Origin of the sequence: Janibacter sp. LM (assembly GCF_039631275.1) — a bacterium.
In the GTDB taxonomy this organism is placed as follows: domain Bacteria; phylum Actinomycetota; class Actinomycetes; order Actinomycetales; family Dermatophilaceae; genus Janibacter; species Janibacter terrae.
This window is the reverse complement of the sequence record NZ_JBDIVG010000016.1, coordinates 1-112,173: the sequence shown is the minus strand read 5'-3', so window position 1 is coordinate 112,173 and position 112,173 is coordinate 1. Positions and strand designations below refer to the sequence as shown.

Below are 112,173 nucleotides of genomic sequence, written 5' to 3'. Positions count from 1 at the left end.
CGCGACGATCGCCGAGCACCTGCACGCCGGCCAGACGGTCATCCTCGAGTCGACGACCTACCCCGGCACGACCGACGAGGTCGTCCGCCCGGTCCTCGAGGCCAAGGGCCTCGTCGCGGGCCAGGACTTCCACCTCGCCTTCTCGCCCGAGCGGATCGACCCGGGCAACGAGACGTTCGGCGCCAAGAACACCCCCAAGGTCGTCGGCGGCCACACCCCCGCCTGCGGTGACGCGGCCGCGGCCTTCTACGGCCAGTTCGTCGACACAGTCGTGCGGGCCAAGGGCACCCGCGAGGCCGAGACGGCCAAGCTGCTGGAGAACACCTACCGCCACATCAACATCGCCCTGGTCAACGAGATGGCGCGCTTCTGCCACGACCTCGACATCGACCTGTGGGACGTCATCGCGGCGGCCAAGACCAAGCCCTTCGGCTTCCAGGCCTTCTACCCCGGCCCCGGCGTCGGCGGGCACTGCATCCCGATCGACCCCAACTACCTCTCCTACAACGTCCGCGCGAAGCTGGGCTACCCCTTCCGCTTCGTCGAGCTCGCCCAGGAGATCAACTCGACGATGCCGGCGTACATCGTCCAGCGCGCGCAGAACATCCTCAACGAGGACGCCAAGCCGCTGCGGGGCTCGACGGTGCTCCTGCTCGGCGTGACGTACAAGCCCGACATCGCCGACCAGCGTGAGTCGCCGGCCGTCCCGCTGGCCCAGCAGCTCATCGCGAAGGGGGCGACCGTCCAGTACTTCGACGCCAAGGTCGCCGACTGGCGAGCCGTGCCCGAGGCCGAGCGCGTCGAGGACCTCGACGCCGCCGTGGCCGCCGCGGACCTGACCGTCCTCGTCCAGAACCACAAGACCTTCGACGTGGAGGCGCTCGCCGGCACGGCGCAGCGCTTCTTCGACACGCGCGGCGTCGCCCAGGACAGCGACAAGGTCGAGCGCCTGTGACGGAGGCCCCCGAGCGGGCCCCCCTCCCCCCGGCACTCAGCAGCGACGAGGCCGCGGAGCTCGCGGCTCGGCACGGGCTGCGGACGCTCTCGGAGCGTCCGCCCCTCCGCCGGTACCTCGGGGACCTGTGGCGCCGGCGGTCCTTCGTGTGGACCCTGTCGTCCGCCGAGTCGTACGCCAGGAACGAGGACAACCACCTCGGGCAGCTCTGGGCCGTGCTGAACCCGGCGATGCTCATCGGCAGCTACTTCGTCATCTTCGGGCTGCTGCTCAACACCCAGGGTGGCGTCGAGAACTTCATCGCCTTCCTCGCCATCGGCGTGGTGATGTTCATGTTCACCTCGTCGGTCATCACGCGCGGCGTCAAGGCGATCACCGGCAACCTCTCGCTGGTGCGCGCGCTGCACTTCCCCCGCGCGATCCTGCCGATCTCGGTGACCCTCACCGAGCTCCTCGCGGCGCTGCCGGCCTTCCTCCTGCTCTTCGTCCTGATGTTCGTCACCGGGGAGACGCCCGACTGGGAGTGGCTGCTCTTCCCCGTCGCGCTCGCGCTCCAGGGGCTCGCGCTGCTCGGCATCGCCTTCATCGGCGCCCGGCTGGTCAACGCCTCGCGCGACATCGGCAACCTCATCCCCGTCACGGTGCGGCTCCTGCGCTACGTCTCGGGCGTCTTCTTCCCGGTCGAGCACTACGCGCAGAACCTCCCGACGGTCTGGCACGACCTGCTCGTCTACCAGCCCTTCTCGCTCATGCTGACGATCGGCCGCCAGGCCCTGCTCACCGACGCCGAGCACGGCGTCGTCCTCACCGACTGGCTCGCGATGGCCGCCTGGGGCATCGGGCTCGCCTGCGTGGGCCTGGTCATCTTCTGGCGCGACGAGGCGAAGTACGGCCGTGGCTGAGCACGCACCGGGCACGGGCCCCGAGATCGGCACCCCGACGGTGGTCGTGAGCCACCTCGACGTCAAGTACCAGGTCTTCGGCGGCGGGCGCCGCGGCACCCCCTCCGGGCAGGGCCGCGCGCGCTCGCTCCGCTCGATGGTGGGCGCCGAGCGGATGCCGCGCACGCGCGAGGTGCATGCCGTCAAGGACGTCAGCTTCGTCGCGCACCACGGCGAGTCCATCGGCATCATCGGCCGCAACGGGTCGGGCAAGTCGACGCTGCTGCGCGCCGTGGCCGGGCTGATCCCCCCTTCCGCCGGGCGGCTGTGGGTGGCCGGCGAGCCCTCCCTCCTCGGCGTCAACGCGGTCCTGATGAGCAAGCTGAGCGGCGAGCGCAACATCTACATCGGCGCCCAGGCGCTCGGGCTGAGCAAGGACGAGATCGCCGAGCGCTTCGACGAGATCGTCGAGTTCTCCGGGATCGGCGACGCCGTGTACCTGCCGATGAGCACGTACTCCTCCGGCATGGGCGCCCGGCTGCGCTTCGCGATCTCGACCGCGGCCGCACCCGACGTGCTGATGATCGACGAGGCGCTCGCCACCGGGGACGGGGCCTTCCGGCAGAAGAGCGCCGAGCGCATCGCCCAGATCCGCGAGCAGGCCGGCACCGTCTTCCTCGTCTCGCACTCCAACGGCAACATCCGCCAGATCTGTGACCGGGTGCTGTGGATGGAGCAGGGTCGGCTCATCGCGGACGGCCCGACCGACGAGGTCCTGCCCCAGTACGAGGCGACGCTGCCCAAGCGCGTGCAGCGCAAGTCCGCCCCCGTCCCCGACCCCGACGTCGCGGGCACGCGGCGCTTCGGCGGCAGCAACCGCTTCGAGGTCACGGCCGCCACCGTGCGCGGCACCTGGGAGCCGGGCGTCGAGGGCGTCTTCGTCGTCAGCGTCCAGCGCGCCGCGATGGGTCGCGCCGTCGCGCCGATCGCCGCGCGCCTCGGCTGGCCGCTGCTGTGGGTGCGCCCCGGCTCCGTGCCCGGCTCGGCCCGCGAGGAGCTGGAGCGGCTCGCCGCCGAGCGGGTCGTCGTCGTCGGTGGTGACGAGCACGTCCACCCCGACACCCGGGCGACGCTCGAGGAGATCACCGGCGGCCCGGTCGAGCACGTCGACAGCGATGACGCGGCCGTGGTCTCCGCGCGCCTGCTCCAGCTCTTCCCCCCGGCCGACACCGAGACCGTCCACGTCACGCTGGGCTCGAGCGCCGGCCGCGCGCCGGTCATCTCGCAGGTCGCGGCCGCCCACGGCCGGGCGGTCGTCGTCTGCGAGTCCGAGACCCTGCCCGAGGAGCTGCGCGCTGCCCTGGCCGACCTCGGTCCGCAGCGGCTGCTGCTCGCGGGCGACGAGGAGGACTGGGAGACCGAGACCGTCGAGGCGCTGCGCGGAGCGACCGGGGCGGAGATCGAGTTCGGTCCCGACGGCGGCCCGATGGCCATCTCGGCCGCCCTGCACGACGCCGTGGAGCCCGGCGGCGACGTGATGATCACGGTCCACTCCACCGGCGTCGAGATGCTCACGGCCATCGCCGCCTCGGGGCACACCGGCGCGCCGCTCCTGCTCACCCGCAGCGAGCGCCTCCCCGCGCAGGTCCGCAAGGCCCTCGTGCGCCTCGCCCCCCGCGAGATCACGCTCGTCGGGACCGTCGACGCCCTGCCCCCGCGCCTGCGTGGCGGGCTGGGCCGGATCGTGGCGGCCGGCGACCCCGGCACCCCCACCTCGTCCTAGGGTTCGCGCGCCAGGACTCTGCATTCCCCTAGGGCAATGCGGAGTCCTGGCGGCGAGAGGCTGCATTCCCCTAGGGCAATGCGGACGAGCGGTCGGGCGAAGGGGGGTCAGGCGCGGCCCGGCGAGCGGGCCGCGGCGATCTGCGTGAGGGCGTCGACGAAGGCGGCGCCCCCCTTCGCCCAGTCGTAGCGCTCGCGCACGAGCGCGCGGCCGCGGGCGCCCATCGCGGCCGCCCCGGACGGGTCGCGCCAGAGCCGCAGCGCGGCGTCGGCGGCGGCGCGCGCGTCGTCGAAGGGCACGACCACCCCCGCGTCCGCCTCCTCGACGACCTCGCGGGCGAGCGGCAGCGGGGTCGTGATGGCGGGCACGCCGTGGGCCAGGTACTCGACGACCTTGGTCGGCATCGAGCCGCGGTAGTTCGGCAGGTCGCGCAGCAGGGACAGCCCGGCGAGCGCACCGTCGATCATCGCCATCGCCCGCTCCGCGGGCTGGAAGCCGTGCCACACGAGCACCCCCTCGGCAGCTGCGGCCTCCATCGCCGTCCGCGAGCCCTCGTCCCGGGCCGGACCGACGACCTCCAGCGTGATCGCACCGTCGGACCCGGCGTGGGCCAGACGGGCCACCTCGGCCATGACCTCGCTGCCTCGGGCGAGCGTGAGGTTGCCGACGTGCACGAGCCGGGCGCCCCCGGCGGGCGGGACCTCCTCGGGCACGACGACGGCATTGGGCACGACGGCGTGCTCGCCCCGGAACCGGTCGGCGTACGCGTGCTCGGCGAGCAGCAGCGGGTGCCGGCGCTCCACGAGCCGCTCGGCGAGGCGCCAGGCCCCGGCGACCGGGCGGCGCAGCGGACCGGGCATCCACTCCTTGACCGCCAGCGCGCCGGCCGGGTCCTCGTGGACGTCCCAGACCAGGTGCTCCAGCCCCAGACCGGCGGTCGCGGGGAGCAGCTCGGGGTCGTGGACGACCACCACGTCGTGCTCCGGGCCGAGCCGGCGGACGGCCGCGCGGGCGGCCCGGGCGGCGGTCAGGCGGTCACGGCCGGCGGCGCGGGGCAGGTCGTGGCATTCCAGCCCTCCGGCAGGCGCCGGGACCTCGAGCCCGTGGGCGACGAAGGGAGCGAGATAGGTCACCTGCCAACCCGCCGCGAGCAGCGCGGAGATCTCGCGGTGCCGGATCCGGGAGTCCTGCGGGTGGTGCACGACGGTCACCACGAGGGCGCGAAGGGGGGTCCCCACCTCGTCCGCTGCCACCTGGGCTCCCTTCGTCTGCCGGTCCGGGCAGATCCTACGGGTCGCGCCTCGCACCGATGGTACGGAACAGACTCGGACCATGTACGGTTGGACTCACGAGAAACCACACAGATCCGGGTCCGCTCTGGTAGATCCGCCGTCCCCTGGGGATGGCGGGAAGATCAGTGCCGACCCGCACTAGCGTATGAGGGGGTCACGCCATGGGGCGCGGCCGAGCGAAGGCGAAGCAGACCAAGGTGGCCCGCGAGTTGAAGTACTACTCGCCGGACACTGATCTGCGAGCGCTTGAGGCGGAACTTCACGGTCAGTCGGACAACCCGGTTCGTCGCGCGACGCGCAACGACACCCAGGACACCGACGAGGACTACGAGCACGACCCCTGGTCCTCGGCGGAGCGGTGACGCTCCGTCAGATCAGTCCCTGACGACGCGCTTCGGCGACGGCTGCCTCACGGCGCCGGACCCCGAGACGACCGTACGTGTGCGACAGGTGTGACTTCACGCTCGACAGGCTGAGGTAGAGCCGGGCGGCGATCTCCTGGTTGCCCAGCCCGGCCTCCACCAGCTGCAGCACCTCGATCTCACGCTCGGTCAGCGGTGGCCGCTCCCGGCGCACCCGCTGCACGAGGGGCCCGGTCACCGGCTGGTCCAGCGACGCCTGGTCGCCGTTGGCGGCCGCGCGCACGGCGGCACCGATCTGCACCGGCGTGCTCGACTCCGCGAGGCACCCGTCGGCGCCCGCGGCGATGATCGCCGCCAGCTCGTCGGTGTCCTCGGTGAGGACGACCCACGCCGGCGCGTCGTCGTGACGGACCTGACCGAGCGCCTCGACGGGCCCGGAGAACCGCAGGCCGCCCACGAGCAGCACGACGGCCGGCTCCGGGGTCGAGGCGATCTCGGCGACCGTGGCCGCGGGCGTCAGCACCTCCAGGTCCGGCTCGGCGGCCAGGACGTCGACGAGGGCCTGGCGACGCTGCTCCTCGGCGTCCGCCACCAGCACCCGCACGGGGGTCAGGCGTGCTCCCCGACGACCTGCACGGCCCCGCCGTGCACGCCCTTGGCGCCCTGGACGACCTCGACGCCGGCCACGGGGCGGGTCGTCGCGGCGTCGGAGACCTCACCGAGGACCCAGGCGTCGATGCCGGCGGCCCGCGAGCGGGCGATGGCGGTGTCGACGGAGGCCTGCGGCAGCGCCGCGACGAAACCGATGCCCATGTTGAGCGTGCGCTCGAGGTCCGCGCGCGGCACGGAGCCGAGCTCGCCGACGAGCGAGAAGATCGCGGGCGGGGTCCACGTCGCGCGGTCGACCCGGGCGATCGTGCCCTCGGGCAGCACCCGCGCGAGGTTGGCGGCCAGGCCGCCGCCCGTGACGTGGCTGAGCGCGTGGACGTCGACGTCCTCCGCGCGGACGAGGTCGAGCAGCGCCCGGGTGTAGATGCGGGTCGGCTCGAGGAGCTCGTCGCCGAGGGCGCGGCCGAGCTCGTCGACGTGGCGGTCGAGCGCCCAGCCGGCCGAGGCGATGACCTGCCGCACGAGCGAGTAGCCGTTGGAGTGCAGGCCCGAGGAGGCGAGCGCGAGGACGACGTCGCCGGGGGCGACGCGGTCCGGCCCGAGGACCTCGTCGTGCTCGACGACGCCGGTGGCGGCACCGGCCACGTCGTACTCGTCCGGGTCCAGCAGGCCGGGGTGCTCCGCGGTCTCGCCGCCGACGAGCGCGACACCCGCGAGTTCGCACCCCTTCGCGATGCCCGCGACGATCGCCGCGATGCGCTCGGGGACGACCTTGCCCGTCGCGATGTAGTCGGTCATGAAGAGCGGCTCGGCGCCGCAGACGACGATGTCGTCGACGACCATGCCGACGAGGTCCTGGCCGATCGTGTCGTGACGGTCCATGGCCTGGGCGATCGCGACCTTGGTGCCGACGCCGTCGGTGGAGGTCGCGAGCACCGGCCGTCGCATGCCCCGCAGGGCGCTCGCGTCGAACATGCCGGCGAAGCCGCCGAGCCCGCCGAGGACCTCGGGCCGGGTGGCGCGCCGGACCGACTCCTTCATCAGGTCGACGGCCCGGTCACCGGCCTCGACGTCGACGCCGGCGTCGGCGTAGGTGATCGGGGTCTTGTCCGGCGTCGTCACGGGCGTCGTACCGCTTCCTCGGTGGGGGTGAACTCGAGCTCGAGCAGGGACTTGCCGAGGCGGTCCTCGCTCGGCAGCTCCATCGGGTAGGTGCCGGAGAAGCAGGCCGTGCACAGCTCGTGCTCGGGCTGCTCGGTCGCGGCGATCATGCCCTCCTCGCTGATGTAGCCGAGGGAGTCGGCGCCGAGCGAGGTGCGGATCTCTTCCACGCCGAGCCCGGTCGCGATGAGCTCGGCGCGGGTCGCGAAGTCGATGCCGAAGAAGCAGGGCCACTTGATCGGCGGCGAGGAGATGCGCACGTGCACCTCTGCCGCGCCGGCCTCGCGCAGCATGCGCACGAGGGCGCGCTGGGTGTTGCCGCGGACGATCGAGTCGTCGACGACGATGAGGCGCTTGCCCTTGATGACGTGCTTGAGCGGGTTGAGCTTCAGCCGGATCCCGAGCTGGCGGATCGTCTGGCTGGGCTGGATGAAGGTGCGGCCGACGTAGGCGTTCTTCACCAGGCCCTGCCCGAAGGGGACGCCGGACTCCTGGGCGTAGCCGATCGCCGCCGGTGTGCCGGACTCCGGCGTCGGGATGACGAGGTCGGCCTCCACGGGGTGCTCGCGGGCGAGGGCGCGGCCCATCTCGACGCGGGCCTCGTGGACCGTGCGGCCGTTGATCGTCGTGTCCGGACGGGCGAGGTAGACGTACTCGAAGACGCAGCCCTTGCGCCGCGGCTGCGCGAACTGGCGGGTGCGCAGGCCGTCCTCGTCGATCGCGACGAGCTCGCCGGGCTCGATCTCGCGGACGAAGGAGGCGCCGACGATGTCGAGGGCCGCGGTCTCGGAGGCGACGACCCAGCCGCGCTCGAGCCGGCCGATGACGAGCGGGCGCAGGCCCTGCGGGTCGCGCGCGGCGTAGAGGGTGTCCTCGTTCATGAAGACGAAGCAGAAGGCGCCCTGCAGCTTGGGGAGCAGCGCCATGGCCGCCTCCTCGAGGCTGCTGTCCTCGTCGTGGGCGAGCAGCGCGGTGACGAGCGCCGTGTCGGAGGTGTTGCCGCGACGCAGCTCGCCGTCGGTGATCCGGCGGATCCGGCCGTCGTCGCCGGGGATCTCCTCGCCGTAGCTCTCGACGAGCTCGCGCAGCTCGGCGGAGTTGACGAGGTTGCCGTTGTGGGCGAGCGCGACGGTGCCGGTCTCGTGACCGCCGAGCGTCGGCTGCGCGTTCTCCCACGTGGACCCGCCGGTCGTGGAGTAGCGGCAGTGCCCGACGGCCATGTGGCCGCGAAGGGTGGACAGGCTCCGCTCGTCGAAGACCTGGGACACCAGGCCCATGTCCTTGTAGACGAGGATCTGGTGGCCGTTGGAGGTCGCGATGCCCGCGGACTCCTGGCCACGGTGCTGCAGCGCGTACAGCCCGTAGTAGGTCAGCTTGGCGACGTCCTCGCCCGGGGCCCAGACGCCGAAGACACCGCAGGCGTCCTGGGGTCCCTTCTCACCTGGGAGGAGGTCATGGGACAGCTTTCCGTCTCCGCGTGGCACGAGGCCCAGTGTCCCACAGGACGCGGTCGACCCCTACCTGCGGTAGGTGAGGAGCGCCGCGACGACGGCACCGACGAGTCCGCCGACGCACAGTCCGAGGACGCTCATGTACCCGAGGGTGGCGCCCGGGTCGTAGGTGATGTCGAAGCCCTCGTTGCGGTTGGGGCCGAACCAGGAGATGAGCCCGAAGACGATGAAGCCGATGACCGCGCCCGTGGCGACGAAGGGCAGGGGCTTCGGGTGGCTGCGGGGGCGGTTCGGCTTCACCCCTCCATCGTAGGTTGGTCGCATGAGCACCGAGCGCCCCCCTGCCGACGTGCCCGGCATGACGCTGCCCGCGCCGCGGACCCCGGACCCGGCCTCGGCACCCGGTCTGCGGTGGGGTCTGCTCGGTGCCGGGTGGATCGCCGCCCAGCTCGCCGACGCCCTGCGCGGCACCTCGCAGGAGGTCGTCGCGGTCGGCTCGCGCGACCTCGGGCGCGCGCAGGCCTTCGTCGCCGAGCACGCGCCCGGCGCACGGGCCCACGGCGACTACGCCGCGCTCGTCACCGACCCGCAGGTCGACGTCGTGTACGTCGCGAGCCCGCACAGCGAGCACCTCGAGCACGCGCTGCTCGCGATCGGGGCCGGCAAGCACGTCCTCGTCGAGAAACCGATGGCCCCCACCGCGGACGAGGCCCGGCAGATCGTCGCGGCCGCCCGGTCCGCCGGCATCTTCTGCATGGAGGCGATGTGGACCCGCTTCCTCCCCCACATCGACGTCCTCCGCCAGGTCCTCGAGGCGGGGTTGCTCGGCGAGGTGAGCACGGTCCTCGCGGACCACTCGATCCCGCTGTGGCCGGACGGCCCGGAGCGGCTCGCCAGCCCGGACCTCGCCGGTGGCGCGATGCTCGACCTCGGCATCTACCCACTGTCCTTCGCCTCGCTGGCGCTCGGTGGGCTCACCGCGGCGGCCGGTCTCGGGTCGCTCACCGACCGTGGCGTCGACCGGCGCCTGGCCTTCGTGGCGCAGGGGCCGACGGGCGCGGTCGCCTCGCTCGCGACCGACATGTCCGTCTCGTCCCCGACGACCGCCTCGGTGAACGGCACGCGGGCCCGGCTCGAGCTCGACACGCAGTTCTACACGCCGACGACGATGCGGCTCGTCGGCGCCGACGGCGTCGTCCTCGACGAGATGGCGGGCGACCCCGTCGAGAAGCACCGGGGTCTGCGCCACGAGGCCACCGAGGTGGCGCTGCGGGTCACCGCGGGCGAGACCGAGTCCCCGTTCATGCCGCTCGACGAGAGCGTGCGGATCCTCGAGGTGGCCGAGGAGCTGCTCCGCTCCCTTCGTCCCTAGGGTCGGGCGAGCGGGAGGTGCGCGGACAGGTCCGTGCGCTGCCCGCTGACCCGCACGCGGCCGGAGGCCACGCCGTCGGCCCAGGCGAGCTCGCCGGTGGCCAGCTCGAGCCACGTCCGGGCGTCGGTCTCGACGACGGCGGGCGGGGTGCCGCGGGTGTGGACCGGTCCCTCGACGCACTGCGCGGCAGCGAAGGGGGGGACCCGCACCTCGACGCTGCGGCCGGGGGCGGCGTCCGCGAGCTCGGCGACGGTGTGCCGCACGGCCGTCGCGATCGTCGGGCGAGCGACCGCGTCCCGGTCCTCGCTCGTGGTCCACGCGTGCAGGGCGGACCACCCTTCGTCCACGGGGATGCGTCGTCGTGCCGGCACGGGGCCATCCTCCCACCGTCGAACCGTTCACCGATCAGCCACCCACGGGTCGTCGCTCGGACTGCGGAGGTATCCCGGGTGCGGCACGATCCTCCCTGTGTGCCCAGCTGTCGGGCACGTCACACCTGTGTTCTGGGAGGAACCCCGCATGTCCCTCACGAAGAAGGGCCTGTCGCTGCTGGTCGGCGCGGGTGCGGCCACCGCACTCGTCGCCACGGCCGGTGCAGCCCACGCCGCCGACCCCGTCGCCCCCGGTGGCATCGACGCCTCGCTGACCACGGTCAACCTGCTCAACCTCAACGACTTCCACGGTCGCATCGACGACGACGGCACCGGTGACCTCGGCAAGGCCTTCGCCTGCACGATCGTCACGACCCGCGCGTCACTCGGCGAGGGCTCGACCGCCCTCGTGGCGGCCGGCGACAACATCGGCGCCTCGCCCTTCACCTCGGCCTCCCAGGAGGACCTGCCGACGATCGAGTTCCTCAACGCGGTCGGCCTGCGGGCCACCGCCGTCGGCAACCACGAGTTCGACCGCGGCTTCTCCGACCTCACCGGTCGGGTCGACCGGGCGGCGGACTACGACCAGCTCGGCGCCAACGTCTACGAGCGCGGCACGACCATCCCCGCGATGCAGGAGTACACGGTCCTCGAGATCGGCGGCCTCGACGTCGGCATCGTCGGCGCGGTCACCCAGGACACCCCGACCCTCGTCTCCCCGCAGGGCGTCGCCGGCCTGGACTTCGGCGACCCGGTCGAGGCGGTCAACCGCGTGGCCGCCCAGCTCAAGGACGGCGACGCCACCAACGGCGAGGCCGACATCGTCGTCGCCGAGTACCACGAGGGCGCGACCGAGAGCGACGGCGTGACGACCCTGCAGGAGCAGATCGACGCCGGCGGGGCCTTCGCCAAGATCGTCACCGACACGACCGCCGAGGTCGACGCGATCTTCACCGGCCACACCCACAAGGAGTACGCCTGGGACGCCCCCGTCCCCGGCGGCGAGGGCACCCGCCCGGTCCTCCAGACCGGTTCCTACGCCGACAACCTCGGCCAGCTCGAGCTCGGCTACGACCCGGCGACCGGCAAGGTCACCCAGTACTCCGCCACCAACGTCCCGGTCGCGCCCCCGACCGCCGGGTGCGCGAACGACCCGGCCTACGCCTCGGCCGCGCGGATCGTCGACGAGGCCGTCGCGCAGGCCGAGGAGGTCGGCAAGCAGGTCATCGGCTCGGTGAGCGACGACATCACGACCGCCCACACCGACGGCACGCGCGACAACCGCCAGCGCGAGTCCACCCTCGGCAACCTCACCGCCGACATCTGGCTCGACGCCCTCAACGCGCCCGGTCGCTCCGGCGCCGACATCGGCATCATGAACCCCGGTGGGCTGCGGGCCGAGCTGCTGTACGCCCCGTCCACCGACGAGGGCCCGGGCGAGGTGACCTACGCCGAGGCGGCGTCGATCAACCCCTTCGCCAACACGCTGATGACGGTCGACCTCACGGGCGCCCAGGTCATCACCCTGCTGGAGCAGCAGTGGCAGCCGGAGGGGTCCTCGCGCCCCTTCCTCAAGCTGGGCCTGTCGGACAACGTGACCTACACCTTCGACCCCGACGCGGCGAAGGGCAGCCACATCACCTCGGTGAGCATCGACGGCGCGCCCATCGACGAGGCCGCGACGTACACGATCAGCTCCGGGTCCTTCCTCATCGGTGGCGGTGACAACTTCACCGTCCTGCAGGAGGGCAGCAACGCCAAGGACACCGGCCTCATCGACACCGACGCCTTCGTCAACTACTTCTCCGCGCGCGACGAGGTCGGCCCGGACTTCCGCAAGCAGGCCATCGCCATCACGGACCAGCCCACCGCCCTGACCGCCGGTGAGGAGGTCTCCTTCACGGCCTCCGGCTTCGACCTCACCTCCCTCGGCGCCCCGACCAACACCGAGGTCGAGGTCTTCGTCGGCGACGGCTCCGTCGGGACCTTCCCGATCACCGCGGGCCTGATCGACGGCGTCCCGACCCGCAACGGCACCGCCGACATCAGCTTCACCGTCCCCGAGGGGGTGACCGGTGACGCGACCGTCACCCTGGTCGCCGCGCCGAGCGGGACCACGGCGACCTTCCCCGTCACGGTCACGGCTGGTGACTCCGCACGCCCCGGCAAGGGCAACGCCGCGGAGCGCCCCGGCAAGGGCAACCAGCTCGGTGAGCGCCCCGGCGCTGCCGACGGTCGCCCCGGCGTGGGCAATGACACCAAGGTCCGCCCCGGGGTCGGCAACAACAAGTAGCAGCCTGACGAAGGGGGTCACGTACCAGATCCGGTGTGTGGCCCCCTTCGTCGTGCCCGGCCGATCGTGCATGGGGGAGGATCTGGGGGTGGCTGAGACGCAGATCGAGTTCGTGCCCGACGATCACGGCGGGGTGACGGTCATGCGGGACGGGCATCCGCAGAGCCACGTCGACGTCGACGACCCGGAGCACCTCGTCTTCGAGTACGTGCAGCACATGGCCGCGGTGCTCGACGCGGTCTTCCCCGGGCCCGACCCGATCGGGGTGACGCACGTCGGCGGCGCCGGCCTGAGCCTGCCCCGCTGGGTCCACGCCACCCGCCCGGGGTCGCCGCAGATCGTCCTCGAGCCCGACGAGGCCCTCACCGCCGTCGTCCGCGAGGAGCTGCCGCTGCCGCGCGGTCACCGGATCCGGGTGCGGCCCCAGCTCGGTCGCCCCGGCCTCGAGGCGCTCAAGGACGCGTCGGCCCACGCGGTCGTCGTCGACGCCTTCGAGGCGGGGAGGGTCCCGGCCGACCTCCAGACCGTCGAGTTCTTCGGGCACGTGGCGCGGGTGCTGCGACCGGACGGGGTGCTCGTCATGAACTGCCCCGACGAGCCGGGGTGGCGCCACCTCGCGGACGTCGTCGCCGGGCTGCGCACCGCGTGCGAGCACGTGGCGCTCGTCGCCATGCGCGATGTCCTCAAGGGCCGCCGCTACGGCAACGCCGTGCTCGTCGCCGCGCACCGCCCGCTCGATCTCGACGAGATCCGACGGCAGGTGGGGCGCTGGCCCTTCCCCTCGGGTGTCCTGGCCGGCGCCGAGCTGACCCGGCGCACCGCGACCGGGAAGGCGATCACCGACGCCGGGTCCCGCCCTTCGCCCACGGCTCCCGACCCGGGGCGCTGGCGGGTGCGCTGATCAGCCCAGGCCGGTCAGTCGGGTGAGGACCGAAGGGAGGTCGGCCAGGTCGTCCACGACGGCGCTGGCGCCCTCCATCCAGCCCGTCGGGGTCATGTCGCTGCGGTAGCCGACGACCGGCATGCCCGCCGCGACCGCCGCCTCGATGCCCGCGCGGCTGTCCTCGACGACGATGCAGCGCTCCGGCGGGTAGCCCATCTCACGGGCCGCGAGGAGGAAGACGTTGGGCGCCGGCTTGCCGTGCTCGACCTGCTCGGCGCTGAACCGTGCCCCCTCCGGAAAGAACCCGTCGAGCCCGGTGCGCTCGAGCTTGGTGCCGATGGCCGCGAGCAGCGACCCCGAGGCGACGCAGACCTGCAGGCCGAGCTCGCGGACCGCGGCGACGGCCTCGGCGGCGCCGGTGACCGGCTCGAGCTCCTCCTGGCTGCGCGCGAACTCGGCCCGCCAGGCCCGCTCCCACTCGGGGTCGGGCACCGCCCCGGTGAGCTCGGTGAGCGTGACCCGGTTGTCCTTGTAGGCCTTGCCGACGAAGGCCTCGACCGCATCGGTCTCGGTGAAGTCGACCCCGGCGTCACGCATCATGCCGGTCCAGGTGCGCACGTTCAGGCGTTCGCTGTCGACGAGCACACCGTCGCAGTCGAAGACCACCAGCCAGTCGGCACCCATGTCAGCCGAAGTAGCGCGCCATCGTGCCCGTGTGCGCCTCGCGCAGCTGCTCGAGCGACAGCTCGAAGGCACCCTTGACCTTGAGCGTCCCGCCGTCGGTGGAGCCGATGCGCGCCACCGGCACCCCGTGGGTCTCGGCGATGCCGACGACCGCGGCGAGGTCCTCCTCGGAGGAGACGGTGACGACGGCGCGCGCCGTGGACTCGGAGTACAGCGCGGTGAAGGCGTCGATGCCGTCCCGCTCCAGGACCGGGGCGAGGTCGACGGACGCGCCGGTGCCGCCGTGGAGCACGGACTCGGCGAGGGCGACCGCGAGGCCGCCGTCGGAGAGGTCGTGGGCGCTGGTGAGCAGGCCGCGGCGCACCGCGTCGCCGAAGAAGCCGGCGAGCGCCTTCTCCGCGGCGAGGTCGACCCGGGGCGGACGTCCGCCGAGGTGGCCGTGCAGCGCGTGCGCCCACTCGCCGCCGTCGAGCTCGTCGCGGGTCGCGCCGAGGAGGAGGACGGTCTCCCCCTTCGCCCCGAAGCCGGAGGAGACGCTCGTCGCGACGTCGTCGAGGACGCCGAGCACGCCGACCACCGGGGTCGGGTGGATCGCGGTCTCCCCGGTCTGGTTGTAGAAGGAGACATTGCCGCCGGTCACCGGGATGCCGAGCTCGAGGCACGCGTCGAAGAGCCCGTCGATGGCCTGCTGGAACTGCCACATGACAGCCGGGTCCTCCGGCGAGCCGAAGTTGAGGCAGTCGGTGACCGCCAGGGGCAACGCCCCCGACGTCGCGACATTGCGGTAGGACTCGGCGAGCGCCAGCTGCGCGCCGGCGTACGGGTCGAGCCGGCCGAAGCGGCCGTTGCAGTCCGTCGAGACGGCGACGCCGAGACCGGACTCCTCGTCGACGCGGACCACGCCGGAGTCGTGCGGCATCGCGCGCCTGGTGTTCCCCAGGACGTAGCGGTCGTACTGGTCGGTGACCCAGGACTTGTCGCAGATGTTGGGCGAGGCGAGCAGCGCGAGCAGGTCCGCGCCGAGGTCGCTCGGACGGGGAAGGGAGCCGCTCCCGTCCTCCTGCAGCGCGTCGAGCCACTGCGGCCGGGCGATCGGACGCTCGTAGACCGGGCCGTCGTGGGCCACGGAGCGCGGCGGCACGTCGACGATGGTCTCGCCGTGCCACGTGACGGTGAGGCGGTCACCCTCGGTGACCTCGCCGAGCACGGCGGCCTCGACGTCCCAGCGACCGGTGATCTCGAGGAAGGCGTCGAGCTTGTCGGGCGCGACCACGGCCATCATCCGCTCCTGCGACTCCGACATGAGGATCTCCTCGGGGGAGAGCGTGGAGTCGCGCAGCGGGACGCGGTCGAGCTCGACGGCCATGCCGCCGTCACCGGCGGAGGCGAGCTCGGAGGTCGCGCAGGACAGGCCCGCGCCACCGAGGTCCTGGATGCCCTCGACGACGCCGGCGGCGTAGAGGTCGAGGCAGCACTCGATGAGCACCTTCTCCGCGAAGGGGTCGCCGACCTGGACGGCGGGCCGCCGAGAAGACGCAGTCGGGCCGTCCGAAAAGCTCTCGGAGGCGAGCACGGAGACGCCACCGATGCCGTCGCCGCCCGTCTTGGCGCCGAAGAGGACGATCTTGTTGCCCGCGCCCGACGCGTTGGCCAGGTGCAGGTCCTCGTGGCGCAGCGAGCCGACGCACAGGGCGTTGACGAGCGGGTTGCCCTGGTAGCACTCGTCGAAGACGACCTCGCCGCCGATGTTGGGCAGGCCGAGGGAGTTGCCGTAGCCGCCGATGCCCTTGACGACGCCGGGCAGGACGCGCGCGGTGTCGGGGTGGTCGATGGCGCCGAAGCGAAGGGGGTCCATCACCGCGATCGGGCGCGCGCCCATCGCCATGATGTCGCGGACGATGCCGCCGATGCCGGTCGCCGCACCCTGGTAGGGCTCGACATAGCTCGGGTGGTTGTGGGACTCGACCTTGAAGGTCACCGCCCAGCCCTGGCCGATGTCGATGACGCCCGCGTTCTCGCCGATGCCGGCGAGGGTCTTGCCGAGCGGGGTCTCGCTCGGCAGGTCACCGAAGCGGCGCAGGTGCACCTTGGAGGACTTGTAGCTGCAGTGCTCCGACCACATGACCGAGTACATCGCCAGCTCGGCGCTCGTCGGGCGACGGCCGAGGATCTCGCGGATGCGCGCGTACTCGTCCTCCTTGAGACCGAGCTCGGCCCAGGGCTGCTCGGTGTCGGGGCTCTCGCCCGCGCGGGTGACGGTGTCGAGGGTGCTCATGCGGTGCTGACTCATGCGCTCGCCATCTGCTCGAGGACGGAGGTGAAGAAGGTGCGCCCGTCGAGGCCCGGGCCGTAGCCCTCCTCGACGGCGTGCTCGGGGTGCGGCATGAGGCCGACGACGTTGCCGCGCTCGTTGGTGATGCCGGCGATGCCGCGGGAGGAGCCGTTGGGGTTGTCGCCGACGTAGCGGAAGGCGACCTGGCCCTCGCCCTCGAGCCGGTCGAGGGTGGCCTCGTCGGCGACGAACTGGCCGTCCTGGTTCTTCAGGACGACGGTGATCTCCTGCCCGTCCTCGAAACCGGTGGTCCACGCGGTCGACGCGTTCTCGACGCGCAGGACCTGGTCACGGCAGAGGAACCGGCGGTGGTCGTTCTGGATCATCGAGCCCGGCAGCAGGTGCGACTCGGTGAGGATCTGGAAGCCGTTGCAGATCCCGAGGACCGGGAGCCCCCCCTTCGCGGCCGTGATGATCTCGCTCATGACCGGGGCGAAGCGGGCGATGGCCCCCGCGCGCAGGTAGTCGCCGTACGAGAACCCGCCGGGGATGACGACCGCGTCGACGCCGCGCAGGTCCGCGTGACCGTGCCACAGCTCGACGGCCTCGCCGCCGGCGATGCGGACGGCGCGGCGGGCGTCGGAGTCGTCGAGGCTGCCGGGGAAGGTGACGACGCCGATCCTCACGCGCCGGCCCCGGTGATCGGCGCCTGCTCCGGCTCGTCGCTCGTCAGCTCGTGGACGCTCACGACGTCCTCGATGACGGGGTTGGACAGGAGCGTCTCGGCGGCCTCCCGGGCCTGTGCGAGGTGCGCGTCGGTGACGTCACCGTCCACGGAGAGGACGAACCGCTTGCCCTGCCTCACGTCGGTGAACTGGTCCAGGCCGAGCCGGGGCAGCGCCCCGCGGACAGCCTGACCCTGCGGGTCGAGGATCTCGGGCTTGAGCATGACGTCGACGACGATGCGTCCCACGGGGCGTCTCCTGAACTGGCGAAGGGGGGTGCGTCCGGCGTCGAGTCTAGTTGGGCAGGATGTGCCCATGAGCAGCAGCCGGTACTCCGACCTCGTGCGACTCCTCCTGCGCCACGGACGGGGCGACCTCTTCGCGGGAGCCCAGCAGGACGACCTCGCCGACGACGCGGACCTCCCGCAGGGGACGACGGAGGGCGCCGAGGCCTTCGCCGCGGACCTCGAGGCGATGGGGCCGACCTACATCAAGCTCGGCCAGCTGCTCTCCACCCGCTTCGACCTGCTGCCACCGGCCTACACCGAGGCGCTGACGCGGCTGCAGGACTCGGTGGAACCGTTCCCCTTCGAGCAGGTCCGCGAGATCGTCGAGGCGGAGCTCGGGGCGCGGATCAAGGACCTCTTCGCCACCTTCGACGAGGAGCCGCTCGCGGCGGCCTCGCTCGGTCAGGTCCACCGGGCGACCACCCGCTCCGGCCGGGACGTCGTCGTCAAGGTGCAGCGGCCCGAAGTGCGCGAGACCGTCCGCGGCGACATGGACGCGCTCGACACCATCACCGGCCTCGCGGACAAGCACACGAGTGTCGGCCGCTCCTACGGGCTCAACCAGCTGCTGCGCCAGTTCCGGCGCTCGCTCGTCGACGAGCTCGACTACCGCCGCGAGGCGCGCAACCTGCTGCGCTTCATCGAGCTGACCGAGGAGCACGACCGGCTCGTCGTGCCCGAGCCGGTGCTCCAGCTGACGACGACGCGGGTGCTCACGATGGAGCACATCGAGGGCCGCAAGGTCACCGACCTCGGCCCCCTGGCGCTCATCGACCTCGACGCCCGCCCCCTCGTCGAGCAGCTCTTCCACTGCTACCTGCGGATGATCCTCGACGACGGGGTGCTGCACGCCGACCCGCACCCGGGCAACCTGCTCGTCACCGACGACGGGCGCCTGGCGCTGCTCGACCTCGGGATGGTCGCCACCGTGCCCCAGCGGGTCCAGACGCACGTGACCAAGCTGCTGCTCGCGATCAACGACGGGGAGGGCGAGGAGGCCGCGGCGGTCCTGGCCGACATGGGCCACCCGCTCGAGGACCACGACGCGGGCGCCTTCCGCGACGAGGTGGCGCACCTCGTGAGCGAGGCCGTGGCCAGCGGCTCGGACGTGCAGGCCGGCCGGCTGCTCGTCGAGCTGTCCCGGCTCTCCGGGGTCCACGGCCTGCGGCCGCCCGCCGAGATGGCGATGATCGGCAAGGCTCTGCTCAACCTCGACCAGACGACGACGCACCTCGACCCGGACTTCTCCCCCGCGGAGGCGATCCGGGACAACGTCTCGGACATCTTCGTCTCCTCGCTCAAGGTCTCCCCCGGCGGCCTGCTCACCGCCGCCATCGAGACCAAGGAGTTCACCGCGCAGCTGCCCAAGCGGGCCAACCGCATCCTCGACACCCTCGCCCGCGGCGAGATGCGGCTGCGGGTGGACGCCATCGACGAGCAGCGGCTGCACCTCGTGCTGCAGCGGGTCGCCAACCGGCTGACGCTCGGCCTGATCATCGCGGCGACGATCATCGGCGCGGCGATGATGATGCGCGTCGAGACCGACGTGACGGTCCTCGGGTTCCCGGCGATCGCGATGCTCTTCTTCAGCGTCGCCGTCCTGGCCGCCGTGGCGCTCGGCGTGCACATCGTGCTGACCGACCGGGAGATCGCGCGCAGCCACCCCTCGCGCGACGAGGGCTAGCTAGCCCCAGCGGGAGGCCAGGTCGCGCACGACCGTGAGGTTGCGGTTGGTCCACACGCCCATGGCCCGGTCGGCCGCCGCCGGCAGCTTCACCTGGTGGTAGCGGTCCTTGCCGTCGAGCACCAGGTGCACGGCCCGTCCGCGGACCGCGGCGACCTCCCCTTCGTCCTCGTGGGCCAGCAGGGCGACGCCGGCCCGGTCGGGCGCCTCCCGCATCAGCGTCACGTAGTGCGCCGCCACCGCGAAGGGGGCCTGCTGCGCCACCTCTTCCGCGTCCGCCACGACCTGGACGAGCCCCTCCGGCGTGAGGACGATCGTCGGGACCTCGAACCCCCTGTCCGCGAGGAAGGCCGCCTCGAGCGTCGCGGCCACCGCGGCCGTCGAGCGCTGCCGGCTCGTCAGCCGCACGTTGCCGGTGTTGAGGTGCACCGCGACGTCGGTCGCGCCGGTCTCCTCGACGACCCGCTGCACGTCGGCCTTGGGGAACCTGCGCGTGGCGCCGAGGTTGATCGCGCGGAGGAAGGCGATGTAGGTGGCCATGCCCCAGTATCGGTCGGCGTGACCCGGACGCCGTGCGCACCCGCTCGATCCTCGGCCGAGTCGGAGGTGTTCCCGAGCTGGGACGCCCCGGCGCCAAAGACGCTAGAATCATGTACATGTCGATGGTTCCCTTGGCCGAGGCTCGCGCCCACCTGTCCCGCATGGTCGACGAGGCCGTGCGGACGCACCAGCGCGTGGAGATCACCCGCAACGGGCGGCGGGAGGCGGTCCTGCTGAGCGCCGAGGACTACGACATCCTCATCGAGACCCTCGACGTCCTCTCCGACGCGGAGCTCGTGCGCGACATCGGCACATCCTTGGATGAGGCACGGCAGGGCGAGGTCCTCAGCACGGCCGAGGTCGTCGAGGCCATGCGCGCTGCCGGGCGAGGCCGGCCCCAGACCTCGCGATGACCTACGAGATCACCTGGTCGAAGCAGTCCCACAGGACCTTGACCGCGGACCTGCCCGAACCCGTGGCGGCCGCGTGCCTGGAGTTCGTCCTGGGCGCGCTCAGCGACAACCCGCACCGCGTCGGGAAGCCGTTGCGCGCACCGTTGGACGGCCTGCACTCCGCCCGGCGCGGACAGTTCCGGGTGATCTACGAGATCGACGACGAGGTCGTGCGCGTCCACATCGTCACGATCTCCCACCGCAGGGATGCGTACCGGATCTGAGCCCGGCGGAGACCCTCCGATCAGCCGAACATCTCCCGCAGCTGTCGCTTGAGGATCTTGCCGCTCGGGTTCTTGGGCAGCTCGGTGAGGATCTCGATCCGCTTGGGCCGCTTGTACGGCGCGAGGGCCGAGGCGCAGTGCTCCCGGACCGACTCGACGGTCAGGCCGGAGCCCTCCTTCGCGACGACGGTGGCCGTGACGGCCTCGACCCACGTCGCGTCCGGCAGGGCGAAGACGGCGACCTCGGCGACGTCCGGGTGGGCGTAGATCGCCTCCTCGACCTCGCGGGAGGCGACGTTCTCCCCGCCGGTCTTGATCATGTCCTTCTTGCGGTCGACGATCGTGATCCGCCCTTCGTCGTCCGCGACGGCCAGGTCGCCGGAGTGGAACCAGCCACCCACGAAGGCCTCGGCGGTCTTGGCCTCGTTGCGCCAGTACCCCGCGGCGATCTGCGGGCTGCGGTGCACGACCTCGCCGACCTCGCCCACCGGCACCTCGTTGCCGTCGTCGTCGACGAGGCGGGTCTCGACGTTGAGCACGGGCCGACCGGCGGAGCCGGCGTGGGACAGCTGCTCGTGCGGCGGCAGGATCGTCGCGACGGGAGCGAGCTCGGTCTGCCCGTAGAAGTTCCACAGGTCGACCCCGGGCAGCCGCTGCTGGATCTCCTTGAGCACCTCGACGGGCATGGGCGAGGCCCCGTAGTAGCCCTTGCGCAGGCTCGACAGGTCGGTCGCGTCGAGGTCCGCGTGCCGCAGCAGGCCGATCCACACGGTCGGCGGCGCGAAATACTTCGTCACCCCGTGCTCGGCGATCTTCGCGAGCACGGTCGCCGGGTCCGGCGCGGGCAGGATGATGCTCGTCGCGCCGAGCATGATGTCCGGCCCGAGGAAGCAGTCGAGCTGCGCGCAGTGGTAGAGCGGGAGGGTGTGCAGGTCGACGTCGTCCCCGCTCATGCCGCCGTCGATGATCGCGCTCAGGTACTCGGCCTGCAGCGCGCGCGAGGTGAGCAGCGCCCCCTTCGGCCGCGACTCCGTGCCCGAGGTGTACATGAGCCGGATCGGGTCGTCGTCCGCGACGACCGGCGGAGCCCAGCCGGAGGAGTCGGTCCCGACGAGATCGGCGAAGGGGGTCCACCCCGCGGCTCCTCCCCCGGAGACGATGCGCGTGGTCACCTCCAGCCCGCTGCCCTCGATCGCGGACTCCGCGGTCCCGACGAACTCGGCCTGCGCGACGAAGGCGACCGGCTCGCTGTCACCGAGGATCCAGCCGACCTCGTCGGCGGTGAGCATGAAGTTGATCGGCACGAGGATCGCGCCGAGCCGCGCCGCACCCCACGCGATCGCGACGAAGTCGGCGCTGTTGCGGCTGAGCAGGGCGACCCGGTCGCCCTGCGTCACGCCGCGCTCGGCCAGACCGGCGGCCACGGAGGTCACGATCTCGTCGAGCTCGCGGAAGCTCCACCGGGTCTCCCCGTCGACGATCGCAATCTTGTCGCGGTGGCGGGCGGCGCTGCGGCGCAACACCTCTGCGAGTCCGTTGGCGCGGGCGATGTCCATCTCCGTCGATGTCATGCCCGCAGTCTGCCTCGCCGGGCTCAGGCGCGGAAGGTCTGCCCCGTGAGGCGCTCATAGGCCTCGACGTACTTCGCCCGGGTCTGCTCGACGACGTCGTCCGGCAGGGCCGGCGGGACCTCGCCGGAGGCCTTGTCCCAGCCCGAGGCCGGTGAGGTGAGCCAGTCCCGGACGAACTGCTTGTCGTAGCTCGGCTGCGGGTGCCCGGGCTCCCACTGGTCGGCGGGCCAGAAGCGCGAGGAGTCGGGCGTGAGGACCTCGTCGGCGAGGACGACGTCGTCGCCGCGCATGCCGAACTCGACCTTGGTGTCGGCGAGGATGATCCCCCGGTCGGTCGCGATCTCGTTGCCGCGCTGGAGGATCCGCACCGTCAGGTCGCGCACGCGGGCCGCCAGGTCCTCGCCGATCTCGGCCACGACCCCCGCGTACGGGATCGGCTCGTCGTGCTCGCCGACGGGCGCCTTGGTCGACGGGGTGAAGATCGGCTCCGGCAGGCGCGAACCGTCGACGAGACCCTCGGGCAGCGCGATCCCGGAGACGGCACCGGTCGAGCGGTACTCGTTCAGGCCCCCACCCGTGAGGTAGGCACGCGCCACGCACTCGACGGGCAGCATCTCGAGGCGCTCGACGAGGACGGCGCGCCCGGCGACCGCGGCCGGCACGTCCGTGGAGACGACGTGGTGAGGCACGAGGTCGGCGAGCCGGTCGAACCACCACAGCGACATCTGGGTGAGCACGACGCCCTTGTCGGGGATCGGGGTGTCGAGCACGAAGTCGTACGCCGACATCCGGTCGCTCGCGACGAGCAGCAGCTGGTCCGCGCGCGGGGCGCCGTCGGCCCCGAGCGGCGCGTAGAGATCGCGGACCTTGCCCGAGTAGACGTGGGCGTAACCGGGCAGCTGCAGGGGTACCTCGCTCATGGGGTCATCCTCGCAGGCGGCCTCAGGGACCGTCGCGGCGCTCCGCCACCTTCATCTCCGCCTCGTACAGGTGCCGCTTGCCCTCGACGAGCGCCTCGCGCGCCGCGGCCTCGGCGGCACGGAAGGGCTCGTAGTACAGGGCGTCGTACTCCTCGACGATCTGGTAGCTCCACCGGTCCGGGAGCACGTTGCGCCCCACGAGGTCGGTCTGGAGGCCGTCGGCGATCTCGGCGTGACCGGCCTCGCCCAGGAGGCGCACGGCCTCCTGGAGGGTCAGGTCGGCGGTGCCGCACCGACGGTGGAAGGCGTAGAGGTGCCCTCGGGTCTCCTCGACGACCTCGAGGGCCTCGGACAGCTTGCCGAGCGCCTCGACCGTCTGGTCGTCGACGCCGTCCGGTCTGCGGTGTGCTTCGTCCATGGACCACACCTACCCCGTCGGGCGACCGGCACGCCCACCGACGAGGGGATCAGGCGTGGATCTCGCCCCGCGCGGCGCGCAGCGCGATGTCGGTGCGGTGGTGGCCGCCCTCGAGCTCGATCTGCGCGACCGCCGCGTAGGCGCGCTCGCGGGCCTGCACGAGGTCGTCGCCCAGCGCGACGACGGACAGCACCCTCCCGCCCGCCGAGACGAGCTCCCCGGCGTCGTCGCAGGCGGTGCCGGCGTGCAGCACGTGGACGTGCTCAGCGAGCTCGCCGAAGGTCAGCTCCTCGAGCCCCCCGATCGCGACCCCGGTGCGGGGCGAGGCCGGGTAGCCCTCGGCCGCGATGACGACCGTGACGGCCGACTGCGGGCTCCAGCGCAGCGGGTCGTGGTCGTCGAGGCTGCCGTCCGCGGCCGCCGCGAGGAGCACGGCCAGCGGCGACTCCAGACGGGCCAGGACGGACTGGGTCTCGGGGTCACCGAAGCGCACGTTGAACTCGATGACCCTCGGGCCGCGAGAGGTCAGCGCCAGGCCGACGTACAGCACCCCGACGAAGGGGGTCCCCCGCCGGGCCATCTCCTCCACGACCGGCTGGGCCACCCGGGCCACGACGTCCTCGACGAGCCCGTCCGGGGCCCACGCCAGCGGGCTGTAGGCCCCCATGCCGCCGGTGTTGGGACCCTCGTCGCCGTCGAAGATCCGCTTGAAGTCCTGGGCGAGGTCGAGCGGGACCACCGTGGTGCCGTCGCAGATGCAGAAGAGGCTCGCCTCGGGGCCGTCGAGGAACTCCTCGATGACCACCTGCGCGTCCTCCCCCTTCGCCAGGCAGGCCAGGCCGTGCCGCATGGCAGCGGCGCGGTCCTCGGTAACGACGACCCCCTTGCCGGCCGCCAGCCCGTCGTCCTTGACGACGTAGGGGGCACCGAAGGAGTCGAGCGCCTCGGCGAGCTGCTCCTCGGTCGTGCAGACGTGGGCCATGGCGGTCGGCACCTCAGCGGCGGCCATGACCTCCTTGGCGTAGGCCTTGCTGCCCTCGAGGCGCGCTGCCTCGGCGCCCGGGCCGAAGCAGCGGATGCCGGCCTCGCGCAGCGCATCTGCCACGCCCGCGACGAGCGGGGCCTCGGGTCCGACGACGACGAGGTCGACCTCGTGCCGGCGGGCCAGCTCGACGACCGCGCCCGGGTCGGTGGGGTCGACCGGCTCGTTGAGTGCCAGCACGTCCGTGCCGGGGTTGCCTGGCGCGGCGATGACCGCGTCCACCGTGGGGTCGAGGGTGAGGGCGCGGACGAGGGCGTGCTCGCGGGCGCCGGAGCCGATGACGAGAACCTTCACGGGGCGAGCCTACGGCCCTTCGAGACGGCCGCGGACGGCCTCCTCAGGGAGCACGAGCAAAGACGGCCGCGGACGGCCTCCTGCGGATGCCCGGACATGAAAGTGGGGCGCAGCTCTCGGCAGGCAGGGGGTATCTGCCGTGAGCTGCGCCCCGGGTCGCGGGTCCAGACATCAGGGGGGACACCGACCGCGCGACCGTCGGCCGAAGCCGACCTCCAGATAGTGACACTTCGTTGAGGTTGAAATCAAGACGGGAATGATGAGACTTGTCGAGGCGCTCTCCGAGCGGACACCCAGACGGTCACGGGAGGTCACCGAGCGGCCCGCCCGACCCCGTAGACTCGCACTTTCGCCCGAACCGGAGGGGAGCAGCTCGACCCGTGACCGACACCCACGTCGACGCCGTCGCTGCGGAGATCGCCACTGAGCAGCAGCACCTGGACCGCGTCTACACGGAACTGACCAAGGCCGGAAAGCGTGCCGATCTCGTCGCCGTCGACGGCATGTCCCGCGGCCGCACCGACCGCACCGGTGACGTACGCGACGAGGAGATGTCCGGGCTCTTCGAGCGCGACGCCCTCGTCTTCAACGCCGCCCGCCGGGTCGCACACCTCGAGCACCAGCACGAGGGCCTCGTCTTCGGCCGGCTCGACCTCGACCACGCCGGGCAGGAGGCGGACCCCGACCGGGAGATCCGCTACATCGGTCGCCTCGGGGTCCGCGACGACGACTACGAGCCGCTCGTCATCGACTGGCGCGCCCCCGCCGCCTCCCCCTTCTACCGGGCGACCCCCGGCGACAACCACGGCGTCATCCGCCGTCGGGTGCTGCGCTGCCGCGGCGAGCGGGTCGTCGGCGTCGAGGACGACCTCATGGTCCCCGTCGCCCCCGACGACATGGTCGTCGTCGGTGACGGTGCGCTGCTCGCGGCGCTGACCCGCAGCCGCGGCCAGCAGATGCGCGACATCGTCGCGACGATCCAGACCCACCAGGACGAGGCGATCCGGGCCACCGACCGTGGCATCACCGAGATCAGCGGCGGCCCCGGGACGGGCAAGACCGTCGTCGCGCTGCACCGCGCCGCCTACCTGCTCTACGCCAACCGACGCCGCTACGAGAGCGGCGGCATCCTCGTCATCGGACCGTCGTCGGCGTACACCGCGTACATCGAGCGGGTCCTCCCTTCGCTCGGCGAGGACTCGGTCACCCTGCGCTCGGTGGGTGACATCGTCGACGTCATCACCGCCATCCGCCACGACCCGCCGTCCACCGCCGCGACCAAGGGCTCGCTGCAGATGCGCACGGTCCTGTCGCGGCTCGCGGCGCGCGCCGTCCCGGGCGCCCCGACGAGCCTGCGCGCCATGGTCAACGGCCTGCCCTTCCACCTCGACGAGCGTGCCCTCGCCGACATCCGCCGCAAGGCGCTGCGCGACCGCACCCGCAACCAAGCGACCCGGTTCGCCCGCGAGCTGCTCGCCGAGGCCGCGTGGAAGCAGGTGCGCCACGGGGACCGCGACGAGTTCATGGACGCCTTCGACGAGTCGCTGGCCATCGACGACTTCGTCGCCGCCTGGTGGCCCCAGGTCGACCCGCGCGAGGCCCTGCTCTGGCTCGAGGACACCGAGCTGGCCTACGAGGTCTGCCGCTCCGTCCTCAGCCAGGGCGACGCCGCGGACCTCGCGCACGCCGCCCGCGAGACGCTGCGCCTCGGCACGTGGAGCGTCTCCGACGTCGCCCTCGTCGACGAGCTGTCGGTCCGCGTCGGCCAGGTCGAGGCACCCGAGCAGGAGGAGCGCTCCTTCTACGAGATCGAGGAGCTCGACGGCGTCGAGGAGCTGCAGGCGATGGGCTCGGCGATCCGCGCGCCCGAGGTCGAGCACGAGCTCACCCCGACCACCGCCCGCGAGCGCCTGCTCGTCGGCACGGTGGGCCGTCCCGGTGAGTACGCGCACGTGCTCGTCGACGAGGCCCAGGACCTCTCCCCCATGCAGTGGCGGATGATCGGCCGTCGTGGCCGGCGTGCCTCGTGGACCGTCGTCGGCGACGTCGCGCAGGCCTCCTGGCCGGACGTGGCCGAGGCCGAGCGGGCGCGTGACGAGGCCTACGGCACCCAGCCGCGGCAGTCCTTCCACATGACGACCAACTACCGCAACGCGCAGGAGATCTTCGACTACGCGCGCGAGGTCATCCTGCCCGTGGTCCCGGACGCGGACATCCCCGACGCGGTGCGCGAGACGGGCGTACGCCCGGTCGAGCTCACCTTCGGCGACGCGCTCGACGACTCACGACCCGACGTCGCCACCCTCGCGGCGCAGGCCCTCTCGGACCTCGCCGCAGAGGTCGACGGGTCCATCGCGGTCATCGCGCCCCAGCGGCACGCGGCGGCGCTCCTGCCGCTCGACGGCTCGCACGGGGGTCGCGTCGTCGTCATCGACCCGCTGTCGACCAAGGGCCTGGAGTGGGACGCGACGCTCGTCGTCGACCCCGACGCCATCGTCGCGGAGTCGCCCGGCGGGGCCCGTGTGCTCTACGTCGTGCTCACCCGCGCGGCGCACCGGATGACTGTGCTGCGCCCGACCGACTGACGTCCGGCTCAGGCGGGATCGTCGTGGAAGCGGCGCAGCGCCGAGACGAGCAGCTGCTCTCGCGGGCGTCCCCACCACCGCGAGTCCTGCAGGGCCGCGCGGGCCGCGAGGTACCCGCACCCGCCGTGCACACCGCCGCCGGGGTGGGAGGCCGCGCTGCCCAGGTAGAGGCCCGCGACGTGCGTGCGGGGCCCACCCAGACCGGTCACGGGTCGCCAGATCGCCTGCTGGAAGAGCTGCTGGGTCCCGCCGCCCACCGCGCCGCGGCCGAGGTTGGCGTCCGCCGCCTCCAGGTCCTGCGGGCCCTGCACCCAGCGGCCGACCTCGTGGGCGGACCAGCCCGGCGCCAAGGCGTCCAGTACCTCCTCGCAGCCGGCGACGGTCGCCGCGACCGCGGCGGGGTCGTCGTACCGGTCGCGCGGGAGGTGGGTGTAGAGCCACAGGGCCTCGGTACCGGCGGGTGAGCGCGACGGGTCGATCGTCGTCATCTGCCCGAGGAGGGCGAAGGGGGTCCCCGGCACCTCTCCCGCCTCCAGGTCCGCGGACCACCGGACGAGCCCCGGCACGTCGTGGCCGACGTGCAGGACGCCGGCTCCGCGCGCTGCGGGCGAGGACCAGGGCATCGGCGCGTCGAGGCGCAGGTTGAGCTTGAGCGTCGGCAGGTCCCAGGTGAAGCGCTGCAGCCGACGGCGCAGCCCCTGCGGCACGTCATCGGGGTCGAGCAGGTCCTCGTAGAGTGCCTGCGCGCTCGTGTCCGCCACGACGGCCCGCCGCGTGCGCACCCGGCGTCCGCCGTCGAGCTCGACCCCGTGCACCCGCCCTCCGGAGACGACGACCCGCTCGACCGAGGTGCCGGTCTCGATCCGGGCGCCCGCGCCCTCGGCACGACGCCGGAGCGCCTCGGCGAGCCGGCCGGTGCCTCCGCGCGGCGAGGGGAAGCCCACCTCCTGGCACAGCATCGTCATCAGCCAGCCGTACAGGCCGCTGCCCGGAGCGGTCGGTGGGATGTCGGCGTGCATCGCGTTGCCCGCGAGCAGCTGCCCGGCCCCCGTGCCGCCGAAGCCCTCGCGCGCCAGCTGGGTCACCGGCAGCACGGCGAGCCGCGCGAGGTCCGGCGCCTCGCGCACTCCGAGCCGGGCGACCAGGCGGGCGACGTCCTTGACCGGGGGCCAGCGGGTGAGCAGCGCGGCGAGGAGCGGCTCGCGCACGCGCTGCCACTGCTCGACCATCTCGAGCCAGGCGGCCCCGTCGCCCGGGTGCTCCCGCTCGAGGTCCGCAGCGGTGTCCTGCGGGTCCGCGTGGAGGGCGACGCCCCCTTCGCCGGGACCGGAGAGGTGGGCGAGCGGTCGCGGCGCGTGGCGCCACTCCAGCCCGTGTGCCTCGAGGTCCAGCTCGCGAAGCACCGGCGAGGCCAGCGCGAGCGGGTGGCAGGCGCTGAACTCGTCCTCGGTCCAGCCCCCGTCGCTGCGGCTCGAGACCGCCCCGCCGACCTGCGCACGCTCCTCGACGACGAGCACGTCCCAGCCGGAGTCCGCGAGGTACGCGGCGGTGACGAGGCCGTGGTGGCCCGCACCGATGACGACGGCGTCGACTGTCTCCATGCGTCAGGCCCTCTCGACCCGGGTCTCCCGCTCGGCCAGCAGGCACAGGCGGCGCAGGGCCTCACGGTTGCGGACCCGCAGCCCGGCCTGGCGCACCGGCCGGGGCACCAGGGCCGCGAGTCCGCCCGATGCGTCCTCGCGCATCGTGACGACGGTGCCCCGCGGGCCGGGGCCCACCTCGAGCTCGACGACCTGGGTGCCGAAGGGCCGCACCCGCGCCTCCAGCACCATGCGCAGGCACTCCGGGTCGTGCTCGAGGACCGACGTCGTGTCGTCACGCACGACCGGCCAGACGCCGATCGAGTGGTGCAGCTGAGCTCCGGCAGCCGGCCAGGAGTCGTCGACGGAGCGCACGCGGGAGGCCCCGACGACCCAGGCGCCGTAGGTCCAGGCGTCCTCGATCACCGCCCACACCCGCTCGGGGGACGCACTCGTCGTCCACCGCACCGGTTCGGACCCGGACAGGTCGTGGTCTGTGGCGTCGTCGGCACCCATGGGCGCGCCTCCTCGGGTCTGGGGCAGGTCGGACGGGTTCCCCCTACCCCGACGGCCCCCGGAGCAATCGCTCCGGGGGCCGCGGGTGGAGTGAGTGGTCAGCCGCTCTTGCGGCGGAACATCTGCTGGGTCGCACTGGTCTCGGCGCGGTGCGCGTCCTCGACCTTGCCGTGCGCCCCGTTCGGCGAGACATTGGCTCCGCCGTGCGCCTGCTTCTTCTCCAGCGCCTCCCGGAACTTCGCCTTCACGTCCTCGGGAGCGCTCTCGTGGTTGCTCATGGGACCTCCCTTCGCTCGGGGCCGGGACCGCGACCGCGGGCCCGTGCACCCACCATGGTGCACGCGGGCCTCGCTGGCAACGGCATTTGGCCGGACGAAGGCAGGCTCAGGCGTCGAGCAGCGGGTGCCGCGGGATGATCTCCTCGCGCGCCGGGCCGACCCCGATGGCCGAGACCCGCGCCCCGACGAGCTCCTCGACCCGCAGCACGTAGGCTTGGGCGTTGGCGGGCAGCTCCTCGAAGGTGCGGCAGTGGGTGATGTCCTCCCACCAGCCGTCGAGGTACTCGTAGATCGGCTTCGCGTGGTGCACGTCGGACTGGTTGACGGGCATCTGCTCGACCCGCTCGCCGTCGATCTCGTAGGCGACGCAGATCGGCACGCGCTCCAGCCCCGTGAGGACGTCGAGCTTGGTGACGACGAAGTCCGTGACGCCGTTGATGCGGGTGGCGTAGCGCCCGACGACCACGTCGAGCCAGCCGCACCGGCGCGGCCGGCCGGTCGTCGTGCCGTACTCGTGGCCGGTCTTGCGCAGGAACTCGCCGTCGTCGTCGAAGAGCTCGGTCGGGAAGGGCCCCTCGCCCACGCGTGTCGAGTACGCCTTGAGGATCGCGATGACGCGGCTCACGCGGGTCGGCGGGATGCCCGACCCGGTGCACGCACCGCCGGCGGTCGCCGAGGACGAGGTGACGAAGGGGTAGGTGCCGTGGTCGACGTCGAGCAGGGTCGCCTGACCGGCCTCGAGGAGCACGTTCTTGCCGGCGTCGAGCGCCTGCTCGAGCTCGAGGGTGGTGTCGGCGACCATGGGCCGCAGCCGGTCGGCGTAGGAGAGCAGCTCGTCGACGACGGCGTCGACGTCGGCGGCGCGCGTGTTGTAGACCTTGGCGAGGATCTGGTTCTTCAGGTCCAGGGCGGCCTCGACCTTCTGCCGCAGGATCCCCTCGTCGAAGATGTCCTGCACCCGGATGCCGACGCGGTTCATCTTGTCGGCGTAGGTCGGGCCGATGCCACGGCCCGTGGTGCCGATCTTGCGCTTGCCGAGGAAGCGCTCGGTGACCTTGTCGAGCGTGCGGTTGTACGGCGCGATGATGTGCGCGTTGGCGCTGATGAGCAGCCTGGAGGTGTCGACCCCGCGCTCGTCGAGCCCGTCGAGCTCCTGGAAGAGGACCTCCAGGTCGATGACCACGCCGTTGCCGATGACCGGCACGACGCTCGGGGTGAGGATCCCCGAGGGCAGCAGGTGCAGGGCGTACTTCTCACCGTCGATGACGACGGTGTGACCTGCGTTGTTGCCACCGTTGAACTTCACGACGTAGTCGACGTCGTTGCCCATCAGGTCGGTGGCCTTGCCCTTGCCCTCGTCGCCCCACTGGGCGCCGACCAGCACGATCGCCGGCATCGGTCCTCCTCGCCCGCACGCAGGTGCGGGTCTCGACAGCAGTCCAGCCACGGGCGCGCCCGTGGCTGCTCCCCCTCACTCTACCGAGCGGGCCACGACAGCCGACCGTCGCGCTCCAGCGCGGCACCCAGCTGGAAGCGGGTGGCGACGCCGTAGCGGTCCATGAGGGCGGCCACCCGGCGGCGCACGGTGCGCAGACCGACGTGGAGCGTGCGGGCGATCATCTCGTCCTTGGCCCCGAGCATGAGCATGTGCAGCAGCGCCTCGTCCGCGTCGGCATCGGCGGCCTCGATGACCGGCGCGTGCGACCACAGCAGCTCGAACCATGCCCGGAAGTAGTGCACGAGCGCAGGGTGGCGGATCAGGACGTAGTTGGACGTCGGGTCGGCCCACGTGGCGAGCGTGATGACGGCCTCCTCCCCGAGGACCAAGAACTCGGACTCGACGAGGTCGGACACCCGCTGCAGCTGCCCCGCGGTCCGGCCGGCAGCCAGCTCGGCGCTGGAGATCTCGCTCTCGAGGACGATCGGGTGGACGAGCGTGCGCTGCAGCTGTCCGGCCACCGCCCGGTCGCGCTCGTGGCGTGCGTTGGTCTCCTCGCGACCGGCCCCCACCTCGATGTCGGTGACGACGTTGTCGACGCGGGCGACCTGGCTGGCGATGCGGTCGATGATCGGCGCGGCGACGTCCTGCGTGAGCACCTGCACCCCGGGGTCGTCCCCGAGGTCGATGTTGTGCATCCGGGCCCGCAGCGTGACGAGGAGGTCACCGATGTCGATGAGCCGCTCGCGTGCCTCCTCGACGCGGATGGTGTCGGCGGCGAGGTAGCGCTCGAGGCGGCGCAGCGGCTCGTCGTCGGGTGCCGCGGTCGGGGACATGTGTGGCACGTTACTGCCAGTGGCCGTCGGGTGCCGGGATCACGTGGACGAATGGTGCAAACTGTGATCAGTGCGGGGGCGCCGCACACGAAATCAGGGGACTTCTCAGCGGCGCCTCCCGCCGGATGCTCCGGGCTGCGGGACACCGGACCGACACGCAGGGCGTGACGACCACGGTCGTGACGCCCTTCGTGTGTCCCGGGTCAGCCGAGCAGCGCGCGGGCCGCCTCCAGCGAGGAGTCGCTGAGGAAGGTGCGGCAGCGCAGCTCCTCGTCGGCCTCCCCGATCTCGCCGGCGGCCTGGGCCAGCGCGGCGAGGGAGCGCAGGAAGCCGCGGTTGGGCACGTGGGCCCACGGCACCGGCCCCTGCCCCTTCCAGCCCGAGCGGCGCAGCGCGTCGAGACCGCGGTGGTAGCCGGTCCGCGCGTAGGCGTAGGCCTCGATCGAGCGGCCGCCGTCGAGCGCGGTCTCGGCGAGGACGGCCCACGGCAGGGAGGACGAAGGGAGGTCCGCCGCCACCTTCGCCGCGTCCTCACCCCCGTCGATCCGCGCCGCGGCGGGGTCCTCGGGCAGCTTGGTCTCGGGGATGCCGAGCAGGTTGTCCATCAGGCCTTCACCGACGTCCCGGCCGAGCGGAGGTTCTCGCAGGCCTCGACGACGCGGGCGGCCATCGACGCCTCGGCCTCCTTGCCCCACGCGCGGGGGTCGTACTGCTTCTTGTTGCCGACCTCGCCGTCGATCTTCAGCACGCCCGTGTAGTTCTCGAGCATCCAGCCGGCGACCGGGCGGGTGAAGGCGTACTGCGTGTCGGTGTCGACGTTCATCTTGACGACGCCGAAGTCGACCGCGTCGCTGATCTCCTGGGCGCTCGAGCCCGAGCCACCGTGGAAGACGAGGTCGAGCGGGTGCTCGCCGTGCTCGCTGCCGTACTTCGCGACGATCGCGTCCTGGCACTGCTTCAGGATCTCGGGGCGCAGCCTGACGTTGCCCGGCTTGTAGACGCCGTGGACGTTGCCGAAGGTGAGGGCCGTCATGTAGCGACCCTTCTCACCGAGACCGAGGGCCTCGACGGTCGCGAGCGCGTCCTCGGGGGTCGTGTACAGCTGCTCGTTGATCTCGTTGGCGACCCCGTCCTCCTCGCCGCCGACGACACCGATCTCGACCTCGAGGATGATGTCGGCCGCCCTGGCCAGCTCGAGCAGCTCCTGGGCGATCTGCAGGTTCTCGGCCAGCGGCACCGCCGACCCGTCCCACATGTGCGACTGGAAGATCGGCAGCCCGGTCGCGTCCCGCCGCTCCTTGCTCGCGGCGAGCAGCGGACGGACGAACCCGTCGAGCTTGTCCTTGGGGCAGTGGTCGGTGTGCAGGGCGATGTTGACGTCGTAGTTCTTCGCCACCTCCTGCGCGTAGGCCGCGAGCGCGAGCGAGCCCGTGACCATGTCCTTGATGGTCGGGCCGGACAGGTACTCGCCACCGCCGGTGGACACCTGGACGATGCCGTCGCTGCCGGCCTCGGCGAAGCCGCGGATGGCGGCGTTGAGGGTCTGGCTCGAGGTGACGTTGATGGCCGGGTAGGCGAAGGACCCGGCCTTCGCGCGGTCGAGCATGTCTCGATAGACGTCGGGGGTTGCGATGGGCATGGCGGTGGGCCTCCTGGCACGGCTCGGTGGTCGTCCTGCTGATCCTCGCAGATCCGCCCGGCGCCCGGCCAAGGGTCACCGACGTTACGCGCGGGTACGACGGCACTTCCGTGTGCGGGCCGGGCGGCAGGGCCCGGAAAGGCGGCCCTCGGCCCCCGTCCGGCATCACGAGTGCACGTCGTACCCGCGAGTAGTTCCGGGCATCATGGCGCGAGGACGGCCGGGACGGTGGTCGCGACCCGGTGCAGGCCGAGCCGGGTGAGGATCGGGAGCGAGTCCGGCGAGCAGTCCACCCGGACGAAGGGGAAGCCCCGCTCGCTCGAGCAGCGCGCCCGCTCGGCGACGAGAGCCCGGTAGACCCCTCGCCGGCGGACGGACGGGTGGGTCGTGCCGCCCCACAGCGAGCAGAAGTCGGTCCCGGCCGCGTAGCGGACCCAGGCCGCGCACACGACCTGACCCTCCTCGACCCGGTGCCCGTCCGCCTCCAGCGGCTCGGTCGCCTCGGCGACGAAGATGTCGACGGTGCCGGGACTGGAGCGCAGCTCCTCACGCAGCTCGACGGTATGGCCCCCGCGCCGGCCCCACACGAGCTGGTGGAGATCTTCGATCCCGGCGAAGGAGGCGTCGTCGTCCACCTCGACGCGGCGCAGGACCACTCCCTTCGTCTCGACGGGACGGACGAGGGCGGACGTCTCACCGAGGACGAGCGCCTCGTCGTCGCCGATCACGAAGCCCTTGTCCCGCAGCCGGTCCAGCAGGTCGGCCGGCGCGTCATAGTCGTACGTCTTCCACTCGACCTCCTGCCCGCGAGCGGTGAAGAAGGCGACCTGCCGGTCGATCCAGTGGTCGGGGTGCGCACCGAGCCCGTCCGGGCACTCGACCATGGCGAACCCCGCGCGATCGAGCGACCACGCCCGCCGCACCGGTCCGTCCACGTCCTGCACGAGCCCCGGCCGCGGCTCGTCCTCCCGCCCGGCGACGCGGATCTGACGGTGGAACTCCTCCAGCAACGTCAACGCGACGCCTGCCAGGCGATGATCCGGTCGAGCGCCTCGGCGATGGCCTCCGGGCCGGCGGCGAGGGACAGCCGCACGCAGCGCGACCCGATCACCGGGTCGAAGTCCCCGCCGGGCGTCACCGCGACACCGGTCGCCTCGAGCAGCGCGGCCGCGTACTCGCCGGAGTCGGCGAAGCCCGCGAGCGCGTCACCGAGCTCGGCCCAGTAGTAGAAGGCGCCGTCCGCGGGCGCCGCCGAGCCCCACCCGAGCTCGGGGGCACGCTGGAGCAGCACCTCGCGCGCCCGCGCGAACTGCAGCCGCGCGGCCTCGCCCTCCGCGTACGTCTCCTCGGCGAAGGCCGCGACCGCCGCCTCCTGCGCCGCGGCGGGCGGGCACAGCGCGATGTTGCCCGCGAGGGCGTCGACGGCCGACCGCAGGTCCTGCGGCACGAGCAGCCAGCCCAGTCGCCACCCCGTCATCCCCCAGTACTTGCTGAAGGACGAGACGACGATCGCGTGCTCGTCGACCTCCCGGGCGCTCACCCCCTTCGCGTCCGGGCCCTCGCCGTACGTCACGCCGTGGTAGATCTCGTCGCTCACGAGGCGGACGCCGTGGGCGCTGCACCAGGCGGCGATCGCGGTGAGCTCGCCGCGGTCGACCATCGTGCCCGTCGGGTTCGCCGGCGAGGCGAGGACGAGGCCGGCGAGCGGGGCCTGCGCGTGGACGGCCTCGAGCTGCGCGACGGTCGGCTGGTAGCGCTCCGTGGGGCCGGTCGCGATGTCGACGACCTCGCAGCCGAGCGCCTCGAGGATGTTGCGGTACGCCGGGTAGCCGGGGCGGGCCAGCGCGACGCGCTCGCCGTGGTCGAAGGCCGCGAGGAAGGCCAGGACGAAGCCACCGGAGCTCCCGGTCGTCACGGCGACCTCGGCCGGGTCGACGTCGAGGCCGTACCAGCGGGAGTAGTGCCCCGCGATCGCGGCCCGGAGGGGGGTCGTCCCGAGCGCCGGCGTGTACCCGAGCGGCCGTGCCTCCGCGTGGATCCGGGCCGCCGCCGCCTGCACCGCGCTCGGCGCGCCCTGGCTCGGCTCGCCGGCGCAGAGGGAGACGACCTCCCTTCCCTCAGCTCGCATCCGCGCGACGGTGGCGAGCACGTCCATGACCTCGAAGGGGGCGACCGCGGACCGGGCGGACGGGGCGAAGGGGGTGTCACGGCTGTCCATGGGCCCATCCTCACACTGCCCTTCGGGACGCTCGCTGCGCGACCTCCTCAGGGAGCGAGGGAGGACGCAGGGTGTGTGCGGGCGCCTTCGGATGTAGTGTGCCCCGGCCACACCAACCGGAGAGGACCTCGTCGTGTCCGAGACGACCTACCAGCTCATCGCCATCGGCGTGTACTTCACCGCGATGCTCGCGATCGGCTACTACGCCTACACCCGCACCCGCAACATCGACGGGTACATGCTCGCCGAGCGCGGCCTGCACCCGGCCGTCGCGGCCCTGTCCGCCAACGCCGCCGACATGTCCGGCTGGCTGCTCATGGGCCTGCCCGGCGCCATCTACGCCTCGGGCCTCATCGAGAGCTGGATCGCCATCGGCCTGACGATCGGCGCGTGGCTCAACTGGAAGTTCGTCGCGCCCCGCCTGCGCGCCTACACCGAGATCGCCGGCGACTCGATCACCATCCCGAGCTACTTCGGGCGGCGCCTGCGCGACCGGACCAACCTGCTGCGCATCGTCGCGGCGGTCGTCATCCTCGCCTTCTTCACCTTCTACGTCTCCTCCGGCATGGTCGCCGCGGGCAAGTTCTTCGAGAGCTCCTTCGGCTGGACCTACCTGCACGGCGTGCTCCTCGTCGCCGCAGTCACGCTGGTCTACACGCTCTTCGGCGGCTTCCTCGGGGCGACCCTCACCGACGTCGCGCAGGGCCTGCTGATGTTCGCCGCGCTCGTCGCCGTCCCCTTCGTCGCGCTCTTCGAGGTCGGCTCGCCGGGCGAGATCGCCGACGGGGCCCGTGCCGTCAACCCGGACGTGTTCAACCTGTTCGCCGGCGACGAGGGGACCGGCCTGCTCGTCCTCGCGATCATCTCGACGGCCGCGTGGGGCCTGGGCTACTTCGGCCAGCCGCACATCATCGTGCGCTTCATGGCGCTGCGCACCCCTGCCGACGCGCACTACGGCCGGATCGTCAGCACCACCTGGATGATCATCACGGCGCTCGGCGCCATCACCACCGCGATCATCGGTGTCGCCTACTTCAACGGTGCCGACCCGGCGAAGCAGATCGAGGACCCCGAGACCGTCTTCCTCCTGCTGGCGCAGATCTTCTTCCACCCCCTCGTCGCCGGCTTCGTGCTCGCCGCCGTCCTCGCCGCGATCATGTCGACGATGTCGAGCCAGCTGGTCGTCTGCTCCTCCGCGCTCGTCGAGGACCTGGTCAACCTCACCGGGCGCAAGGCCTCGGACAAGGCGCTGCTCGTGTACGGCCGGGTCGGCGTGCTCGTCGTCGCGCTCGTCGGCCTCGTCCTCGCCCTCGACCCCGACTCGGCGATCCTCGAGCTCGTCGCCTTCGCGTGGGCCGGCTTCGGTGCCGCCTTCGGCCCGATCGTCCTGCTCTCGCTCTACTGGCGGCGCCTCACGGCCACCGGCGCCCTCGCCGGCATGGTCGTCGGCGCGGTCACGGTCTTCGTCTGGGGCAACATCGACAGCCTGAGCGACCGGATGTACGAGATCGTCCCCGGCTTCCTGCTCAACCTGCTCGTCACGGTCGCCGTCTCGCTCGCCAAGCCGTCCACGGACCCGGAGATCCAGGCCGAGTTCGACAGCATGGAGCGCGAGCTCGGCGCCTCCCGCGGGGACATCGACCTCGCCGCGACCAGGTAGCGCCCGACCGCAGGGTCAGCCCTCGCCGGGTACCTGACCGAAGGTGTGCCGCCGCACCCACGCGTGCATCGCGATGGCTGCGGCGGCACCTGCGTTCATCGAGCGCGTCGAGCCGAACTGGCTGATCGCCAGGACCACGTCGCAGGCAGCGAGCATCTGCGGGCTGATGCCGGGGCCCTCCTGCCCGAGGACGAGGACGCACCCGCGCGGCAGGTCGTGGGTCTCGATCGGGACCGATCCCGGCACGTTGTCGATGCCGATGACAGGAAGGGGGGTCCCCCCTTCGCCCGCGGTGCTCGCCCAGGCGAGGAAGGACGCGACGTCGGGGTGGTGGTGCTCGACCTGGTAGCGGTCGGTGACCATCGCGCCGCGACGGTTCCACCGCCGCTTGCCGACGACGTGGAAGGCGGCCGCACCCAGCGCGTTGGCGGTGCGCACCACCGAGCCGATGTTGAAGTCGTGCTCCCAGTTCTCGATCGCGACGTGGAAGTCGTGGCGCCGCGTGGCCAGGTCCGCGGTGATCGCGTCGTGGGACCAGTAGCGGTACCGGTCCTCGACATTGCGCCGGTCGCCCTCGCGGAGCAGCTGCGGGTCGAGGCGCTCGTCCTGCGGCCAGTCGCCCTCCCACGGCCCGACCCCGTGGTTCACAGGGCGCGCGAAGGGAGCGCCCGTAGCCTTGGCATGATCATCCGGGGTGCCCACGGGGCCCCACCGTAGACGCCATCCTCGGAAGGGCCGCATGAACACCATCGTCCAGTGGGTCCTCGACCTCATGGACAGCATCGGGGGGCCCGGCATCGCGCTCGGGATCTTCCTCGAGAACATCTTCCCGCCGATCCCCAGCGAGGTGATCCTGCCCCTGGCCGGCTTCACCGCCGCGCAGGGCCGGTACTCCGTCGTCGAGGCGATCCTCTGGGCGACGCTCGGCTCGGTCACGGGCGCGCTGCTGCTGTACGGGCTGGGCGCCGCGCTCGGCATGGACCGGCTGCGGGGCATCGCGCGCCGGATGCCGCTCGTCGACGTCGCGGACATCGACAAGACCGACGCGTGGTTCTCCAGGCACGGGGCCAAGGCGGTCTTCTTCGGGCGCTTCGTCCCGGGCATCCGCAGCCTCATCTCGATCCCGGCCGGCATCGACCGGATGCCGCTGGCGAAGTTCGTCGGCTACACGAGCGCAGGGTCGCTCATCTGGAACAGCCTCTTCGTGTGGATCGGGTTCCAGCTCGGCGACCGGTACGAGCTCGTCGAGCGGTACATGGACCCGATCAGCAAGGTCGTCTACGCGCTCATCGTCCTGACCGCCCTCGGTGTGCTCGTGTGGATGGTCCGCCGCTCGCTGCGCCGCAGCCACGACCCCGACGACCACATCGAGCTCGAAAAGCGGTAGTGCGCGCTCGGGTGCCGGCCCTAGCGCGGTCCGACATGACGACACCGGTGATCGAGGCCGAGGGCCTGGTCAAGCGATTCGGCGACTTCACGGCCGTCGACGACGTGAGCTTCACGGTGCCCCGTGGCACCGTCTTCGGCCTCCTGGGGCCCAACGGTGCGGGCAAGACGACCACCGTGCGGATGATGACGACGCTGACGGTCCCCACGAGCGGGTCGGCCCGGGTCGCCGGCCACGACGTGGCGACGCAGCCCGACGCGGTGCGCGCGAGCATGGGCCTGACCGCCCAGAGCGCGACGGTCGACGACCTGCTGACCGGGCGGGAGAACCTGCGCCTGATCGGCGACCTCTACGGCCTGCCCGGGCGCGAGGTGCGCCGGCGTGCCGACGACCTGCTCGAACGGTTCTCGCTGACCGAGGCGGGCAACAAGGTGGTCCGGGACTACTCCGGCGGCATGCGACGGCGCATCGACCTCGCGGTCAGCCTCGTCGCCCACCCGTCGGTCCTCTTCCTCGACGAGCCGACCACCGGCCTCGACCCGCGCAGCCGCGTCGAGCTGTGGGACGTGCTGCGTGACCTCGTGCGCGACGGCACGACGCTGCTGCTCACGACGCAGTACCTCGACGAGGCCGACCAGCTGGCCGACCGGGTCTGCGTCATCGACCACGGGAGGATCATCGCCCAGGGCACCCCGCTCGAGCTGAAGAACCAGTCCGGCGCGACGAGCCTCGTCGTCACGGTCTCCCGGCACGACGAGGTCAGCCGTGCCGCCGAGCTCGTCCGCGGGATCGTCGGCGAGCTGCACGTCGACGCGGACGCCCGGCGGCTCACCGCCCCGGGCGCCGCCGTCGCGGAGCTGACCCGGATCGCGGGCGAGCTCGACGAGGCCGGCATCGAGGTCGACGACCTCGGCATGCAGCGGCCCAGCCTCGACGACGTCTTCCTCTCCCTCACCGGTCACACGGCCGGGGAGTCCAGCAACCAGGAGGCACCGGCATGACCGGGGCGAGCCGCACCCGCCAGATCACCACCCTCGTACGCCGCAACCTCACGCACATCAAGCGCCAGCCCGAGATGCTCACCGACGTGACGATCCAGCCGGTGATGTTCGTGCTGCTCTTCGCGTACGTCTTCGGCGGCTCCATCAACATCCCCGGCGTGGACTACAAGCCGTGGCTGCTGCCCGGGATCATGGCGCAGACCATCGCCTTCAGCTCCTTCATCGTCGCCGTCGGCCTCAACACCGACATCGGCAAGGGCATGGTCGACCGCCTGCGCTCCCTGCCCATCCAGCGCTCCTCGATCCTCGTCTCCCGCAGCATCGCCGCGCTCATCCACTCGAGCATCGGCGTCGCGGTCATGTCGGTGACGGGTCTGTTCATCGGGTGGCGGCTCCACGACGGGGTGGTCAACGCGCTCGTCGGCTACGGGCTGCTGCTGCTCTTCGGCTTCGCGATGATCTGGATCGGCATCCTCGTCGGCTCGGCCATGCGCTCCGTCGAGGCGGTCAACGGGCTGATGTTCACGACGATCTTCCCGGTCACCTTCCTCTCCAACGCCTTCGCGCGCACCGACGTCATGCCGACCTGGCTGCGCACGATCGCGGAGTGGAACCCGATCAGCGCCCTGAGCCAGGCCATGCGCGACAACTGGGGCGTCGCCGGTCAGCCCCTGCGCGCGGACGCCCCGTGGCCGCTGCACCACCCCGAGCTCGCGACGATCATCTGGTCCGTCGGGATCACGCTCGTCATCGCGCCGCTGGCGCTGCGCGCCTTCAACGCCCGGACGACGGACTGACGCGGAGGTTGGCGGCGGGTCGGGTGGGGGCCGGTCCCCTCCCTTCGATCAGCGCCAACCGTGGCCGAGGACGAGGGTCGCGAGCTGGGTGCGCGAGCGCACGCCGGACTTGCGGTAGATCCGCGTCAGGGTCCCCTCGACCGTCTTGACGCTCAGGTGGAGGCGCTGGGCGATCTCGCGGTTGCTCGCGCCGTCGGCGACGAGGGCGGCGACCTGCTGCTCGGTGAGCGTCAGCTCGGCGAGCGGGTCGGCGCTGTCCGACTGCTCGGGCTCGAGGCTGTGCAGCGCCGCGCCCTCGGGGAACCGGGCCTGGACCCACGCCGTCCACGGCTCCGCATGCAGCGGCCGCAGCACCTCACGGGCCCGCTCGGACGCCTCGCGGCTGCGACCGGTCCGCCGGGCCCGGCGCTCGAGGTGGGCGAGCGCGACCAGGGAGCGGGCCTGCTCGATGGGCAGCCGGCGCTCCGCGGCGGCCGTGGCCGCCCGGGTCACGAGCCGGCGCGCCTCGTCGAGGTCACCCCGCGCGGCCGCGATCTCGGCAGCCGCCCGGTCCGCGGCGATGACGACGCCGGGGGCGCCCTGCCCGGAGTCGAGGCTCTCGCGCACCAGGGCCAGCAGCTCCTCGGCCTCGGCCACCTCGCCGGTGAGGGCGAGGGCCGTCACCGCATCGGTGTGCCAGCGCAGCGCCGTCACGTCCTGGATCCCGCTCGCCGCGTCGATCGCGCGCAGCTCCCGGTAGACCGCCACCGCCCCCGTGAGGTCGTCGAGGTGGAGCCGGGCGAGCCCGAGACAGGTGAGCTGGCGGCGCAGGTAGCGCTCGTCGTCCTGCTCCCGGGCGAGCGCGACCCCGCGGGCGCTCACCACCGCGCACCTCTCGAAGGTCCCGCCCACCGACTCGGCCACCGACTCGATGTACCAGGTGGTCGCGACCGGGGTGTCGAAGTGCGTCGCCGCCCGGGTCGCCCGCCCCGCCAGCTCCAGCGCCTCGCGTCCTCGTCCCTGCCGCGCGACGATCTCGACGAGGCTGCGCAGGATGTGCACGGTGTCGTACCCGGCGTCCTGGCCGACGTCGGCGAGCATGTCGACGAACTCCGCGCGCGCTCGCTGCAGGTCGTCGTCGTGCAGCGCGAAGCGCGCCGCGATGTAGCGCGCGGAGGTGTGCACCTGGCCCGGCCGCGGCGGAGCGGCGAGCGCGGCGGCCTCCTCGATGAGCTCGCGCGCCCCCCCTTCGCCCAGCGTGCGGCTCACCGAGGCCGCGGCGGTGAGTGCCTCGACCTCGATGTCCGGGCGGTCGGCGCGGGCGGCCAGCTCCGCCGAGCGGCGGGCCAGGTCGAGTGCCGTGCGCAGGTCGTGCGTGCTGAGGAGGACACGGGCGCGCTGCAGCAGCACGCGGGCCTGCAGCTCGGGGTGCCGGCGCGAGGCCTGCATCGCGGAGACGAGGACCTCGTCGGGAGCAGGGTCGCCCAGCTCGACGAGGGCGAGGTCGGCGCGCACCCGGTGGTTGGGGTCGGTGAGCTCGACGGCGGCCCGGACGGCGCGGTGCAGGACGCGGGTCTCCTTGCCGATGACCGCGTTCTCCAGGCAGCAGGTGAGCCACTCGGCTCGTTCGGGCGTCCCGGCGTCCGCGGCCAGCAGGTAGAGGTGGCCGGCGAGGTCGTGCTCGCCGCGCGCAGCGGCCCCCGCGGCGGAGGACGCGAGGTCGGCGGGGCTCGTCGACGGGTCGCCGGCGAGCGCGAGGTGGTAACGCACCAAGCCGTCGTTGTCGGCGTGCTCGGCGAGCTCGCGGTGCAGGCGCACGAGCTCGTCGCTGTCGATCGACTCGAGCAGCACGTCGCCCAGGGCAGCCGGCGTGAGGCGCAGGTAGTCGTCCTCGGTGACGATCATCGCGAGCGCCCGGGCCGTGGCGATGCTCGCGTCGGCGTCCGGGCCGAAGATCCGCCCGAGGACCGCCGCCGTCGGCTGGTGCATGGCCGCGACGCGGCGCAGCGTCGTACGCACCTGCTCGGACAGCGCGTTGGCGTGGCCGCGCGCGAGGGCGTCGACCGCCCGGGTCATCTCCAGGGGGCTCTGGGAGTCCGTCGCGGCCGCGAGCTGGTGCGCCAGGCCGGGGTTGCCACCCGACTCGCGGTGCGCCCACAGGGCCGTGTCGGTCGGCACACCGACGGACGTGAGCATCTCGACCGTGTCCGCGCCGGCCAGTGGCGCGAGGTCGATGTGGAGCAGCGGGATCTCCCGGGTGTCGAGCGGGTCCGGCACGAAGCCGGTGCGCGCCGACACCTCCGCCGGCCCCACCGACAGCAGGATCCCGAGCGTGCCGGGCCCGAGCGAGCGGCTGGCGGCCGTCCGCAGCGCGACGAGGCTCACCAGGTCGAAGTGCTGGACGTCGTCGAGGACGAGGACGAAGGGGGCTCGGGCGGCGTGGGTGGTGAGCAGCTCGGTGAGTGCGTCCCCGAGCTGGGCCGTCGGGTCGTTGCCGGAGAGCAGGCGGGTGTCGGCGAGCCGCGCGCGCATCCGCTCCGGCAGCTCGTCCAGGGTCTCGGCCGGGAAGGCCTGCGCGATGACCTGTGCGGCGTGGCCCCGGGTGCCCCGACGGTGCAGCCGCACCGGCACCGCGTTGGGCACCGCCGCCGTCACGAGGTCGAGGACGGTGCTGCGCCCCATCCCGCGGGGTCCGTGGATCGCGACCGCCTGGCCGTCGAGGACCCGTGCGGTCACCGCGCCCACGAGGCGGGCACGACCGACCGGGGCGGGGGTTCCCACGGCGTGCCCCGCAGCGAGATCCACTCCAGCTCCTCCGTCTCCACCGCCGTCGGCGGACACCTCCAAGTTAGCCAACGGACCTGAGCGCCGCCGGGGGACCCCCTTCGCGTCCGCCGTGCTCGTCATCGAGGGGCGATGACCTCGCGACCGAGGAAGGGCTGGAGGGCCGCTGGCACGCGCACGGAGCCGTCGGCCTGCTGGTGGTTCTCGAGGAGCGCGACGATCGGACGGGTGCTCGTGATCGCGGTCCCGTTGAGCGTGGCGATCGTGCGCGTGCCGCCGCCCTCCGCGTTGCGCTCGCGGATGTTCAGACGACGCGCCTGGAAGGTCGTGCAGTTGCTCGTCGAGGTCAGCTCCCGGTACTTCGCCTGCGTCGGCACCCACGCCTCGCAGTCGTACTTGCGGCTCGCCGGCCCGCCGAGGTCACCGGCCGCGACGTCGATGACCCGGTAGGGCAGCTCGAGCGCCTCGAGGACCCGGCGCTCGATGCGCAGCAGGTTGTCGTGCTCGGCGACGGCGTCCTCGGGGCGGCAGAAGACGAACATCTCCGTCTTCTGGAACTGGTGCACCCGGAAGATGCCGCGGGTGTCCTTGCCGTAGCTGCCGGCCTCGCGGCGGTAGCAGGTCGAGGTCGAGACGTAGCGCAGCGGGCCCTGCGACAGGTCGAGGATCTCGTCGGCGTGGAAGCCGGCGAGCGCGACCTCGGAGGTGCCCGTGAGGTACAGGTCGTCGGCGGGGAGCTGGTAGACCTCGTCGCCGTGCGCGTCGAGGAAGCCGGCGCCGGCCATCGTCTCCGGACGCACGAGGTTGGGCACGACGAGGGGCGTGAACCCCTCCTCGCCGGCGATCCGCTGCGCCAGCCCCATGAGCGCCCACTCGAGCTGTGCACCGACCCCGCTGAGGTAGTAGAAGCGGCTGCCGCTCACCTTCGCGCCGCGCTCCATGTCGATGGCGCCGAGCAGCTCGCCGAGCTCGAGGTGGTCCCTGGGCTCGAAGCCCTCCGCGGCGAAGTCGCGTGGGGTACCGACCTCCTCGACGAGGTCGAAGTCCTCCTCGCCGCCCGCGGGCACGCCCGGCTGGATGACATTGCCGATGGCGCGAAGGGAGGTGTCCAGCTCCCCCTTCGCCTCGTCGGCCGCGGCCTCGAGCTCCTTGACCCGGGCCGACATCGCGGCCCCCTTGTCCCGCAGGGCGGCCGCCTCGGTCTCGAGGTCCGCGACGTCCTCCCCGGCCTTCTTCGCCCTGGCGAGCCGACCCATGACGGGACCGAGCTCCTTGCTCGCGGCCTTCTGCTCCGCCCGCGCGCTCTCGTAGGCCCCGATCGCCGCGCGGCGCCGCTCGTCGGCGGCGACCACCGCGTCGACGAGTGACTCGTCCTCGCCGCGGGCACGCTGGCTCGCTCGGACGGCATCGGGCTGGTCGCGCAGGAACTTGAGGTCGATCACGACACGCAGGATATCCGCGATGTGGACGCTGTCGGCCCGGCGCCCCGGCCCGGTCGACGACGGGCCCACGGCCTACGGTCCGGTAGCGTCACCGGCGTGTCGGACTGGACCCTCTTGGCGCTCGTCATCGCGCTCTCCCTCGTACTCGTCGGCGTCGCCGCTGCGCTCGTGCTCGCCGGCCCCGGCGCCCCGAGCGCTCGGCACCGCAAGCCCCGCCCGACCCGCGGCAGCTTCCGCAAGGACAAGGACGCACGGGAGACGCCCCGGCGGGCAGCGATCATCATCAACCCGACGAAGTTCACCGACGTCGCCGCGACCCGCGCCGAGCTCGCGGCCGCGAGCACCCAGCTCGGCTGGGCCGAGCCGCTCTTCATCGAGACCACGATCGACGACCCGGGGACCGGCCAGACGCGCCAGGCGCTCGACGAGGGCGTCCACGTCGTCTGCCCGCTCGGCGGTGACGGCACCATCCGCGCGGTCGCCGTGGCCCTCGCCGGCACGCGCACGCCCATGGGACTGCTCCCCCGCGGCACGGGCAACCTCCTGGCCCGCAACCTCGACATCCCCGTCGGCGTGGACCTCGTCCCCGCCCTCCGGGTCGCGTACAACGGTCGCAACAAGGCCATCGACGTGGCGTGGCTCGAGCTCGACCCCGCCGAGGAGCCGGCGACCGAGGACTCCGGGCAGGCCGAGCACCCGGTCGAGGGTCCGCCGGTGCAGCGCCACCCCTTCCTCGTCATGGCGGGCATGGGCTTCGACGCGGAGATCATGGACGGCACGAGCGAGGACCTCAAGGCCAGGGTGGGCTGGTCGGCCTACTTCGTCACCGGGCTGCGCAAGCTCTTCGTCACCCGCTTCCGCGTGCGGTGGAGCGTGGACGGACGGGAGCAGGACCCGGTGAGCGCCCGGAGCTTCCTCGTCTGCAACTGCGGCACCCTGCAGGGCGGGATCCAGCTCGTCCCGAGCGCCAGGCTCGAGGACGGTCTGCTCGACGGCGTGGTCGTCGCCCCGAGGACGCTCATCGGCTGGGGCTCGGTCGCGGTCCGCGTCCTCGGCCGCAGCATGCGCGACGGCTCCGAGCTGATCCGCACCTCCGGCTCGGTCTACACCGCCGAGGTCGACGAGCCGCACCCCGTGCAGGTCGACGGCGACGTCATCGGGGAGGCCTCGCGGCTGCGGGTGAGCGTCGACCCGCAGGCCCTGATCGTGCGCGTGGCCGGCGCCTAGCCGGGAGGCGAGGCCTTGCGTGGGCGGCGCCGAGCGAAGGGGGGTCACCCCACCGCGTCGAGCACCAGCCGGACCAGCGCCTGCGGTTCGGCCGTGAGGTCCAGACGGACACCGTCCTCGTCCGGGCCGAGCGGCTCGAGGGTGGTGATCTGCGACTGCAGGAGCGACGCGGGCATGAAGTGCCCCCGGCGCCCCGCGAGTCGCTCGGCGAGGACCTCCGCCGAGCCGTCGAGGTGGGCGAAGACCACCCGGTGCCCTGCACCGAGAGCCGCGACGTCCGCGCGCAGCACGTCGCGGTAGGCCCGCTTGAGGGCGGAGCAGGTGATGACGGTGTCCTCGCCGCGGGCCGCGTGCTCGGCCATCCACGCCGCGAGGTCCCTCAGCCAGGGCCACCGGTCCTCGTCGGTGAGCGGCGTGCCGCTCGCCATCTTGTCGATGTTGGCCTGCGGGTGGAAGGCGTCGGCCTCCGCGAAGATCCAACCGGTGCGGTCGGCGACCCCCTCGGCCACCGTCGTCTTGCCGCTCCCGGAGACGCCCATGACGACGACGTGGGTGGTCACGTCAGAGCACCAGGCTCAGGGCGAAGGCGATGAGGAACCCGACGACGCCGATGAGCGTCTCCATGACGGTCCACGTCTTGAGCGTCGTCTTCTCGTCCATGCCCAGGAAGCGCCCGACGAGCCAGAAGCCCGAGTCGTTGACGTGCGACAGCACCGTGGCACCGCCGGCGATCGCGAGGACGATGAGCACCAGGTCGATCGAGCTCAGCCCCGACGTCGCCTCGATCGTCGGGGCCATGAGGCCGGCGGCGGTCGTCAGGGCAACGGTCGCGCTGCCCTGCGCGATGCGCAGCGTGGCGGCGACGACGAAAGCCGCGACGATGACGGGCAGCCCGGTCGACTCCAGCGTGCCCGCGAGCGCCTGGCCGATGCCGCTGGCGCGCAGGACCCCGCCGAACATGCCGCCGGCACCCGTGATGAGGATGATCGCGCACACCGGCCCGAGTGCGTCGTTCAGGATCGACTCCGTCATCGCCCTGGACCGGTTGCGCCAGCCGAGGGCCACCATCGCGAAGAGGGTCGTGATGAGCAGCGCGATCGGCGTCTTGCCGATGATGCGCAGCGCGTTGACCCACGTGGCGTCACCGTCGACCACACCCGACGTGGCGAGCGTGTTGAGGCCGGTGTCGACGAAGATCAGGACCATCGGGAGCAGGAGCACCGTGAGCACGAGAGCGAAGGACGGGAGGCGGGTCTCCCCCTTCGCCCCTGCCACGTCGCCCCCGGAGAGCAGGTCGGGGACGTCGACCATGTACCGGCTGCCGGCCCACAGGCCGTAGAGATAGGACGCGACGTACCAGGTCGGCAGACCGACGAGGAGACCGAAGACGAGGAGCAGGCCGATGTCGGCGCCGACGAGCTCGGCCGAGGCGACCGGGCCGGGGTGCGGCGGCACGAAGGCGTGCATGACGGCGAAGGCACCGGCCGCGGGGAAGGCGTAGCGCAGGACCGACCCGCCGAAACGCCGCGCGACGCTGAAGATGATCGGCAGCATGACGACGAGGCCGGCGTCGAAGAAGATCGGGAAGCCGAAGAGCAACGACGCGATGCCGAGGGCGAAGGGGGCCCGGTCCTCGCCGAATCGTGCGATGAGGGTGTCCGCGAGCACCTGAGCCCCGCCGGTCACCTCGAGGAGCCGGCCGATCATCGCGCCCAGCCCGACGAGGAGCGCGACCGAGGCGAGGGTCTGGCCGAAGCCGTCGGTCATCGTCGTCACGACGTCGGCGGGCGCGATCCTCGTCGCGAGCGCGGTGAGGAAGCTGACGAGCACGAGGCTCACGAAGGCGTGGACCTTGAAGCGGATGATCAGCACGAGCAGCAGCGCCACGGCCGCTGCGGCGATGGCGAGCAGGACCCCGGGGCCGTAGGCAGGCTCAGGGACGGCGTCCTCGACGAGAAACATCGGTGTCTCCTACGGGTGGCGTGGGGCAGGCCCACGTCGGCCCGCGGCGCCCACTGTGACAAAAGTATGCTTATTGCGCAAGAGCGCACCGTCGTCGTGGGGCCAGGACGCCCGCCTCTGCGACAATCCGCTCCATGACCAGCACGCGGGGCGGGGGCCTGCACCACACGGTGCTCACGCAGATCGGGTCCGACCTCATGGACGGACGCCTGTCGGCCGGCGACGTGTTCTCCATGGAGCAGTTCGAGGCCCGCTACGGCGTCTCGCGGACCGTCGTGCGCGAGGTCATCAAGGTGCTCGAGTCGATCGGCGTGGCGTCCTCACGCCGCCGCGTCGGCGTGACGATCCAGCCGGAGGACTCCTGGGAGGCGCTCAGCCCGGTGATCATCCACTGGCGCCTGGAGGGACCGCAGCGCCTCTCCCAGCTGCGCGAGGTGAGCGAGCTGCGCCGGGGCATCGAACCGCAGGCCGCCCGGCTCGCCTCCCAGCGCGCCACCGCCGAGCAGGTCGAGCAGCTGCGCGCCGCCGCCTCGGGGATGGCGAGCACTGGGCCACGGGGAGACCTGTGGCCCTACCTGCAGCACGACATCGACTTCCACCGGACTCTGCTCGAGGCCTCGGGCAACGCGCTGCTGTCGGGCTTCGCCCCCTTCGTCGCCGAGGCACTCACCGGCCGCACGGAGCACGACCTCATGCCGCAGATCCCCGAGCAGAGGGCCATCGACTGGCACGTCGAGGTCGCGGCGGCCGTCGCCGCGGGTCACGCCGAGCTCGCGGAGGAGGCCACCCGTCGCATCGTCACCGAGGCCCAGGCGGCGATGGAGGGCGCCGAGGAGGGTGCGGCGAAGGAGTGAGGGCCTCGACCGGACCGATGCCGTCCTCACGGTGGCGCTCGATCCAGCTCATGGCGGGCGTGACGAGGACGCCGTGGGCGACGACGGACAGCACGATGGTGAAGGTGACCGTCGACCACAGCCAGCGTTCGCCCTCGACCGGTGCGTGCCCGGCCGCGTAGGCCAGGTAGTACAGCGAGCCGATGCCCCGCACGCCGAAGAAGGCGGTCACGGCTCGCTCCCGGACGTCCAGCCCGTGGATCCGCCCACCGCGCCGCCGGCCGATCCACAGGCCGGCGGCGCCGGCCAGTGGCCGCGCGACGAGCACGACTCCCGCGCCGAGGAGTGCGCCGCGCGCGTCGAGGTGCCCGAGGATCCCGCGCGTGAGCGCCACGCCCAGCAGCAGGAGGATGACGAAGACGAGCAGGTGCTCGAGCCGGTTGACGAACTCGTGCATGTGGCGGTGGTAGACGTGGTCGCGGTCCGCTGACCGGATGGTCATCGCCGTCACGAAGACGGCCAGGAACCCGTATCCCCCGAGGAGCTCGCTGGCCCCGTAGGCGGCCAACACGGCGGCCAGCGCGAAGGTCGGCTCTCCCAGGTCAGCGGTGCGTACCGCCGGGTTCGGGGCGCGGAAGGCGAGCTTGGCCAGCAGCCACCCGGCCGCGACGCCCACGACGACCCCCACCGCCACCTTGCCGACGAGGTCCCAGAGGAGCCAGCGCGGCCCCCAGTCGGACACGGCACCGGCGGTGAGCATGAGGATCGCCGCGTGGACGAAGGGGAAGGCCAGCCCGTCGTTGAGCCCTGCCTCCGAGGTCAGGGCGAAGCGGACCTCGTCGCGCTCGTCGACCGGGGAGTCGTCGGTCTCCACCGCCGGCCCCTCCACCTGCACGTCGCTCGCGAGCACGGGATCGGTGGGAGCGAGCACGGCACCCAGCAGGAGCGCGGTCGCGGGCGCGAGCCCACCGACGGTCCACCCGAGCAGCGCCACCGCGCCGATGGTCAGCGGCATCGTCACCAGGAGCAGCCCCCACGTCGCCCCCCAGGCTCGGAAGGTGCCCGGCCGACGCAGGGACAGCGGGCGGTCCAGGGCGAGACCCACGCCCATGAGCGCCACGAGCACGGTGAACTCGGTGACGTGCTCGACGATCACCCGGGAGTCCACGGGGTCGAGATTGGCGCCGTCGGGCACGGGCAGCAGGCCGATGGCCATGCCCAGACCGATCAGCACCATCGGCGCGGAGACGGCCAGCTTCCGAGTCAGGCCCGGGAGGACGACGGCGACGAGGAGGGCCAGCCCCGCGACGAGGAACGCGGCATCGGCAGGCATGGACGTACATTACGGCGCTGCGGCGCCCCGGACTGCATGTGGCGCCACGCGACGCGTCCCGGTCACGGCAGCTGGTCGACGTCCTCCCCGGTCGCCAGGTCTCCGCACTCGACACCGACGGCGCCGTGCCGCCGCAGGTACGGGCCGGCTCCCCGGTCCCCGGAGAGCCCGGCGACGAGCGGGCCCCAGTGGTCCCGGCCGACGAGCACCGGGTGCCCGACCCGCCCGCGGTACACCGCTCGACGCAGGGTGCCGGCGTCCACGTGCGACGCCAGCAGCCGTCGCGCCACCGCCGCGGTGACGTCCGGCAGGTCCACGAGGTGGATGAGGACGGCGTCCGCGTCACCGGCGTCGAGGGTGCGCAGCCCGTGCGCCAACGAGGTGCCGAGGCCCTCCGCCCAGTCGGGGCAGTGCGTGTACGTCGTCCTCGGCAGCGTCGGTCCGACCGTGCCGCTGGCGCCCAGGACGACGGTCGTCGCCGCGCAGCCCCCTTCGTCCAGGACGGTGACCGCCCGGGCCAACCACGACGTGCCGTCGGGATCGGTCATGAGGGCCTTGGGCCGGCCCATCCGACGACCCGCTCCGGCCGCGAGCACGAGCCCGTGCACGGTCGTCACAGGCACGACCGACAGACCGTGAGCCCGCTCATCCCCCGTCCCCGTCGACCGCGTACCAGCGGTCCTCGTCGGGCACGCGCCCGTCGGGGTAGCTGCGGGCCAACTCGGCGAGCGTCGGGCGGGGCGGCTGGCGGACCTCGTCCGGCAGCAGCGCGGTGATGGCGTCGAAGACCCGCTCCATGTCGCGCGCCACGGATCGGTGCTTCAGGTCCACCGGCTCGCCGAAGGTCACGGTGACCTCAGGCCTCCGGAGCACCCTGGTGACCCGGGGCAGCCTCGACGAGCGCGGCCAGACCTGCTCGGTGCCGGTGATGGCGAAGGGGATGACGGGCACCTTGGTCAGCTGGGCCAGGCGCGCTGCGCCGGGGTACCCGGACATGCCCGGCTCGAAGAAGTCGATGCCGCGCGGGATCGTGCCCTCGGGCATCATCGCGACCAGCTCGCCGCCGGCGAGCGCGCGGACCGCGGCCGCGAAGGCGTCCGGGCTGTCCGGGTCGTCCCCGCGGCGGTCGACGCTGATGCCGCCACCTGCTCGGAAGAAGGCACCGAGGCCGGGGACGTCGAAGAGCTCCTTCTTGCCGAGGAACCGGGCGGAGCGGCTCGTGCGCCCCATGGCCACGAGCATCGCCATGGCGTCGAAGTACGAGCGGTGGTTGCCGACGAGGATCGCCGGCCCGACCCTCGGGACGTTGTCGACGCCCCGGATGGAGAACCGCGCGTAGGGGAAGAGCTCGGGGCGGGCGAGCAGCGCGAGGCTGCGCTGCAGCTCCAGGCCGATGACGGGCAGCTTGAAGACGCCGGGGGAGGTGTCGAAGTGCAGGACGGGCCAGCGGGCGGCCACCGCGAGCGCCTGCAGGCGAGGGTCCGGGTTGACCGCGCCCGGGTTGCCGACCGCGCGCAGCAGGGGCGCGTCGTAGATCGAGTCCGAGTACGCGAAGGACGCGTCGAGGTCGACGCCCTGCTGCTCCGCCCAGTCGCGCACGGCGGCGATCTTGCCCATCGACCACACGAAGTGCCCGTCGTGGCGGCCGGTGAAGCGGCCGTCCTCCCCCACCTCGTACCGGGTGGCGATGACGGCATCGATGCCGAGGCGCTCGGCGAGCGGCCGGACGAGGTGCTCGGGCGTCGTCGTCGCGAGGACGACGAGCCGCCCGGCGTCGTGGTGCTCCTCGATGAGCATCCTGGCGAAGGGCCCGACGAGCGGCTCGAGCACGTCGGCCGCGACCTCCGCGGCCTCGTCGAAGGCGTCGGCCGCCCGGCCGCGGGCGACGTGGACGGCTTGCCGGGCGAGGGCGATCGAGCCGAGGGACTCCCCGAGGAGGTTGAAGTACCCGAAGACGAGCGACTCGCCCGGCAGCCGGGCCGAGACGACCCCCGTCTGCCGCATGGCCGCTGACAGGGCGGGCCCGGAGGCCTTGGGCAGGAGGGTGCGGTCGAGGTCGAAGAACGCGGCGGCCGTCATGCGCTCGAGGCTAACGGCGGATCCCCTGCCGGAGCGGCCCCGCGGGGCCTAACGTGGGTCACATGAGCGACGACGCCCAGACCCTGTCCAGCAGCCATGTCGCCGGGGCCGCCCCGCGGGGGTGGCGCGAGATCGACGGCACCCTCCGCACCCGCCTGCGCACCGCGGACTACCCGGCAGCGGTCGAGCTCGTGACCCGCATCGCCCGGGTCGCCGACGCCGCCGACCACCACCCCGACATCGACCTGCGCTACAACTGGGTCGGGCTGCTCCTCGTGAGCCACGACGTGGGTGGCCTGACCAGCCGCGACCTCCAGCTGGCGGGCGAGATCTCGCGCATCGCCGAGGAGCTCGGGGCCGAGCACGACCCGCACGTCGTCGTCGCGATGACCATCGGCATCGACACCGCGGACGCGAGCGCGATCCGTCCCTTCTGGCAGGCCCTCACCGGGCACGAGCCGGCGAAGGGGGACCCGGACGTCCTCCCTTCGCCCGACGGGCAGCTGCCGCAGATCTGGTTCCAGGAGAGCGCACCGCGCGAGGTCCGCAACCGGCTGCACCTCGACGTCTACGTCCCCCACGACATCGCGCAGGAACGCGTCGACGCGGCCATCGCGGCGGGCGGGCGCCTCGTCACCGACGAGTTCGCCCCGGCGTGGTGGGTCCTCGCCGACGCCGACGGCAACGAGGCCTGCGTGTGCACCTGGCAGGACCGGCGGGACTGAGCAGCGCCGGGAGACGAAGGGGGCACCCCCCTTCGCCCTAGTGCTGGCCCCTGCCCTCGAAGGCCCGCGCGGCCGCGGTCGCGGCCGGCAGCCGCGAGGACCTCATGCCCGGTCCGAGCCGGCGCATGTGGCTCGAGGTGACCCGGGTCCCCTGCTCCATCACGGTGTCGGCGGCCGCGCGGGCCCCACCGGTCCCGGTGTACTCCTGCTGCCCGTTGCTCCCCCAGCGCACGAGGATCTGGCCGAGGTCCTTCGCCGTCGCGACGTAGAAGACGAAGCTGTCGTAGCCGCCACCGGTGGGTGCGGCGCTCGAGCGGGTCCATCGCTTGCCGTCCCAGCCGATGACGAAGCCGAGGTTGGCGGTCGCGGGGAGCACGTCGTCGACGACGCCCCACCAGCTCGGGCCCTGCCCCAGGAGGGTCTGGCGGTTGCGCTTCTCGGCCGCGGCGTCACGGCGGGTGTCGGGGTTGCTCTGGCCGGCCAGCACCGCCCGCCCGTCCTTGAGCCGCACGAGGTAGCCCCACTGGCCGATCTCCATCTCGTAGACCCAGTCACCGTCGGTGGCGCGCGGCCCGGTGCCCCCCTCGGAGACCCCTGCCCCGACCCACATGGCGGCGTAGGCCGCCCACCGGTCGCGCAGGTCGTCCGGCGAGGCCAGGTCGACGGGGACCATCGAGGCGGGGCCGGACGTGCTCGGCGCCTCGTCGCCGCCGGATCCCCCACCCGGGTCGCCACCGCCCGCGGGCGTGTGCGTCGTGGACCCGATCTCCACCGGGGGCTCGTCCTCGGCGCAGGCGGTGAGCGCGGTGGATCCGGCAGCACCCAGTGCGGCCAGCAGGGCACGGCGGGAGATCTGCTCCACGGGTCCTCCTTGCGGGTCTCGGGACGACGATACGGGCCGGGCCTCCCGAGCGAGGGCACGCCCCGCGTGAGAACCTTGGGCCCGTGCGCCCATCGTCCCGACGCCCTTCCCCCCGTGCGACCGCCGTCACCGTGGCGACGCTCGTGCTGGGCCTGGCGGCGTGCGGCTCGGGCCCGGAGGCCCCACCGACGACGGTGACCGTCACGGCCTCCGCCGATGGCGCGGAGGCCCTCGACCAGCCGGAGCAGCAGCAGATCGACGCCGCCACGGCGCGACGGGTGCTGCCGACCATCAAGGACGCGCCCCGCGGCTTCGCCACGTGGACGACCAAGCTCACCGAGGGCGGGCAGACCTACGACCCGCAGGTGTGCGCGCACATCACCCTCGACGGCCCGCAGGAGCGCGACTTCCGCGACGCCCACCGCAAGGTCCGCGAGTACAGCCGCTTCACCAGCCCGCGCTCCGTCACCGACGAGTCGGTGACGACGATCGTCGAGTCCTACGACGAGCCCTACCCCCTCGAGTTCTTCGACAAGGCCGGCCAGTACCTCGCCGAGTGCGCCTCGTACACGACGACGCCTGACGACGGCGGCTCCTCGACGACCCGCACGACGCGGGCGATCAGCACCCCGAGCGTCGGCGACCGCTCCTTCGCCGTGCGCCTCACCTTCGGCGCGGGCGGGGAGGGGATCTCGGTCGACCGCCTCTACGTGCGCAGCGGCCACAACCTCGTCACCGTCTGGTACATCAAGGGCGGGGAGCCCTACGACGGCGCCGCCATGACGAAGTACGCAGAGAAGACCCTCGCCGAGCTGAAGAAGACGACATGACCTCTCGCACCCGAGCCACCCCCTTCGCGCTCACGGCCGTCGCCGCCCTCGCCCTGACCGCCTGCGGCGGCGACGCCCAGCCGGCCGCCTCGGGCACCTCGGGCGAGGTGACCCCGAGCAGCAGCGCCACGACGGTCGAGGAGCTCACCGCGCCGGAGCAGCAGCAGCTCACCGCGGCGGAGATCAAGCGGGCGCTGCCGACGCGTGAGGAGGCCCCGCGGGGCTTCGTCCAGGACACCAGCGGGTTCGACACCCGCCGGGCGAGCCAGCGCCGGGCCGACCCGCAGGCCTGCCTGGCCGTCTTCCTCGACACCCCGCAGATGCGCATCTGGAAGTCGGAGCACCTCGCCGACGGCGAGGGCGTGCGCTACACGCGCAACAGCGGCGAGGACGACTCGGTCGGCCAGCCGAGCATCTCCGTCGCGGTCTACAGCTACGACGAGGCCTTCCCGACGCGCTTCCTCGACGAGGCCGGTGCGGCCCTCGCCGACTGCGCGACCTTCCGCACGGCCGTCTCGCCCGGCTCCGAGATGAGCGACTGGTCCGCGACCAACATCCAGACGCCGGTCCTCGGCGAGCAGAGCCTCGGGGTGCGGGCGGGCTCGCGCGAGCTCGACTCCGCCATCGACTACCTCTGGGTGCGCAGCGGCCACAACCTCGTCCACGTGCGCATGCTCACCGGGTTCCGCGCGGACAACTCGGACATCCTCCAGGAGTACGCCGAGGGCGTCCTCGACGACCTGGCGTGAACCGACGACGAGCCGGACGACAAGCCTGACGACAGGGGAGCAGACATGGGGACACCACGCACCGTCCGAGGGATCGGCCTGGTCGCCGCCCTCGCCGTCGTCACCGCCGGGTGCGTCCCCGGCATCGGCGGCGAGGACCCGGCGAGCTCGACCCCGCCGCCGGTCGGCCACGGCCGGCTGAGCGAGGAGCAGGCCGCCTCGGTGCTGCCGGGTGACGAGCAGATGCCGTCCGGGTTCCGCCGCGACACCGTCGAGCAGGAGACGAGCGGCGACGACCCCCAGGCGACGGCCTACCCCGCCACCTGCCTCGACGTGCGCCTCGCCGGTGACGTCGGCAAGGACCTGCGCACGCACCGCACGGCCCGCGTGAAGCGCGCCTGGGCCGGGGAGGTCGGCGGGTCGCTGACGGTGACCGTCTCGAGCCACGACGTCGCCGTCCCGACGCAGCTCTTCGACGACGCCGGCTCCGCGCAGGGGGAGTGCGCCACCTTCCAGCTCATCGACGAGTCCGGCACGTCCTCGTGGAAGCTCAGCCCCGTGACCTTCCCGCCGCTCGGTGAGCGGACCTACTCCATGCGCGTCGAGTCGACGACCGAGGGCGATGTCTTCAAGGGAGGCGTCGTGCAGGTCGCCGGCATCTCCGTCGGCCACAACCTCGTCCACGTCGTCTACGCGGCCGGTCCCGGCTCGAGGTACGACTCGCGGGTCGTCGAGACGGTGGCCCGCACGACCGTCGACAACCTCGAGGCCCTGTGAGACCCCTCCGCCCCGCCGCGGCGCTCGCCGCGCTCACCCTCGTCCTCCCCGGCTGCGGCCTCGTCGACGACCCGCAGCCCGCGGAGGACCTCGGGACGCTCACGGGGGCCGGTCGACCGCTGGACGAAGGGGGCCTGCGCAGCGCCCTCCCGTCCCCCGGCGACCTCGGCGACGGGTGGGGCGCGGACCCCGCCGGCACGCTCTTCGAGACGCGGGCCGCCGAGGTCACCCCGTCCTCGTGCGCCCCGCTCGTGCTCAAGGGGCCCGGCTGGGACGAGGTGCAGGAGACGAGCCGCGGGCGGGCCCAGGCCAACTTCGCCGCGAGCGACAACCAGCCCCCGCCGGGCACGCAGCGCCGCCACGTCGCGGTGTGGGCCTACTCCTACGACGAGCCGTACCCGGTGCGGCTCTTCGACGAGGCGGGCGCCGAGGTCGCGGACTGCTCGCAGTTCAGCATCGTGCAGCGCGACACCGGCAACAGCAGCGCGTACGAGGCCGACGCGCTGACCTTCCCCGCGCTCGGCGACCGCACCCTCGCCCTGCGGCTCACGATCCACCAGACGATGGAGACGCTCACCATGGACTTCGTCGCCGTCAAGGTCGGTCACAACACCTTCACGGTCGTGAACGGCACGTACAACGGCACCCCCGACACCGCGCTCACCGAGCGCACCGCCCGCGCGACCCTCGACGGGCTCGAGGAGGAGTCGTGAGGATCCTGCCCGCGACCGTCGCCGCGCTCACCTGCCTGGTGCTCTCGGGGTGCGTGACCCCCTTCGCCCCCGAGCGGACGCCCACCGCACCGTCCACGACGTCGACCTCGCCCGTGCCGCCACCCGACCCCGGGCTCGAGCGGGCCGGCCGCGAGCTCACCCGCGACGAGGCCGAGGCCGCGCTGCCCCCGCTGCCGAAGGGCGCGACCGAGCAGCCCTCCGACACCGGCGCCGAGCAGCGCACCTCCGACCCGGCCGAGTGCGTCGACGTCCTGCGCCTCGGCTGGCACTACCGCAACCTGCGGCAGCAGCGGGCGAGCCAGGCCAACCTCAGCTGGTCCGAGGGCACGGGCGACGCCCTGCGCACCATGTCGGTCAGCATCACCTCGGTGACGCGCCCGGTCGGCCCCGGCATCCTCACCGCGGCGGGCGAGGCGGCGGGCGGCTGCGCCACCTTCTCGCTCTACGGCCGGGACGAGCTCGGTGACTTCGACCTGCGGCTGCTCACCGAGCCACGCACCATCTCCCCGGTCGGCGAGCAGGCCTTCGCGGTGCGGGTGACGACCTTCGACCGCGTGGGCGGGAAGACCACCCGGGTCCACATCGACCAGATGAGCTACCGCGTCGGCCACAACCTCGTGACGGTCCAGCAGGTCGGCACCGACGAGTCCCTGACGATGGAGCCCGTCGAGCAGCTGGCCGCCGACGTCCTCGCCCGTCTCGAGCAGTAGCCGCGTCACCCGCACGCGTGCCGGCAGCGGGCGACCTAGAGTGGCGACGTGACCATCCGCGTAGCCCTCGAGCACCGCACCTCCTACGAGTTCTCCGAGCCGGTCCGGGTCTACCCGCACACCATCCGGCTCCGGCCGGCCCCGCACTCGCGCACGCCGATCCCGAGCTACTCCCTGCGCATCGAGCCCGAGGGCCACTTCCTCAACTGGCAGCAGGACCCCTTCGGCAACTGGCTCGCGCGCGTCGTCTTCCCCGAGCCGGTCGCCCGGCTCGAGATCACCGTCGACCTCGTCGCGGACATGACGGTCATCAACCCCTTCGACTTCTTCGTCGAGGACTGGGCGGCGACCTACCCCTTCGCCTACCCGGAGCAGCTGCGCAACGACCTCGCGCCGTACCTCACCCCGGTGGACGACGGGGGCGAAGGGAGCGGACCGGCGCCGGGCGTGAGCGCCTGGCTGGAGGAGCGGCTGCCGTCGCTGCTCACCGCCCCGCGGGACGCGGCCGCCGGGGAGGGCACGCGGATCGTCGACTTCGTCGTCGCGCTCAACCGCGCGATCCGGGAGAGCGTCGACTACACCGTGCGTCTCGAGCCGGGCGTGCAGACGCCGCAGCACACGCTCGACCGGGGCATCGGCTCCTGCCGCGACAGCGCCTGGCTGCTCGTCTCCGCGCTGCGCCAGCTCGGGCTCGCGGCGCGCTTCGTCTCGGGCTACCTCGTGCAGCTGACCGCCGACCTGAGCGCCGTCGGCGACGACAGCCTCAACGGCCCCGCGCAGGACTTCACCGACCTGCACGCGTGGGCCGAGGTCTACATCCCCGGCGCCGGCTGGGTCGGGCTCGACGCGACCTCCGGCCTGCTCTGCGGCGAGGGGCACATCCCGCTCTCGTGCACCCCGCACCCGACCTCCGCGGCGCCGATCAGCGGCGCGACGGCTCCGACCGACGTCACCTTCGGCTTCAGCAACACCGTGACCCGGATCGCCGAGGACCCGCGCGTCACCAGGCCGGTCTCCGAGGACGACTGGGCCCGGATCAACGCGCTCGGTGCGGCCGTCGACGGCCTGCTCGCCGACGGTGACGTGCGCCTGACGATGGGTGGCGAGCCCACCTTCGTCGCGGCCGGCGGCACCAAGGACCCGCAGTGGCACACCGCCGCCGACGGCGAGGAGAAGCGACAGCTCGCCATGGCCCTCGCCCGCCGCCTGTCGGGGCCGGGCACGCTGCGCCACCACGGCCAGGGCAAGTGGTACCCGGGCGAGCCGCTCCCGCGCTGGCAGATCGCACTGGCCTCCCGGGCCGACGGGGAGCCCCTGTGGCGCGACCCCGACCTGCTCGACGACCCGTGGGGGCCGGCCCGCGAGTCGTCCGACGCCCCCGAGGCCGTGGGGGCCGCGCGCGACCTGGCCCTCGGCATCGCCCGCCGGCTCGGCGTCCCGCCGGAGCAGCTCGTCCCGGCCGTGGAGGACCCGCTCCAGCGGCTCGTGCTCGAGGCCCGCCGCCCGGACGGCGCGGCGCCGACCCCCGGTGACCTCGCGCCCGACGCCGAGGAGGTCTCCGACGAGGCCCGGCGCGCGGCCGCCCTCGCGGCCGTCGACACCGAGGCCGACCCGGACACCCCGGCCGCGTGGGTCCTGCCGATCTTCCCCGCGCCCGACGGCGAGGGCTGGGCGACGACGACCTGGCGCACCCGGCGCGGCTTCCTCGCCCTGGTGCCCGGCGACTCCCCCGCCGGCCTGCGGCTGCCGTTGTCCTCGATCTCGTGGACGGAGGGACCGACGACACCGGAGCGCTCCCCCTTCGAGCCCCGCGGAGCGCTGCCCGCGCTCGACCCGGCCGCGCTGGAGCCGGTCGACGTCCCGCCCGCCCGCGTCCTGCCGATCGACGAGGCGCCGCGCACGGCGCTCGCCGTGCAGCACCGCGACGGCCACCTCTTCGTCTTCCTGCCGCCCGTCGAGGCCTTCGAGGACGCGCTCGAGATCGTCAGCGCGGTCGAGGGCGCGGCCGCTGAGGTCGGACACCCGGTCGTGCTCGAGGGCTACCCCCTGCCCGGTGACGACCGCGTCCGCACGATGTCGGTGACGCCCGACCCCGGCGTCATCGAGGTCAACGTGACCCCGACCGCCTCGTGGCCCGAGCTCGTCGAGCAGACCGAGGGCCTCTACGAGCACGCCCGCCAGATCCACCTGTCGACGGAGAAGTTCGACCTCGACGGCTCGCACACCGGCACCGGCGGCGGCAACCACCTGACGCTCGGCGGCCCGACCGCGGCCGACAGCCCGATGCTGCGCCGCCCCGACCTGCTGCGCTCGCTCGTCACCTACTGGCAGCACCACCCGGCCCTCAGCTACCTCTTCTCCGGGCGCTTCATCGGCCCGACCTCGCAGGCGCCACGCGTCGACGAGGGCCGGGCGGACACGCTCTACGAGCTCGAGATCGCCTTCGCGCAGCTCGAGCACGTCATCGCGATGGAGCACGACGAGAGCGCGATCACCGACCCGCTCGACGAGGACCACCGGGCCAGGCGCGGCACCCGCCCCTGGCTCGCCGACCGGCTGCTGCGCCACCTGCTCACCGACATCACGGGCAACACGCACCGGGCCGAGTTCTGCATCGACAAGCTCTTCGCCCCCGGCACGGAGCGCGGGCGTCTCGGGCTGCTCGAGATGCGCGGCTTCGAGATGCCGCCGCACCCGCGGATGGCGCTGCTCCAGGCGCTCCTCGTGCGCTCCCTCGTCGCCCGCTTCTGGGTCGAGCCGTACACCGCGCCCCTCGTGCACTGGGGCACCCGGCTGCACGACCGTTACCTCCTGCCCGCCTTCGTCGCCGCCGACCTGCGCGATGTCATCGACGACGTCAACCGCTACCTCGAGCGTGTCGGCGCCGGACGGATCGACCCGGCGTGGTTCGACGCCTTCCTCGAGTTCCGCTTCCCGCGGCTCGGCGACACGGTCATCTCCGGCGTAGAGCTCGAGCTGCGCACGGCGATCGAGCCGTGGCACGTGCTCGGCGAGGAGGTCAGCCAGTTCGGCACCGCGCGCTACGTCGACTCCTCGGTCGAGAAGGTCCAGGTCCGCGCCGTCGGCCTCGTCGAGGGCCGGCACGTCGTCACGTGCAACGGCGTCCCCGTGCCCATGGTCCCCGTCGCCGAGCAGGGCTGGGGTGGACCCGTCGGGGCGAAGGGGAGCACCGGCGCCTTCGTCGGCGGCGTCCGCTACCGCGCCTGGGCTCCCCCGTCGGCGCTGCACCCGACGATCGGCGTGCACGGTCCGCTGACCTTCGACCTCGTCGACCGGTGGTCCGGCCGCTCCCTCGGCGGCTTCACCCACCACGTCACCCACCCCGGCGGCGTGGCCTACGACAGCTTCCCCGTCAACGCCGCCTCCGCGGAGTCACGCCGGGCAGCCCGCTTCGTGGTCGGTGACCACACCCCCGGGCCGATCGACCTGTCGACCCTGCCCGACCCACGCTCCGCGCTCAGCCCGGCCGTCACCGACTACCCGGTCACCCTGGACCTGCGGCGCTTCCCGGGGACCGACCGCGCACCCGGCACGCAGGACGAGTTCGCCACCCCGCCGACCGACAGCCTGGACGCGGGCATGCCGCCCGGCGATGGCGTGCCCGTCGTCGAGACGAGCGCCGAGGGACCCGCCCGGCTCGGGTGAACCTCCCGATCGCGCGGTGTGCGACTGGCCGCGGTGGGCCCACGTGGGTCCAAGCCTCCGCGGGCACTCCACCTGTGAGATGTTTTCCAAAGGCAGCAGGGGGTAGGCGACATGCTCGCGCGGACCCCACCATCGACGAGACGGAGTCGGCATGGCCACTGACCACTCGCGACAGGCGAGATTCGTCGCCACCGGTCGAGCCCAGGTGGTTGATGAGCACGACCAGGCACTGTGGGATGCACTGATCGCACAGGTGATGGGCGGCAAGGGCTTTCGCCCTCTCGTGCTCGAGCGGACCTATCAGGCGCTGGGTGGTCGACACCACCAGGTCGCCCGCGCGGCTGCTGATGCGGTCGAGCTCCTGCACACCGCCTTCGTCGTCCATGACGACGTCATCGACGGTGACGACCGTCGACGGGGTCAGCCCAACGTCGGTGGGATCTTCGCCGAACGTGCCGCCGCTGTCGGGGCCAGCGCCGACAAGGCTCGTCGGTACGGCAACTCGGCGGGCATCCTCGCAGGGGACCTGGCGCTGGCTGGCGCCGTGCGTGGCATGGCACTGTGCGGAGCCCCACCGGGTGTCGTGGCCCGGCTCTTGGACCTGGTCGAGGAGGTGCTGCACCGCAGCGCTGCCGGTGAGCTCGCGGACGTCCGGGTCAGCCTGACCGCCGACGCGTCGCTCAGCGCGGCTCTGCAGGTCGCCGAGTGGAAGACCGCTGCCTACACCTTCCAGCTTCCGCTCCAGGCCGCGGCGATCCTCGCCGAGGCCGATGATGCGGTCCTGGCCGTCCTGGGACGGATCGGTCGGCAGCTGGGCATCGCCTACCAGCTGAGCGATGACCTGCAGGGGGTCTTCGGGACGCAGGAGGAGACCGGCAAGGACCCGCTCGGGGACCTGCGGGAGGGCAAGAGCACCGCACTGATCGCCATCGCTCGCTCGAGTCGTCACTGGGCCGAGCTGGCTCCGCACATCGGCGACCCCGGTCTGACGGTCGGCGACGCACGGCGGGCCCGAGAGCTCTTGGTCGCCTGCGGCGCCAGGCGTGCGGTCGATCTTCTCGTGCAGGAGCACCGAGAGGCGGCCGTCGTCGCGGCCACCACCTTGCCCTCCCCCGTGGCGGACACCTTGATCGGCATCATCGATCTTCTCGTCCCGGCGCCGCGCCGGGAGAGCAGGTCGTCGAGCAACGACCTGGCCGACGCGTCCGTGACCGGAGCCGGGGTCCCATGATGTTCCTGGACCCCGGACCGCGTCGTGCTCGCAGGAGTGCACGACCCTCCTACGACGTGGCGGCCCGCGCCAGCGCTGGTGTCGTCATCGGTCACTACTCGACCTCCTTCGGGTGGGCGACGCGGCTCCTGCACGAACCCGTGCGAAGTCATGTGCGCTGCATCTATGCCTTGGTGCGCGTGGCCGACGAGCTGGTGGATGACGAGCGACAGGCATGGTCGCAGAGCCAGCGTGCGCGACTGCTGGACGACCTGCAGGACCAGACCACGAGGGCACTCGAGACCGGGGGCAGCGCCAACCTCATCGTCCATGCCTTCGCCCTCACCGCCGTGGAGCACGGGATCGATGCCGACTTGATCGACCCGTTCTTCGATGCCATGCGGGCCGACCTGTCCGTCCAGCAGCACGACGAGCAGAGCCTCGCCCGCTACGTCCACGGCTCGGCAGAGGTCGTGGGCCTGATGTGTCTGCGGGTCTTCACCGGGAACGACGAACGCTCCTACGACCAGCTGGCGGAGGGTGCCCAACGACTGGGCGCCGCATTCCAGAAGATCAACTTCGTACGCGACCTCCACAACGACCAGCACCTCTTGGGTCGAACGTACTTCGCCGGGGTCGACGTCAGCACCTTCACCGACCGCGAGCGCGATCTGCTGCTCGACGACATCGACGCCGACCTGGCGGCTGCAGCCGAGACGATCGAGCACCTGCCCCCGAGCAGCAGACGCGCCGTGCACGCCGCCCATGCACTCTTTGCCGCCCTGTCGGCCCGGCTACGCGCCACCCCGGCCGCCGACATCACTCGGGAGCGGGTGCGGGTCCCGGACGTGGTCAAGGCGCGGATCATCGCGCAGAGCGTGGTGGCGGCCAGATGAGGGTCTCGGTGATAGGTGGCGGTATCGCCGGGCTCGCCGCGTCAGCGCTCCTGGCGGCGGACGGGCACGACGTCGACCTCTTCGAGCAGCAGCCCGTCCTGGGTGGTCGGGCCGGTTCGCACAGCGCCGCCGGTTTTCGCTTCGACACCGGCCCGTCGTGGTATCTCATGCCGGAGGTCTTCGACCACTTCTTCCGTCTGCTCGGCACCTCCGCCCAGGAGCAGCTTGACCTGCGCGTCCTGGACCCGGCCTACCGGGTGTTCTTCGAAGGCGATGGCCAGACCCCCAGGCCCCAGCTCGACATCCGTCGGGAGACGGCGCTCAACATCGCCACCTTCGACCGGATCGAGCCGGGTGCCGGCGATGCGCTCGCCGAGTACATCGCCTCCGGGACGCAGGCCCACGATCTCGCGATACGCCACTTCCTGTACACCAGCTTCACCTCACCCCTGGGGCTGGCCCATCCTGCAGTCCTGCGCCGTCTCCCGACGCTGCTGCCCCTGCTGGCCAGGTCCCTCGAGGGGTTCATCGCCTCGCGGTTCCGGGACGAGCGACTACGCCAGGTCCTCGGCTACCCCGCTGTCTTCCTGGGGTCCTCCCCGGATCGCGCCCCGGGCCTCTACCACCTGATGAGCGCCCTCGACCTGACCGGAGGGGTCATGTACCCCCAGGGTGGGTTCACCCGCCTCATCGCGACCGTCGCCGACCTGGCCGCCGACCACGGGGTACGGATCCGCACCAGCGCCACCGTGACCGAGGTGACGACCGCACCCTCGCAGGGCGTCGCAGCGAGATGGGGCCGACGCCCCCGGGCCAAGGTCACCGGGGTGCACTGGCGCGACGTGCACGGGCACGAGCACCACCACGAGGCCGAGGTCGTCGTCGGGGCCGGTGACCTTCACCATCTGGAGACCCAGCTCCTGACGAAGCGGCTGCGGACATATCCGCAGCGGTACTGGGACCGGCGCACCAGCGGCCCCGGCGCAGTGCTGGTGATGCTCGGCGTGCGCGGAGAACTGCCCCAGCTGCCACACCACTCCCTCTTCTTCACGCGAGACTGGCGCGCCAACTTCGACGCGATCTTCGGGGGGCGGGTTCCTCGTCCCGCCTCCGTCTACGTCTGCAAACCGTCCGCCACCGACACCTCGGTCGCCCCTGCCGGCCACGAAAACCTCTTCGTCCTCGTCCCGGTGCCGGCAGACCCGTCGCTCGGCCGAGGCGGGGAGGACGGTCTCGGCGACCGGGACGTCGAGGCGATCGCCGATGAGGCCATCGACCAGATCGCGCAATGGGCCAGGATCCCTGACCTGGCGGAGCGCATCGTGGTGCGTCGCACCATCGGTCCAGGTGACTTCGCGACCGATCTGCTCGCGTGGCGGGGCGGCATGCTCGGGCCCAGCCACACCCTTCGCCAGAGCGCGCTCTGGCGCACCCGCAACCGGTCCCGGCGCATCGACGGCCTCTACTACGCCGGGTCCAGCACGATCCCGGGCATCGGCCTCCCGATGTGCCTCATCAGCGCGGAGCTGGTGCTCAAGCACCTGCGCGGCGACACCTCGAGCGGCCCCTCACCGACGCCGCAGACGTCGGCCCGCCGGGACGGGGTGCCATCGTGATCGCCGTGTCCTATGCCCTGACGCTTCTTGTCACCACCGGCTGCATGGCCCTGCTCGACGCTCGCTTCGGCCTCGTCCTGTGGTCCGATCGGCGGCGCGCACTCGTCACCCTCGCTGGGGGCATCGCCTTCTTCCTGCTGTGGGACGTCCTGGCCATCTCGCGCGGCTTCTACCACCGAGGGGACAGCCCGGCGATGAGCGGGGTGCTGCTCGCCCCCGAGCTGCCGGTCGAGGAGCTGCTCTTCATCACCTTCCTCTGCTACACCACCTTGGTGCTGCACGCCCTGGTGGCAGGTGTCCTCCGACGTGCGGGGCGGGATTCACGGTGACGTATGCCGATCTGGCAGCAGGCTTCGTCGTCGGGGCAGCCGCGATCGCGATCGTCGCGACGATCCGGCGTCGCCTCTCCGCCCGGTGGTGGCTGACGACCGGCCTGACGATCTCGGTGCTCGTGCTCCTCACGATCGTCTTCGACAGCCTGATGATCATCGCCGACCTGTTCCGCTTCGACGCGGATTCCCTCGTGGGAGTGCGGTTGTGGCGTGCTCCCATCGAGGACCTTGCGTGGCCGGTGGCCGCTGGCCTGCTCCTTCCAGCGCTGCGCGAGCTGCTGGCACCAGACCGAGACCCCGCGGAGCCGGGGCGATGACGGCCTCTCCATCCGTGACCGGCGACCCGAGGGCATCCGTGCCCACGGTCCTGCGACAGCTGCTCGGCTCGTCGCGGCCAGTGAGCTGGATCAACACGGCCTATCCCTTCGCGGCCGCCTACCTGCTGGCCGGGGGCGGAGTCACCCCCATCCTCCTGATCGGCACGATCTGGTTCCTCGTCCCGTACAACCTGCTGATGTACGGCATCAACGACGTCTTCGACTACGAGTCCGATCTGCGCAACCCGCGCAAGGGCGGCATCGAAGGGATCGTGCTCGCCCGTCGCTGGCACCGGGTCATCCTGTGGGCGGCCACGCTGACCAACCTCCCCTTCGTGCTCCTTCTCCTCGCCTGGGGTGACGGCCGGTCCGCGATGGTGCTGGCTGTCAGCGTCGGCGCCGTCATCGCCTACTCGGCCCCCGCGTTGCGCTTCAAGGAACGTCCCGGGCTCGACTCGATCACCTCCAGCACCCACTTCGTCAGCCCGGCCGTGCTCGGGCTGACCCTGGCAGGGGCCACCTTCACGCCCGGCGTGCTCGCCGCCCTGGCGGCCTTCTTCGTGTGGGGGATGGCCTCGCACGCCTTCGGTGCCGTCCAGGACATCCGCGCCGACCGCACCGCAGGCATCGCCTCCGTGGCAACCGCGCTCGGGGCGGCAGGCACGGTGCGGGTGGCCTTCCTCGGCTACCTCGCGGCCGGCCTCCTCCTCCTCCCCACCGGGTGGCCCATGGCCCTGGCCGGTGCACTCGCGCTTCCCTACGCGGCCAGCACCGCGGCCTTCCTCAACCTGTCGGACGAGGAGTGCGAGCGCGCCAACGCGGGCTGGCGCCGGTTCATCTGGCTCAACCTGCTCACCGGGTTCCTGCTGACCCAGCTCTTCATCTGGATCAGCCGTGCCTCCTGAGCTCGACGTCCACGGGCCCCGCTGGGCCCGGGTGACCACCCACGCCTCGGCCGTGGCCGGCCTGCTGTCCCTCGTGGCCGCCTTCTGGTGGGGAGCGACCATCGTCGCCCTCTTCGCGCTCGTCCTGCTGGGTCTGACGGTGGCACGGGTGGGGAGCCTCCCCGGCGTCCTGCAGGCCGTGACCGGGCCGACGATCCTCTTCGCGGCCTGGGCTGCCACCCTCGGCTGGTACGCGGCCCTCCCCCTGCTCGACCTCCCGACCCATGCCGTCGCGACGGGGCTGCTGTCCGTCATCATCCTGGGCTTCCTGCGCCGCCTCGGGGTGCTGCCCACCACCCCCTCGCGGTCCGGGACGGTCCTGATGACCCTCGCCCTCGGTGCGCTGCTCGGAGTGCTGTGGGAGCTCGGTGAGTGGGCGGGTCACACGTGGCTCGACGACGCCATCAACGTCGGCTACGACGACACCATGGGCGACCTCCTTGCGGGCACCCTCGGGTCGGCCTGCGCCGGGGTGGCGCTGAGCGGCGTGGGGAGGCACGAGCATGACTGACGTCAGTGTGGTCATCCCGGTACGTGACGACGCCCTGCAGCTCCGCCGCTGTCTGTCGGCACTGGCCGAGCAGACGATGACTCCGCTCGAGATCATCGTCGTGGACAACGCATCCACCGACGACTCAGCGGCCGTGGCGCGAGAGTTCGGTGCCCGGGTGGTGACGGAACCCGTCGTCGGTGTCCCCGCCGCGGCCGCCACGGGGTACGACGCGGCCATGGGCTCGGTCATCGCCCGACTGGACGCCGACTCACTCCCTTCGGCGGACTGGGTCTGGCAGGTCGCCACCGCCCTGGAGCGCCGGCCGGGGGCGGTGGCCGTCACCGGCGTCGGTGTCTTCCACGACGGGCCGCGGGGCCTGCGGCTGCTGCTCTCGGTCGCCTACCTGGGCAGCTACTACCTCCTCGGTGCCGCAGCCGCCGGCCATCACGTGCTGTGGGGTTCCTCTATGGCGGTGCGCCGGAGCGCGTGGCAGCAGGCGAGCGGAAGGGTGCATCGCGACGACCGCGAGCTGCACGATGACATGGATCTGGCCCTGGTGCTGGGCCCGGCCGCGAAGATCTGCCTGGTGCGCTCGCTCACCGTCGGAGTGTCAGCACGGTCCCTGCGCGGAGCCGCACAACGCCGCCGGCGCCTCGTCCGAGCGCTGCGCACCCTGCGCATCAACTGGCGCGACGCTCCACCGTGGCAACGGTGGGCGGTCACGCTGGGGCTGTCCGGCCCAGACCCGACCCGGGAGATCCCAGATGACGCATGACACCGGTTCGCCGAGCCCGGCACCGCCGGACGAGGTCGTCCTGCTCGACGACGACGGCACCCCGACGGGCACCGCGCCCCGCGCCAGCGTCCACAGCGAGAGCACGCCACTCCACCTGGCCTTCTCCTGCTACCTCCACGACGACTCCGGGCGCGTGCTGCTCACCCGCCGGGCCCTGGTCAAACGCACCTGGCCGGGGGTGTGGACCAACTCCTTCTGCGGCCACCCGCGCCCGGACGAGGCGCTGGAGGACGCGGTCCGTCGCCATGCGGAGCACGAGCTCGGTCTCCGCATCCACGACGTGCATCCCCTGCTGCCCCACTTCCGCTACCGGGCCGTGGATGCCTCCGGCACCGTCGAGAACGAGGTGTGCCCGGTCTTCACCGCCCGCACCCGGGAGCGGCCGCGCCCCAACGCCGACGAGGTGATGGATCTGCGGTGGGTGGCGCCCGGGGAGCTGGCCGCCGCCGCGCGGGCAGCCCCATGGGCGCTCAGTCCGTGGATGCTGGAGCAGCTCGCGACGGCGGCCGACCGCCGGATCGACACCCTGGGTCACGTGTCGGACCTTTATGCGTCGACGCCATGAGGGCCGGTCCGACGAGGGCCCGTCCCGTGGCGCTGGTCCGCGCCTGCCACCCCGGCCCCACCCTGGCGGTGACGGCGCTGGCGGCGGCCTTCGCCGTCTCCACGCAGCACCCCGCGCCGCGGGTGGCCTTGCTCGCGGCCGCGGTCCTTGCCGGGCAGCTGTCCATCGGGTGGGGCAATGACCTGCTCGACGTCCGTCGTGACCGCACCGTCGGCAGGGCCGACAAGCCGCTGGCCACCGGCGAGCTGAGCGAGGCGACCGTTCAGGTGGCCTGCTTCGTGGCCATCGCGGCCACGGTGGGACTCTCCCTGGCCTGCGGCGCGGTCGCGGGGATGGTACATCTGGGCTGTGTCGCGGCGGGCTGGGCGTACAACCTCGGGGTGAAGGCCACCGTGCTGTCATGGATGCCCTATGCCGTGGCCTTCGGCGGTCTGCCGGTCTTCGTCGCGCTCGCCGCCCCCGGAGCCGGCCCACCGCCGGGATGGATCCCGGTCGGCGGCGCACTCCTTGGTGTCGGGGCGCACCTGGTCAACGTCCTACCCGACCTCTCTGACGACGAGGCCACCGGTGTCCGCGGACTGGCGCACCGGATCGGTCACCGCGCGGCGTCGCTCCTGGCCGTGGTCAGCCTCAGCGCGGCGACGCTCGTCATCACCCTGGGCACCAACGCGGTGCCGGCCGCGGTACTGACCCTCGCCCTGCTGGCCGTCGCCGTCCTCGCGGCCACTGCGCTCCTCGCGCGCGGGCGGTCACCGTTCCGGGCAGCGATCGGCATCGCGGTCATCGACGTGCTGCTTCTGGTGCTGGCCCGATGACCGCGGAGACGTGGGACCTGGTGGTCGTCGGGGCCGGCCCGGCCGGTGCCACCGCCGCCATGGGCGCGCTGGCACGCCGGCCCGACGCCCGGGTGCTGCTGCTGGATCGGGAGCGCTTCCCCCGGGACAAGAGCTGCGGCGACGGCATCGCCCCTCACGTGCTCGACGTCCTGCGGCCCCTCGGCGCCGGTGGTGTGGTCGATGGGTGGGAACCGCTGCAGCATCTCGAGCTCTCCCGAGGCCCTCACGCCGTCCGCGGCCGGATGGCCCGTCCGGTCTGGGTCGTCCCGCGGCAGGTCTTCGACGCTCGCTTGGTGGAACATGCCGTCGCCGCGGGTGCCGTCCTGGGGCACCATCGGGTGCGCCGGGTACGTACCGATGACTCCGTCGTCCTCCTCGACGAGGAGATCCGAGCCCGGGTCGTCGTGGCGGCCGACGGCGCCCACTCCGCGGTCCGTTGCGCCCTCGGTGGCGATCGCAGCGGTCGGCTGGCTCTCGCCATCCGTGGTTATGCCCCGACCCGTCCGGACCGGGTCGGCCGCCAGGTGATCCGGTACGGCGACGGGGAGGTCCAGCCCTCCTACGCCTGGGCCTTCGACCGCGGTGACGGCCTGTCCAACGTCGGCTACGGGGAGCTGCTCGGTGAGGGTCGCCCCCCTTCGCGTCGGTGGTTGCTCGAGCAGCTGGAGCAGCTGATCCCCGGCACGGTGGAGCACGGCGAGAACTGGCGTGGTCATCACCTGCCGCTCTCGGGCTGGGGGTGGGGGCGGGAGCAGCCCGATGGCACTGTGCTCTACGCCGGGGACGCCGCGAGACTGGTCAACCCGATGACCGGTGAGGGCATCTTCTACGCCGTGGCCACGGGTGCGCTCGCGGGCACCGCCGCCATGGCCGGCCTCGACGGCGAGCCGGGGGCAGCGGGGGCCCGGTACCGGGCGGCGGTGAGGGGTGCGCTCGGCCAGCACCTGCGGCACACCTGCCTGGCGGCCCGTCTGACCCGACGGCCCGCGGTCGTCGAGGCCGGGATCATCGGCGCGGCCCGCGACCAGCGCACCTTCGACGACCTCGTCGAGCTCGGGCTGGGTGACGGGCGGCTGACGCCTCGTCTGGTCGTCTCGCTCGGGGACGCACTCCTGCGCCACCAGATCATTCCGACGAAAGGCCCTTGACGTGTCAACCACCCGAATCCTCGCCGTGCGCGGGACTCTGCCCGCGCACCGACACTCCCAGGCCGAGATCACGGACGCCTTCGCGGAAGTCATCACCCGCGGCCGCACGGACCAAGCGGTTCTGCGACGGCTGCACGCCAACGCCGGCGTGGAGCACCGCAACCTGGTCCTGCCGCTCACCGACTACGGGCTCCTGGAGAACTTCGGCCAGGCCAACGACCTCTTCCTCGAGCACGCGGTCGACCTCGGCGCCCGAGCCCTCGAGGAGGCCCTCGTCGCCTCGGGACTGACGGTCGGGGACGTCGACCTCATCGCCTGCGCGACGGTGACGGGCTTGGCGATCCCGACGCTGGACGCGCGGATCGCTGCCCGTCTCGGGCTGCGGCCGGACGTGCGGCGGATGCCTCTCGTCGGTCTCGGGTGCGTGGCCGGCGCGGCCGGCATCGCCCGACTCAACGACTATCTCGTGGGGCACCCCGGGGACATCGCGGTCCTGGTCACCGTCGAGCTGTGCTCGCTGACCGTGCAGCGCGACGACACCTCGACGGCCAACCTCGTCGCGAGTGGCCTGTTCGGAGACGGCGCCGCTGCCGTGGTCGCCCGGGGAGGCCCCGGTGAGCATGCCGCCGTCGAGGTCCTCGACAACCGCAGCCGGCTCTACCCGGACTCCGAGCGCACCATGGGATTCGACGTGGGCCACACGGGGCTGCGGATCGTGCTCGACGCACAGGTCCCCGCGATCGTCGGTCGCTACATCGGCGAGGACGTCGACGCCTTCCTCGCCGATCACGAGATGACCCGCGAGGACATCGGCTGGTGGGTCTGCCACCCCGGCGGTCCCAAGGTCATCGACGCCCTGTGCGACACCCTCGGCCTCAGCGAGCACGATGTGGCGCTGACCCGTGAGTCGCTCGCCAGGATCGGCAACCTGTCCTCCGCCTCGGTCCTGCACGTGCTCGCCGACACCCTGCGCTCGCGTCCCCCCGCTCCCGGCAGCCACGGACTGCTCATGGCACTCGGACCGGGCTTCTGCTCCGAGCTGGTCCTGCTGCGCGCGCCCGGGTCCGGGGTCCAGCGATGACCACGCTCACCGCCTTCGTCGTGCTGGTCGCGTTGGTCGCGCTCGAGCGTGTGGCCGAGATGGTGGTGTCCCGGCGCAATGCCGCGTGGAGCTTCGCTCGCGGCGGGCGCGAGACCGGCCGCGGCCACTACCCGGTGATGGTCGTGCTGCACACCGCCTTCCTCGTCGCCATGCTCGTCGAGGCGGTGGTCCGCCGGCCCGAGGTGGCTCCGGCGCTGGCCTGGTCGATGCTGGCTCTCGTCGTGCTCGCCCAGGCCCTGCGCTGGTGGTGCATCGCCACGCTGGGCCCTCGCTGGAACACCAGGGTGATCGTCGTGCCTGGTCTGCCCCCGGTCCGCAGCGGCCCCTACCGCTTCCTGTCGCACCCGAACTACGTGGCCGTGGTCATCGAGGGCATCGCGCTCCCGCTGGTGCACGCCTCCTGGATCACGGCGGTGTCCTTCACCGTCCTCAACGCCGCCCTCCTGACCGTGCGACTGCGGGTCGAGGACTCCGCGCTCGCATCCCTGCCCAGCAGGCGGCCCGCCGATGCGTGACCTGCTGGTCGCCGGCGGGGGACCGGTCGGGCTGGCCAGCGCGCTGTACGCCGCCCGTGACGGTCTCGACGTCGGTGTCCGCGAGCCCCGGGCCGGGGTCATCGACAAGGCGTGCGGCGAGGGCCTGATGCCGCCGGCCGTGGCCGCGCTGCGCGACCTCGACGTGCGTCCCCACGGCCACCCGATCGACGGGATCCGTTACGTCGACGGTGACCGGTCGGCAGAGGCGCGGTTTCGCCGCGGAAGCGGACTGGGTGTGCGGCGCACCGTGCTGCACTCCGCCCTGCTCGGGCGCACCACCGAAGTCGGGATCGACGTGGAGCACCGTCCGGTGCGCGAGATCGTCGACCGCGGCGATCACCTACTCGTCGACGGGGAGCCGACCCGGTACCTCATCGCGGCAGACGGCCTCCACTCGTCCGTGCGCCGGCTGCTCGACCTGGACGCGCCGCCGAGCCGTCACCGCCGCCACGGACTGAGGTGTCATGTCGAGGTCGCGCCGTGGACCCCCTTCGTCGAGGTGCACTGGGCCGACATCGGCGAGGCCTACGTGACGCCGGTGGATGGCGACCGCATCGGCGTCGCCGTCCTCACCACGGCGCGCCGACCGCTGGATGACCTGCTCACCAACTTCCCCGTCCTCGCGGACCGGATCAGCGGACACGCCCGGTCGCGCACCCGAGGTGCCGGCCCCCTACGTCAGCGCTCCCGGCGCAGGGTGGCCGGCCGGGTCCTCCTGGTCGGGGACGCAGCGGGATACGTCGACGCGCTCACCGGAGAGGGCATCGCATCCGGGCTGGCGCAGGCCCGCGCTGCCGTGGCAGCCATCGGGGACGAGCGGACCGAGCGGTACGAGCACGAGTGGCGTCGGCTCTGCCGACGGCACGACCTGCTGACCGGTGGCCTGGTGCTGGCCACGAGCATCCGGCCGGTCCGCCGACGGATCGTGCGTGCGGCCACCTCGATGCCCAGGGTCTTCGACGCGGCCGTCGACCAGTTGGCACGACCGGCACGTCCGTGAGGTCGGCCGGACACAGTCGATTGTGCGCAATTTAATTGTGTGCAATGCTTCTTGCCATGCAGGAGACCCATCGGCTCGACCATCAGGTCTGCTTCGCCCTCTACTCGGCGGCGCGGGCGGCCACCTCGGCATACCGCGACTCCCTCGACGAGATCGGGCTGACGTACACCCAGTACGTCACGCTCCTCGCCCTGTGGGAGCAGGACGGGCGCACCGTCTCCGACCTGGGCGAGGCCCTGAGCCTGGACAGCGGCACCCTCTCCCCTCTCCTGACGAGGATGGCGGCACGAGGACTCGTGGAGCGTCGACGCACGGGGCAGGACGCCCGTCGCGTGACGATCCACCTGACCGACGCCGGCAACGACCTCGAGACGCAGGTCGCCTCGATCCAGCGCCGCCTCTACGAGACGGTCGACCTCGACCCCGAGGAGCTGGCCACCCTGCGCGACCTGGCCCAGCGCTTCTGCGCATCGGCGGCCGAGATCACCCACCCTGACACCCAAGGAGCACCACGATGAAGACCATCTACACCGCAGAGGCGCTGGCCACCGGCGCCGGTCGCGACGGCCACGGCCGCAGCGCCGACGGACGGCTCGACCTCGACCTCGCGGTCCCGCAGGAGATGGGCGGGTCCGGCAACGGGACCAACCCCGAGCAGCTCTTCGCCGTCGGTTACGCCGCGTGCTTCCACTCCGCGCTCCAGCTGGTCGCCAAGCAGGCGAGGGCCGACGTCACCGACTCGGCCGTCGGTGCCCGCGTGCACATCGGGCCGAATGACGACGGGGGCTTCCAGCTCGCCGTCGAGCTCGAGGTCACCCTGCCGCACCTCGACGCCGAGGTCGCCCAGCAGCTCGCCGACCGCGCCCACGAGGTGTGCCCCTACTCCAACGCCACCCGCGGCAACATCGACGTGACCGTCACGGTCACGCAGGACTGAGGACCACATGAGCACCACTCCCACGACCACCCGTCAGATCGTCCTCGCCTCGCGCCCGACCGGGGCGCCGACGAGCGACAACTTCCGCCTCGAGAGCGTCGACCTGCCCGAGCTAGCCGACGGCCAGGTCCTCGTGCGCAATGTCGTCATGTCCGTCGACCCGTACATGCGCGGTCGGATGAACGACGCGAAGTCCTATGTCGCGCCCTTCCAGGTCGACGCCCCACTCGATGGCGGCGCGGTGGGTGAGGTCATCGCCTCACGCTCCGACGACATCGCCGTCGGCCAGCACGTCCTGCACGGGCTCGGCTGGCGCGAGCACGCGATCCTGACTGCGGCCAAGGTGTCGGTCATCGACACCGAGGTCGCGCCGGCCTCCGCCTACCTCGGGGTCCTCGGGATGCCCGGCCTGACCGCCTACGTGGGCCTGACCGCGGTCGCCGAGATGCGCGAGGGAGACACCGTCTTCGTCTCGGGTGCGGCCGGGGCCGTCGGCCAGGTGGCCGGGCAGATCGCCAAGGCCCTCGGTGCCGCCAAGGTCATCGGCTCGGCAGGCACACCCGCCAAGGTCGCCCGCGCCCTCGAGCTCGGCTACGACGAGGCCTTCGACTACAAGACGGCGCCCGTCAGCGAGGGGCTGCGCGCCGCGGCTCCCGATGGCATCGACGTCTACTTCGACAATGTCGGCGGTGACCACCTCGAGGCGGCGATCTCCTCCCTTCGCCTCCATGGACGGGTCGCGATGTGCGGCGCCATCTCCCAGTACAACGCGACCGACCCCGCGCCCGGGCCGCGCAACCTCTTCCAGGCCATCGGCAAGGGGCTGACGCTGCGCGGCTTCATCGTCGGCCAGTACCCACAGCTCGCCGCCGAGTACCGCGAGCGCGCCGCCGGTTGGCTGGCCGAGGGCCGGCTGCAGGGCGACGAGACCTTCCGCGACGGGCTCGATGGTGCCCCCCAGGCCTTCATGGACCTCCTCCAGGGCGCCAACACCGGCAAGATGCTCGTTCACCTCTGACCGGCTCCCCGCTCAGGTGGTCCCGCTACGACCGGCGGCGGGACCACCCGGCGCACCGGAGGGCCGCGCCACCGTCGTCGTCACCCGCGTGAGCGCGGGTGCGGCAGGGGTGGAGCTGAAGCCGAAGCGCGGCGGCGGGCTCACCGCCCGGAGGCCACCGAGGGGCTCGCCCTCCCAGGTGCCGTCGAGCCAGGTCACGTGGTGCTGGTCGTGCGCGCCGTAGTACTCGCGGCGCCCACCGCCCGCGCTGCCGACCGTGCGCACGCCCGGCAGCAGGCGCCTGGCGATCGGGTCGGCGAGGTGTGCGAAGGCCCGGCTGCGACCGATGCGGTCCGGCACGGGCCGCAGGAGTCGGCCGACGGCCGTGCGCCCACCCAGCTCGACGCGGCACCGCAACGGTCCCGCGTCGAGCCGCCACTCGTGCTCGTCGGTGGCGAGGGTCACCGGGCAGAGGCGGACCTCGTCGAAGGAGTAGGTCGCAGCGACGTAGTCCGCGACGGCAGCGTCCGGCGCGACCAGTATTCGCCGGTCATCGGCCGTCGCGACCATGACGTCGGTGAAGGATCCGAGCGGTGAGCTCGACCAGTCACCGATGACCAGCCGCACCCCGCTGCTGCTGCCCGCACCGAGGATGCGGCCACGGAACCGGTCGAGCACGGTGGAGGTCACGGCACGCTCGGAGGGTCCACGACCCGCGCCAGCGTGAGCGAGAAGTCTCCCGCCCCGTCGGTCCATCCTGCGACGGGCTGGAGGCCGTGACCAGCCAGCTCTTCGCGCAGCTCGCCCGGGTCGAACTTGCGGGAGATCTCGGTGCGCAGGTGATCCCCCTTCGACAGCTGCCAGGTGCGTCCGATGCCGGTGAATTCCGCCTCGACGTCGCGGACCGCCCGCAGCCGCATCTCGATGCGCGAGGACCCCTCGTCCCAGACGGCCTCGTGCTCGAAGTCCCCGCGCCGCAGGCCCGTGACCGGAGTCAGGCGGTCGATGACCTCGATGAGATTGAGGTTGAACTCCGCAGTGACCCCGGCGCCATCGTCATAGGCGGCCACCAGCCGGGCGGCGTCCTTGACGAGGTCCGCGCCGAGGAGGAAGTGGTCGCCCGGAGCCAAGGCAGAGCGCACCATCCGCAGGAAGCTCGCGCGCTCGTCCTCGGTGAAGTTGCCGATCGTCCCGCCGAGGAAGAGCAGCAGCCGCTCTCCGTCCGCACCGGCCAGCGGCGGCAGGTGGTGGAAGTCGGCGACGGCCGGCTCGACCGCGAGCGTGGGGTACTCCCTCTGCAGCTGCTCGGCGGTCTCCAGGAGCACCTCGCTGCTGATGTCCAGCGGCGCATACGTGGCAGGCCGGCCACCAGCGGTGAGCTCATCGAGCAGGACCCTGGTCTTGGCGGAGGTCCCGGCCCCGAGCTCGTGGACACTGCTGGCGTCCGTGACCTCGATGATCTGCGCGCTGCGCTGCTGCAGGATCTCGCGCTCAGCCCGCGTCGGGTAGTACTCCGGCAAGGAGGTGATCTGGTCGAAGAGCCGGCTGCCCCGCTCGTCGTAGAACCACCGCGGCGGCAGCGTGGGCGGATCTGCCCAGAAGCCCTCGCGCAGGTCCTCCTCGAGCTCGTGGCGCTGGTCGGTCTGCTGCTGCGTGCTGGTCATCGGGCGAGCCGCAGGCCGGAGAAGGCCCATCGGGAGGCTGCGGGGAAGAAGTTGCGGTAGGTCGTGCGCGGGTGCTGCGGGGGCGTGATCGCCGAGGCTCCGCGCAGGACGTGCTGGTCGTTCATGAACTTGCCGTTGTACTCGCCCACCGCGCCCGGCGCCGTCTCGAAGCCGGGGTAGGGCACGTACGCGCTCGCCGTCCACTCCCAGACGTCGCCGACGGTCACCTCGGCCGCGCGAAGGGGGTGGCAGCGCTCCGGGTCGAGCAGCCCCCCGCGCACCTCGCGCCCGCTCGCGGCCCGCGCCTCCCACTCCTGCTCGGTGGGCAGGCGGTGGCCGGCCCAGCGGGCGAACGCGTCGGCCTCGAAGAAGGAGACGTGGCACACCGGCTCGGCGGCGACCACCGGTCGACGGCCGGAGAGGGTGAAGGTGGTCCACCCCCCGTCGTCGTCCTCGCGCCAGTAGCCCGGCGCGCGCCACCCGGCGGCCTGCACGCTCGCCCACCCGTCGGAGAGCCACAGGTCGGGGCGCGCGTAGCCGCCGTCGCCGATGAACTCGAGCCACTCGGCGTTGGTGACCTGACGGGCGCCGATCTCGACGTCCTCGAGCCACACCCGGTGGCGCGGGCGCTCGTTGTCGAAGGCGAAGCCCGCACCGTCGTCACCGACGTGGGTCACCCCGCCCGGGACGTGGGTCCAGCGCAGCGGGTCGGGGGCGGTCGCCGGGTCCGCGTCCGGGGCCCGCTCGACGTAGACCGGTTGCAGGACATTGCCCGACAGCAGGTGCTTGAGGTCCATGAGGAGCAGCTCCTGGTGCTGCTCCTCGTGGTGGCAGCCGAGCTCGACGAGGGCGACCTGCGCCTCCTCGAGCGTGCCCGCCTCGAGCCGCTCGGCCACCTGCTGCTCGACATCGGCCCGGTAGGCCGCGACCTCCGCGACGCCGGGGCGGGTCACGTGGCCACGGGCGGCGCGGGGGTGCCGCTCGCCCACCGCCTCGTAGTAGCTGTTGAAGAGGTACCGGAAGGCAGGGTCGCGCGGCCGGTAGCCGGGATCGGCGCCGAGGACGAACTCCTCGAAGAACCACGTCGTGTGGGCGCGGTGCCACTTCGCCGGGCTCGCCTCGGTCATCGACTGCGGGGTCTGGTCCTCGGGGCTGAGGTCACGGGTCAGCCGGTCGGTCCGCTCACGGACGCTGCGGAAGCGTTCGAGCAGCGACGTGACGTCTGCGCGTGGGGCGGTTGTGGTCATGCTGTCCTCCATGCGACGGGGGTTGACGACCACCGCCGGGCACCGGGAGATGTGGAGCTTCGGACAGGGACGACGCTACGCCAGACCCCCGACAGGCGCCCGCTCAGAGGGAGACGGTCCCGCTGTCGCCGAGGTCGGGCCGGCTGTCGCTGACGAGGCCCTTGGCCATCTGCACGACCGTCGCGATGCTGCCGGGCGTGGCCCAGTAGCGGGCGGTCTCCGCGGTCACCGTGAGCAGGGTGTTGGCGGGGTTGTCGGCGTCGCCCTCCATGAAGGCGCCGGCCGAGGGGTCCCACAGCCGCTCGAGCAGCTCGCGGTCGTCGTTGCGGGCGGCCGTGCCGCTCAGGCTGACCCAGCCGTCGTCGCTCGAGTAGGTGACGTTGACCTGCGGGTTGGCGGCGATCGCGTGCATCTTGTCCGAGTCGGCCTCGGTGATGAAGTGGACCGTCCCCGGGTCGTCGAGGTCCTGGGTGCCCATCGGCACGGAGACCAGTCGTCCGCCCTCGACGTAGGTGAGGACGGCGATCCTGGTGTCCTCCATGATCTTGGTGACGGTGTCGATCTCGTCTGCGGCCATCGTGGCTCCTCGGGTCGTCGTGCGGTGGGTCCCTGGGCCATACCCACCCGGCAGCGCGCGACACGTCCTGGCGAGGCTTGGCCTCAGAACCAGCGCCGCACCGTCGCGACGTAGTCGCCGTACCCCGACCCGAAGGTCGCGAGCATCGCCGCCTCCTCCTCGGGGATCTGGAAGAGGTCGATCACCCCGACGAAGACCGCGACCGGGAGGAGCGCGAGCAGGTCACGCCGATGGATGGCGTGCCCCGTGAGCAGGAGGGCGTCCCCGAGGTAGATCGGGTTGCGTGAGTGCCTGAAGATGCCATCGCGCACGAGCGCGGTCGCCCCCTCGGGGTGCATGGGGTCGAGCGTGGTCCCGGCCGATCGGATCTGCCGGATGCCGGCGCCCATGAGGGCGACACCCGCGACGGCGACCGCCGCACCGAGCGCGGACGTGCCGGGGGACGTCGAGCCGCGCGCCAGCACCCGCTGCGCGGCGAGCGATGCCAGCCCGACCACGGGGGGTGAGCGGAGGATCGTCGGGATGGCCATGCACCCAACGGTAGTGAGGTGCGGTGGCCGGGGACACCCCCTTCGACCTGGTCCTGCCCGCCGCCCCTCGCCGAGAAGCGGGCCATGGCCGCTATCACGCCTGGATAGCAGCCATCGCCCACGTCTCGAAGGGGGGTCAGGTCGGGCGCGTGGCCGGAGCGTTCTTCGTGGTCATCTCCGGGTCGCGCTCGATGTGGCCCTCGAGGGCCTCGTCGATCGCGACCATGGCCTCCGGGGAGAGGGTGACGCCCGAGGCGGCGACGTTCTCCTCGACCTGCTCGGGGCGCGAGGCGCCGATGATCGCGGCGGCGACGTTGGGGTTCTGCAGCACCCAGGCGACGGCGAGCTGGGCCATCGACAGGCCCGCCTCGTCGGCGATCGGGCGCAGCTGCTGCACGGCGGTCAGCAGCGCCTCGTCGCCCACGCGGCCGGCGATCGGCTTGCCCGCCTCCTCGTGGGTGGCGCGCGAGCCGGCGGGCGGGGCCTGACCGGGCTGGTACTTGCCGGTGAGGATGCCCTGGGCGATGGGGCTCCAGACGATCTGCGAGAGCCCGAGCTCCTCGCAGGTCGGGACGACGCGGTCCTCGATGACCCGCCAGATCATCGAGTACTGCGGCTGGCTGGAGATGAGGCGGATGCCGAGCTGCTGCGCGAGCGCGTGCCCCTCGCGGATCTGCTCGGCCGTCCACTCGCTGACGCCGATGTAGAGCGCCTTGCCCTGCCGGACGACGTCGGCGAAGGCCTGCATCGTCTCCTCGAGCGGGGTCTCCGTGTCGAAGCGGTGCGCCTGGTAGAGGTCGACGTAGTCGGTCTGCAGCCGCCGCAGCGAGCCGTCGATCGACTCGCGGATGTGCTTGGCCGAGAGGCCGGAGTCGTTGGGCCCGCCGGGCCCGGTCGGCCAGTAGACCTTGGTGAGGATCTCGAGCGACTCGCGCCGCTCGCCCTTGAGTGCCTCGCCGAGGACGCTCTCCGCCTTGGTGTTGGCGTAGACGTCGGCGGTGTCGAAGGTGGTGATGCCGTGGTCGAGCGCGGCCCGCACGCAGGCGGTGGCCGCGTCGGCCTCGACCTGCGACCCGTGGGTCAGCCAGTTGCCATAGGCGATCTCACTGATCTTGAGACCGCTGTTGCCGAGGTATCGGTGCTCCATGGGGCTCACGCTAGTGCCCGCACCCCGACCGTCGTCCCGTCAGGGGGTGACGTTGAGGCGACCGAGCACGGTCGCGGCGAGGTCGGCGTCGCCGGTCACCTCGACCGCCGCCTCCTCCGGGGTGATGCGACCGCCGGTGAGGAGGAGCCAGGTGGCGTCGTCCATCTCGAGGGCGACGTCGCTCCCTTCGCTCGGGTCGAAGGGGGCCGCCCTCCCGTCCTCGCCCACCCGGGCCGCGAGCACCCGCCCCTGCGGTCCGGTGATCGTCGCGACCACCGCCGTGCCGACGGGCAGGCGGCGCAGGGTCGTCGGGAAGACCTTCGTCATCAGGCCGGCGACGTGGGCGGCACCGACACCGGTCGTCGTCATCGGTCGCCCGGTGGCGCGGCGGATGTCCTGCTCGTGGACCCACAGGTCGATCGGGCGATTGCGCAGGAGGGTGCGCAGGTCCCAGCCGAGGTCACCGACGATGCCGGGCGCCGGGGTGCCCGGGTCCGACTGGTCGAGGGCGGCGAGGACCTCGCGGCGCGCGACGCAGGCGGTCTCGAACTCGTCGAGCAGCGTTGCGGCAGAGCGCTCCCGGCGGGCGGCCACGCCCACCCCGGTGAGGTCGGTCGGCATCGGTTGGTTGGCGCCCGACTCCACCGCGACGCGGCCGCCCTCGGGCTGGTCCATGCCCGCCGCCTCGGACTCGAGGTGCGCGAGGTGGGCGAGCACGTCCTTGACGGTCCACCCCGGCAGCGCCGGCCGGTCCCAGTCGTCGTCGCCGAGCTCGCGCAGGACGGCGAGCAGGTCGCGGGAGGTCTCGTCCCACAAGGCCAAGGGGTCCGGTCGCGTCATGCTGGCCAGCGTAGGGCGAGGTCGTGGGGAGCGCTCCCCATCGCCCCGCGGCTGCTGCCGGACCTAACGTGTGCCGAGGACGTCGGAGAGACATCGAGGGGAACAGATGAGCCAGACCGTGAGCCACGGCAGCAACGCCGAGCGCCTGGACGACATCGCCGGCAACCTCCAGAGCCAGAGCCACCGGGTCGACGACATCGCCGAGCGAGGTACGGCGATGGTGCACGTGCTCGAGGACGCGTGGCAGGGCGGCGACCTGGAGCACTTCTGCCACGAGTGGACGGCGGCGCGGCAGCAGGTCGCCCAGGCCGCTCAGACCCTGCAGCAGGCCGTGGACCGCCTGCGCGCCGAGGCCGACCAGCAGCGCCGCACGAGCGACGACGGCGGCCCGGACCGGGGCGTCGGTGGGTCCCGTGAGCCGGTGAGCCCGGACAACAACGACGCGCGTGACGGGTTCGGCAGCTGGCTGCGCCGGCTCTTCGGCGACGACCCGTGGAGCGGCACGCAGGACCCGGGAGCAGGCCAGGGCCAGCTGCCCGAGGGTGCCGACCCGGACGACCCGATGATCCAGGAGATGCAGGCGACGCCGCAGGGTCGCGCCACCCTCGACTGGATGGCGCGCAACGGCATCGAGATCATCGTCGACCCCAACCAGCAGGGCGCGATCTACGACGCAGGGCTGAACGCGATGGTCATCGGGCCCGGGTACGACAACTCGTCGACGATCATCCACGAGGCCAGCCACGCGCGGTGGGACGCAGAGGACCGCCCGGTCGATGCCACGGAGGTCCCGCGGGACGAGTACCTCGACAACCGTCTGCGCGACGAGACCGAGGCCGTGGCGACCGAGGTCAGCTACGCGAAGCAGCAGCGCGAGGCCGGGGTGGACGTGCCGGTCAGCAGGGCCGAGCAGGACTACGACGCCGCGCGCCAGAGCGCCATCGACGCGGGCAAGTCCCCCGAGGAGGCCGACCAGGCGGGCCAGGACGCCATCTACGAGCTCTTCACCAGTGGCTACTACACGACGTCCAACACCGGTCAGACCTACCCCGAGTACTACGGGTCCCACTGGGACTCGGTGAACTGACGAGGAACCGCTCGAAGATGGGTAGCGTCGAAGGACCATGGAGCTGATGTCACGACCTCGACCCCTGCGGCACGTCTGGGCCATGACCGCCGCGGCCCTCTGCCTCGTGCCCGTGTCGGCATGCGCTGGGGACACCACGACCGACCCGAGCACGACCCAGGCACCGACCCGGAGCACGACAACAGGAGGCAAGGACATGCAGGAAGAGATCGCCACGACCCTGGAGGCGACCAGCCCGACGATCGCGCGGGCCGTCCGGGCCGACACCACGAGCATCTCCCCCATCGAGGCAGCCGCCCTCGGGGACTGGCAGGTCGTCGACGTCCTGCCGAGCGGTGGGGGTCACCCGCAGCGGTGGTTCATGGGGATCAAGGACTCCGGTCGTGAGGTCGTCGTCCTGAGCGGCTTCCCCGAGCGCTGGGAGCAGGTGATCGAGGGGGCCCGCGTGACCAGCGCGGACGAGGCGGAGGAGCTCGCCGCCGTCCACGCCGACGCCACGCGGGACATGACGAAGGGCTACGCGCGCCTGTCCTCCGTCGACGACATCCGGTTCGTCCCCACGCCCTCCGAGGAGGAGACGGCCCGGATCGAGGCCGTCCGCCGTGACCACGCCGATGACATCTCCGCCGCCACGGTGACGGGCGACGGGCCGTGGATCGTGGAGCTGTGGACGGTGACCGACGGCGACCTGGTGCGGCACGACGTGACCGTGGGGACGGACGGGGCGATCACCGATGCCACCGAGGTCGTGGAGGCCGACCTGCCGGTCCCCGAGACGGTCTGAGGAACGAGCGGCTGGCACGATCAGGGGATGACCGACTCCGCGGGATCCCCCCTTCGTACCGTGCTGCTCGGGTGCGGCGACCTCGGCATCCGCGTCGGGACCGCCCTGCTGGCGGCAGGCCACGAGGTGACCGGCGTGCGGCGCAACGTCGCAGCGCTGCCGGAGGGCTTCCACGGCGTCGCCGCCGACCTCGCCTCCGGGGACGTCCCGGACCTGCCCGCGGACCTGCTCGTCATCTCCCTCACCCCCGACCGCCGGGACGAAGGGGGGTACCGCCGCGCCTACCTCGACGGGGTCCGCGGTGGGCTGGACGCCGTGCTGCGCGCCGGGATGCCGCGGCGAGCGGTGCTCGTGTCGTCGACGAGCGTGTACGGCGACCTCGAGGGCGACCTCGACGAGACGACTCCCGTTGCGCCGCAAGCGGATCGACCCAAGATCCTGCTCGAGTCCGAGGCCCTCTTCCGCGCGGCGCTCCCCCACGGGAGCATCCTGCGGTTCAGCGGGCTCTACGGCGCGCCCGGCAACCGGCTCGTGCGCATGACCCGCGAGGGCCACAACGCCGACCCCGGCCGCTGGACCAACCGCCTCCACCGCGAGGACGCGGCCGCCGCGATCACCCACCTGCTGACGATGGCCGCGGAGCCGAGCGACCTCTACGTCGGGACCGACGACGAGCCGGCCCTGGCCGGGGACGTGCGGGACTTCGTCGCCGACGAGCTCGGGGTGCCGCGCCCGGCGCCGACCGGGGTCGAGGAGCCGCACGGACGCCGGATGCGCAACACGCGGCTGCGGTCGAGCGGGCTGGAGCTGCGGTACCCGACGTACCGGGAGGGGTACCGGGCGCAACTGCTGCTCGACCGCTGATCCTGCATTTGTAGGCTGCGGCCATGGATCTGCAGGAGATGCTCGACCGGGCCGGGACCGGCACCCTCCACGTCGAGGAGGGCTGGGGCCAGGGACGGGCCACCTACGGCGGCCTCGTCGCCGGGCTGGCCCTCGCCGCGCTGCGTGCGCAACTGCCGGACGCCCCTCCGCTGCGGCACCTCATGGTCAGCTTCGTCGCGCCGCTGGCGCCGGGGAGCGCCCGGGCCGAGGTGACGACGCTGCGCCGGGGCAAGAACGCCACCCAGGCGCAGGCGCACGTGGTGCAGGACGGCCAGGTCGTCGCGGCTGTGCTCGCCGCCTTCGGTCGGGAGCGCGAGTCCACGATCTCGGTGCCGCACGAGAGCGGCGCGATGCCGGCGTTGCCCGCGCCGGAGACGATCGAGCCCTTCCCGCACGTCCCCGGCGCGTCGCCCGACTTCTTCCAGCACGTCGAGATGCGGTTGGCCGACGGCGGCTTCCCGTACACGGGCGTCGACACCTCGCACCTGCACGGCTTCATGCGCTTCCGGGAGGCGCCGCCGGGCTTCGACGAACGGCACTTCGTCAGCCTCGCCGACGCGTGGCCGCCCGCGGTCATCCAGATGCTGTCGCAGCCGGCCCCCGGCAGCAGCCTGACCTGGTCGCTCGAGATCACCGACGACGTCGCGGCCGAGCCCGACACCCACTGGGCCTACGCCGTGCGCACCGACCGCGCCGAGGGTGGCTACGCCCACACGGACGCGCGGATCTGGCACCCGGACGGGCGCCTCGTCGCGATCAGCCGGCAGACGGTGGCCGTCTTCGGCTGAGCGGCGCGGTCACGCCGGGACCACCGACGACACGACGAAGGAGCGCGACCCGTGGGTCGCGCTCCTTCGTCGTGCGGCGTGGGGTCAGCGGTTGCGGCCGCTGCTGCTGGAGCTGAAGGCCACGACGCTGCCGCCGCGGCTGCCACCCTGGCGGGCGGACCCGCCGCCCTGGCCACCGGAGCGACGCTGGCCGCCCGAGGCGCCGCGCGACTGACCGCCGCCGGAGCCGCCACGGCCCTGGCCGGAGCCGCCGCCGTTGCGGTTGCGCCCGGCACCGCCGCGCTCACCGCGCTGACGCTGGCCGTCCTGGCCGCCCTGGCCGCTGCGGGACTGGCCGCCACGGCCACCACCGCGGGAGCCCCCCTTCGCCCCGCCCTGCTGCTGCGGGACGTCGGCGACGAAGCCACCGGGGAAGGTCCGCTCGCCCGGGGCCAGCTCCGCGAGGAGCTCGTGCCCGACGGCGACGCGGGTGGTGGTGGGCTTGATGCCGGCCTTGCGGGTGAGGTCGCGGACGTCGCGGACCTGCTCGTCCGTCATCAGCGTGACGACGGTGCCCTCGGCACCGGCGCGGGCCGTGCGACCGGAGCGGTGCAGGTAGGCCTTGTGCTCGACCGGCGGGTCGGCGTGGATGACGAGCGAGACGTCGTCGACGTGGATGCCGCGGGCGGCGATGTCGGTCGCGACGAGGGTCTGCGCGCTGCCGGAGTGGAAGGCCTCCATCGTCCGGGTGCGCGCGCCCTGGCTGAGGTTGCCGTGCAGCTCGACCGCGGGGACACCGGCGGCGTTGAGCTGGCGGGCCATCTTCTTGGCGCGGTGCTTGGTGCGGGTGAAGACGACCTTGCGACCCGGCGCGGCGACGAGGTCGGTGAGGACCGGGAGGTGGTCGTCGTTCCTGATGTGCAGGACGTGGTGGGTCATCTTCGCGACCGGCGACTGCGCCGAGTCGGCCTCGTGGGTGACCGGCTGCTCGAGGTAGCGCTTGACGATCTGGTTGATCGCGCCGTCGAGGGTCGCGGAGAAGAGCATCCGCTGGCTGCCGCGCGGGGTCTTGTCGAGGATGCGCTTCACGCCCGGCAGGAAGCCGAGGTCGGCCATGTGGTCGGCCTCGTCGAGGATCGTGATCTCGATCCCGGAGAGGTCGACGTGGCCCTGCTGCATGAGGTCCTCGAGACGGCCCGGGCAGGCGACGACGACGTCGACGCCGCGCGCGATGGCCTGGACCTGCGGGTTCTGGCCGACACCGCCGAAGACGGTGCGGCTGCGCATGCCCAGGACGGAGGCGAAGGGAGCCAGCACGTCATCGATCTGCGTCGCCAGCTCGCGGGTCGGCACGAGGATCAGGGCACGGGGGCGCTTGGGCTGCGGGCGCCGGTTGGCCTCGGCCAGGCGGGCGAGCATCGGCAGGACGAAGGCCAGGGTCTTGCCCGAGCCGGTGCGGCCGCGGCCGAGGACGTCCCGGCCGGCGAGGGAGTCCGGCAGCGTCGCTGCCTGGATCGGGCTGGGGACGGTGATGCCGTCCTGCTCGAGGATCGAGGTCAGGGCGGTGGGCACGCCGAGGTCGGCGAAGGTGTTGGTCACGAAGGGTGCTCCAGACGGAGTCATGATGCTTCGGTTCTGCCCGGCGCGGGAGCCAGCCTGCGGCAACGCAGGGGACGATCGCGGCGCGATGGCATCGGTGCAATCAAAGAAGCAGCTCGCTGCAGAACTGGGCGGCTGCTGTGTCGAGTGTAGCGGGCGAAGGGGGGCGGTCCTGACCACGGGTGGTTGACGCGGGTGCCAAGCTGCCGCCATGCCGATCCAGATGCGTTCCTTCGCCAAGAGCTCCTTGACGGTGGAGGAACGCGTCGAAGTGGAGCGAGTAGCTGTACTGGCCGAACATCTCCGCCAGGAGCTGGACGAGCGCGAGATCGCCATCAATCAAGCGCATGTCGTCGGCGCCCAGAGCGCTGCGATTCAGGCCATCGTGTCCGAGGTCCTCAAGGAAGAGCTCCACTTCGGCGAGGAGGTCGTCCTCACCCCGCAGGACGGGATCGTCACGAGAGCTCGGCCCGACTTCGTCTTTCCCCTCGCGCCCGGTCGCGGGGTCATGGCGGAGGTGGAACGTGGGGGTACGGTCAACAACAACCACGACCTCAAGGACATGTGGAAGGCGCACATCGCCAGCGACATCCAGCACCTCTTCCTCGTCGTGCCCAACTCGAACTGGAAGAGGGACGGCGGCGCCCGGGAGAAGCCCTTCCCCCGGGTGGTCAATCGCGTGGGGGCCTTCTTCGGCAGCCACCGACGGGAGGTCGACGTCCTGTCCGCGCATGTCTTCGGGTACGGCCTGCTCGACATCGAAGCTGCGGTTCAGCTACGACCCGACCAGGTGAGCTGACACCCCCTTCGACCGAGCTCAGGGTGACCACATGACGCACCGGACCCGCCCCGTCCCCGACCACACCGCCGAGCTGACCGCCCTGCGCGCGAGGCTCTACTCACCGGAGCTGAGCCCGCTCGAGGCAGCCGGGATGCTCGCCGCCGTGGAGCTGCTCCGCCGGCACGAGCAGGGCAGCTTCGAGATCTGCCAGAACCCGAGCAGCGTCGCGCTCGTGCGGCTGTGTCTCGGGCGGCGCTTCGAGCTCGTGCACGACGAGGACGAGGAGTGCACCTGCTGCTGCCACGACTGACGTCGACAGCCAGCCGCAGTTCGTAGCGCGCGAAGGGCGGTCGATCAGATGACGCCCTGGGCCACCATCGCGTCGGCGACCTTGATGTAGCCGGCGAGGTTGGCGCCGGCGACGTAGTCACCGGGGCTGTCGAACTCCTCGGCGGTGGCCACGCAGTTGGTGTGGATATCGCGCATGATCTCCTCGAGGCGCAGCTCGGTCTCCTCGAAGCCCCAGGAGTCGCGGCTGGCGTTCTGCTGCATCTCCAGGGCGGAGGTGGCGACGCCGCCGGCGTTGGAGGCCTTGCCCGGAGCGTAGAGGACCTCGGACGCGCGGAAGGCCTCGATCGCACCCGGCACGCAGGGCATGTTGGCCCCCTCGGCGACGAGCTTGACGCCGTTCTTGATCAGCGTCGCGGCGTGCTCCTCGGAGAGCTCGTTCTGCGTCGCGCACGGCAGGGCGACGTCGCACGGCACGTCCCAGATCGTGCCGTCGGCGATGTGGCGGGCGGACCCCCCCTTCGCCTCCGCGTAGTCCGTGAGGCGACCGCGCTGGCGCTCCTTGATCTCCTGCAGGAGGCCCAGGTCGATGCCGCCCTCGTCGACGACGTAGCCGCCGGAGTCGGAGACGGCGATGACCGTGCCGCCGAGCTGGTGCACCTTCTCGACCGCGTAGATGGCGACATTGCCGGAGCCCGAGACGACGACCCGCTTGCCCTCGAGCGAGTCGTCCTTGACCGCGAGCATCTCCTGCGCGAAGAACACCGTCCCGTAGCCGGTCGCCTCGGTGCGCACCTGCGAGCCGCCCCACGACAGGCCCTTGCCCGTGAGGACACCGGACTCGTAGGTGTTGGTGATCCGCTTGTACTGGCCGAAGAGGTAGCCGAGCTCGCGCCCGCCCACCCCGATGTCGCCGGCCGGGACGTCCGTGTACTCGCCGATGTGGCGGTACAGCTCGGTCATGAAGGACTGGCAGAACCGCATGATCTCCTGGTCGGAGCGGCCCTTGGGGTCGAAGTCCGACCCGCCCTTGCCGCCGCCGATCGGCATGCCGGTCAGCGAGTTCTTGAAGACCTGCTCGAAGCCGAGGAACTTGATGATCGACAGGTTGACGCTCGGGTGGAAGCGCAGCCCGCCCTTGTACGGGCCGAGCGCGGAGTTGAACTCCACGCGGAAGCCGCGGTTGATCTGCACGTCGCCGGAGTCGGTCACCCACGGCACGCGGAAGATGATCTGGCGCTCCGGCTCGACGATCCGCTTGAGGATCGACCACTGCGCGTACTCGTCGACGCGGCCGGCGATCGGGCTCAGCGACTGCATGACCTCGTAGACGGCCTGGTGGAACTCCTTCTCACCCGGGTTGCGGGCGATCACCTCGTCGAAGTGGGCCTGGAAGTTCGGGTGCAGCGCGGAAGCGGTCATGCGGGCTCCTCGAGAGGCGGGCGTGGGTCTGACCTCACGTTAGCCGGGCAGGCACGAGGGGGCCGCAGGCGTTCTGCAGGTGAGAAGGGGTCCGTGGCAGGGTTGGGGCATGAGCACCCAGGTGAGTCGCCAGTCCGGCCCGGACCGCTTCGAGATCACGAGCGAGGGGAAGGTGGCCGGGTTCGCGCAGTTCGCCGACCACGACGGGCGCCGGGTCTTCTTCCACACCGAGATCGACGAGGAGTTCGGCGGGCAGGGGCTGGCCGGCATCGTCGTCGAACGGGCCGTCGCGGCCACCCGCGAGGAAGGTCTGACAGTCGTCCCCGTCTGCCCCTACGTCAAGAAGTGGCTCGGCAAGCACCCCGAGCACGGCGACATCACCTCGCAGCCCACCCCGGCGGACCTCGCCGCGATCGACGCGTGAGGGTCGCGACCTTCAACGTCAACGGCATCCGGGCGGCGCAGCGAAGGGGGTTCGAGACCTGGCTCGCCGAGCGCCGGCCCGACGTCGTCGCCCTGCAGGAGGTCCGCTGCCCACCCGAGCAGCTGCCGAGCGGGGTCTTCGGTGACCACCACCTGGCCTACGAACCGGGCCACATCGCCGGCCGCAACGGCGTCGCCGTCCTCACCCGCACCCGCCCCGCGGCCGTGCGCACCTGGGACGGCGAGGTCCTGGTGCGCGCCCCCGGCGAGGAGCACCTGCACACCGAGCCCTCCCCGCCCGGCACGATGGCGCGCGGGTTGTCCCCCTTCGCCTCCGAGGGGCGGTACATCGAGGTCGACCTCGCCGACGCCCCCGTGACCGTCGCGTCGTTGTACCTGCCGAAGGGGGGCCTGCCCGCCCACCTGCAGAAGCCCGGCGGGCGCGAGGTCCCCGACGGCGGCGCGAGGTACCAGCGCAAGATGCGCTTCCTCGCCTCCTTCGCCCGACAGCTCGACCGCTCCCGCAAGGCGGCCCGCGCGGCCGGTCGGGAGTTCCTGCTCCTCGGCGACCTCAACATCGCGCACACGCCCCAGGACCTCACCAACTGGCGCAGCAGCAGCAGGTCAGAGGGGTTCCTGCCCGAGGAGCGCGAGTGGTTCTCCTCGATCGTCTCCCCGCGCACCCTCGTCGACGTCGTCCGCGCGCAGCACCCCGACGCGTCCGGCCCGATGTCGTGGTGGTCGTGGATGGGCGGGGCCTTCGACCGGGACACCGGCTGGCGGATCGACTACCACCTGGCGACGCCCGGCCTGGCCCGGCGAGCCGTGACCGCCGGGACCGACCGCCCGGCGAGCGGCCCCGAGCGGGTGAGCGACCACGCCGCGGTCGTCGTGGACTACGCGGACTGACCTTCGAGACGGTTGCTTCGCAACCTCCTCAGGGAGCGGTGGTTAGGTTGGCCCCATGAGTGACGTCACCGTGCTGCACAACCCGAAGTGCTCGACCTCCCGCGCCGCCATCGAGGCCGTCGACGCGGCCGGCACGCAGGCCGAGGTCGTCCAGTACCTCAAGGAGCCCCTCGACGAGGCGGCCCTGCGCGAGCTCATCGGCAAGCTCGAGGACGAGCCGACCGACCTCGTGCGCCGCGACTCCTTCTTCAAGGAGCAGGGCCTGACCGACGCCGACGTCGCGACCGTCGACCAGGTCGTCGCCGTGCTCGTGGAGCACCCGCGCCTCATGCAGCGTCCGGTGCTCGTCAAGGGCGATGTCGCGATCATCGGTCGGCCCAAGGAGCGGGTCGCGCCCTTCCTGGCCGGCTGAGCGGCGCTCAGACCTGCAGCTCGCCCATCTCGTCCCAGCCGGTCCCCTCGACGGTGCGGCTGATGATGCGGGGCGTCTCGGCGAGGGTCGGGCGCATCGCCTCGAGCCCCTGGGCGAAGTGGTCGCTCGTCACGTGCGCCTCGCCCGCGTCGTCCTGGAAGGCCTCGACGAGCACCCACTCGTCGTCGCTCTCGATGCTGCGGCTCCACTCGAAGAAGATGTTGCCCGGCTCGGCCCGCGTGGCCTCGGTGAACTCCCGGACGATCTGCGGGAAGCGCTCCGTGTACTCGGGCTTGGTGCGGTACTTCACGACGATGAGGATCATGCGCCCACGCTAGCCCGCCGGATGACCACGCCCGGGCACATCCTCCCCTAGGCTCGGCCCCATGACGCGACCGCACGCAGCCGCGATCATCGAGGACGCCTGGCACCGCCAGCTGGCCGGCGCCATGCGCCGACGAGGCTGGGGCACCCGCGTCCTCGCCTTCACCGGCTACGGCAGCACCGAGCGCGTCCGCGTCCTCGGCCGGGTCCTGATGACCCGTCGCCCGTACGCACCGGCCGCCGCGGACGCCCGCGCGACGTGGCTCGAGCTGCGCACCGCCGACAGCGAGCGACGGGGGTGGCGCGCCTTCTTCACCACACCGGCCGGTGGCGAGCCGGTCACCGTGCGCATCGGCGAGCGCGAGTACCGCACCCGGTCCGACCGCTCCGGGCTGCTCGACCTCACGATCACCGGCCACGGCCTGGAGCCCGGCTGGCACGACCTGCAGATCGTCTCCCCGCGGGCGGCGGACACGACGGCGGCGGTCTTCGTCGTCGAGCAGGGGCAGACCTTCGGCATCGTCTCCGACATCGACGACACGATCATCACGACGACGATGCCGCGACCGATGATCGCCGCGTACAACACCTTCTTCCGCCACGAGGGCACCCGCCGCCCCGTGCCGGGCATGGCGACGATGTACCGCGAGCTGCTCGCCGAGCACCCGGGCGCCCCGATCGTCTACGTCTCGACGGGCGCGTGGAACGCGGTGCCGTCCATCACCCGCTTCCTCCGGCGCTCGGGCTACCCCCTCGGCCCGATGCTCATGACCGACTGGGGCCCGACCAACACCGGCTGGTTCCGCTCCGGTCGTGACCACAAGCGCGCCTGCCTGCACCGGCTCGCCCGCGAGCTGCCCGACGTGCGCTGGCTGCTCATCGGCGACGACGGGCAGCACGACCCGAGCATCTACGGTGAGTTCGCCGAGCAGCTGCCCGAGCGGGTGCGCGCCATCGGGATCCGCACGCTGTCGGCGACCGAGCAGCTGCTGAGCCACTTCACGCCGATCGCGACCGACGACTACGCGCAGCACGTCGGCGTCGAGCTGCCGGTGTGCCACGCGAGCGACGGCTACACGATGCTCGAGCAGCTGCGCGAGTGCCTCGGGGCGACCCGTGCCTGAGCTGCCGGAGGTCCAGCGGCTCGTCGACGTGCTCGGCGAGCGGCTCTCCGGCCTGGCCGTCGAGCGCCTGGAGCTCGCGTCCTTCTCCGTGCTCAAGACCTTCGACCCGCCGCCGCAGGCGCTCGAGGGCGCCCCCGTCGACGGGGTCCACCGCCACGGCAAGTTCATCGACATCGACTGCGACGGGACGCACCTCGTCATCCACCTGGCCCGCGCCGGCTGGATCCGCTGGTCCGACGAGCTGCCCGGCACACCGCTGCGCCCCGGCAAGTCGCCGATCGCGCTGCGGGTGCGGCTCGTCGACGGGTCCGGCTTCGACGTCACCGAGGCGGGGACCAAGAAGTCCCTCGCCGCCTACCTCGTGCGCGACGTCCAGGAGGTCCCCGGGATCGCCCGCCTGGGACCCGACCCGCTCTCCGGAGAGCTGACCCGCGAGGCCTTCGGTGCCCTCCTCGCCGGCCGCAAGACGCAGATCAAGGGGGTGCTGCGCGACCAGTCACTCATCGCCGGCGTCGGCAACGCCTACTCCGACGAGGTCCTGCACGCGGCGCGGCTGTCCCCCTTCGCCCTGGCCTCGTCGCTGACGGAGGAGGAGGTCGACACGCTCCACGAGGCGCTGCGCACCACCCTCACCGACGCGATCGCCGCCGCGTCGGGCAAGGCCGCGGCCGAGCTCAAGGACACCAAGCGCTCGGGGATGCGGGTGCACGGACGGACCGGCGAGGCCTGCCCGGTCTGCGGTGACGTCGTGCGCGAGGTGAGCTTCGCCGACCGCTCGCTGCAGTACTGCGCCACCTGCCAGACGGGCGGCAAGCCGCTCGCGGACCGGCGCACGAGCAAGTTCCTCAAGTAGTCAGTCCGCGGTGATGAGCCGCCACGCCGAGCGGATGTGCGCCTCGGTGACCGCGGCGGCCCGGTCCGGGTCGCCGGCGGTGACCGCCTCGAGGATCGCCCGGTGGTCGGCGCACAGCTTGTCCGCGACGTCCTCCCACGTCCCGACGGAGCGGAAGGCGTCGAGGATCGGCAGGCGCATCGACTCGCGGATCGCGGCGGTGAAGTCGCGGGCCAGGTGGTTGCCGGCCGCGCGGGCGAGCAGCACGTGGAAGGCGGTGTCGCAGTCGTTGAAGCGACCGCGGTCGACCTGCGGGTCCTCCATCGCCTCGAGCAGACGCTCCATCTCCGCGAGGTGCTCGGCGCTCGCGTGGGTGGCGGCCAGGCGCACGCTGAGCGTCTCGAGTGCGACGCGCACCTCCAGGACGTCGGGCAGCGGGAAGTTCGCCAGCGCCACGTGGAGCCGCAGCAGCCTCCCGAGCGCACCACTCGGCACCGCGGTGATCGTCGTACCGCCGGCCCCGCCCGCTCCGACGGCGGAGCGCACGACGCCCTGGGCCTCGAGCGTGCGGACGGCCTCACGCACCGCGGCCCGGCCGACGTCGAGCATCTTCGCCAGCTCCCGCTCGGCCGGCAGGGTGTCGCCGACGTTGAGGCGACCGTCGAGGATCCGGGCGTCGACCCACTCGAGCACGACCTCGTAGGCCTTGAGGTTGGCAGGGGGTCGCGGGGTCGCGGCGTCATCGGTCACCGGCACAGGATGGCACGCGCCCCTCCGCCCCGACCACGTGGTCAGACCATTCGCCGACGCCATTGGTCGGACCATTGACGCGGGTGCGGGTGAGGCCCTATCGTCGTGTCGCCCGGTAATGGTCTGACCATTCCCGGACTCCCGCCCGACGACGTGCACCCGGAGACCCGATGACCGCAGTACCGACGTCCTTCACACCCGAGATCTCGCCCGTGGCCGACAGCCTCGCGCTCTCCGCCCTCGTGGCCCTCCTCCCCCTCGTGACGATCTTCGTCACCCTCGGGGTCCTGAGGTGGAAGGCCCACTGGGCGGGCCTCACCGCCGTCGCCGCCGCGATCCTCGTGGCCGTGCTCTTCTTCGGCATGCCCGTCCACCTCGCGGCGCTCGCGGCGACCGAGGGTGCGGTCTTCGGCCTCTTCCCGATCATGTGGATCGTCTTCACGGCGATCGTCCTCTACCAGGTGACCGTGCGCTCAGGTCATTTCGAGGACCTGCGCGCGACCTTCCGGCTCATCTCGGACGACCCGCGGATCCAGGCGATCATCATCGCCTTCTGCTTCGGCGCCCTGCTCGAGGCGCTCGCCGGCTTCGGCGCCCCCGTGGCCATCACCGGCGTCATGCTCATGGCCGTCGGCTTCGCCCCCCTTCGTGCCGCCACGGTCGTGCTGCTCGCCAACACCGCGCCGGTCGCCTTCGGCGCCATCGCCATCCCGATCCTCACCGCCGGCAACCTCACGGGCATCCCGTACCAGGAGATCGGCGCCTACGTCGGTCACCAGGCCCCGGTCATCGCGGTCTTCGTCCCGCTGCTCCTCGTCTTCATGGTCGACGGGCGAAGGGGGGTCCGCCAGACCTGGCCGGCGGCCGTCGTCATCGGCCTCGCCTTCGCCGTGGCCCAGTGGGTCTCCGCGACGTGGATCTCCGTGGAGATGACCGACATCATCGCCTCGCTCGTCGCGCTCGCCGCCGCCGTCGCCTTCCTGCGGGTCTGGCAGCCGTCCGGCGGGGACGAGGCCACCGAGTCCCTCCAGGTCGAGCGGCGCGAGCAGCTCGCCGTGGTCGGCACCGGCGGCGCCGGCGGCGCCGCCGCGGCCTCCGGCACGGTCGACCAGTACCAGATCACCCCCGAGGAGCTGGACGAGCAGGCCCGCTCGCTCACGCCGCGCCGCATCGCCTGGGCGATGTTCCCCTACGTCCTCGTCGTCGCCGTCTTCTCCGTCGCCAAGCTCGTCCCGGCCGTGGACACCTGGCTGACCGGCACCAACATCACGATCCCCTGGCCCGGGCTCGCCGGCGAGGTGCTCACCCACGACGGCGCGGTCAACGGGTCCGCGACGTACACGCTGAGCTGGCTCTCCTCGCCCGGCACGATGCTCCTCGTCTGCGCCACCGTCGTCGCCCTCGCCTACCGCATCGGCTTCTCCGGTCTCTTCGCGGAGATGAGGGCCACGGCCATCCAGATGCGCTGGGCCTTCGTCACCGTCGCCTCGGTCCTCGCGCTCGCGTACGTCATGAACCTCTCCGGGCAGACGATCACCATCGGCGCCTGGATCGCCGGGACCGGCACGGCCTTCGCCTTCTTCAGCCCGCTGCTCGGCTGGATCGGTACGGCCGTCACCGGGTCGGACACGAGCGCCAACGCGCTCTTCGCCACCCTGCAGCAGAGCGCCGCCGAGCGGGCCGGGATCGACCCGACGCTGCTCGTCGCCGCCAACACCTCCGGAGGAGTCGTCGGCAAGATGATCAGTCCCCAGAACCTCACGATCGCGGCGACTGCGGTCGGTCTCGTCGGCCAGGAGTCGGCCATCCTGCGTAAGGTCTTGCCATGGAGCGTCGGCCTGATCGTCGTCATGTGCCTCCTCGTCGGTCTCCAGTCGACCGTCCTGGCGGGGATGCTGCCGTGAACGCCCCGATCGCCCCCTCGGGCCTGCGCGTCGCGCTCTTCGCCACGTGCTTCAACGACACGATGTGGCCCGACACCCCCAAGGCAACGGTCCGCCTCCTCGAGCGGCTCGGCGTGCGGGTGGAGTTCCCGATGGAGCAGGCCTGCTGCGGCCAGGTGCTCACCAACACCGGGTACGGCCGCGACGCCGTCCCGATGGTGCAGCGCTTCGCGGACGTCTTCGAGCGGTACGACGCCGTCGTGGCGCCGTCGGGCTCATGCGTCGGCTCCGTCCGTGAGCAGCACGCCACCATCGCCCGGCACGCGGGCGAGGACCGCCTGCTCGAGCGGGTGCAGCGGGTGACGCCCAAGGTCCACGAGCTGTCCGAGTTCCTCGTCGACGTGCTCGGGGTGACCGACGTCGGCGCGTACTTCCCGCACCGCGTCACCTACCACCCGACGTGCCACTCCCTGCGCATGCTGCGGGTCGGCGACAAGCCGCTGCAGCTGCTCCGGGGGGTCCGCGGGCTCGAGCTCGTCGACCTGCCGGGCGACACGGAGTGCTGCGGCTTCGGCGGGACCTTCGCGGTGAAGAACGCCGACGTCTCCGTCGCGATGGGCGCGGACAAGTGCCGCAACATCCGCTCGACCGACGCCGAGGTCGTCGTCGCGAGCGACAACTCCTGCCTGGCCCACATCGGCGGCATGCTCGACCGGCAGCGGTCCGGGGTGCGGCACATGCATCTGGCGGAGATCCTGGCTTCCACGGAGGAGGACCCCTCATGAGCACGCAGACCCGCGGCGGACCGGTCCAGGAGACCTCGCCGACCTTCGTCGGGATGCCGGCCTTCCCCGACGCCGCCCGCGAGGCCCTCGACAACACCCAGCAGCGACGCAACCTGCGGCACGCGACGCACACGATCCGCGACAAGCGGGCCGCGGTCGTCGAGGAGCTGCCGGGGTGGGAGGCGCTGCGGGTCGCCGGGGCCGACGCCAAGGACGAGGCCCTCACCCATCTGGGCGACTACCTCGAGCAGCTGGAGGAGTCCCTCACCGCGCAGGGCGCGACGGTCCACTGGGCCCGGGACGCCGTCGAGGCCAACCGGATCGCGCTGGAGATCGTCCGCGCCAAGGAGGTCGACGAGGTCGTCAAGGTCAAGTCCATGGTGACCCAGGAGATCGAGCTCAACGAGGCGCTCGAGGAGGCGGGCATCCACGCGTGGGAGACCGACCTCGCCGAGCTCATCGTGCAGCTCGGGCACGACCGTCCGAGCCACATCCTCGTACCCGCGATCCACCGCAACCGCAGCGAGATCCGCGAGATCTTCCTCCGGGAGATGGCCAAGGTCGGGCGCCCCGCGCCCGAGGACCTCACCGACGACCCGGCGCGCCTCGCCGAGGCCGCGCGGCTGCACCTGCGGGAGAAGTTCCTGCGCGCCAAGGTGGGGATCTCCGGGGCCAACTTCGCGATCGCCGACACCGGCACGCTCGTCGTCGTCGAGTCCGAGGGCAACGGGCGGATGTGCCTCACGCTGCCGGAGACCCTCGTCTCCGTCGTCGGGATCGAGAAGGTCCTGCCCACGTGGGACGACCTGGCCCCGATGATGCAGCTGCTCCCCCGCTCCAGCACGGGCGAGCGGATGAACCCGTACACGACGATGTGGACCGGCGCGCACGACGGCGACGGACCCCAGGACGTGCACGTGATCCTGCTCGACAACGGTCGCAGCCACGTCCTCGCCGACACCGTCGGCCGCGAGGCCCTGCGCTGCATCCGCTGCTCGGCCTGCCTCAACGTCTGCCCCGTCTACGAGCGGACCGGCGGCCACGCCTACGGCTCTGTGTACCCGGGCCCGATCGGCGCGGTCCTCAACCCGCAGCTGCGGGGCACGAGCAGCGACATCGACGCGTCGCTGCCCTATGCCTCGAGCCTGTGCGGCGCGTGCTTCGACGCCTGCCCGGTGCGGATCAACATCCCCGAGCTGCTCGTCGAGCTGCGCGGTCGGGTCACCGCCGAGGGCCATGTCGCCGAGGGTGCCGCCATGCGGGCCGCCGCCTGGGTGCTCTCCGACCCCAAGCGCCTGGCCGGCGCGCAGAAGGTGTCCGGCCTGGTCGGGCGCGTCGTCGGCAACCGGACGATCCGGTCCCTGCCTGGCCTCGGCGCGTGGACGGACGCGCGCGACGTACCCACCCCACCGACCGAGTCCTTCCGCCAGTGGTGGGCCCGCGAGAGAGGCGATGACCGATGAGCGCGCGCGAGGAGATCCTCAGCCGGGTGCGCGGGGCGACCGCCGACGTCACCACCGAGGCCGGCTCCGTCCCCCGGGACCGGCTGACCGGCAGCGGCGCCGTCGACGCGGACGGCCTGACGCAGTTCGTCGAGATGGTGCGGGACTACCGGGCCGAGGTCGTCCGGGTGCCCGCGGACGGACTCACCGAGGCGATCGCGACGGCCCTGCGCGGCAACGGGTGCCGCAGCGTCGTCGTCCCCGAGGGCCTCGATCCGGCCTGGGTCGAGTCGGTCGCAGGCGTGGCCGAGGTGCGGCGCGAGTCCCGGACGAGCACGCACGCCGAGCTCGACGCCACCGACGCCGTGGTCACCGCCGCGGCGCTGGGCATCGCGGTCACCGGCACGATCGTCCTGGACCACCGCGAGGACCAGGGCCGGCGGGCGCTGACCCTCGTGCCGGACACCCACGTGTGCGTCGTGCGCGCCGACCAGGTGGTGCAGGACGTACCGGACGCGGTGGCGCGGCTGCGGCCGGACGCCGGCGACGCCCGGCCGCTGACCTGGATCAGCGGACCGAGCGCCACGAGCGACATCGAGCTGCAGCGGGTCGAGGGGGTCCACGGTCCGCGGACCCTCGTCGTCCTCCTCGTCGACGCCTGACGTCCCGCGGGACGAAGGGGAGGTCAGCTCGGGTCGATCATGATCGCGCCCACACCGGACTCCACCCGGATCCTGCGCTCGGCCGTGGGGTCGCTGCCGATGGTGTTGGTGATGTCCGAGGGCCCGCCCTGGGTCGTCACCCGGTAGGGCACGGTGTCGGGGACCCGCACGCGGGCCTCGCCGACGCCGACGCTCAGGTCGACCTCCCGTGGCGGCTCGGTGGCCTCGTAGTCGATCGCGCCGACCCCGAGGTGGATGCTCGCGTCCTCGCCGGTGGACTGGGCGATCGTCACGTCCGCGACGCCCGCCTCCACGTCGACGTCCCCGGACAGGCCCTCAACCTGGATGTCACCGACACCGTGCTCGATCGTCAGGTCGCTCGCGGGCGGCACGACGACCAGCCAGTCGACGCTACAGACCGTGCCCGGGCCCCACGAGGGGCAGCGGGAGGTCAGTCGGGCCGTGCCGTCGCTCTCGCGCACGGTGGTCGTCGGCCTGCGCAGGCCCCACTCGCTCGTCATGACGACCTTGGGCCGCTCGCCCGGCTCGGCGGCGCGGACCCGGATGGCCCCGACATCGCCCTCGATGCGGACGGCGGACGCTGCGGGCAGCGCCTGCTCGGTCGTCTCGGTCTGCTTGAGCATCGGCCCGACGAGGCTCAGGCCGGCGAGCAGGACGAGGACCAGCGAGACGAGCCCGGCGAGGACCAGGATCGGTCCGCGCGGCGTGCGCGAGGGCGGCGCCTCGGCGGCCGCTCTTCCGGCTGCGGTACGGCGCTGCTCGCGCTGCGCCATGGCGTCGTCGCGGTACCGCTCGCGCAGCTCGGGGTCCGTGGGCTCCCCGGGACGAGGAGGCAGCGGGGTCGTGGGTGTGCTCGTCATGGGTCAGTCCTCCTGGTCGAGCCAGCGGAGCACGGCGAGCACGCGTCGGTGGTCGCCGTCGGCCGGAGGCAGGTCGAGCTTGGTGAAGATCGAGGTCACGTGCTTCTCCACGGCCCCGTCGGAGATGTACAGCGCCTTGCCGATGGCGGAGTTGGTGCGACCTTGGGCCATGAGGTCCAGGACGTCCCGCTCCCGGGGGGTGAGCGCGGCGAGCGGGTCGGCGTGGCGGGCCCGGGTGAGCAGCTGGGTGACGACCTCGGGGTCGAGGACGGTCCCGCCGCCGGCGACGTCGTGCAGCGCGGCGATGAAGTCGCTCGTGTCGGCCACGCGGTCCTTGAGGAGGTACCCGACCCCCTTCGACCGCGACGCGACGAGCTCGGTCGCGTACTGCTCCTCGACGTACTGCGAGAGGACCATGACCGCGGTCTCGGGGTGCGACTCGCGCACCCGCAGCGCCGCGACGATGCCCTCGGAGGTGAAGGTCGGGGGCATCCGCACGTCGACGACGACGAGGTCGGGCTCGTGCTCGTCGACCGCCACGAGGAAGCTCTCGGCGTCGGGGCACGCGGCCGCGACGTCGAAGCCGGCCGAGCCCAGCAGGCGCACGATCCCGTCGCGCAGGAGCACGGAGTCCTCGGCGAGGACGACCTTGGTGGGGGTGGGCTGGGTGTCGGTCATCGCAGGCTCCGTCCGGTGCGAAGGGGGAGGGTGGCGGTGAGCCGCGTCGGCCCACCGCTCGGGGACGACACGTCGAGCGTCCCGTCGACGGCCGTGAGCCGCTGGCGCAGCCCCGTCAGGCCGGTGCCGAGGCTGGGGTCTGCACCGCCTCGGCCGTCGTCGGTGACGACGGCGACGAGGTGGCCGTCGTTCGTGGTGACGTCGACCTCGGCGTGGGCGGCGCCGGAGTGCTTGGCGATATTGGTCAGGGCCTCGCTGACGACGAAGTAGGCGATCGCCTCGGTCGTCGGGTCGAGCCGCCCGACGTCGCGGACGTCGACCGAGGTCGGGACGGCGGAGCGGGCGGCCAGGGCCGGCAGGGCGGCCTCGAGCCCGCGGTCGGCGAGGATCGGCGGGACGATGCCGCGGGCGACGTGGCGCATCTCGACGATGGCCTCCTTCGCGGAGCGGTGCGCCTCGTCGACGAGCTCGGCGGCGGCGTCGGGGTCGCGGTGGATGGCCTCCTTGGCCATGCCGAGGGTCATCGCGATCGAGACCATCCGCTGCTGCGGGCCGTCGTGCAGATCGCGCTCGATGCGCCGGCGCTCGGCCTCGACGGAGTCCACGGCCTCGCGGCGGGAGTCGGTGAGGGTGTCGACGCGGGCGGCCAGGTGCTCGACGACCCGGCGCTCGTCGCGGCCGAGGAGCCAGCGGGCGAGCATGACGTCGACCGATGTGAGCAGGTGCGCCACGAGCGGCATGAGGATGAGCGTGACGAGGGCACCGGTCCACACGGACGCGGTCGCGATGGTCCCGTCGACGCGCACCAGGCCGAAGACGAGGAAGCCGCGGTCCGGGATGCTCCCGGCGAAGAGCGGCAGGAGGAGGACGAGCAGCGCCTGGGTGAGGACCGCGAGCGTCAGCCAGCCGGTGACGAAGCCCCACAGCGAGTGCAACGCGAGGTAGGCCGTGCTGCGCCAGGAGTGCACGTCGAGGAAGAGACGGCGCCACAGCGGCTGCTCCACGCGCGCCGGCGGGTGCACGCTGCGCCCGGACAGGGCGATGACCCGGTGCCGCTCGGCGTGGCCGATCACCCCGCAGAGCCACAGGAGCGGGACGAGCAGGAAGATCCCCACGCCGCCGGCGCTGATGAGCAGCACCGAGGCGACGACGAGGGAGACGAGGACCATACCGAGGATCGAGGTGAGGGCACTCGTGAGGAGGAGGAGCACGCTCCCCCAGCCGGCGAACCAGCGGAGGGGGAGACCGGTGCGCTCCCGGGGCGGCGTCATGGTTGCTGTGGTCACGTGAACAACCTAGGCAGGGCGGGTGCCGCGGGTCTGCCCCGTCCTCCCCCAGGTCGAAGGGGGGATGTCCCCCCTTCGACACCGGCGGTCAGGCGTAGGCGCGGGCCATGTCGACGGCCTGGGTCACGTACTCGCCGCCGTAGACGACCGCGTGGACCATGACGGGGAAGAGCTGGTGGAGGCCGACGCGCTCCTGCCAGCCGTCGGCGAGGGGCGCGGCCTCGTCGTAGGCGGCGATGATCCGCGCGATGTGCGGCGCGGTGAAGAGCAGCAGCATCGCGAGGTCGGTCTCCGCGTGCCCACCGTGCGCGGCGGGGTCGATGAGGACGGCGCCCTGCCGGGTCCACAGGATGTTGCCCGCCCACAGGTCACCGTGGATGCGGGCCGGCGGGCGGCCGTCGTCGAGCTCGCCGGACTCGAGCCGGGTCGCGACCCGCTCGAAGACGTCGGTCTCGTCGGCCCACAGGTCCTTGGACCGGCCGATGCGCAGCAGGTGGCGGATGCGCTGCTCGGCGAAGAAGGCGCCCCACGAGTCGGTCGGCTCCAGCGGCATGGGCAGCGGCGAGTCGGCCGGGCCGATGAACCCGTGGCTGCTCCAGCGCGCCGGCGGCGCCCCGAAGGCCGGGGCGCCGGCGGCGTGGGTCGCGGCGAGCGCGACACCCAGCTCGTCGGCCTGGACGTTGGTCGACGGCGCCGGGTCGTACTGGAGCAGGTCGATGTGGCCCAGGTCGACGTCCTGCAGCTCGGCGACCCGCGCACCGCCCGAGGCCTGCGCCTCGGCGAGCCACAGCAGCCCGGCGGCCTCCCAGGAGGAGTAGCCGCGCGGTGCGGCGGAGGTGTCCTTGCGGTAGGTGCGGGGAGGCTTCACGTGAGCCAGCCTGCCACTCGCACCGGCCCGCTCCCCGAGGAGGTTGCGCAGCAACCGTCTCGAGGGGTCACCGCACGCGCGGGAGCACGCCCGTCTCGTCGACGGGGGCCGCGGTCGAGCGCGAGCCCACCTTGATCGGGCCGGTCGCGCCCGCGGAGGTCTTGCCCTCGCCGGCGATCGCGACGGCCACGGTGTCGGCGACATCGGGGTGGAAGACGCTCGGGATGATGTACGAGGGGTTGATCTCCTCGTCCTTGACGACCGCGGCGATGGCGTCGGCGGCGCGGATGAGCATCTCGACGGTCACGTTCTCGGCGTGCGCGTCGAGCAGCCCCCGGAAGACGCCGGGGAAGGCGAGCACGTTGTTGATCTGGTTGGGGTAGTCGCTGCGGCCGGAGGCGACGACCTTGGCGTACTTGGCGGCCTCGGCGGGGTCGATCTCCGGGTCCGGGTTGGCGAGCGCGAAGACGATCGGGTCCTGGGCCATGTTGTCGCGGATCCACTCGGCCTTGAGCAGGTTGGGCGCCGAGACGCCGATGAAGACGTCGGCGCCCTGCAGGCCGTCGGCCAGGGTGCCGCGGACCCGGCGCGGGTTGGTGCGCTCCGCCAGATCGCGCTTGGCACCGCTCAGCGACTCGTCGTCGGCGGAGAGCAGGCCCTCGCGGTCGTAGACGACGACGTCCTTGGCGCCCGCCGCGAGGAGGAGGGTGACGATGGCCGAGCCCGCGGCGCCGCCGCCGGAGACGACGATGCGCACCTGCTCGAGCCACTTGTCGACGACGCGCAGCGCGTTGCGCAGGGCGGCGAGGACGACGATGGCGGTGCCGTGCTGGTCGTCGTGGAAGACGGGGATGTCGAGGCTCTCGCGCAACCGGCGCTCGATCTCGAAGCAGCGCGGGGCGGCGATGTCCTCGAGGTTGATGCCGCCGAAGCCGGGGGCGATCATCTCGACCGCGCGGATGATCTCCTCGGTGTCCTGGGAGGCGAGGCAGATCGGCCAGGCGTCGATGTCGGCGAACTGCTTGAACAGGGCCGCCTTGCCCTCCATGACCGGCATGGCGGCCTCGGGGCCGATGTTGCCCAGGCCGAGGACGGCCGAGCCGTCGGTGACGACGGCGACGCTGTTGCCCTTGATCGTCAGGCGGCGGGCGTCCTCGGGGTGCTTGGCGATCGCGGAGGAGACGCGCCCGACGCCCGGCGTGTACGCCATGGACAGGTCGTCACGGGTCCTGAGCGCGACCTTGGACTGCACCGCGATCTTGCCGCCGAGGTGGAGCAGGAAGGTGCGGTCGGAGACCTTGTGCACCTTGACGCCGTCGATGGCCTCCACGGCCTCGACGAGGTCGTCGGTGTGGTTGACGTCGAAGCCGGAGCAGGTGACGTCGATGACGAGCCGGTCGTGGCGCGAGTCGGCGATGTCGACGGCGGTGACGATGCCGCCCTGCTCGGCGATCGCGGTGGCGATGCGGCCGACGACGGCGTAGTCGGGCGAGGTGTGCAGGCGGATGGTGACGGAGTACGACGAAGGCGTTGCGGCAGGCATGTGACCAGTCTCTCACCGCCGCAGCCATGGTCCTCGACAGCCCGCGTCGTGCGCCAGCCCGGCGTCGCCGCTCACACCAGCCCGGCCAGCAGGGCGCCGGCTCGCTGCGCGCCGTCGGTCTCGACCGGCAGGCCCCGCGGGCCGCGGGCCAGCTCCGCGACCATCGCCGCGGCGAGGGCGTCGGGGTCGCAGGCCCGCTCGTACTCGACGCACGTCCCGGCTCCGTAGCGCTGCAGACGGTGCCGCACGTGCACGTTCTGCTCGAAGTGGTGGCGCAGCGGGACGTGGACGAAGGGGCGCCGCGCCGCAGCGAGCTCCATGCAGGTCGTGAGGCCCCCCTGGACCACCGCGAGGTCGCACGCCGCCAGCTGCCGGTACAGGTCGGGCACGTACCCGCGGACCCGCACGCCGCGGCGGCGCGGGAGACCCTTCGGGTCGATCCGGGGCCCGGTGACGACGAGGAAGCGCAGGCCCGGCACGGCCCGTCGGGCGGCGGGGACCGCGTCCAGCACCCGGTGCAGCAGGGAGGCGCCCGCCGCGGTGCCGCCCACGGCGACGACGCAGACGAGATCGTCCTCCGCGTAGCCCAGTGCTGCCCGGACCGCCGCCCGCTCCTGCTCGGTGGGCGGGACGAAGCCGGTGACGTACCCGGCGAAGTCGAAGTGCTCCCGGGTCCAGTCGCGGATGCTCGGGAGCCCCGGACCGAAGGGGAGGTCCACGACGTCGTCGGGGGAGCCGACGAAGACCGAGGCGTCCCGCACCCGGCCGTAGCGCTCCCGCTGCTCGATCATCTCCGCGTTGTAGTCCGCCGTCAGCGCGGCCTCGGCGGGTCCGCCGTCCGGCATCGGCACCCACCCGACGAAGTCGGTGAGCCAGGCGTAGGCGAAGGTCTTCAGCTCCGGGTTCTCGTGGAGGAAGTAGTCGACGTCCCACGCCTCGTCGCCCACCACGAGGTCGTAGGCCCCGTCCGCGACGACGTCGCGGACCACCATGAAGTTGGCGACCATGATCGCGTCCATGCGACGGACCGCCTGGAAGGCGTGCAGGTCGTGGTCGGAGCACTCGTCCTCGAAGTGGGCCGACTCGTTCGCCAGCCACGAGGACGCGGGGTGCACGCGCTCGCCCACGTCCTGCAGCACCCGGGTCACCGGGTGCTGGCTCAGCCAGTCGATCTCGAGGTCGGGGTGGTGGAGACGCAGCTCCTGGGCGATCGCCAGGTCCCGCCGCACGTGGCCGAGCCCGATGGGCGAGGACAGGTACAGCGCCCGTCGGGGCCGCCGCTGGGCCCGGGTCCACGTCTGGCGAAGGGGGGTACCACCGCCGGCGACCTTCCGCACGAAGTCCATGACCAGCCCGTTGACCCGCACCGGGTCGCGGGCCGGCAACCCGTGGCCACCGCCCGCCACGAGGACGAGCTCACCACCGGTCAGCTGCGCCAGCCGCTCCCCCACCATCGCGGGACGGACGGCGTCCTCGGTGCCGTGGACGACGAGGACGGGGCAGCGCACGCGCGCGCACAGCGGCTCCAGGGGCGTGCGCGTCGCCCCCTCCAGCCCGAGCCTCCCGGCCGTCGTGTCGGCGAGGGTGCGCGGGGCGATCTCGTGCGCCCACCCGATGACGTCCTCGACCTGCTTGGTGGAGTGCGGCTCGGTGAACATCCGGTGGGCGAAGAAGTCGACGAAGTCGTCGTAGCCGCCGTCGAGCCAGTAGTGCTTGTTGTACTTCGCCCACCCGCGGGTGGTGTCCAGCCTGTCGTCCCAGCCGAGCTGCTCACGGGCCTGCGTCGCCAGCGCCAGGCCGCAGGACGGAGCGATGGCGACGATCCCGCGCACCCGCTCGGGGTGGGTGGCGGCGAGGTGGACCGCCCAGGTGGCGCCGCAGGAGAAGCCCACGACCACCGCGGCGGCGGTCCCCGAGGCATCGAGGACCGCCGCCGCATCGGCGGCGTACTCCACGTCGGTGTAGGCGGCCGCGCCGCTCGGGCGGCCGGCCGCGCCGCTGCCCCGGCCGTCGAAGGTGACGACCCGCAGGTGGCGGGCCAGGTAGGGGACCTGCGCCTTCCACCAGCGTGACGGCACCAACGACCAGGTCGGCAGGAGCAGGACGGTGACGTCGCCGGTGCCGTGGACGGCGTACGGGATGCGCACGCCGTCCCGCACCGTGACGCCCGTCGTCGCGTCGGTCACCATCGCAGTCTCCTCCGCCCCCGGCCTCGTGCCCAGCCCCGTCAGGGCCGGATCTCCATGACCCGGTGGAAGGGGGTCTCGGCGACCGACGCGAACCGGGTGAAGCCGGCCACGGTGGCCACGTCGTGGATCCTGGCCGGGCCGGCCTGGGTGCCCATGGCGAGCCCGACGTCCTGGGACAGCGACGCCGGAGTGCACAGCAGCGTGGAGAACCCGTAGAACGCCCGGCCGACGGGGTTGAGGTTGTCCTCGACGTGGTCGCCGGCCATCGGCTCGACGACCATCCACGTGCCGTCGGTGGCCAGCGCGGTCCGGACCTGCTCCGCTGCACCGACGGGGTCACCCATGTCGTGCAGGCAGTCGAACATCGTCACCAGGCCGTAGCCGCTCCCGGGGAGCGCCTGGGCCGACGCGACCTCGAAGGTCACCCGGTCCTGCACGCCCGCCTCGACGGCTCGCTGCCCGGCGACCTCGATCGAGCGGGCGTGGTAGTCGACTCCTGTGAACCTCGACCGGGGGAAGGCCTGCGCCATGAGGATGGTCGAGGAGCCGTGCCCGCACCCGATGTCGAGGACGTCGATCCCCTGCTCCAGGCGGGGGACGATGCCCTCCAGCGCGGGCAACCACGCATCGACGAGGTAGGCGATGTAGCTCGGCCGGAAGAAGCGCTCGCAGCCCTGGTGCACGTCGCTGACGTGCTCGTGCCAGCCGTAGCCGGCGCCGCTGCGGGCGGCCTCGAGGATGTGGTCCATGTCGTGCACGGTCCCGAGCGCGATCTGGAAGAGACCGGGCAGGAAGGCCGGGCTGTCCTCGACCGTGAGGGCCACGGCCTGCTCGGGCGGCAGGGTGTAGCGCGTCGTCGCGGGGTCGTAGGTCACGTACTGGCCCGCGGCCTGCGCGTTGAGCCACTCCCGGGCGTACGGCTCGGCGGTGGCGGTCCGGGTCGCCAGCTCGGCGGCGGTGGACGGTCCGTGCTCGGCGAGGGCGCGGTAGTACCCGAGCTTGTCGCCGAGGACGACGAGCGCGGCGTTGAGCGTCGCGCCGACCTCGTCGACCGCGCGGAAGACGAAGCCCATGAGGGCGTCCATGTCGACCGGTGGGGCGCCCCCTTCGGTCGTGGGCGTGGCGGGTGCGGACGTGTCGCTGGTGTCGGTGCTCATGGTGGGTCTCCTGGGGTTGTGGGTGTCCTGCCACCCTCGTCCCGGCACCCCGCCCACCGCGTCAGGTGACCCCCCTGGTCCGATGCCCCTCGGTAAACTCGGGGGGTGGTGCTCCTCGGCAGGGCAGCCGAGCAGGAAGCGGTGGACCGCCTCCTGGCTTCCGCGCGCCTCGGGCGGGGCGGGGTGCTGTCGGTCGTCGGTGAGCCGGGCGTCGGCAAGACGGCGCTGCTGACCCAGGCGGTGGCCGGCCTCGGTGACCACGTCCGCGTGCTGTGGTCCACAGGCACCGAGATCGAGCGGGACCTCCCCTTCGCCGCGCTGCACACCGTGCTCCGCAACGGGCTGCACCTGCTCGACGCCCTCCCCGGGCCCCAGGCCGACGCCCTGGCCTGCGCGCTGAGCCTGCGGCCCGGCGGCCCCCAGGACCGGTTCGCCACCGGGGCGGCGACGTTGAGCCTGCTGAGCCTGTGGGCCGAGGAGGCGCCGGTCGTCGTGGTGCTCGACGACACCCAGTGGGCCGACCTGCCCTCCGTCGAGGCCCTCGTCTTCGCCGCCCGCCGCGTCCACGACGACCCGGTCGTGGTGCTCTTCGGCGCCCGCCGGGACGAGGTGCCGCCGGCCCTGCTGGGCCTGCCGGAGCTGGAGCTGGGTGGGTTGGACGCGGCCGCCTCGGCGCAGCTCGTGCGGCAGTCCGACGGCGGGGTCACCGACCTCGACCTCATCGCCCGCCTCCACGACGCGACGGGGGGCAATCCCCTGGCGCTGCTGGAGCTCGCGGCCGTCCCCGCGCTCGTCACGCTCCGCCCGGACGAAGGGAGCGGGACCGGCCTCCTCCAGTCCGTGCCCGACCGGCTCAGGGCGGCCTTCGCCCACCAGCTCACCCCGCTGTCGGAGGACGAACGCGCGGTGGCGCTCGTCGCCGTGGTCGGCGGCGGGGACCTGCGGCTCACCCGGGCCGCGTGCGCCCGGCTGGATCTCGGCGCCCGAGCGCTCGACGGGCTGCTCGCCACCCGGCTCGTGAGCGTGGCGGCGAGTCGCCTGACCTTCCGCCACCCGATCCTGCGGTCGGTCGTCTACGAGTCGGCACCGGCGACGCTGCGGCGGTCCGCGCACCTCGCGGTGGCCGACGAGCTGACCGCCGCAGACGAGCACGACCTGCGGGTGTGGCACCGGGCCGCCGGCTCGACCTCCCTGGACGAGGAGCTGGCCGTCCAGCTCGAAGGAGTCGGCCGGCGGGCCGTCGCCCGGACGGCCTTGCCGGTCGCGTCGACCGCCTTCGAGCGCGCCGCCCGGTGGACGCCGGACGCGGGCGCGATGAGGCGCCGGCTCGTCGCGGCCGCCCAGGCCGCGTGGGACGGCGGGCAGGTCGAGCGCGCGCTGGCCCTCCTCGAGGAGGTGCTGCCGTCGGCCGCCGGGGACGCCGCGGCCACGCGGGACCCGGGTGCCACCCAGGCCGCTCGGTTGCGGGGGGTGATCGAGGTGCGCTCGGGCTCGATCCGGGAGGGGCTGGTCCACCTGGAGGCCGCGGCCGGGACGGCCGGCCCCGAGGAGCGGGTGCGCCTGCTCGCGGAGGCGGTGCACGCCTGCCTCTACCTCGCCGACGGCACGGCGGTGCGCCGGGTCGCCGAGCAGATCCCTGCGAGCCTCGAGCACGCGCTGTCACCGGCGACCCGGGGGGTCGGGCTCGCGGCCTGCGGCGTGGCCGCCGTGATCCTCGGTGAGGACGCCACCCCACGGCTGCAGGAGGCGCTCCCCCTGCTCAGCGCCCACGTCGACCCGATCGCGCAACCCGCAGCGCTGCCGTGGCTGATGCTGACCCCGCTCTTCCTGCGTGAGGCCGACGCCGGCTCGCAGCTGCGGCGGCTCGTGGACGAGGCCCGCACCCGGGTCGGGGTCGGGGCCCTGCCCAACCTGCTCTTCCACGTCGCCCGCGACCAGGCGACCTCGAGCGCGTGGGACCGGGCGAGCGCCAACTACGAGGAGGCCGCGCACCTGGCGCGCGAGACCGGCCAGGGGACCGAGCTGGCGATGGCCCTCGCCGGGCTCGCCTGCCTCGACGGCCGGGCCGGCCGGGCCGCGGCCTGCCGCGCGCACGCGACCGAGGCCTCGGAGCTGGCCCGACCGCGGCACATCCGCTTCGCGCAGATCTGGTGCGAGCTGGCCAGGGGGGAGCTCGAGCTGTCGGAGGGCCGGTCGGCCCAGGCGGCCGAACGGCTGGGCGTGCTCGTGACCCGGCTGGACGAGCTCGGGGTCGGCGACGCGAACCTCGACCCCGGGCCGGACCTCGTGGACGCGCTCCTGCGCGTGGGCGAGGTGGAGGCCGCCACCCGCGCCGCCCGGCGCTACGCGAGCGTCGCCGGCCCCGACGCCCGGCCGTGGACCGTGGCGCGCGTGCAGCGGGCGCTCGGGCTGGTCGCCCCCGACGAGGCGTGCGACGCCCCCTTCGCCCTGGCGCTGGTGTCCCATGCCAGGACACGGGACACCTTCGAGGCGGCCCGGACCCGTCTGGCGTACGGGATGAGGCTGCGCCGCGCGGGGCGTCGCGTCGATGCCCGCCCGGTGCTGCGGGAGGCGCTGTCGACCTTCGAGGACCTCGGGGCCGGGCTCTGGGCGGAGAGCGCGCGGGTGGAGCTGGCCGCGACCGGTGAGCGGGTGCCGCCCAGGGCACCGACGGGCCCGGGCTCGCTCACGCCGCAGGAGCTGCAGGTGTGCCTGCTGCTGGCCGACGGGAGGACGACCCGCGAGGCCGCGGCCGCGCTCTTCCTCAGCCCCAAGACCATCGAGTACCACCTGCGCAAGGCGTACTCGAAGCTGGCCATCCACTCACGGCAGGAGCTCAGCGAGGTCCTGGCCGACCTCGGGTGAGCGCGTGGGCCGCGACGCGCCGATCGCTGCATCTGCGTCAATATCCGGATCTGCCTAGAGGCCCGGATACGGTCGCATCGTGGACCCGATCACCAACCCCTATGCCCCGGGTGCCGGCCAGCGCCCACCCGAGCTCGCCGGCCGCGACGAGCAGCTGACGCGCTTCGACGTCGTGCTCAAGCGCATCGTCAGCGGCCGGCCGGAGCGCTCCCTCGTCCTCACCGGGCTGCGGGGGGTCGGCAAGACGGTCCTGCTCAACCAGCTGCGCTCGGCTGCCGTCCGCGCGAAGTGGGGCACCGGCAAGCTCGAGGCGCGCCCCGAGCTCGGCCTGCGCCGCCCGCTGGCGAGCGCGCTGCACCAGGCGGTGCGCGAGCTCGGGCACACCCAGGAGGAGGAGGTCGAGCACGTGCTCGGCGTCATCAAGTCCTTCGCCCAGCGCGACGCGAAGCCCGGGACCAAGCTGCGCGAGGTGTGGAACCCCGGCATCGACGCGCCCGCCATCAAGGGGCGCGCGGACTCGGGCGACATCGAGATCGACCTCGTCGAGCTCTTCACCGACGTCGGGGGTCTGGCCGCGGACCTCGGGCGGGGCGTCGCGGTCTTCATCGACGAGATGCAGGACCTCGGGCCGGAGGACATCTCCGCGATCTGCGCCGCCTGCCACGAGATGAGCCAGTCGGGGCTGCCGCTCATCGTCGTCGGCGCGGGCCTGCCGCACCTGCCGGCGGTGCTCTCGGCGAGCAAGTCGTACAGCGAGCGGCTCTTCCGGTACCAGCGGATCGGCCGGCTCGCCCGCGAGGAGGCCGACCGGGCGCTCACGGCGCCGGCGGCCGACGAGCTCGCGGAGTTCGAGCAGGGCGCGCTCGACGCGCTGTACGTCGCGACGGGCGGCTACCCGTACTTCATCCAGGCGTACGGCAAGGCGGTGTGGGACCAGGCGCCGCAGTCGCCGATCCGCGCCGAGGACGTGCGGGTCGCCTCGCCCGAGGCCGAGTCGGAGCTGGCGGTGGGCTTCTTCGGCTCGCGGTACGAGCGGGCGACGCCCGGCGAGCGCGAGTACCTGCGGGCGATGGCGGACGTCGCGGCCGGCATCGCGGCGAAGGGGGAGGAGGCCCTCGACGACATCGAGTCCGTCCTGACCTCCGAGGTCGCGAGCACGCTCGGCAAGAAGCCGCAGTCGCTCTCCCCCGCCCGGGACGCGCTGCTCAAGAAGGGCCTGATCTACTCCGCCGAACGGGGGCGGATCGCCTTCACGGTGCCGCACTTCGGGCGGTACCTGCGCGAGCAGACCTGATCAGCTGGTGTCCGGGAACTACCGATTCTGATCATTCGGCCCGTTCTGAACGAGGAATTTGATCACCGTGATCAAAAGTCAATGGTGAACGAAGACTTTGATCAATCTGAGCGAGGAATCTGATCAATTCCGCTTCCCAACCGTGTCGCCATGTCCCACCGCCCGACCGGGAGCAGGGCATGGCCACACGGGCCGAAAGTTGTGCGGCGGGGTGGCCCCGCGAATGTCGAGATGCAGCGAAGACTGCAGTGACGGCCGTTCTTTGCAGCAAAAATTGATTGCTATGGATCTACTTGGCCTCAGGAGTGGAGCTGCTGCGTCGGGGCCTCCGGCGCACCGTGGACTGAGGGAAAGCAGGCAGGAGCCACTCGACCCGAGTGCGGTGAGAATTCAATTCGCGGCGGTGGCGGTAACTGAGCTCCTGGGACACGAGTGCGTCGAGCTTCCGAAACTGCGCCTCGAGTCACGCCAAGTCCACCTGCGGCTGACCGCGCTTCTGCTCGGTCCCCCGCAGGTGTTCGGCCAAGTCTCGCTTCGTCGCCTCGGAGACTTGCCCCCTCCATCTCACTACTGTTCCGAAACTCCCGCAAGCCCCATGCGCGCCACCCCACCCCCCTCCTGGCTGGTCACCGAAACCGCCGGCCAAGCCCCAGCGTCGATCGCAGGACTCCTGGTCAAGCGCTTTATGGCCACCGCGAGGCCGGCGTCGACAACGAGGCTCTGGAGACCTTGGCGGACATCAGTGGGCAACGCTCCTTCACATCAGAGGGGCACTTCCCAGTCGCTGATGAGTCTGGTTTGCAGCCGCTGGACGATCGCATCCCATCCGCCGGTGAGCAGGAGTGTCCCGACGATGATTAGCAGGGTTGCGCCGACGACCTGGATCGCGCGCTGGTGTCGTTGCAGCCACGACGAGACCGGGGCCCATCGCTCGTAGGCCGCGGCGATGAGGATGAAGGGAAGGCCGAGCCCGAGGCAGTAGGCCACGGCGAGAACGACAGCTCGGGTGATCGAGGCGTCGCTGGCGAGGTTGAGCGCGAGGACCGCCGCGAGGGTAGGGCCCATGCAGGGCGCCCAGCCCAGACCGAAGACGGCTCCGAGGACAGGGGCCCCGGCCAGGCCGGTGGCGGGCTTGATCGGCAGTCGGAAGGTCCGCTGCGACCCGGCGCCGAGGAAGACAAGGGCCATGAGAATCACCACTACGCCACCGATGCGCATCAGTAGCTCTCGGTGCTCAACGAGCGCGCGGCCGGCGGTGGCGACGAACATCGAGGCAAGAACGAAAACGAGGGTGAAGCCGAGGATGAACAGCAGTGCGCCCAAGACCATCCGGCCGCGGCTGCGCTTCTCCAGTGCTACGTCGGACAGGCCGGTGACGTAGCCGAGATAGC

110 protein-coding genes (1 of these 110 only partly in view) are annotated in these 112,173 nt (G+C 72.5%); 58 read left to right on the top strand and 52 right to left on the bottom strand.

Annotated features, from left to right (window positions below; genetic code table 11):
* The 3 genes in view from ABC138_RS10100 to ABC138_RS10090 are tightly spaced (each overlapping or abutting the next) and all read left to right on the top strand, a layout consistent with a single transcriptional unit that may run on beyond the window.
* On the top strand, positions 1-955 hold the 3' portion of the coding sequence (locus tag ABC138_RS10100) for a nucleotide sugar dehydrogenase (protein ID WP_338538934.1). The gene continues 302 nt to the left of window position 1, outside the view; only the last 955 of its 1,257 coding nucleotides appear in the window; its start codon lies beyond the left edge, outside the window; its stop codon occupies positions 953-955.
* Positions 952-1,857, top strand: coding sequence for an ABC transporter permease (locus ABC138_RS10095; protein ID WP_068424958.1), 906 nt, complete (start codon positions 952-954; stop codon positions 1,855-1,857). The genes ABC138_RS10100 and ABC138_RS10095 overlap by 4 nt, the downstream gene beginning before the upstream one ends.
* Complete coding sequence (locus ABC138_RS10090) at positions 1,850-3,619, top strand: ATP-binding cassette domain-containing protein (RefSeq protein ID WP_345913601.1); 1,770 nt, start codon at positions 1,850-1,852, stop codon at positions 3,617-3,619. Before ABC138_RS10095 ends, ABC138_RS10090 begins: the two co-directional genes overlap by 8 nt.
* A gap of 107 nt (positions 3,620-3,726) precedes the next feature.
* Here ABC138_RS10090 and ABC138_RS10085 read toward each other — a convergent pair whose 3' ends face one another.
* Positions 3,727-4,872: a glycosyltransferase gene (locus ABC138_RS10085; RefSeq protein WP_338538937.1), complete on the bottom strand. Its 1,146-nt coding sequence runs from the start codon at positions 4,870-4,872 to the stop codon at positions 3,727-3,729.
* Between the two features lie 200 nt (positions 4,873-5,072).
* Here ABC138_RS10085 and ABC138_RS10080 point away from each other — a divergent pair, with 200 nt between their 5' ends.
* Positions 5,073-5,273: a DUF3073 domain-containing protein gene (locus ABC138_RS10080; protein ID WP_068327034.1), complete on the top strand. Its 201-nt coding sequence runs from the start codon at positions 5,073-5,075 to the stop codon at positions 5,271-5,273.
* 7 nt (positions 5,274-5,280) lie between these two features.
* Here ABC138_RS10080 and ABC138_RS10075 read toward each other — a convergent pair whose 3' ends face one another.
* Genes ABC138_RS10075 through ABC138_RS10060 form a run of 4 tightly spaced genes read right to left on the bottom strand, consistent with a single transcriptional unit; the run spans position 5,281 to position 8,794 of the window.
* Positions 5,281-5,877 carry a response regulator transcription factor gene (locus tag ABC138_RS10075; RefSeq protein ID WP_082807658.1) on the bottom strand — a complete coding sequence of 199 codons (597 nt, stop codon included), beginning with the start codon at positions 5,875-5,877 and terminating at the stop codon, positions 5,281-5,283.
* A 5-nt stretch (positions 5,878-5,882) separates the two neighbouring features.
* Positions 5,883-7,004: a phosphoribosylformylglycinamidine cyclo-ligase gene (purM, locus tag ABC138_RS10070; protein WP_068327040.1), complete on the bottom strand. Its 1,122-nt coding sequence runs from the start codon at positions 7,002-7,004 to the stop codon at positions 5,883-5,885.
* A complete protein-coding gene (gene purF / locus ABC138_RS10065; protein WP_068327043.1) occupies positions 7,001-8,527 on the bottom strand; it encodes an amidophosphoribosyltransferase in 1,527 nt (508 codons plus the stop codon). The genes purM and purF overlap by 4 nt, the downstream gene beginning before the upstream one ends.
* A gap of 33 nt (positions 8,528-8,560) precedes the next feature.
* Positions 8,561-8,794 (bottom strand): hypothetical protein, encoded by a 234-nt coding sequence (locus ABC138_RS10060; RefSeq protein ID WP_345913597.1) that lies wholly within the window; start codon positions 8,792-8,794, stop codon positions 8,561-8,563.
* 22 nt (positions 8,795-8,816) lie between these two features.
* Here ABC138_RS10060 and ABC138_RS10055 point away from each other — a divergent pair, with 22 nt between their 5' ends.
* On the top strand, positions 8,817-9,866 hold the full coding sequence (locus tag ABC138_RS10055; RefSeq protein ID WP_345913596.1) for a Gfo/Idh/MocA family oxidoreductase: 1,050 nt from the start codon (positions 8,817-8,819) through the stop codon (positions 9,864-9,866).
* Here the strand turns inward: ABC138_RS10055 and ABC138_RS10050 are convergent.
* On the bottom strand, positions 9,863-10,237 hold the full coding sequence (locus ABC138_RS10050; protein ID WP_068424964.1) for a sterol carrier family protein: 375 nt from the start codon (positions 10,235-10,237) through the stop codon (positions 9,863-9,865). The genes ABC138_RS10055 and ABC138_RS10050 overlap by 4 nt on opposite strands.
* A 148-nt stretch (positions 10,238-10,385) precedes the next feature.
* Between ABC138_RS10050 and ABC138_RS10045 the strand changes: the two genes are divergently transcribed.
* On the top strand, positions 10,386-12,530 hold the full coding sequence (locus ABC138_RS10045) for a bifunctional UDP-sugar hydrolase/5'-nucleotidase (RefSeq protein WP_345913594.1): 2,145 nt from the start codon (positions 10,386-10,388) through the stop codon (positions 12,528-12,530).
* Positions 12,531-12,618: 88 nt separating this feature from the next.
* Positions 12,619-13,431 carry a fused MFS/spermidine synthase gene (locus ABC138_RS10040; protein WP_345913593.1) on the top strand — a complete coding sequence of 271 codons (813 nt, stop codon included), beginning with the start codon at positions 12,619-12,621 and terminating at the stop codon, positions 13,429-13,431.
* On the opposite strand, the gene ABC138_RS10035 is transcribed toward ABC138_RS10040, so the two are convergent.
* The 4 genes from ABC138_RS10035 to purS are packed head-to-tail and all read right to left on the bottom strand — an operon-like array spanning position 13,432 to position 17,342.
* The gene (locus tag ABC138_RS10035) at positions 13,432-14,097 is read right to left on the bottom strand and encodes an HAD family phosphatase (protein WP_345913592.1); all 666 of its coding nucleotides are present in this window, start codon (positions 14,095-14,097) and stop codon (positions 13,432-13,434) included.
* A 1-nt stretch (position 14,098) separates the two neighbouring features.
* On the bottom strand, positions 14,099-16,387 hold the full coding sequence (purL, locus tag ABC138_RS10030; protein WP_068327057.1) for a phosphoribosylformylglycinamidine synthase subunit PurL: 2,289 nt from the start codon (positions 16,385-16,387) through the stop codon (positions 14,099-14,101).
* Complete coding sequence (purQ, locus tag ABC138_RS10025) at positions 16,384-17,055, bottom strand: phosphoribosylformylglycinamidine synthase subunit PurQ (protein ID WP_068327059.1); 672 nt, start codon at positions 17,053-17,055, stop codon at positions 16,384-16,386. Before purQ ends, purL begins: the two co-directional genes overlap by 4 nt.
* Positions 17,052-17,342, bottom strand: a complete 291-nt coding sequence (gene purS / locus ABC138_RS10020) for a phosphoribosylformylglycinamidine synthase subunit PurS (protein ID WP_068327062.1) — start codon at positions 17,340-17,342, stop codon at positions 17,052-17,054. Before purS ends, purQ begins: the two co-directional genes overlap by 4 nt.
* Before the next feature lie 67 nt (positions 17,343-17,409).
* On the opposite strand from purS, the gene ABC138_RS10015 reads away from it, so the two are divergent.
* The gene (locus ABC138_RS10015) at positions 17,410-19,065 is read left to right on the top strand and encodes an AarF/UbiB family protein (RefSeq protein WP_345913591.1); all 1,656 of its coding nucleotides are present in this window, start codon (positions 17,410-17,412) and stop codon (positions 19,063-19,065) included.
* Here the strand turns inward: ABC138_RS10015 and ABC138_RS10010 are convergent, their stop codons facing one another.
* Positions 19,066-19,605, bottom strand: a complete 540-nt coding sequence (locus ABC138_RS10010; RefSeq protein ID WP_345913590.1) for a DUF1697 domain-containing protein — start codon at positions 19,603-19,605, stop codon at positions 19,066-19,068. It lies immediately after the preceding gene.
* A 116-nt stretch (positions 19,606-19,721) separates the two neighbouring features.
* Here ABC138_RS10010 and ABC138_RS10005 point away from each other — a divergent pair, with 116 nt between their 5' ends.
* Together ABC138_RS10005 and ABC138_RS10000 are read left to right on the top strand one after the other, a co-directional pair.
* Positions 19,722-20,018, top strand: a complete 297-nt coding sequence (locus ABC138_RS10005) for a type II toxin-antitoxin system Phd/YefM family antitoxin (RefSeq protein WP_082817237.1) — start codon at positions 19,722-19,724, stop codon at positions 20,016-20,018.
* Positions 20,015-20,281 (top strand): type II toxin-antitoxin system RelE/ParE family toxin, encoded by a 267-nt coding sequence (locus ABC138_RS10000; protein WP_345913589.1) that lies wholly within the window; start codon positions 20,015-20,017, stop codon positions 20,279-20,281. The genes ABC138_RS10005 and ABC138_RS10000 overlap by 4 nt, the downstream gene beginning before the upstream one ends.
* A 20-nt stretch (positions 20,282-20,301) precedes the next feature.
* Here the strand turns inward: ABC138_RS10000 and ABC138_RS09995 are convergent, their stop codons facing one another.
* From ABC138_RS09995 to purD, 4 genes are read right to left on the bottom strand one after another with little or no spacing between them, the layout of a single operon-like run.
* Positions 20,302-21,852 carry a fatty acyl-CoA synthetase gene (locus ABC138_RS09995; RefSeq protein ID WP_345913588.1) on the bottom strand — a complete coding sequence of 517 codons (1,551 nt, stop codon included), beginning with the start codon at positions 21,850-21,852 and terminating at the stop codon, positions 20,302-20,304.
* A 23-nt stretch (positions 21,853-21,875) separates the two neighbouring features.
* Positions 21,876-22,772, bottom strand: a complete 897-nt coding sequence (locus ABC138_RS09990; RefSeq protein WP_345913587.1) for a phosphoribosylaminoimidazolesuccinocarboxamide synthase — start codon at positions 22,770-22,772, stop codon at positions 21,876-21,878.
* Positions 22,773-22,794: 22 nt separating this feature from the next.
* Positions 22,795-23,190: a hypothetical protein gene (locus ABC138_RS09985; protein WP_345913586.1), complete on the bottom strand. Its 396-nt coding sequence runs from the start codon at positions 23,188-23,190 to the stop codon at positions 22,795-22,797.
* A 49-nt stretch (positions 23,191-23,239) separates the two neighbouring features.
* Complete coding sequence (purD, locus tag ABC138_RS09980; protein ID WP_345913585.1) at positions 23,240-24,526, bottom strand: phosphoribosylamine--glycine ligase; 1,287 nt, start codon at positions 24,524-24,526, stop codon at positions 23,240-23,242.
* A 380-nt stretch (positions 24,527-24,906) separates the two neighbouring features.
* Here purD and ABC138_RS09975 point away from each other — a divergent pair, with 380 nt between their 5' ends.
* Positions 24,907-27,111 (top strand): AAA family ATPase, encoded by a 2,205-nt coding sequence (locus tag ABC138_RS09975; RefSeq protein WP_068327090.1) that lies wholly within the window; start codon positions 24,907-24,909, stop codon positions 27,109-27,111.
* A gap of 8 nt (positions 27,112-27,119) precedes the next feature.
* Here ABC138_RS09975 and ABC138_RS09970 read toward each other — a convergent pair whose 3' ends face one another.
* The 9 genes from ABC138_RS09970 to ABC138_RS09930 all read right to left on the bottom strand — a co-directional run bounded on the left by ABC138_RS09970 (position 27,120) and on the right by ABC138_RS09930 (position 35,616).
* On the bottom strand, positions 27,120-28,712 hold the full coding sequence (locus ABC138_RS09970) for an NAD(P)/FAD-dependent oxidoreductase (protein ID WP_068327093.1): 1,593 nt from the start codon (positions 28,710-28,712) through the stop codon (positions 27,120-27,122).
* A 3-nt stretch (positions 28,713-28,715) separates the two neighbouring features.
* The gene (locus ABC138_RS09965; protein WP_345913583.1) at positions 28,716-29,207 is read right to left on the bottom strand and encodes an SRPBCC family protein; all 492 of its coding nucleotides are present in this window, start codon (positions 29,205-29,207) and stop codon (positions 28,716-28,718) included.
* Between the two features lie 98 nt (positions 29,208-29,305).
* The gene (locus tag ABC138_RS09960) at positions 29,306-29,485 is read right to left on the bottom strand and encodes a DUF5302 domain-containing protein (protein ID WP_068327096.1); all 180 of its coding nucleotides are present in this window, start codon (positions 29,483-29,485) and stop codon (positions 29,306-29,308) included.
* A gap of 106 nt (positions 29,486-29,591) precedes the next feature.
* A complete protein-coding gene (locus ABC138_RS09955; protein ID WP_068425011.1) occupies positions 29,592-30,881 on the bottom strand; it encodes an adenylosuccinate synthase in 1,290 nt (429 codons plus the stop codon).
* Between the two features lie 80 nt (positions 30,882-30,961).
* Positions 30,962-31,759 carry a hypothetical protein gene (locus tag ABC138_RS09950; RefSeq protein WP_345913582.1) on the bottom strand — a complete coding sequence of 266 codons (798 nt, stop codon included), beginning with the start codon at positions 31,757-31,759 and terminating at the stop codon, positions 30,962-30,964.
* 203 nt (positions 31,760-31,962) lie between these two features.
* Entirely contained in the window at positions 31,963-32,364 is a 402-nt protein-coding gene (locus tag ABC138_RS09945) for a DUF3151 domain-containing protein (RefSeq protein ID WP_068327106.1), read from the bottom strand.
* Positions 32,364-33,398, bottom strand: coding sequence for a class II fructose-bisphosphate aldolase (fbaA, locus tag ABC138_RS09940; RefSeq protein ID WP_345913581.1), 1,035 nt, complete (start codon positions 33,396-33,398; stop codon positions 32,364-32,366). Before fbaA ends, ABC138_RS09945 begins: the two co-directional genes overlap by 1 nt.
* A 203-nt stretch (positions 33,399-33,601) precedes the next feature.
* Entirely contained in the window at positions 33,602-34,414 is an 813-nt protein-coding gene (locus tag ABC138_RS09935) for a GNAT family N-acetyltransferase (RefSeq protein WP_170307606.1), read from the bottom strand.
* Complete coding sequence (locus ABC138_RS09930) at positions 34,411-35,616, bottom strand: aminotransferase class I/II-fold pyridoxal phosphate-dependent enzyme (RefSeq protein ID WP_345913580.1); 1,206 nt, start codon at positions 35,614-35,616, stop codon at positions 34,411-34,413. The genes ABC138_RS09935 and ABC138_RS09930 overlap by 4 nt, the downstream gene beginning before the upstream one ends.
* Before the next feature lie 133 nt (positions 35,617-35,749).
* Between ABC138_RS09930 and putP the strand changes: the two genes are divergently transcribed.
* The gene (gene putP / locus ABC138_RS09925; protein ID WP_345913579.1) at positions 35,750-37,276 is read left to right on the top strand and encodes a sodium/proline symporter PutP; all 1,527 of its coding nucleotides are present in this window, start codon (positions 35,750-35,752) and stop codon (positions 37,274-37,276) included.
* 15 nt (positions 37,277-37,291) lie between these two features.
* Here putP and ABC138_RS09920 read toward each other — a convergent pair whose 3' ends face one another.
* Positions 37,292-37,924, bottom strand: coding sequence for a TrmH family RNA methyltransferase (locus tag ABC138_RS09920; protein WP_068327117.1), 633 nt, complete (start codon positions 37,922-37,924; stop codon positions 37,292-37,294).
* A 91-nt stretch (positions 37,925-38,015) separates the two neighbouring features.
* Here ABC138_RS09920 and ABC138_RS09915 point away from each other — a divergent pair, with 91 nt between their 5' ends.
* Genes ABC138_RS09915 through ABC138_RS09905 form a run of 3 tightly spaced genes read left to right on the top strand, consistent with a single transcriptional unit; the run spans position 38,016 to position 40,461 of the window.
* A complete protein-coding gene (locus tag ABC138_RS09915; RefSeq protein ID WP_068327120.1) occupies positions 38,016-38,663 on the top strand; it encodes a DedA family protein in 648 nt (215 codons plus the stop codon).
* Between the two features lie 35 nt (positions 38,664-38,698).
* Positions 38,699-39,664, top strand: coding sequence for an ATP-binding cassette domain-containing protein (locus ABC138_RS09910; protein WP_345913578.1), 966 nt, complete (start codon positions 38,699-38,701; stop codon positions 39,662-39,664).
* Complete coding sequence (locus ABC138_RS09905) at positions 39,661-40,461, top strand: ABC transporter permease (RefSeq protein ID WP_068425029.1); 801 nt, start codon at positions 39,661-39,663, stop codon at positions 40,459-40,461. Before ABC138_RS09910 ends, ABC138_RS09905 begins: the two co-directional genes overlap by 4 nt.
* 48 nt (positions 40,462-40,509) lie before the next feature.
* On the opposite strand, the gene ABC138_RS09900 is transcribed toward ABC138_RS09905, so the two are convergent.
* Both ABC138_RS09900 and serS read right to left on the bottom strand, forming a co-directional pair.
* On the bottom strand, positions 40,510-43,245 hold the full coding sequence (locus tag ABC138_RS09900; protein WP_345913577.1) for a LuxR C-terminal-related transcriptional regulator: 2,736 nt from the start codon (positions 43,243-43,245) through the stop codon (positions 40,510-40,512).
* Positions 43,246-43,343: 98 nt separating this feature from the next.
* Positions 43,344-44,666, bottom strand: a complete 1,323-nt coding sequence (gene serS, locus ABC138_RS09895; protein ID WP_068329211.1) for a serine--tRNA ligase — start codon at positions 44,664-44,666, stop codon at positions 43,344-43,346.
* Between the two features lie 96 nt (positions 44,667-44,762).
* Here serS and ABC138_RS09890 point away from each other — a divergent pair, with 96 nt between their 5' ends.
* The gene (locus tag ABC138_RS09890) at positions 44,763-45,893 is read left to right on the top strand and encodes a diacylglycerol kinase family protein (RefSeq protein ID WP_068329220.1); all 1,131 of its coding nucleotides are present in this window, start codon (positions 44,763-44,765) and stop codon (positions 45,891-45,893) included.
* Between the two features lie 44 nt (positions 45,894-45,937).
* On the opposite strand, the gene ABC138_RS09885 is transcribed toward ABC138_RS09890, so the two are convergent.
* Positions 45,938-46,453 (bottom strand): gluconokinase, encoded by a 516-nt coding sequence (locus ABC138_RS09885; protein WP_082807663.1) that lies wholly within the window; start codon positions 46,451-46,453, stop codon positions 45,938-45,940.
* A gap of 1 nt (position 46,454) precedes the next feature.
* On the bottom strand, positions 46,455-47,855 hold the full coding sequence (locus ABC138_RS09880) for a GntP family permease (RefSeq protein ID WP_345913575.1): 1,401 nt from the start codon (positions 47,853-47,855) through the stop codon (positions 46,455-46,457).
* Between the two features lie 134 nt (positions 47,856-47,989).
* On the opposite strand from ABC138_RS09880, the gene ABC138_RS09875 reads away from it, so the two are divergent.
* Positions 47,990-48,709 (top strand): FCD domain-containing protein, encoded by a 720-nt coding sequence (locus tag ABC138_RS09875; protein ID WP_345913573.1) that lies wholly within the window; start codon positions 47,990-47,992, stop codon positions 48,707-48,709.
* Here the strand turns inward: ABC138_RS09875 and ABC138_RS09870 are convergent.
* The 3 genes from ABC138_RS09870 to ABC138_RS09860 form a co-directional block, all read right to left on the bottom strand.
* The gene (locus ABC138_RS09870) at positions 48,654-50,021 is read right to left on the bottom strand and encodes a cation:proton antiporter (RefSeq protein ID WP_082807664.1); all 1,368 of its coding nucleotides are present in this window, start codon (positions 50,019-50,021) and stop codon (positions 48,654-48,656) included. The genes ABC138_RS09875 and ABC138_RS09870 overlap by 56 nt on opposite strands.
* Positions 50,022-50,083: 62 nt before the next feature.
* Entirely contained in the window at positions 50,084-50,644 is a 561-nt protein-coding gene (locus tag ABC138_RS09865) for a nucleotidyltransferase family protein (RefSeq protein ID WP_345913572.1), read from the bottom strand.
* Positions 50,645-50,666: 22 nt separating this feature from the next.
* On the bottom strand, positions 50,667-52,100 hold the full coding sequence (locus ABC138_RS09860; protein WP_345913571.1) for an HAD-IB family hydrolase: 1,434 nt from the start codon (positions 52,098-52,100) through the stop codon (positions 50,667-50,669).
* Between the two features lie 62 nt (positions 52,101-52,162).
* On the opposite strand from ABC138_RS09860, the gene ABC138_RS09855 reads away from it, so the two are divergent.
* Complete coding sequence (locus tag ABC138_RS09855; RefSeq protein ID WP_345913570.1) at positions 52,163-52,825, top strand: 4a-hydroxytetrahydrobiopterin dehydratase; 663 nt, start codon at positions 52,163-52,165, stop codon at positions 52,823-52,825.
* Positions 52,826-52,862: 37 nt separating this feature from the next.
* Here the strand turns inward: ABC138_RS09855 and ABC138_RS09850 are convergent, their stop codons facing one another.
* Complete coding sequence (locus tag ABC138_RS09850) at positions 52,863-53,687, bottom strand: hypothetical protein (RefSeq protein WP_345913569.1); 825 nt, start codon at positions 53,685-53,687, stop codon at positions 52,863-52,865.
* A gap of 131 nt (positions 53,688-53,818) precedes the next feature.
* Between ABC138_RS09850 and ABC138_RS09845 the strand changes: the two genes are divergently transcribed.
* The 23 genes from ABC138_RS09845 to ABC138_RS09735 all read left to right on the top strand — a co-directional run bounded on the left by ABC138_RS09845 (position 53,819) and on the right by ABC138_RS09735 (position 74,878).
* Positions 53,819-54,517, top strand: a complete 699-nt coding sequence (locus ABC138_RS09845) for a hypothetical protein (RefSeq protein ID WP_345913568.1) — start codon at positions 53,819-53,821, stop codon at positions 54,515-54,517.
* Complete coding sequence (locus ABC138_RS09840; RefSeq protein WP_345913567.1) at positions 54,514-55,266, top strand: hypothetical protein; 753 nt, start codon at positions 54,514-54,516, stop codon at positions 55,264-55,266. Before ABC138_RS09845 ends, ABC138_RS09840 begins: the two co-directional genes overlap by 4 nt.
* Positions 55,267-55,311: 45 nt before the next feature.
* Entirely contained in the window at positions 55,312-56,022 is a 711-nt protein-coding gene (locus ABC138_RS09835) for a hypothetical protein (protein WP_345913566.1), read from the top strand.
* On the top strand, positions 56,019-56,735 hold the full coding sequence (locus ABC138_RS09830) for a hypothetical protein (RefSeq protein WP_345913565.1): 717 nt from the start codon (positions 56,019-56,021) through the stop codon (positions 56,733-56,735). The genes ABC138_RS09835 and ABC138_RS09830 overlap by 4 nt, the downstream gene beginning before the upstream one ends.
* Complete coding sequence (locus ABC138_RS09825; RefSeq protein ID WP_345913564.1) at positions 56,732-57,466, top strand: hypothetical protein; 735 nt, start codon at positions 56,732-56,734, stop codon at positions 57,464-57,466. The genes ABC138_RS09830 and ABC138_RS09825 overlap by 4 nt, the downstream gene beginning before the upstream one ends.
* Positions 57,467-57,514: 48 nt before the next feature.
* The gene (locus tag ABC138_RS09820; RefSeq protein WP_345913562.1) at positions 57,515-61,132 is read left to right on the top strand and encodes a transglutaminase family protein; all 3,618 of its coding nucleotides are present in this window, start codon (positions 57,515-57,517) and stop codon (positions 61,130-61,132) included.
* A 151-nt stretch (positions 61,133-61,283) separates the two neighbouring features.
* Positions 61,284-62,363 (top strand): polyprenyl synthetase family protein, encoded by a 1,080-nt coding sequence (locus ABC138_RS09815; RefSeq protein ID WP_345913561.1) that lies wholly within the window; start codon positions 61,284-61,286, stop codon positions 62,361-62,363.
* A gap of 56 nt (positions 62,364-62,419) precedes the next feature.
* Entirely contained in the window at positions 62,420-63,238 is an 819-nt protein-coding gene (locus tag ABC138_RS09810) for a squalene/phytoene synthase family protein (RefSeq protein WP_345913560.1), read from the top strand.
* Positions 63,235-64,854 (top strand): phytoene desaturase family protein, encoded by a 1,620-nt coding sequence (crtI, locus tag ABC138_RS09805; protein WP_345913559.1) that lies wholly within the window; start codon positions 63,235-63,237, stop codon positions 64,852-64,854. The genes ABC138_RS09810 and crtI overlap by 4 nt, the downstream gene beginning before the upstream one ends.
* Positions 64,851-65,183: a lycopene cyclase domain-containing protein gene (locus ABC138_RS09800; protein WP_345913558.1), complete on the top strand. Its 333-nt coding sequence runs from the start codon at positions 64,851-64,853 to the stop codon at positions 65,181-65,183. The genes crtI and ABC138_RS09800 overlap by 4 nt, the downstream gene beginning before the upstream one ends.
* Positions 65,180-65,503 (top strand): lycopene cyclase domain-containing protein, encoded by a 324-nt coding sequence (locus ABC138_RS09795; protein ID WP_345913557.1) that lies wholly within the window; start codon positions 65,180-65,182, stop codon positions 65,501-65,503. Before ABC138_RS09800 ends, ABC138_RS09795 begins: the two co-directional genes overlap by 4 nt.
* The gene (locus ABC138_RS09790; protein WP_345913555.1) at positions 65,500-66,408 is read left to right on the top strand and encodes a prenyltransferase; all 909 of its coding nucleotides are present in this window, start codon (positions 65,500-65,502) and stop codon (positions 66,406-66,408) included. Before ABC138_RS09795 ends, ABC138_RS09790 begins: the two co-directional genes overlap by 4 nt.
* Positions 66,398-66,958, top strand: coding sequence for a hypothetical protein (locus ABC138_RS09785; protein ID WP_345913553.1), 561 nt, complete (start codon positions 66,398-66,400; stop codon positions 66,956-66,958). Before ABC138_RS09790 ends, ABC138_RS09785 begins: the two co-directional genes overlap by 11 nt.
* Complete coding sequence (locus ABC138_RS09780; RefSeq protein WP_345913551.1) at positions 66,951-67,715, top strand: glycosyltransferase family A protein; 765 nt, start codon at positions 66,951-66,953, stop codon at positions 67,713-67,715. Before ABC138_RS09785 ends, ABC138_RS09780 begins: the two co-directional genes overlap by 8 nt.
* Positions 67,705-68,301 carry an isopentenyl-diphosphate Delta-isomerase gene (idi, locus tag ABC138_RS09775; protein ID WP_345913550.1) on the top strand — a complete coding sequence of 199 codons (597 nt, stop codon included), beginning with the start codon at positions 67,705-67,707 and terminating at the stop codon, positions 68,299-68,301. The genes ABC138_RS09780 and idi overlap by 11 nt, the downstream gene beginning before the upstream one ends.
* Complete coding sequence (locus tag ABC138_RS09770) at positions 68,298-69,116, top strand: UbiA family prenyltransferase (RefSeq protein ID WP_345913549.1); 819 nt, start codon at positions 68,298-68,300, stop codon at positions 69,114-69,116. The genes idi and ABC138_RS09770 overlap by 4 nt, the downstream gene beginning before the upstream one ends.
* On the top strand, positions 69,113-70,285 hold the full coding sequence (locus ABC138_RS09765; RefSeq protein ID WP_345913548.1) for a geranylgeranyl reductase family protein: 1,173 nt from the start codon (positions 69,113-69,115) through the stop codon (positions 70,283-70,285). Before ABC138_RS09770 ends, ABC138_RS09765 begins: the two co-directional genes overlap by 4 nt.
* A gap of 1 nt (position 70,286) precedes the next feature.
* On the top strand, positions 70,287-71,366 hold the full coding sequence (locus tag ABC138_RS09760; protein ID WP_345913547.1) for a 3-oxoacyl-[acyl-carrier-protein] synthase III C-terminal domain-containing protein: 1,080 nt from the start codon (positions 70,287-70,289) through the stop codon (positions 71,364-71,366).
* Positions 71,363-71,902 (top strand): isoprenylcysteine carboxyl methyltransferase family protein, encoded by a 540-nt coding sequence (locus ABC138_RS09755; protein ID WP_345913546.1) that lies wholly within the window; start codon positions 71,363-71,365, stop codon positions 71,900-71,902. The genes ABC138_RS09760 and ABC138_RS09755 overlap by 4 nt, the downstream gene beginning before the upstream one ends.
* Positions 71,895-72,923, top strand: coding sequence for an NAD(P)/FAD-dependent oxidoreductase (locus ABC138_RS09750; RefSeq protein WP_345913545.1), 1,029 nt, complete (start codon positions 71,895-71,897; stop codon positions 72,921-72,923). Before ABC138_RS09755 ends, ABC138_RS09750 begins: the two co-directional genes overlap by 8 nt.
* Positions 72,924-72,979: 56 nt before the next feature.
* Positions 72,980-73,441, top strand: a complete 462-nt coding sequence (locus ABC138_RS09745) for a MarR family transcriptional regulator (RefSeq protein WP_345913544.1) — start codon at positions 72,980-72,982, stop codon at positions 73,439-73,441.
* Positions 73,438-73,860, top strand: a complete 423-nt coding sequence (locus ABC138_RS09740; protein ID WP_345913543.1) for an organic hydroperoxide resistance protein — start codon at positions 73,438-73,440, stop codon at positions 73,858-73,860. The genes ABC138_RS09745 and ABC138_RS09740 overlap by 4 nt, the downstream gene beginning before the upstream one ends.
* 7 nt (positions 73,861-73,867) lie before the next feature.
* On the top strand, positions 73,868-74,878 hold the full coding sequence (locus tag ABC138_RS09735; RefSeq protein ID WP_345913542.1) for an NADP-dependent oxidoreductase: 1,011 nt from the start codon (positions 73,868-73,870) through the stop codon (positions 74,876-74,878).
* A 12-nt stretch (positions 74,879-74,890) separates the two neighbouring features.
* Here the strand turns inward: ABC138_RS09735 and ABC138_RS09730 are convergent, their stop codons facing one another.
* The 7 genes from ABC138_RS09730 to ABC138_RS09700 form a co-directional block, all read right to left on the bottom strand.
* Positions 74,891-75,547: a hypothetical protein gene (locus ABC138_RS09730; RefSeq protein WP_345913541.1), complete on the bottom strand. Its 657-nt coding sequence runs from the start codon at positions 75,545-75,547 to the stop codon at positions 74,891-74,893.
* On the bottom strand, positions 75,544-76,521 hold the full coding sequence (egtD, locus tag ABC138_RS09725) for an L-histidine N(alpha)-methyltransferase (protein WP_345913540.1): 978 nt from the start codon (positions 76,519-76,521) through the stop codon (positions 75,544-75,546). The genes ABC138_RS09730 and egtD overlap by 4 nt, the downstream gene beginning before the upstream one ends.
* Positions 76,518-77,768, bottom strand: a complete 1,251-nt coding sequence (egtB, locus tag ABC138_RS09720; protein ID WP_345913538.1) for an ergothioneine biosynthesis protein EgtB — start codon at positions 77,766-77,768, stop codon at positions 76,518-76,520. The genes egtD and egtB overlap by 4 nt, the downstream gene beginning before the upstream one ends.
* A gap of 103 nt (positions 77,769-77,871) precedes the next feature.
* Entirely contained in the window at positions 77,872-78,345 is a 474-nt protein-coding gene (locus ABC138_RS09715; protein ID WP_068327187.1) for a pyridoxamine 5'-phosphate oxidase family protein, read from the bottom strand.
* A gap of 83 nt (positions 78,346-78,428) precedes the next feature.
* Entirely contained in the window at positions 78,429-78,875 is a 447-nt protein-coding gene (locus ABC138_RS09710; protein ID WP_345913537.1) for an isoprenylcysteine carboxylmethyltransferase family protein, read from the bottom strand.
* A gap of 136 nt (positions 78,876-79,011) precedes the next feature.
* A complete protein-coding gene (locus ABC138_RS09705) occupies positions 79,012-80,022 on the bottom strand; it encodes an aldo/keto reductase family protein (protein WP_068425076.1) in 1,011 nt (336 codons plus the stop codon).
* A 39-nt stretch (positions 80,023-80,061) separates the two neighbouring features.
* Positions 80,062-80,862 carry a maleylpyruvate isomerase family mycothiol-dependent enzyme gene (locus tag ABC138_RS09700; protein WP_345913536.1) on the bottom strand — a complete coding sequence of 267 codons (801 nt, stop codon included), beginning with the start codon at positions 80,860-80,862 and terminating at the stop codon, positions 80,062-80,064.
* Between the two features lie 106 nt (positions 80,863-80,968).
* Between ABC138_RS09700 and ABC138_RS09695 the strand changes: the two genes are divergently transcribed.
* From ABC138_RS09695 to ABC138_RS09680, 4 genes are all read left to right on the top strand, one after another.
* Positions 80,969-81,949: a hypothetical protein gene (locus tag ABC138_RS09695; protein WP_345913535.1), complete on the top strand. Its 981-nt coding sequence runs from the start codon at positions 80,969-80,971 to the stop codon at positions 81,947-81,949.
* Between the two features lie 196 nt (positions 81,950-82,145).
* Complete coding sequence (locus ABC138_RS09690) at positions 82,146-82,733, top strand: hypothetical protein (protein WP_345913534.1); 588 nt, start codon at positions 82,146-82,148, stop codon at positions 82,731-82,733.
* A gap of 27 nt (positions 82,734-82,760) precedes the next feature.
* Positions 82,761-83,597, top strand: a complete 837-nt coding sequence (locus ABC138_RS09685) for an SDR family NAD(P)-dependent oxidoreductase (RefSeq protein WP_345913533.1) — start codon at positions 82,761-82,763, stop codon at positions 83,595-83,597.
* A 23-nt stretch (positions 83,598-83,620) separates the two neighbouring features.
* On the top strand, positions 83,621-84,406 hold the full coding sequence (locus ABC138_RS09680; protein WP_068327204.1) for a thioesterase family protein: 786 nt from the start codon (positions 83,621-83,623) through the stop codon (positions 84,404-84,406).
* An 84-nt stretch (positions 84,407-84,490) separates the two neighbouring features.
* Here the strand turns inward: ABC138_RS09680 and ABC138_RS09675 are convergent, their stop codons facing one another.
* Entirely contained in the window at positions 84,491-85,984 is a 1,494-nt protein-coding gene (locus ABC138_RS09675; protein ID WP_345913531.1) for a DEAD/DEAH box helicase, read from the bottom strand.
* 211 nt (positions 85,985-86,195) lie between these two features.
* Here ABC138_RS09675 and ABC138_RS09670 point away from each other — a divergent pair, with 211 nt between their 5' ends.
* Together ABC138_RS09670 and ABC138_RS09665 are read left to right on the top strand one after the other, a co-directional pair.
* Positions 86,196-86,783 carry a hypothetical protein gene (locus tag ABC138_RS09670; protein WP_345913530.1) on the top strand — a complete coding sequence of 196 codons (588 nt, stop codon included), beginning with the start codon at positions 86,196-86,198 and terminating at the stop codon, positions 86,781-86,783.
* A gap of 31 nt (positions 86,784-86,814) precedes the next feature.
* Positions 86,815-87,075, top strand: a complete 261-nt coding sequence (locus ABC138_RS09665; protein ID WP_068327211.1) for a hypothetical protein — start codon at positions 86,815-86,817, stop codon at positions 87,073-87,075.
* 44 nt (positions 87,076-87,119) lie between these two features.
* Here the strand turns inward: ABC138_RS09665 and gdhA are convergent, their stop codons facing one another.
* Positions 87,120-88,475, bottom strand: a complete 1,356-nt coding sequence (gene gdhA, locus ABC138_RS09660) for an NADP-specific glutamate dehydrogenase (RefSeq protein ID WP_345913528.1) — start codon at positions 88,473-88,475, stop codon at positions 87,120-87,122.
* A gap of 109 nt (positions 88,476-88,584) precedes the next feature.
* On the opposite strand from gdhA, the gene ABC138_RS09655 reads away from it, so the two are divergent.
* Genes ABC138_RS09655 through ABC138_RS09645 form a run of 3 tightly spaced genes read left to right on the top strand, consistent with a single transcriptional unit; the run spans position 88,585 to position 90,219 of the window.
* Positions 88,585-88,899: a GNAT family N-acetyltransferase gene (locus ABC138_RS09655; protein WP_068425096.1), complete on the top strand. Its 315-nt coding sequence runs from the start codon at positions 88,585-88,587 to the stop codon at positions 88,897-88,899.
* The gene (locus ABC138_RS09650; RefSeq protein ID WP_345913527.1) at positions 88,896-89,807 is read left to right on the top strand and encodes an exodeoxyribonuclease III; all 912 of its coding nucleotides are present in this window, start codon (positions 88,896-88,898) and stop codon (positions 89,805-89,807) included. The genes ABC138_RS09655 and ABC138_RS09650 overlap by 4 nt, the downstream gene beginning before the upstream one ends.
* Before the next feature lie 55 nt (positions 89,808-89,862).
* A complete protein-coding gene (locus tag ABC138_RS09645) occupies positions 89,863-90,219 on the top strand; it encodes an ArsC/Spx/MgsR family protein (protein WP_068425102.1) in 357 nt (118 codons plus the stop codon).
* Positions 90,220-90,226: 7 nt separating this feature from the next.
* On the opposite strand, the gene ABC138_RS09640 is transcribed toward ABC138_RS09645, so the two are convergent.
* Entirely contained in the window at positions 90,227-90,544 is a 318-nt protein-coding gene (locus ABC138_RS09640; protein WP_068425105.1) for a putative quinol monooxygenase, read from the bottom strand.
* Positions 90,545-90,605: 61 nt separating this feature from the next.
* Here ABC138_RS09640 and ABC138_RS09635 point away from each other — a divergent pair, with 61 nt between their 5' ends.
* Together ABC138_RS09635 and ABC138_RS09630 are read left to right on the top strand one after the other, a co-directional pair.
* Complete coding sequence (locus ABC138_RS09635; protein WP_068425108.1) at positions 90,606-91,667, top strand: phosphatase domain-containing protein; 1,062 nt, start codon at positions 90,606-90,608, stop codon at positions 91,665-91,667.
* Positions 91,660-92,520: a DNA-formamidopyrimidine glycosylase family protein gene (locus tag ABC138_RS09630; protein ID WP_345913526.1), complete on the top strand. Its 861-nt coding sequence runs from the start codon at positions 91,660-91,662 to the stop codon at positions 92,518-92,520. Before ABC138_RS09635 ends, ABC138_RS09630 begins: the two co-directional genes overlap by 8 nt.
* Here the strand turns inward: ABC138_RS09630 and ABC138_RS09625 are convergent, their stop codons facing one another.
* Positions 92,521-93,249, bottom strand: a complete 729-nt coding sequence (locus tag ABC138_RS09625) for an FCD domain-containing protein (protein WP_345913525.1) — start codon at positions 93,247-93,249, stop codon at positions 92,521-92,523.
* A gap of 170 nt (positions 93,250-93,419) precedes the next feature.
* Between ABC138_RS09625 and ABC138_RS09620 the strand changes: the two genes are divergently transcribed.
* The 4 genes from ABC138_RS09620 to ABC138_RS09605 are packed head-to-tail and all read left to right on the top strand — an operon-like array spanning position 93,420 to position 98,021.
* A complete protein-coding gene (locus ABC138_RS09620; RefSeq protein WP_345913524.1) occupies positions 93,420-95,153 on the top strand; it encodes an L-lactate permease in 1,734 nt (577 codons plus the stop codon).
* Positions 95,150-95,917, top strand: a complete 768-nt coding sequence (locus tag ABC138_RS09615; protein ID WP_345913523.1) for a (Fe-S)-binding protein — start codon at positions 95,150-95,152, stop codon at positions 95,915-95,917. Before ABC138_RS09620 ends, ABC138_RS09615 begins: the two co-directional genes overlap by 4 nt.
* Positions 95,914-97,380, top strand: a complete 1,467-nt coding sequence (locus ABC138_RS09610; protein ID WP_345913522.1) for a LutB/LldF family L-lactate oxidation iron-sulfur protein — start codon at positions 95,914-95,916, stop codon at positions 97,378-97,380. The genes ABC138_RS09615 and ABC138_RS09610 overlap by 4 nt, the downstream gene beginning before the upstream one ends.
* A complete protein-coding gene (locus tag ABC138_RS09605) occupies positions 97,377-98,021 on the top strand; it encodes a lactate utilization protein C (RefSeq protein WP_345913521.1) in 645 nt (214 codons plus the stop codon). The genes ABC138_RS09610 and ABC138_RS09605 overlap by 4 nt, the downstream gene beginning before the upstream one ends.
* A 23-nt stretch (positions 98,022-98,044) precedes the next feature.
* On the opposite strand, the gene ABC138_RS09600 is transcribed toward ABC138_RS09605, so the two are convergent.
* The 7 genes from ABC138_RS09600 to ABC138_RS09570 all read right to left on the bottom strand — a co-directional run bounded on the left by ABC138_RS09600 (position 98,045) and on the right by ABC138_RS09570 (position 106,623).
* Positions 98,045-98,902: a hypothetical protein gene (locus ABC138_RS09600; RefSeq protein ID WP_345913520.1), complete on the bottom strand. Its 858-nt coding sequence runs from the start codon at positions 98,900-98,902 to the stop codon at positions 98,045-98,047.
* Positions 98,903-98,905: 3 nt separating this feature from the next.
* On the bottom strand, positions 98,906-99,580 hold the full coding sequence (locus ABC138_RS09595) for a response regulator transcription factor (RefSeq protein WP_068425124.1): 675 nt from the start codon (positions 99,578-99,580) through the stop codon (positions 98,906-98,908).
* Complete coding sequence (locus ABC138_RS09590) at positions 99,577-100,866, bottom strand: sensor histidine kinase (protein ID WP_345913518.1); 1,290 nt, start codon at positions 100,864-100,866, stop codon at positions 99,577-99,579. Before ABC138_RS09590 ends, ABC138_RS09595 begins: the two co-directional genes overlap by 4 nt.
* An 88-nt stretch (positions 100,867-100,954) precedes the next feature.
* Complete coding sequence (locus ABC138_RS09585; protein ID WP_345913517.1) at positions 100,955-101,734, bottom strand: fructosamine kinase family protein; 780 nt, start codon at positions 101,732-101,734, stop codon at positions 100,955-100,957.
* 67 nt (positions 101,735-101,801) lie between these two features.
* A complete protein-coding gene (locus ABC138_RS09580) occupies positions 101,802-103,277 on the bottom strand; it encodes an NAD-dependent malic enzyme (RefSeq protein WP_345913516.1) in 1,476 nt (491 codons plus the stop codon).
* 71 nt (positions 103,278-103,348) lie between these two features.
* Positions 103,349-105,466, bottom strand: a complete 2,118-nt coding sequence (locus ABC138_RS09575; protein ID WP_345913515.1) for an alpha/beta fold hydrolase — start codon at positions 105,464-105,466, stop codon at positions 103,349-103,351.
* Positions 105,467-105,504: 38 nt separating this feature from the next.
* The gene (locus tag ABC138_RS09570; RefSeq protein WP_345913514.1) at positions 105,505-106,623 is read right to left on the bottom strand and encodes a class I SAM-dependent methyltransferase; all 1,119 of its coding nucleotides are present in this window, start codon (positions 106,621-106,623) and stop codon (positions 105,505-105,507) included.
* A 105-nt stretch (positions 106,624-106,728) separates the two neighbouring features.
* Between ABC138_RS09570 and ABC138_RS09565 the strand changes: the two genes are divergently transcribed.
* On the top strand, positions 106,729-109,488 hold the full coding sequence (locus tag ABC138_RS09565; protein ID WP_345913513.1) for an AAA family ATPase: 2,760 nt from the start codon (positions 106,729-106,731) through the stop codon (positions 109,486-109,488).
* 79 nt (positions 109,489-109,567) lie between these two features.
* Positions 109,568-110,782: an ATP-binding protein gene (locus ABC138_RS09560; protein ID WP_068327261.1), complete on the top strand. Its 1,215-nt coding sequence runs from the start codon at positions 109,568-109,570 to the stop codon at positions 110,780-110,782.
* Between the two features lie 762 nt (positions 110,783-111,544).
* Here the strand turns inward: ABC138_RS09560 and ABC138_RS09555 are convergent.
* A partial coding sequence (locus ABC138_RS09555) for a cytochrome c biogenesis CcdA family protein (protein ID WP_345913511.1) occupies positions 111,545-112,173 on the bottom strand: 629 nt, incomplete at its 5' end.

Bases quoted from the DNA above. Each gene is read 5' to 3' on its own strand.
- ABC138_RS10080 (WP_068327034.1), top strand. From the start codon at position 5,073: ATGGGGCGCGGCCGAGCGAAGGCGAAGCAGACCAAGGTGGCCCGCGAG.
- ABC138_RS10055 (WP_345913596.1), top strand. From the start codon at position 8,817: ATGAGCACCGAGCGCCCCCCTGCCGACGTGCCCGGCATGACGCTGCCC.
- ABC138_RS10045 (WP_345913594.1), top strand. From the start codon at position 10,386: ATGTCCCTCACGAAGAAGGGCCTGTCGCTGCTGGTCGGCGCGGGTGCG.
- ABC138_RS10035 (WP_345913592.1), bottom strand. From the start codon at position 14,097: ATGGGTGCCGACTGGCTGGTGGTCTTCGACTGCGACGGTGTGCTCGTC.
- purL (WP_068327057.1), bottom strand. From the start codon at position 16,387: ATGAGTCAGCACCGCATGAGCACCCTCGACACCGTCACCCGCGCGGGC.
- ABC138_RS10015 (WP_345913591.1), top strand. From the start codon at position 17,410: ATGAGCAGCAGCCGGTACTCCGACCTCGTGCGACTCCTCCTGCGCCAC.
- ABC138_RS10010 (WP_345913590.1), bottom strand. From the start codon at position 19,605: ATGGCCACCTACATCGCCTTCCTCCGCGCGATCAACCTCGGCGCCACG.
- ABC138_RS10005 (WP_082817237.1), top strand. From the start codon at position 19,722: ATGTCGATGGTTCCCTTGGCCGAGGCTCGCGCCCACCTGTCCCGCATG.
- ABC138_RS10000 (WP_345913589.1), top strand. From the start codon at position 20,015: ATGACCTACGAGATCACCTGGTCGAAGCAGTCCCACAGGACCTTGACC.
- ABC138_RS09995 (WP_345913588.1), bottom strand. From the start codon at position 21,852: ATGACATCGACGGAGATGGACATCGCCCGCGCCAACGGACTCGCAGAG.
- ABC138_RS09990 (WP_345913587.1), bottom strand. From the start codon at position 22,772: ATGAGCGAGGTACCCCTGCAGCTGCCCGGTTACGCCCACGTCTACTCG.
- ABC138_RS09985 (WP_345913586.1), bottom strand. From the start codon at position 23,190: ATGGACGAAGCACACCGCAGACCGGACGGCGTCGACGACCAGACGGTC.
- ABC138_RS09970 (WP_068327093.1), bottom strand. From the start codon at position 28,712: ATGGAGACAGTCGACGCCGTCGTCATCGGTGCGGGCCACCACGGCCTC.
- ABC138_RS09965 (WP_345913583.1), bottom strand. From the start codon at position 29,207: ATGGGTGCCGACGACGCCACAGACCACGACCTGTCCGGGTCCGAACCG.
- ABC138_RS09960 (WP_068327096.1), bottom strand. From the start codon at position 29,485: ATGAGCAACCACGAGAGCGCTCCCGAGGACGTGAAGGCGAAGTTCCGG.
- ABC138_RS09955 (WP_068425011.1), bottom strand. From the start codon at position 30,881: ATGCCGGCGATCGTGCTGGTCGGCGCCCAGTGGGGCGACGAGGGCAAG.
- ABC138_RS09950 (WP_345913582.1), bottom strand. From the start codon at position 31,759: ATGTCCCCGACCGCGGCACCCGACGACGAGCCGCTGCGCCGCCTCGAG.
- ABC138_RS09945 (WP_068327106.1), bottom strand. From the start codon at position 32,364: ATGGACAACCTGCTCGGCATCCCCGAGACCAAGCTGCCCGAGGACCCC.
- fbaA (WP_345913581.1), bottom strand. From the start codon at position 33,398: ATGCCCATCGCAACCCCCGACGTCTATCGAGACATGCTCGACCGCGCG.
- ABC138_RS09930 (WP_345913580.1), bottom strand. From the start codon at position 35,616: ATGGACAGCCGTGACACCCCCTTCGCCCCGTCCGCCCGGTCCGCGGTC.
- ABC138_RS09915 (WP_068327120.1), top strand. From the start codon at position 38,016: ATGAACACCATCGTCCAGTGGGTCCTCGACCTCATGGACAGCATCGGG.
- ABC138_RS09910 (WP_345913578.1), top strand. From the start codon at position 38,699: ATGACGACACCGGTGATCGAGGCCGAGGGCCTGGTCAAGCGATTCGGC.
- ABC138_RS09905 (WP_068425029.1), top strand. From the start codon at position 39,661: ATGACCGGGGCGAGCCGCACCCGCCAGATCACCACCCTCGTACGCCGC.
- ABC138_RS09880 (WP_345913575.1), bottom strand. From the start codon at position 47,855: ATGTTTCTCGTCGAGGACGCCGTCCCTGAGCCTGCCTACGGCCCCGGG.
- ABC138_RS09875 (WP_345913573.1), top strand. From the start codon at position 47,990: ATGACCAGCACGCGGGGCGGGGGCCTGCACCACACGGTGCTCACGCAG.
- ABC138_RS09870 (WP_082807664.1), bottom strand. From the start codon at position 50,021: ATGCCTGCCGATGCCGCGTTCCTCGTCGCGGGGCTGGCCCTCCTCGTC.
- ABC138_RS09860 (WP_345913571.1), bottom strand. From the start codon at position 52,100: ATGACGGCCGCCGCGTTCTTCGACCTCGACCGCACCCTCCTGCCCAAG.
- ABC138_RS09855 (WP_345913570.1), top strand. From the start codon at position 52,163: ATGAGCGACGACGCCCAGACCCTGTCCAGCAGCCATGTCGCCGGGGCC.
- ABC138_RS09840 (WP_345913567.1), top strand. From the start codon at position 54,514: ATGACCTCTCGCACCCGAGCCACCCCCTTCGCGCTCACGGCCGTCGCC.
- ABC138_RS09835 (WP_345913566.1), top strand. From the start codon at position 55,312: ATGGGGACACCACGCACCGTCCGAGGGATCGGCCTGGTCGCCGCCCTC.
- ABC138_RS09815 (WP_345913561.1), top strand. From the start codon at position 61,284: ATGGCCACTGACCACTCGCGACAGGCGAGATTCGTCGCCACCGGTCGA.
- crtI (WP_345913559.1), top strand. From the start codon at position 63,235: ATGAGGGTCTCGGTGATAGGTGGCGGTATCGCCGGGCTCGCCGCGTCA.
- ABC138_RS09790 (WP_345913555.1), top strand. From the start codon at position 65,500: ATGACGGCCTCTCCATCCGTGACCGGCGACCCGAGGGCATCCGTGCCC.
- ABC138_RS09780 (WP_345913551.1), top strand. From the start codon at position 66,951: ATGACTGACGTCAGTGTGGTCATCCCGGTACGTGACGACGCCCTGCAG.
- idi (WP_345913550.1), top strand. From the start codon at position 67,705: ATGACGCATGACACCGGTTCGCCGAGCCCGGCACCGCCGGACGAGGTC.
- ABC138_RS09770 (WP_345913549.1), top strand. From the start codon at position 68,298: ATGAGGGCCGGTCCGACGAGGGCCCGTCCCGTGGCGCTGGTCCGCGCC.
- ABC138_RS09765 (WP_345913548.1), top strand. From the start codon at position 69,113: ATGACCGCGGAGACGTGGGACCTGGTGGTCGTCGGGGCCGGCCCGGCC.
- ABC138_RS09755 (WP_345913546.1), top strand. From the start codon at position 71,363: ATGACCACGCTCACCGCCTTCGTCGTGCTGGTCGCGTTGGTCGCGCTC.
- ABC138_RS09750 (WP_345913545.1), top strand. From the start codon at position 71,895: ATGCGTGACCTGCTGGTCGCCGGCGGGGGACCGGTCGGGCTGGCCAGC.
- ABC138_RS09745 (WP_345913544.1), top strand. From the start codon at position 72,980: ATGCAGGAGACCCATCGGCTCGACCATCAGGTCTGCTTCGCCCTCTAC.
- ABC138_RS09740 (WP_345913543.1), top strand. From the start codon at position 73,438: ATGAAGACCATCTACACCGCAGAGGCGCTGGCCACCGGCGCCGGTCGC.
- ABC138_RS09735 (WP_345913542.1), top strand. From the start codon at position 73,868: ATGAGCACCACTCCCACGACCACCCGTCAGATCGTCCTCGCCTCGCGC.
- egtD (WP_345913540.1), bottom strand. From the start codon at position 76,521: ATGACCAGCACGCAGCAGCAGACCGACCAGCGCCACGAGCTCGAGGAG.
- egtB (WP_345913538.1), bottom strand. From the start codon at position 77,768: ATGACCACAACCGCCCCACGCGCAGACGTCACGTCGCTGCTCGAACGC.
- ABC138_RS09715 (WP_068327187.1), bottom strand. From the start codon at position 78,345: ATGGCCGCAGACGAGATCGACACCGTCACCAAGATCATGGAGGACACC.
- ABC138_RS09710 (WP_345913537.1), bottom strand. From the start codon at position 78,875: ATGGCCATCCCGACGATCCTCCGCTCACCCCCCGTGGTCGGGCTGGCA.
- ABC138_RS09705 (WP_068425076.1), bottom strand. From the start codon at position 80,022: ATGGAGCACCGATACCTCGGCAACAGCGGTCTCAAGATCAGTGAGATC.
- ABC138_RS09700 (WP_345913536.1), bottom strand. From the start codon at position 80,862: ATGACGCGACCGGACCCCTTGGCCTTGTGGGACGAGACCTCCCGCGAC.
- ABC138_RS09695 (WP_345913535.1), top strand. From the start codon at position 80,969: ATGAGCCAGACCGTGAGCCACGGCAGCAACGCCGAGCGCCTGGACGAC.
- ABC138_RS09690 (WP_345913534.1), top strand. From the start codon at position 82,146: ATGCAGGAAGAGATCGCCACGACCCTGGAGGCGACCAGCCCGACGATC.
- ABC138_RS09685 (WP_345913533.1), top strand. From the start codon at position 82,761: ATGACCGACTCCGCGGGATCCCCCCTTCGTACCGTGCTGCTCGGGTGC.
- ABC138_RS09680 (WP_068327204.1), top strand. From the start codon at position 83,621: ATGGATCTGCAGGAGATGCTCGACCGGGCCGGGACCGGCACCCTCCAC.
- ABC138_RS09670 (WP_345913530.1), top strand. From the start codon at position 86,196: ATGCCGATCCAGATGCGTTCCTTCGCCAAGAGCTCCTTGACGGTGGAG.
- ABC138_RS09665 (WP_068327211.1), top strand. From the start codon at position 86,815: ATGACGCACCGGACCCGCCCCGTCCCCGACCACACCGCCGAGCTGACC.
- gdhA (WP_345913528.1), bottom strand. From the start codon at position 88,475: ATGACCGCTTCCGCGCTGCACCCGAACTTCCAGGCCCACTTCGACGAG.
- ABC138_RS09655 (WP_068425096.1), top strand. From the start codon at position 88,585: ATGAGCACCCAGGTGAGTCGCCAGTCCGGCCCGGACCGCTTCGAGATC.
- ABC138_RS09645 (WP_068425102.1), top strand. From the start codon at position 89,863: ATGAGTGACGTCACCGTGCTGCACAACCCGAAGTGCTCGACCTCCCGC.
- ABC138_RS09640 (WP_068425105.1), bottom strand. From the start codon at position 90,544: ATGATCCTCATCGTCGTGAAGTACCGCACCAAGCCCGAGTACACGGAG.
- ABC138_RS09635 (WP_068425108.1), top strand. From the start codon at position 90,606: ATGACGCGACCGCACGCAGCCGCGATCATCGAGGACGCCTGGCACCGC.
- ABC138_RS09620 (WP_345913524.1), top strand. From the start codon at position 93,420: ATGACCGCAGTACCGACGTCCTTCACACCCGAGATCTCGCCCGTGGCC.
- ABC138_RS09610 (WP_345913522.1), top strand. From the start codon at position 95,914: ATGAGCACGCAGACCCGCGGCGGACCGGTCCAGGAGACCTCGCCGACC.
- ABC138_RS09605 (WP_345913521.1), top strand. From the start codon at position 97,377: ATGAGCGCGCGCGAGGAGATCCTCAGCCGGGTGCGCGGGGCGACCGCC.
- ABC138_RS09600 (WP_345913520.1), bottom strand. From the start codon at position 98,902: ATGACGAGCACACCCACGACCCCGCTGCCTCCTCGTCCCGGGGAGCCC.
- ABC138_RS09595 (WP_068425124.1), bottom strand. From the start codon at position 99,580: ATGACCGACACCCAGCCCACCCCCACCAAGGTCGTCCTCGCCGAGGAC.
- ABC138_RS09580 (WP_345913516.1), bottom strand. From the start codon at position 103,277: ATGCCTGCCGCAACGCCTTCGTCGTACTCCGTCACCATCCGCCTGCAC.
- ABC138_RS09575 (WP_345913515.1), bottom strand. From the start codon at position 105,466: ATGGTGACCGACGCGACGACGGGCGTCACGGTGCGGGACGGCGTGCGC.
- ABC138_RS09570 (WP_345913514.1), bottom strand. From the start codon at position 106,623: ATGAGCACCGACACCAGCGACACGTCCGCACCCGCCACGCCCACGACC.